This is a genomic window from Lactiplantibacillus paraxiangfangensis (assembly GCF_036246185.1).
GTDB lineage: Bacteria > Bacillota > Bacilli > Lactobacillales > Lactobacillaceae > Lactiplantibacillus > Lactiplantibacillus paraxiangfangensis.
The window spans coordinates 115,202-230,544 of record NZ_BTPW01000001.1; the positions used below are offsets into that span (position 1 = coordinate 115,202).

At 45.4% G+C, this 115,343-nt stretch carries 103 protein-coding genes (2 of these 103 running past the window's edge); 75 read left to right on the top strand and 28 right to left on the bottom strand.

Going from position 1 to position 115,343, the window contains the following annotated elements:
* The 4 genes from AAA939_RS00520 to AAA939_RS00535 all read left to right on the top strand — a co-directional run.
* On the top strand, positions 1 to 1,714 hold the 3' portion of the coding sequence (locus tag AAA939_RS00520; RefSeq protein ID WP_338207591.1) for an alpha-mannosidase. 998 nt of this gene lie to the left of the window's left edge; only the last 1,714 of its 2,712 coding nucleotides appear in the window; its start codon lies off the left edge, out of view; its stop codon occupies positions 1,712 to 1,714.
* Position 1,715: 1 nt separating this feature from the next.
* A complete protein-coding gene (locus AAA939_RS00525) occupies positions 1,716 to 2,597 on the top strand; it encodes an ROK family protein (RefSeq protein WP_338207590.1) in 882 nt (293 codons plus the stop codon).
* Between the two features lie 13 nt (positions 2,598 to 2,610).
* Positions 2,611 to 3,999, top strand: coding sequence for a glycoside hydrolase family 1 protein (locus tag AAA939_RS00530; protein WP_338207589.1), 1,389 nt, complete (start codon positions 2,611 to 2,613; stop codon positions 3,997 to 3,999).
* 118 nt (positions 4,000 to 4,117) lie between these two features.
* The gene (locus AAA939_RS00535) at positions 4,118 to 5,389 is read left to right on the top strand and encodes a glycoside hydrolase family 125 protein (RefSeq protein ID WP_338207588.1); all 1,272 of its coding nucleotides are present in this window, start codon (positions 4,118 to 4,120) and stop codon (positions 5,387 to 5,389) included.
* Positions 5,390 to 5,445: 56 nt separating this feature from the next.
* Here AAA939_RS00535 and AAA939_RS00540 read toward each other — a convergent pair whose 3' ends face one another.
* The 3 genes from AAA939_RS00540 to AAA939_RS00550 all read right to left on the bottom strand — a co-directional run bounded on the left by AAA939_RS00540 (position 5,446) and on the right by AAA939_RS00550 (position 9,418).
* Positions 5,446 to 6,618, bottom strand: coding sequence for an MFS transporter (locus AAA939_RS00540; RefSeq protein WP_338207587.1), 1,173 nt, complete (start codon positions 6,616 to 6,618; stop codon positions 5,446 to 5,448).
* Positions 6,619 to 6,791: 173 nt separating this feature from the next.
* Positions 6,792 to 8,447 (bottom strand): FAD-dependent oxidoreductase, encoded by a 1,656-nt coding sequence (locus AAA939_RS00545; protein WP_338207586.1) that lies wholly within the window; start codon positions 8,445 to 8,447, stop codon positions 6,792 to 6,794.
* 65 nt (positions 8,448 to 8,512) lie between these two features.
* Positions 8,513 to 9,418: a LysR family transcriptional regulator gene (locus tag AAA939_RS00550; RefSeq protein WP_338207585.1), complete on the bottom strand. Its 906-nt coding sequence runs from the start codon at positions 9,416 to 9,418 to the stop codon at positions 8,513 to 8,515.
* Positions 9,419 to 9,528: 110 nt separating this feature from the next.
* On the opposite strand from AAA939_RS00550, the gene AAA939_RS00555 reads away from it, so the two are divergent.
* Positions 9,529 to 11,067: an FAD-dependent oxidoreductase gene (locus AAA939_RS00555; RefSeq protein ID WP_338207584.1), complete on the top strand. Its 1,539-nt coding sequence runs from the start codon at positions 9,529 to 9,531 to the stop codon at positions 11,065 to 11,067.
* An 85-nt stretch (positions 11,068 to 11,152) separates the two neighbouring features.
* On the opposite strand, the gene AAA939_RS00560 is transcribed toward AAA939_RS00555, so the two are convergent.
* The 3 genes from AAA939_RS00560 to AAA939_RS00570 are packed head-to-tail and all read right to left on the bottom strand — an operon-like array spanning position 11,153 to position 16,103.
* Positions 11,153 to 12,430 carry an MFS transporter gene (locus AAA939_RS00560; protein ID WP_338207583.1) on the bottom strand — a complete coding sequence of 426 codons (1,278 nt, stop codon included), beginning with the start codon at positions 12,428 to 12,430 and terminating at the stop codon, positions 11,153 to 11,155.
* 22 nt (positions 12,431 to 12,452) lie between these two features.
* Positions 12,453 to 13,715, bottom strand: coding sequence for an MFS transporter (locus AAA939_RS00565; RefSeq protein WP_338207582.1), 1,263 nt, complete (start codon positions 13,713 to 13,715; stop codon positions 12,453 to 12,455).
* A gap of 30 nt (positions 13,716 to 13,745) precedes the next feature.
* The gene (locus tag AAA939_RS00570) at positions 13,746 to 16,103 is read right to left on the bottom strand and encodes an alpha-L-rhamnosidase-related protein (protein ID WP_338207581.1); all 2,358 of its coding nucleotides are present in this window, start codon (positions 16,101 to 16,103) and stop codon (positions 13,746 to 13,748) included.
* A 185-nt stretch (positions 16,104 to 16,288) separates the two neighbouring features.
* On the opposite strand from AAA939_RS00570, the gene AAA939_RS00575 reads away from it, so the two are divergent.
* Positions 16,289 to 17,332 (top strand): helix-turn-helix domain-containing protein, encoded by a 1,044-nt coding sequence (locus tag AAA939_RS00575; protein ID WP_338207580.1) that lies wholly within the window; start codon positions 16,289 to 16,291, stop codon positions 17,330 to 17,332.
* A 39-nt stretch (positions 17,333 to 17,371) separates the two neighbouring features.
* The gene (locus AAA939_RS00580) at positions 17,372 to 17,599 is read left to right on the top strand and encodes a hypothetical protein (RefSeq protein WP_338207579.1); all 228 of its coding nucleotides are present in this window, start codon (positions 17,372 to 17,374) and stop codon (positions 17,597 to 17,599) included.
* Positions 17,600 to 17,753: 154 nt separating this feature from the next.
* Here the strand turns inward: AAA939_RS00580 and AAA939_RS00585 are convergent, their stop codons facing one another.
* Positions 17,754 to 18,692 carry a sugar-binding transcriptional regulator gene (locus AAA939_RS00585; RefSeq protein ID WP_338207578.1) on the bottom strand — a complete coding sequence of 313 codons (939 nt, stop codon included), beginning with the start codon at positions 18,690 to 18,692 and terminating at the stop codon, positions 17,754 to 17,756.
* A 135-nt stretch (positions 18,693 to 18,827) separates the two neighbouring features.
* Here AAA939_RS00585 and deoC point away from each other — a divergent pair, with 135 nt between their 5' ends.
* From deoC to AAA939_RS00615, 6 genes are all read left to right on the top strand, one after another.
* Entirely contained in the window at positions 18,828 to 19,478 is a 651-nt protein-coding gene (gene deoC / locus AAA939_RS00590) for a deoxyribose-phosphate aldolase (protein ID WP_338207577.1), read from the top strand.
* Positions 19,479 to 19,629: 151 nt separating this feature from the next.
* Positions 19,630 to 20,997, top strand: a complete 1,368-nt coding sequence (gene fucP / locus AAA939_RS00595; RefSeq protein ID WP_338230390.1) for an L-fucose:H+ symporter permease — start codon at positions 19,630 to 19,632, stop codon at positions 20,995 to 20,997.
* 12 nt (positions 20,998 to 21,009) lie between these two features.
* The gene (locus tag AAA939_RS00600) at positions 21,010 to 22,026 is read left to right on the top strand and encodes an aldose 1-epimerase family protein (RefSeq protein ID WP_338207575.1); all 1,017 of its coding nucleotides are present in this window, start codon (positions 21,010 to 21,012) and stop codon (positions 22,024 to 22,026) included.
* 13 nt (positions 22,027 to 22,039) lie between these two features.
* Positions 22,040 to 22,960: a ribokinase gene (rbsK, locus tag AAA939_RS00605; protein WP_338207574.1), complete on the top strand. Its 921-nt coding sequence runs from the start codon at positions 22,040 to 22,042 to the stop codon at positions 22,958 to 22,960.
* A 303-nt stretch (positions 22,961 to 23,263) separates the two neighbouring features.
* Complete coding sequence (locus AAA939_RS00610; RefSeq protein ID WP_338207573.1) at positions 23,264 to 23,452, top strand: hypothetical protein; 189 nt, start codon at positions 23,264 to 23,266, stop codon at positions 23,450 to 23,452.
* Positions 23,449 to 24,699, top strand: a complete 1,251-nt coding sequence (locus AAA939_RS00615) for a glycosyltransferase family 2 protein (RefSeq protein ID WP_338207572.1) — start codon at positions 23,449 to 23,451, stop codon at positions 24,697 to 24,699. The genes AAA939_RS00610 and AAA939_RS00615 overlap by 4 nt, the downstream gene beginning before the upstream one ends.
* 176 nt (positions 24,700 to 24,875) lie before the next feature.
* On the opposite strand, the gene AAA939_RS00620 is transcribed toward AAA939_RS00615, so the two are convergent.
* Positions 24,876 to 25,358, bottom strand: coding sequence for a MerR family transcriptional regulator (locus AAA939_RS00620; protein ID WP_338207571.1), 483 nt, complete (start codon positions 25,356 to 25,358; stop codon positions 24,876 to 24,878).
* Positions 25,359 to 25,823: 465 nt separating this feature from the next.
* Between AAA939_RS00620 and ppsA the strand changes: the two genes are divergently transcribed.
* The 4 genes from ppsA (at position 25,824) to AAA939_RS00640 (ending at position 31,288) form a co-directional block, all read left to right on the top strand.
* On the top strand, positions 25,824 to 28,226 hold the full coding sequence (ppsA, locus tag AAA939_RS00625) for a phosphoenolpyruvate synthase (protein WP_338207570.1): 2,403 nt from the start codon (positions 25,824 to 25,826) through the stop codon (positions 28,224 to 28,226).
* A gap of 144 nt (positions 28,227 to 28,370) precedes the next feature.
* Positions 28,371 to 28,706 carry a hypothetical protein gene (locus AAA939_RS00630; protein WP_338207569.1) on the top strand — a complete coding sequence of 112 codons (336 nt, stop codon included), beginning with the start codon at positions 28,371 to 28,373 and terminating at the stop codon, positions 28,704 to 28,706.
* A gap of 308 nt (positions 28,707 to 29,014) precedes the next feature.
* Positions 29,015 to 29,284, top strand: a complete 270-nt coding sequence (locus AAA939_RS00635; protein WP_338207567.1) for a hypothetical protein — start codon at positions 29,015 to 29,017, stop codon at positions 29,282 to 29,284.
* Between the two features lie 276 nt (positions 29,285 to 29,560).
* The gene (locus tag AAA939_RS00640; RefSeq protein WP_338207566.1) at positions 29,561 to 31,288 is read left to right on the top strand and encodes a serine hydrolase domain-containing protein; all 1,728 of its coding nucleotides are present in this window, start codon (positions 29,561 to 29,563) and stop codon (positions 31,286 to 31,288) included.
* Positions 31,289 to 31,702: 414 nt separating this feature from the next.
* Here the strand turns inward: AAA939_RS00640 and AAA939_RS00645 are convergent, their stop codons facing one another.
* On the bottom strand, positions 31,703 to 32,878 hold the full coding sequence (locus AAA939_RS00645; RefSeq protein ID WP_338207565.1) for an MFS transporter: 1,176 nt from the start codon (positions 32,876 to 32,878) through the stop codon (positions 31,703 to 31,705).
* A 454-nt stretch (positions 32,879 to 33,332) separates the two neighbouring features.
* Between AAA939_RS00645 and AAA939_RS00650 the strand changes: the two genes are divergently transcribed.
* From AAA939_RS00650 to AAA939_RS00685, 8 genes are all read left to right on the top strand, one after another.
* Entirely contained in the window at positions 33,333 to 34,172 is an 840-nt protein-coding gene (locus AAA939_RS00650; protein WP_338207564.1) for a MetQ/NlpA family ABC transporter substrate-binding protein, read from the top strand.
* Positions 34,173 to 34,184: 12 nt separating this feature from the next.
* Positions 34,185 to 35,213, top strand: a complete 1,029-nt coding sequence (locus AAA939_RS00655) for a methionine ABC transporter ATP-binding protein (RefSeq protein ID WP_338230392.1) — start codon at positions 34,185 to 34,187, stop codon at positions 35,211 to 35,213.
* Entirely contained in the window at positions 35,206 to 35,868 is a 663-nt protein-coding gene (locus AAA939_RS00660) for a methionine ABC transporter permease (RefSeq protein ID WP_338207562.1), read from the top strand. Before AAA939_RS00655 ends, AAA939_RS00660 begins: the two co-directional genes overlap by 8 nt.
* Before the next feature lie 134 nt (positions 35,869 to 36,002).
* Complete coding sequence (locus tag AAA939_RS00665) at positions 36,003 to 36,626, top strand: hypothetical protein (protein ID WP_338207561.1); 624 nt, start codon at positions 36,003 to 36,005, stop codon at positions 36,624 to 36,626.
* Between the two features lie 322 nt (positions 36,627 to 36,948).
* The gene (locus AAA939_RS00670; RefSeq protein WP_338207560.1) at positions 36,949 to 37,086 is read left to right on the top strand and encodes a hypothetical protein; all 138 of its coding nucleotides are present in this window, start codon (positions 36,949 to 36,951) and stop codon (positions 37,084 to 37,086) included.
* Positions 37,087 to 37,255: 169 nt separating this feature from the next.
* Positions 37,256 to 37,456 (top strand): hypothetical protein, encoded by a 201-nt coding sequence (locus AAA939_RS00675; RefSeq protein WP_338207559.1) that lies wholly within the window; start codon positions 37,256 to 37,258, stop codon positions 37,454 to 37,456.
* Positions 37,457 to 37,645: 189 nt separating this feature from the next.
* Positions 37,646 to 38,005 (top strand): ArsR/SmtB family transcription factor, encoded by a 360-nt coding sequence (locus AAA939_RS00680; protein WP_338207558.1) that lies wholly within the window; start codon positions 37,646 to 37,648, stop codon positions 38,003 to 38,005.
* A gap of 222 nt (positions 38,006 to 38,227) precedes the next feature.
* Positions 38,228 to 39,889 (top strand): C39 family peptidase, encoded by a 1,662-nt coding sequence (locus tag AAA939_RS00685; RefSeq protein ID WP_338207557.1) that lies wholly within the window; start codon positions 38,228 to 38,230, stop codon positions 39,887 to 39,889.
* 224 nt (positions 39,890 to 40,113) lie between these two features.
* Here the strand turns inward: AAA939_RS00685 and AAA939_RS00690 are convergent, their stop codons facing one another.
* Positions 40,114 to 41,085: a DNA/RNA non-specific endonuclease gene (locus AAA939_RS00690; RefSeq protein WP_338207556.1), complete on the bottom strand. Its 972-nt coding sequence runs from the start codon at positions 41,083 to 41,085 to the stop codon at positions 40,114 to 40,116.
* 101 nt (positions 41,086 to 41,186) lie between these two features.
* Positions 41,187 to 41,309, bottom strand: coding sequence for a hypothetical protein (locus AAA939_RS00695; RefSeq protein ID WP_338207555.1), 123 nt, complete (start codon positions 41,307 to 41,309; stop codon positions 41,187 to 41,189).
* 63 nt (positions 41,310 to 41,372) lie between these two features.
* Between AAA939_RS00695 and AAA939_RS00700 the strand changes: the two genes are divergently transcribed.
* From AAA939_RS00700 to AAA939_RS00720, 5 genes are all read left to right on the top strand, one after another.
* Positions 41,373 to 41,873 carry an acyl-CoA thioesterase gene (locus AAA939_RS00700; RefSeq protein WP_338207703.1) on the top strand — a complete coding sequence of 167 codons (501 nt, stop codon included), beginning with the start codon at positions 41,373 to 41,375 and terminating at the stop codon, positions 41,871 to 41,873.
* Between the two features lie 185 nt (positions 41,874 to 42,058).
* Positions 42,059 to 43,069 (top strand): ADP-ribosylglycohydrolase family protein, encoded by a 1,011-nt coding sequence (locus AAA939_RS00705; RefSeq protein WP_338207554.1) that lies wholly within the window; start codon positions 42,059 to 42,061, stop codon positions 43,067 to 43,069.
* A 22-nt stretch (positions 43,070 to 43,091) separates the two neighbouring features.
* Entirely contained in the window at positions 43,092 to 44,462 is a 1,371-nt protein-coding gene (locus tag AAA939_RS00710) for a purine-cytosine permease family protein (RefSeq protein WP_338207553.1), read from the top strand.
* The gene (locus tag AAA939_RS00715; RefSeq protein WP_338207552.1) at positions 44,459 to 45,346 is read left to right on the top strand and encodes a PfkB family carbohydrate kinase; all 888 of its coding nucleotides are present in this window, start codon (positions 44,459 to 44,461) and stop codon (positions 45,344 to 45,346) included. The genes AAA939_RS00710 and AAA939_RS00715 overlap by 4 nt, the downstream gene beginning before the upstream one ends.
* Positions 45,347 to 45,561: 215 nt before the next feature.
* A complete protein-coding gene (locus tag AAA939_RS00720) occupies positions 45,562 to 46,530 on the top strand; it encodes an Ig-like domain-containing protein (RefSeq protein ID WP_338230394.1) in 969 nt (322 codons plus the stop codon).
* Between the two features lie 66 nt (positions 46,531 to 46,596).
* Here AAA939_RS00720 and AAA939_RS00725 read toward each other — a convergent pair whose 3' ends face one another.
* Positions 46,597 to 46,878, bottom strand: a complete 282-nt coding sequence (locus tag AAA939_RS00725) for a DUF1905 domain-containing protein (RefSeq protein WP_338207550.1) — start codon at positions 46,876 to 46,878, stop codon at positions 46,597 to 46,599.
* A gap of 263 nt (positions 46,879 to 47,141) precedes the next feature.
* Here AAA939_RS00725 and AAA939_RS00730 point away from each other — a divergent pair, with 263 nt between their 5' ends.
* From AAA939_RS00730 to AAA939_RS00745, 4 genes are all read left to right on the top strand, one after another.
* Positions 47,142 to 47,513: a cupredoxin domain-containing protein gene (locus AAA939_RS00730; protein WP_338207549.1), complete on the top strand. Its 372-nt coding sequence runs from the start codon at positions 47,142 to 47,144 to the stop codon at positions 47,511 to 47,513.
* 11 nt (positions 47,514 to 47,524) lie between these two features.
* Positions 47,525 to 47,800, top strand: coding sequence for a cupredoxin domain-containing protein (locus tag AAA939_RS00735; RefSeq protein ID WP_420914903.1), 276 nt, complete (start codon positions 47,525 to 47,527; stop codon positions 47,798 to 47,800).
* The gene (locus tag AAA939_RS00740) at positions 47,797 to 49,722 is read left to right on the top strand and encodes a copper-translocating P-type ATPase (protein WP_338207548.1); all 1,926 of its coding nucleotides are present in this window, start codon (positions 47,797 to 47,799) and stop codon (positions 49,720 to 49,722) included. The genes AAA939_RS00735 and AAA939_RS00740 overlap by 4 nt, the downstream gene beginning before the upstream one ends.
* Before the next feature lie 132 nt (positions 49,723 to 49,854).
* Positions 49,855 to 50,478, top strand: a complete 624-nt coding sequence (locus AAA939_RS00745; protein WP_338230396.1) for a GyrI-like domain-containing protein — start codon at positions 49,855 to 49,857, stop codon at positions 50,476 to 50,478.
* Positions 50,479 to 50,590: 112 nt separating this feature from the next.
* On the opposite strand, the gene AAA939_RS00750 is transcribed toward AAA939_RS00745, so the two are convergent.
* Entirely contained in the window at positions 50,591 to 50,839 is a 249-nt protein-coding gene (locus AAA939_RS00750; RefSeq protein ID WP_057707504.1) for a hypothetical protein, read from the bottom strand.
* A 163-nt stretch (positions 50,840 to 51,002) separates the two neighbouring features.
* Between AAA939_RS00750 and AAA939_RS00755 the strand changes: the two genes are divergently transcribed.
* Positions 51,003 to 52,043 (top strand): zinc-dependent alcohol dehydrogenase family protein, encoded by a 1,041-nt coding sequence (locus AAA939_RS00755; protein ID WP_338230398.1) that lies wholly within the window; start codon positions 51,003 to 51,005, stop codon positions 52,041 to 52,043.
* Between the two features lie 651 nt (positions 52,044 to 52,694).
* Here AAA939_RS00755 and AAA939_RS00760 read toward each other — a convergent pair.
* Positions 52,695 to 53,090 carry an aggregation-promoting factor C-terminal-like domain-containing protein gene (locus AAA939_RS00760; protein WP_057707506.1) on the bottom strand — a complete coding sequence of 132 codons (396 nt, stop codon included), beginning with the start codon at positions 53,088 to 53,090 and terminating at the stop codon, positions 52,695 to 52,697.
* 275 nt (positions 53,091 to 53,365) lie between these two features.
* Here AAA939_RS00760 and yjeM point away from each other — a divergent pair, with 275 nt between their 5' ends.
* The 7 genes from yjeM (at position 53,366) to AAA939_RS00795 (ending at position 66,096) form a co-directional block, all read left to right on the top strand.
* Complete coding sequence (yjeM, locus tag AAA939_RS00765; protein ID WP_338207545.1) at positions 53,366 to 54,850, top strand: glutamate/gamma-aminobutyrate family transporter YjeM; 1,485 nt, start codon at positions 53,366 to 53,368, stop codon at positions 54,848 to 54,850.
* A gap of 196 nt (positions 54,851 to 55,046) precedes the next feature.
* Positions 55,047 to 57,437: an SEC10/PgrA surface exclusion domain-containing protein gene (locus AAA939_RS00770; RefSeq protein WP_338230400.1), complete on the top strand. Its 2,391-nt coding sequence runs from the start codon at positions 55,047 to 55,049 to the stop codon at positions 57,435 to 57,437.
* A 269-nt stretch (positions 57,438 to 57,706) separates the two neighbouring features.
* Positions 57,707 to 59,431 carry an ABC transporter ATP-binding protein gene (locus AAA939_RS00775; RefSeq protein ID WP_338207543.1) on the top strand — a complete coding sequence of 575 codons (1,725 nt, stop codon included), beginning with the start codon at positions 57,707 to 57,709 and terminating at the stop codon, positions 59,429 to 59,431.
* Entirely contained in the window at positions 59,428 to 61,209 is a 1,782-nt protein-coding gene (locus AAA939_RS00780; protein WP_338230402.1) for an ABC transporter ATP-binding protein, read from the top strand. Before AAA939_RS00775 ends, AAA939_RS00780 begins: the two co-directional genes overlap by 4 nt.
* Positions 61,210 to 61,228: 19 nt before the next feature.
* The gene (locus AAA939_RS00785) at positions 61,229 to 62,410 is read left to right on the top strand and encodes an AbrB/MazE/SpoVT family DNA-binding domain-containing protein (RefSeq protein WP_338207541.1); all 1,182 of its coding nucleotides are present in this window, start codon (positions 61,229 to 61,231) and stop codon (positions 62,408 to 62,410) included.
* 190 nt (positions 62,411 to 62,600) lie between these two features.
* Positions 62,601 to 64,187: a cation:proton antiporter gene (locus AAA939_RS00790; protein ID WP_338207540.1), complete on the top strand. Its 1,587-nt coding sequence runs from the start codon at positions 62,601 to 62,603 to the stop codon at positions 64,185 to 64,187.
* 388 nt (positions 64,188 to 64,575) lie between these two features.
* On the top strand, positions 64,576 to 66,096 hold the full coding sequence (locus tag AAA939_RS00795; RefSeq protein WP_338207539.1) for an endonuclease MutS2: 1,521 nt from the start codon (positions 64,576 to 64,578) through the stop codon (positions 66,094 to 66,096).
* A 107-nt stretch (positions 66,097 to 66,203) separates the two neighbouring features.
* On the opposite strand, the gene AAA939_RS00800 is transcribed toward AAA939_RS00795, so the two are convergent.
* On the bottom strand, positions 66,204 to 67,355 hold the full coding sequence (locus AAA939_RS00800) for a low temperature requirement protein A (protein ID WP_338207538.1): 1,152 nt from the start codon (positions 67,353 to 67,355) through the stop codon (positions 66,204 to 66,206).
* Positions 67,356 to 67,622: 267 nt separating this feature from the next.
* On the opposite strand from AAA939_RS00800, the gene AAA939_RS00805 reads away from it, so the two are divergent.
* Both AAA939_RS00805 and AAA939_RS00810 read left to right on the top strand, forming a co-directional pair.
* Positions 67,623 to 69,122, top strand: coding sequence for a Y-family DNA polymerase (locus AAA939_RS00805; RefSeq protein ID WP_338230417.1), 1,500 nt, complete (start codon positions 67,623 to 67,625; stop codon positions 69,120 to 69,122).
* Positions 69,122 to 69,556, top strand: coding sequence for a hypothetical protein (locus AAA939_RS00810; RefSeq protein WP_338207536.1), 435 nt, complete (start codon positions 69,122 to 69,124; stop codon positions 69,554 to 69,556). Before AAA939_RS00805 ends, AAA939_RS00810 begins: the two co-directional genes overlap by 1 nt.
* A gap of 66 nt (positions 69,557 to 69,622) precedes the next feature.
* Here AAA939_RS00810 and AAA939_RS00815 read toward each other — a convergent pair whose 3' ends face one another.
* The gene (locus AAA939_RS00815) at positions 69,623 to 70,342 is read right to left on the bottom strand and encodes an aggregation-promoting factor C-terminal-like domain-containing protein (RefSeq protein WP_338207535.1); all 720 of its coding nucleotides are present in this window, start codon (positions 70,340 to 70,342) and stop codon (positions 69,623 to 69,625) included.
* Positions 70,343 to 70,729: 387 nt separating this feature from the next.
* Here AAA939_RS00815 and AAA939_RS00820 point away from each other — a divergent pair, with 387 nt between their 5' ends.
* The gene (locus AAA939_RS00820) at positions 70,730 to 72,124 is read left to right on the top strand and encodes an aspartate ammonia-lyase (RefSeq protein ID WP_338207534.1); all 1,395 of its coding nucleotides are present in this window, start codon (positions 70,730 to 70,732) and stop codon (positions 72,122 to 72,124) included.
* A gap of 17 nt (positions 72,125 to 72,141) precedes the next feature.
* On the opposite strand, the gene AAA939_RS00825 is transcribed toward AAA939_RS00820, so the two are convergent.
* The 5 genes from AAA939_RS00825 to AAA939_RS00845 all read right to left on the bottom strand — a co-directional run bounded on the left by AAA939_RS00825 (position 72,142) and on the right by AAA939_RS00845 (position 76,538).
* Positions 72,142 to 72,759 carry a DNA-3-methyladenine glycosylase I gene (locus AAA939_RS00825; RefSeq protein ID WP_338207533.1) on the bottom strand — a complete coding sequence of 206 codons (618 nt, stop codon included), beginning with the start codon at positions 72,757 to 72,759 and terminating at the stop codon, positions 72,142 to 72,144.
* A gap of 147 nt (positions 72,760 to 72,906) precedes the next feature.
* Positions 72,907 to 74,283, bottom strand: coding sequence for a DHA2 family efflux MFS transporter permease subunit (locus AAA939_RS00830; RefSeq protein WP_338207532.1), 1,377 nt, complete (start codon positions 74,281 to 74,283; stop codon positions 72,907 to 72,909).
* Between the two features lie 163 nt (positions 74,284 to 74,446).
* Positions 74,447 to 74,992, bottom strand: coding sequence for a hypothetical protein (locus tag AAA939_RS00835; RefSeq protein WP_338207531.1), 546 nt, complete (start codon positions 74,990 to 74,992; stop codon positions 74,447 to 74,449).
* Between the two features lie 6 nt (positions 74,993 to 74,998).
* Positions 74,999 to 75,526 carry a GNAT family N-acetyltransferase gene (locus AAA939_RS00840; RefSeq protein WP_338207530.1) on the bottom strand — a complete coding sequence of 176 codons (528 nt, stop codon included), beginning with the start codon at positions 75,524 to 75,526 and terminating at the stop codon, positions 74,999 to 75,001.
* A gap of 430 nt (positions 75,527 to 75,956) precedes the next feature.
* Positions 75,957 to 76,538: a LysM peptidoglycan-binding domain-containing protein gene (locus tag AAA939_RS00845; protein WP_338207529.1), complete on the bottom strand. Its 582-nt coding sequence runs from the start codon at positions 76,536 to 76,538 to the stop codon at positions 75,957 to 75,959.
* Positions 76,539 to 77,245: 707 nt separating this feature from the next.
* On the opposite strand from AAA939_RS00845, the gene AAA939_RS00850 reads away from it, so the two are divergent.
* The 6 genes from AAA939_RS00850 (at position 77,246) to AAA939_RS00875 (ending at position 82,181) form a co-directional block, all read left to right on the top strand.
* Positions 77,246 to 78,628: a glycoside hydrolase family 1 protein gene (locus AAA939_RS00850; RefSeq protein ID WP_338207701.1), complete on the top strand. Its 1,383-nt coding sequence runs from the start codon at positions 77,246 to 77,248 to the stop codon at positions 78,626 to 78,628.
* Complete coding sequence (locus AAA939_RS00855; protein ID WP_338207528.1) at positions 78,628 to 80,076, top strand: PTS sugar transporter subunit IIC; 1,449 nt, start codon at positions 78,628 to 78,630, stop codon at positions 80,074 to 80,076. The genes AAA939_RS00850 and AAA939_RS00855 overlap by 1 nt, the downstream gene beginning before the upstream one ends.
* A 19-nt stretch (positions 80,077 to 80,095) precedes the next feature.
* On the top strand, positions 80,096 to 80,422 hold the full coding sequence (locus AAA939_RS00860) for a PTS sugar transporter subunit IIB (RefSeq protein WP_057707524.1): 327 nt from the start codon (positions 80,096 to 80,098) through the stop codon (positions 80,420 to 80,422).
* Positions 80,423 to 80,445: 23 nt separating this feature from the next.
* Positions 80,446 to 80,688: a hypothetical protein gene (locus tag AAA939_RS00865; protein WP_338207527.1), complete on the top strand. Its 243-nt coding sequence runs from the start codon at positions 80,446 to 80,448 to the stop codon at positions 80,686 to 80,688.
* Between the two features lie 182 nt (positions 80,689 to 80,870).
* The gene (locus AAA939_RS00870; RefSeq protein ID WP_338207526.1) at positions 80,871 to 81,305 is read left to right on the top strand and encodes a PTS glucose transporter subunit IIA; all 435 of its coding nucleotides are present in this window, start codon (positions 80,871 to 80,873) and stop codon (positions 81,303 to 81,305) included.
* Positions 81,306 to 81,731: 426 nt separating this feature from the next.
* On the top strand, positions 81,732 to 82,181 hold the full coding sequence (locus AAA939_RS00875) for a hypothetical protein (RefSeq protein WP_338207525.1): 450 nt from the start codon (positions 81,732 to 81,734) through the stop codon (positions 82,179 to 82,181).
* A gap of 26 nt (positions 82,182 to 82,207) precedes the next feature.
* Here AAA939_RS00875 and AAA939_RS00880 read toward each other — a convergent pair whose 3' ends face one another.
* Positions 82,208 to 82,996 (bottom strand): helix-turn-helix domain-containing protein, encoded by a 789-nt coding sequence (locus AAA939_RS00880; protein WP_338207524.1) that lies wholly within the window; start codon positions 82,994 to 82,996, stop codon positions 82,208 to 82,210.
* Positions 82,997 to 83,126: 130 nt separating this feature from the next.
* On the bottom strand, positions 83,127 to 83,453 hold the full coding sequence (locus tag AAA939_RS00885; protein WP_338207523.1) for a hypothetical protein: 327 nt from the start codon (positions 83,451 to 83,453) through the stop codon (positions 83,127 to 83,129).
* 177 nt (positions 83,454 to 83,630) lie between these two features.
* Between AAA939_RS00885 and AAA939_RS00890 the strand changes: the two genes are divergently transcribed.
* The 6 genes from AAA939_RS00890 to AAA939_RS00915 all read left to right on the top strand — a co-directional run bounded on the left by AAA939_RS00890 (position 83,631) and on the right by AAA939_RS00915 (position 90,625).
* Positions 83,631 to 84,464: a metallophosphoesterase family protein gene (locus AAA939_RS00890; RefSeq protein ID WP_338207522.1), complete on the top strand. Its 834-nt coding sequence runs from the start codon at positions 83,631 to 83,633 to the stop codon at positions 84,462 to 84,464.
* Between the two features lie 88 nt (positions 84,465 to 84,552).
* Entirely contained in the window at positions 84,553 to 84,915 is a 363-nt protein-coding gene (locus AAA939_RS00895; protein WP_338207521.1) for a hypothetical protein, read from the top strand.
* Positions 84,916 to 85,138: 223 nt separating this feature from the next.
* The gene (locus AAA939_RS00900; RefSeq protein ID WP_338230405.1) at positions 85,139 to 88,591 is read left to right on the top strand and encodes a LamG-like jellyroll fold domain-containing protein; all 3,453 of its coding nucleotides are present in this window, start codon (positions 85,139 to 85,141) and stop codon (positions 88,589 to 88,591) included.
* Positions 88,592 to 88,951: 360 nt separating this feature from the next.
* Complete coding sequence (locus tag AAA939_RS00905; protein ID WP_338207519.1) at positions 88,952 to 89,515, top strand: cadmium resistance transporter; 564 nt, start codon at positions 88,952 to 88,954, stop codon at positions 89,513 to 89,515.
* A 17-nt stretch (positions 89,516 to 89,532) separates the two neighbouring features.
* Positions 89,533 to 89,856 carry an ArsR/SmtB family transcription factor gene (locus AAA939_RS00910; RefSeq protein ID WP_338207518.1) on the top strand — a complete coding sequence of 108 codons (324 nt, stop codon included), beginning with the start codon at positions 89,533 to 89,535 and terminating at the stop codon, positions 89,854 to 89,856.
* Positions 89,857 to 89,947: 91 nt separating this feature from the next.
* Complete coding sequence (locus tag AAA939_RS00915; RefSeq protein ID WP_338207517.1) at positions 89,948 to 90,625, top strand: TVP38/TMEM64 family protein; 678 nt, start codon at positions 89,948 to 89,950, stop codon at positions 90,623 to 90,625.
* Positions 90,626 to 90,692: 67 nt separating this feature from the next.
* Here AAA939_RS00915 and AAA939_RS00920 read toward each other — a convergent pair whose 3' ends face one another.
* From AAA939_RS00920 to AAA939_RS00930, 3 genes are all read right to left on the bottom strand, one after another.
* Complete coding sequence (locus AAA939_RS00920; protein ID WP_338207516.1) at positions 90,693 to 90,971, bottom strand: hypothetical protein; 279 nt, start codon at positions 90,969 to 90,971, stop codon at positions 90,693 to 90,695.
* A 154-nt stretch (positions 90,972 to 91,125) separates the two neighbouring features.
* Entirely contained in the window at positions 91,126 to 91,557 is a 432-nt protein-coding gene (locus AAA939_RS00925) for a universal stress protein (protein ID WP_338207515.1), read from the bottom strand.
* On the bottom strand, positions 91,557 to 93,146 hold the full coding sequence (locus tag AAA939_RS00930; RefSeq protein WP_338207514.1) for an Nramp family divalent metal transporter: 1,590 nt from the start codon (positions 93,144 to 93,146) through the stop codon (positions 91,557 to 91,559). Before AAA939_RS00930 ends, AAA939_RS00925 begins: the two co-directional genes overlap by 1 nt.
* Before the next feature lie 487 nt (positions 93,147 to 93,633).
* On the opposite strand from AAA939_RS00930, the gene AAA939_RS00935 reads away from it, so the two are divergent.
* From AAA939_RS00935 to AAA939_RS00985, 11 genes are all read left to right on the top strand, one after another.
* Positions 93,634 to 94,587 carry a glycosylasparaginase gene (locus tag AAA939_RS00935; protein WP_338207513.1) on the top strand — a complete coding sequence of 318 codons (954 nt, stop codon included), beginning with the start codon at positions 93,634 to 93,636 and terminating at the stop codon, positions 94,585 to 94,587.
* Between the two features lie 18 nt (positions 94,588 to 94,605).
* Entirely contained in the window at positions 94,606 to 95,328 is a 723-nt protein-coding gene (locus AAA939_RS00940; RefSeq protein ID WP_338207512.1) for a GntR family transcriptional regulator, LSA1692 subfamily, read from the top strand.
* Between the two features lie 17 nt (positions 95,329 to 95,345).
* Complete coding sequence (locus AAA939_RS00945) at positions 95,346 to 95,870, top strand: GrdB-related putative oxidoreductase (protein WP_338207511.1); 525 nt, start codon at positions 95,346 to 95,348, stop codon at positions 95,868 to 95,870.
* A 21-nt stretch (positions 95,871 to 95,891) separates the two neighbouring features.
* Complete coding sequence (locus tag AAA939_RS00950; RefSeq protein ID WP_338207510.1) at positions 95,892 to 97,205, top strand: PTS sugar transporter subunit IIC; 1,314 nt, start codon at positions 95,892 to 95,894, stop codon at positions 97,203 to 97,205.
* Positions 97,206 to 97,216: 11 nt separating this feature from the next.
* Positions 97,217 to 98,527, top strand: a complete 1,311-nt coding sequence (locus tag AAA939_RS00955) for a Sapep family Mn(2+)-dependent dipeptidase (RefSeq protein WP_338207509.1) — start codon at positions 97,217 to 97,219, stop codon at positions 98,525 to 98,527.
* Between the two features lie 454 nt (positions 98,528 to 98,981).
* Positions 98,982 to 99,863, top strand: coding sequence for a LysR family transcriptional regulator (locus AAA939_RS00960; protein ID WP_338207508.1), 882 nt, complete (start codon positions 98,982 to 98,984; stop codon positions 99,861 to 99,863).
* A gap of 337 nt (positions 99,864 to 100,200) precedes the next feature.
* Positions 100,201 to 101,943: a pyruvate oxidase gene (gene spxB / locus AAA939_RS00965; RefSeq protein WP_338207507.1), complete on the top strand. Its 1,743-nt coding sequence runs from the start codon at positions 100,201 to 100,203 to the stop codon at positions 101,941 to 101,943.
* An 87-nt stretch (positions 101,944 to 102,030) separates the two neighbouring features.
* The gene (locus tag AAA939_RS00970) at positions 102,031 to 102,900 is read left to right on the top strand and encodes an adenylyltransferase/cytidyltransferase family protein (protein ID WP_338207506.1); all 870 of its coding nucleotides are present in this window, start codon (positions 102,031 to 102,033) and stop codon (positions 102,898 to 102,900) included.
* Between the two features lie 156 nt (positions 102,901 to 103,056).
* A complete protein-coding gene (locus AAA939_RS00975) occupies positions 103,057 to 103,545 on the top strand; it encodes a GtrA family protein (RefSeq protein ID WP_338230407.1) in 489 nt (162 codons plus the stop codon).
* 541 nt (positions 103,546 to 104,086) lie between these two features.
* Entirely contained in the window at positions 104,087 to 104,842 is a 756-nt protein-coding gene (locus AAA939_RS00980) for a matrixin family metalloprotease (protein WP_338211237.1), read from the top strand.
* A 106-nt stretch (positions 104,843 to 104,948) separates the two neighbouring features.
* Complete coding sequence (locus AAA939_RS00985) at positions 104,949 to 105,167, top strand: P8 family protein (RefSeq protein ID WP_057707549.1); 219 nt, start codon at positions 104,949 to 104,951, stop codon at positions 105,165 to 105,167.
* 126 nt (positions 105,168 to 105,293) lie between these two features.
* Here AAA939_RS00985 and AAA939_RS00990 read toward each other — a convergent pair whose 3' ends face one another.
* A complete protein-coding gene (locus AAA939_RS00990; RefSeq protein ID WP_338211239.1) occupies positions 105,294 to 106,889 on the bottom strand; it encodes an Nramp family divalent metal transporter in 1,596 nt (531 codons plus the stop codon).
* Between the two features lie 807 nt (positions 106,890 to 107,696).
* On the opposite strand from AAA939_RS00990, the gene AAA939_RS00995 reads away from it, so the two are divergent.
* The 7 genes from AAA939_RS00995 to AAA939_RS01025 all read left to right on the top strand — a co-directional run bounded on the left by AAA939_RS00995 (position 107,697) and on the right by AAA939_RS01025 (position 114,625).
* Complete coding sequence (locus AAA939_RS00995) at positions 107,697 to 108,485, top strand: WxL domain-containing protein (RefSeq protein WP_338211241.1); 789 nt, start codon at positions 107,697 to 107,699, stop codon at positions 108,483 to 108,485.
* An 88-nt stretch (positions 108,486 to 108,573) separates the two neighbouring features.
* Positions 108,574 to 109,629 carry a WxLIP family cell surface protein gene (locus AAA939_RS01000; RefSeq protein ID WP_338211243.1) on the top strand — a complete coding sequence of 352 codons (1,056 nt, stop codon included), beginning with the start codon at positions 108,574 to 108,576 and terminating at the stop codon, positions 109,627 to 109,629.
* 22 nt (positions 109,630 to 109,651) lie between these two features.
* A complete protein-coding gene (locus AAA939_RS01005) occupies positions 109,652 to 110,041 on the top strand; it encodes an SH3 domain-containing protein (protein WP_338211245.1) in 390 nt (129 codons plus the stop codon).
* A complete protein-coding gene (locus AAA939_RS01010; protein WP_338211247.1) occupies positions 110,038 to 111,558 on the top strand; it encodes a hypothetical protein in 1,521 nt (506 codons plus the stop codon). Before AAA939_RS01005 ends, AAA939_RS01010 begins: the two co-directional genes overlap by 4 nt.
* A 421-nt stretch (positions 111,559 to 111,979) precedes the next feature.
* Entirely contained in the window at positions 111,980 to 112,942 is a 963-nt protein-coding gene (locus tag AAA939_RS01015) for an ABC transporter substrate binding protein (RefSeq protein ID WP_338211279.1), read from the top strand.
* Between the two features lie 17 nt (positions 112,943 to 112,959).
* Entirely contained in the window at positions 112,960 to 113,961 is a 1,002-nt protein-coding gene (locus AAA939_RS01020; RefSeq protein ID WP_338211248.1) for an ABC transporter permease, read from the top strand.
* Positions 113,858 to 114,625 (top strand): ABC transporter ATP-binding protein, encoded by a 768-nt coding sequence (locus AAA939_RS01025; protein WP_338211250.1) that lies wholly within the window; start codon positions 113,858 to 113,860, stop codon positions 114,623 to 114,625. The genes AAA939_RS01020 and AAA939_RS01025 overlap by 104 nt, the downstream gene beginning before the upstream one ends.
* 85 nt (positions 114,626 to 114,710) lie before the next feature.
* Here AAA939_RS01025 and AAA939_RS01030 read toward each other — a convergent pair whose 3' ends face one another.
* On the bottom strand, positions 114,711 to 115,343 hold the 3' portion of the coding sequence (locus tag AAA939_RS01030; protein WP_338211252.1) for a hypothetical protein. Its footprint extends 675 nt past the window's final position; 633 of the gene's 1,308 nt are visible here — the last part of the coding sequence; its start codon lies off the right edge, out of view — the gene reads right to left on this strand; the stop codon is at positions 114,711 to 114,713.

A 115,343-nucleotide genomic window follows, 5' to 3' on the forward strand; every position in this document is an offset into this window, starting at 1 on the left:
TGACCGGTTACGCTATGCTTGGAAATTATTGCTACAAAACCACCCGCATGACAGTATTTGTGGCTGTTCAGTTGATGAAGTTCACCGTGAAATGATGACCCGGTTTGCGAAATCCGCTGAAGTTAGCCGCTTTGTTGCTGAGGATGCCCTTAATTTATTGGCTAGTCGGGTCAATACGACTAGTTTTGATGAGACGGCTAAGCCGTTTGTCGTGGTGAATACGACCGGTTATTCGAAGTCAGGTTTAGTGACGGCGACGGTTGAATGGGACCGGCGTAACTTTAGCGAAGCGGGCACGATTCAAGAACAACGTGCCGAACTCGCCGCCGAACTGGCCAACTTGCCAGCGCTGAACGTGGTTGATGCGCAGGGACAATCCGTTCCGTTCCGACTTATTAACCAGGAAGTCGCGTTCCACTATGACTTGCCAAAGGACCGTTTCCGGGTGCCGTACCAAGCGATTGAATTGACCATTGAGTTTAATATGACGGGCTTACCAGCCTTTGCATGGCAGGCGTTGGCACTTCAACCAGCAACGGTGGCGGCTAGTCCCGTCGCGGCCGATACGACGCCGGCTAATCGTGCCCACGACCTAAGTAACGAATGGGTGCAGGCCACGTTAGCAGCCGACGGAAGTTTAACGGTCACAAACCGTGAGACCGGTAAGACGTACCATCAAATGATGGTCTTTGAAGATACTGGGGACATGGGGAATGAGTACATTTACCGACAAACGGCGGATAATCAAGCCATTCTTTCAACGGACTTTCCGGTTTCGACGCGGTTAGTTCACGACGACGCGTTAGGAACGACCATCGAAGTTGTGAACCACATGCAAATTCCAGTTTCGGCGGACGACCGCTTAATTGAGGAAGAAAAAGCCGTGATTGATATTACGCAACGGACAGCTAAACGTGCGACTGAATTACAACCATTAGATATTACGACGACGATTACGCTGGGACGGCATAGCAAGCAGTTGACCTTTGCGACCCACTTGAATAATCAAATGAAGGATCACCGGGTCCGCGTGTTATTCCAGACCGATTTAGAAACGACGACGAACGAATCCGACTCGATTTACGAAACGGTCACGCGGCCTAACCAGCCGGCTAAGACGTGGGAAAACCCCACGAACCCGCAACATCAACAAGCTTTTGTGAACCTAAACGAAGCGGGCAACGGGGTGACGGTTGGTAACTTTGGCTTGAATGAATATGAAATTTTGCCGGCAACGAACACGATCGCACTCACCATGATTCGTTCCGTGGGTGAAATGGGTGATTGGGGTTACTTTGCAACGCCTGAAGCCCAAACGCAAGGTGAGTTCACCTTTGAATACAGTTTGGAACTGCATGATGGGAGTGACGCCCAACGATTAGAGAGTTACCACAATGCCCATAACTTCCAAGTGCCATTTAGCGTGCAAACGACGGGTCACCATGATGGTGATCTTGCGGCAGCGGCGAGTTATTTGCAGATCCAAAGTCCAGCGTTTGCGGTGACGAGTTTGAAACGTGCGAACCAGTCCACCGGCATCACGTTACGTGGGTATAACTTAGGCGCGGACACGGCACCGTTAGCCGTTAACTTTAAGAATGAACCGGCCCAAGCGGTCAACTTCTTCGAAGAACCATTGCCAGACAAATCGGCGGATGTTTTAGCCCCCGCTGAAATCAAGACGTTGTTATTTAAGGATGCTGAGGTGAAATAACGTGTCAACACTGGGATTAATTGATATTGGTGGAACGAGTATTAAGTTTGCGATTTGGCAAGATCAGGCCCTAGTTGCGCACCACGCGGTACCTACGCCAGCTACCAAGGACGACTTTATGACCTTGCTGACGACGGAAGTTAATCAAATGAAAGTCCAAGCACCCATTACCGGGGTCGGAATCAGTTCGCCGGGGTCGGTAAACAAGCGAACCGGCGAGATTGAAGGCGCGAGTGCCCTTCCGTATATTCACAACTTCCCGATTCAGGCGGAATTTGAAACCCGATTTAAGTTGCCGGTGACCATTGAAAACGACGCCAACTGTGCCGCTTTAGCGGAATTAGAAAGTGGTGCGGGTCAAGGTGCCGATAGTTTAGCGTTCTTAGTTATTGGGACCGGCGTCGGTGGGGCACTGATCTTTAATCATCAGATCTGGCACGGGGCCCACTTATTTGGCGGAGAATTCGGTTATACCAAGGTGGATGACCGGGGGACGCTCAGTGAGCTTGGGACGATTCCCAATGCAATCAAGCGTTACTTGGCCACTTCTGATAAGCAGTTAGCAACGCCGTTAACGGGTGAGGGTTTATACGCGCTAGCGGCTAAGGCGGACTTGGATGCGCAGCGGGAACTTAAGACGATGTACGCGGCGTTAGCGCAAGGCATTTTCAACATTCAGTATAGCTTTGACCCCGAGAAGATCGTCTTGGGCGGGGGAATTTCAAATAATCCACAACTGATTCCTGGTATTGAACAAGCTTTAGAACAAATCTATCAACAAGTACCGATTGCGACGTTGAAACCCCAACTGGCCCTGTGTCAGTACACGAGTGAAGCCAACTTGCGGGGCGCCGCGGTCGATTTTGAACAGTCAGTAAACTAGGAGGATTCTTCAGATGATCACTTTTCCAAAGGACTTCGTCTGGGGTGCCGCAACTTCTGGGCCCCAAACGGAAGGTAACTTTCATAAGCAACATCAAAATGTCTTTGATTATTGGTTTGCGACTGACCCGGATGCGTTCGACAGTGGGGTTGGCCCGGATTTAGCATCGAACTTTTACAATGACTATGAAAATGACCTAGCTTTAATGGCGCAGGCGGGAATTAAGGGGTTGCGGACATCGATTCAATGGACGCGGCTGATCGGTGACTTTGAAACGGGCAGCTTAAACCCTGATGGCGTGGCGTTTTACAACCACGTGATCGATGCCATGTTGGCGCATCACATTAAGCCGTATATCAACTTGCACCACTTTGACTTACCGGTGGCCCTCTACGACCAGTACGGTGGCTGGGAATCCAAACACGTTGTTGACTTGTTCGTAAAGTTCGCGGAACAGTGTTTCAAGTTATTTGGGGACCGAGTCGACGACTGGTTCACGTTTAACGAACCGAAAGTCGTGGTGGACGGCCAATACTTGTATGGCTGGCATTATCCTTGTTTGAAGGATGGGCCGAAAGCGGTGCAAGTAGCTTACAACATGAACTTGGCCTCGGCTAAGGCCATCGCCAGTTTCCGGAAAATCTGTCCGGATAAAACGAAAAAAATTGGCATTATTTTAAACTTAACGCCGGCATACGCTGCGTCTGATGATTCGGCGGACGTTGCGGCCGCTGAATTTGCCGAACTGTGGTCAAACAACCTTTTCTTGGATCCGGCTGTTTTGGGCCATTTTCCGGAGAAATTGGTCGCAACGCTCGCTCGCGACGGGGTCTTGTGGGATGCCACGCCGGAAGAATTGGCGCTGATTGCAGCCAACCCGGTGGATTACCTCGGCGTAAATTATTACCATCCTTTCCGGGTGGAACGACCAGATATTAGCCCGAAGAGTTTACAACCGTGGTTACCAGACATTTACTTTAAGGAATACGCCATGCCAGGGCGGGTGATGAACGTTGATCGCGGATGGGAAATTTACCCGCAGGCGATGACGGACATCGCGGCTAACATCCGCGACAATTACCATAATATTCCTTGGTTCATTTCCGAAAACGGGATGGGCGTGGCTGGCGAGGAACGTTTTATGACGGACGGGGTCGTCCAGGACGACTACCGAATCGATTTCATGAAGGAACATCTGATCGCACTCGCTAAGGGAATCGATGCTGGCTCGAACTGTCAGGGGTACTTTGTCTGGACCGCAATCGATTGCTGGTCTTGGAACCACGCGTACCATAACCGCTACGGCTTGATTCGCGATGACATTCATACTCAGACCAAGACGCTGAAAAAGTCAGCGTGCTGGTTCAAACAACTGAGTGAACGCGGGTCATTTTCGGAATAATAAATGGTTGAAATTTTGATGTCCGGTTGTCGCTGATGACATGTGGTCGTGGGACCGTTCCTCATAAGCACATCAAGGCTACCCGACGAAGCGACTAATTTATGAAAAAGGAGCAAATATGAAGACTAACTTGACCGAACTAGTGGCACGGGTCGACGCGTACGCGGCCGAACAAACCTTGCCCACTGAGCAAACCACGGCTCGCTTGCGGACCTTACTCAGTGATGCCCTTGCCAAGGCAACGACGGCGGAGGCGGATGGCACGTTCTTTGTCAAAACCGGGGACATTCCGGCAATGTGGCTACGGGATGCAACCTTTCAAGTGTTGCCCTACGTTAAATTGATCAAAACGATTCCAGCGTTAGAACCATTTTTAGTGGGCGTTTTGCGACGGGAGTTACGGTATGTGCAACACGATCCGTACGCCAACGCCTTTAATCAAACGGCGTCGGGCGCGCACTGGAGTGAAGATGACTCCGACGTCCCCGTTTCCGATTTAGTTTGGGAGCGTAAGTTTGAAATCGATTCGCTGTGTGCCCCGCTATTCCTAGCTTTGAAGATACGGGAAAACACGACTCACACGGATTATTTGGATGATGAATTCTGGCAAACGCTCGACATTATCATGACAGTTTTGGAAACGGAGCAACATCACGACCAATCACCGTACTACTTCAAACGGGTTGATTGTCCCGCCAATGATACGTTGACCAACAATGGTCGGGGAACGCCGGTAGGGTACACCGGGATGATTTGGAACGGGTTTCGACCTAGCGACAACGCTTGCGAGTACGGGTACCACGTCCCGTCAAACATGTTCGTCGTAGCCGTTTTAGAACCACTTTTGCCGTTGATGCCAACGCAATTTGCGTCGTTGAAGGCCCGAGTCGAGCAACTGGTCACGGCCGTTAAAGCCGGGATTGCGTCGTATGCCGTGGTGACGCTGCCGAGTGGGAAACGCGGTTACGCCTACGAGGTGGATGGTCTGGGCCACCAAAAATTGATGGATGACGCCAACGTCCCAAGCCTATTATCATTGCCATTTATTGGGTATACCAATATTGACGATGAATTATATCAACACACCCGCGCGTTCATTTTAAGTGATCAAAACCCTTACTATTATCAAGGAAAGGTCTTGACGGGTATCGGGAGTAACCATACGCCGGAAGCCTACGTTTGGCCGATTAGTTTGGCGATGGAAGGGCTGACGACAACTGACCAAGCCGTCAAAGTGGGGCAATTAGAAAAAATTGCGACGACCGATAACGGGACGGGGCAGTGTCATGAGAGCGTGAGCGTTGACGATGCGAGTCAATACACCCGCGACTGGTTTTCGTGGGCCAACATGACTTACTGTGAACTGGCATTGGACGTTATTGAAGTATAATGGAAACTAAAAATGCCCTTCAGAAATTTTTCTGAAGGGCATTTTTAGTCTGAATTTTAACGTGCTTGGTGCTGCGCAATGACCCGGTTGAGCGTAATGGTCGTGAGTAGAGCTAGTCCGGAGAAGACGGCGCCACCCAGTCCGAGTTTTTTGAGGCCTGAACGGGCTAAAACCATGGAAGCAACTGCGGAACCCACCGAGATTCCAACGTTAAAGAAGATGGCGTTGAGTGACGATGCCAGCAAGAGCGCTTGGGGGTAGTCGGCTTCGGCAACGTCCAAAAAGTGAATTTGAATGGGCGAGTTAATCACCGAAATGAGTAAGGTCAAGATGACCAAAATGCCAAATCCCGTTAGCTGGTTGTTCATTGCAATTGGAAACAATAATAGCAGAATGATATCAATTAAATAAAAGCGCGGCATAATTTTTAAGCCACGGTGTTCGGCGACCGTACCAGACAGGCGGTTTCCCATGATACTAACTAAGCCGATGACGAACAGCAGCCAGTTGAGCGCGGTCGTATTGAAGCCGAGGCCCGTCGTCAATAGCGGGCGAATATAAGTGTAGTAGGCGTACATCGCTGCGGCCGAAAATAAAATTAGTAGGTCGCCTAGGTAGATCCGTTTGTCCGTTAATAAGACGAGTTGGTCCTTGATACTGCCAGGCGTTTGCGGCAGGTGTCGTGGGAGCAGGCAAGCCATCACAATGACGGTCAGCAAGCTGAGTACCGAGATCAAGTGAAAGGCAACGTGCCAACTAGTGGCCGTACTGATGGCGGTGCCGATTGGGACGCCCACAACTGAGGCGATACTGAAGCCGGCGGCAATCCACGAAATTAGCATCGCCCGTTTATGACGGGGCGCAATGTCATTTGCAAATAAAATGACGAGGGATTCGATGGCGCCAGCGACCGCCGCGGTCAACATGCGTGAGACTAAAAACCAGCCATAGCTGGTGGTGAAGCCGCTCCAAGTGTTCCCAAGTAAAAAGATAACGAGTAACACCATCAGTGTTTTATAGCGGCTGAAACGGTTGGATAGAATCGTAATCAGCGGGGTACTAACGGCGTAAACGATGGCAAAAATCGTGACGAGGTAACCCGCGGTCGCCACGGTGACGCGCAGTGAGCGTGCGATATCCGAAAGGACCCCGACGACCATAAATTCGTTACAGCCTAACATAAACGTTACTAAAACTAAGGCACTTGCCTGCCACCGATACTTTGTCATGAAAAAAGTCTCCAAATCCTTTATAGGTTGTTGTCTAAAAAGACGCTAAATCAACCTTATCATAAATAGCGATTTAAATTAGGGCTTTTGTCCAAACAGCACGATAACAAAACCCGTGTTTGTGGATTAAGCGGCCACAGACACGGGTTTTGTTGGATGTTCAGATTGTTGAACTACGGTAAGCCGATGAGTTCTTCAGGACGAACGGCGGCGTATAACGAGAATGCGCCGTCCAGATTTTCGACAGTGAAGCCGTGTTGGCGCAAAATTCGTTCGGCCATGTAGCTCCGCTGACCACTGAAACAACTCACGATGTAGGCCTGTTTAGGATCTAATTCACTTAAGCGAGACCGAAGTTGTTCTAGTGGAATGTTGATGGCGTTTTTAAAGCGTCCCGTGGCTAGTTCATCCGCGTCACGAACGTCTAGGAGTTGTTTGCCAGCGGCTAGTTCGGCGGGCAAGTCGTACCACTGGATGTTTTTGCTGAGACCCTCCACTAGGTTTAGGGCCGCGTAGCCGAGCATGTTGACTGGGTCCTTAGCGGCACCATATGGCGGTGCGTACGTTAGTTCCAATTCGGGTAGGTCGGCGACCGTTAAATGGCCCTTGATGGCGGTCGCAATAATGTCGATCCGTTTGTCGACGCCGGCTCTACCAATCCCCTGAGCGCCGTAAATTTTACCGGTGTCCGGACTGAAAATCAGTTTAAGCGTGATGGGTTCACTCCCCGGATAGTAGCTGGCGTGATCCATCGTACGGGTGTGAACAACTTGGTAGGGCAAGCCGAGTTGTTGCACAGCCCGTTCATTGAGGCCCGTGGAAGCGGCGGTCAAATTGAAGACACGGACGATCGCCGTCCCGATACTGCCACGGTTTAACCGTTTGATTCCGGCAAGGTTATCGGCTACTTGCCGTCCTTGGCGATTAGCTGGCGAAGCGAGGGCAATCAGTGTTGGTTGACCATCGATCTGTTGTTTAACTAGGATGGCGTCCCCAATCGCGTAAATGTTAGGGTCACTCGTTTGATAGTGGTCATCGACAACGATCCCGTCACGCCAACCGAGTTTTAAGCCGGCTGATTTTGCAAGCTGACTGGCGGGGCGCACGCCGATGGACATGATGGTCAAGTCGGTATCGATGGTGGTCTCGTCACTCAGAATGGCGGTGTGGCCAGCGCTTTCAAAACTAGCAATGGCGGTCCCGGTAATGACTTTAACCCCGTTTGCTTGGAGTTCGGTTTTGAGGGGCGCGGCCATTTCTTCGTCTAGTGGTGGTAAAACGTGCGGCGCCTGCTCAACTAACGTGACGTCTAAGCCACGTAGCCGTAAATTTTCGGCGACTTCTAGGCCAATAAAGCCACCGCCGACAATGAGGACTCGGTGATGATCAGTATTCTGAACGGCGGCCATGATTTGATCAAGGTCGGGAATATTGCGGAGCGTGAAGACGTTGTGGGCAGCGTCGATTCCGGGAAGCATCGGCACGATGGGTTGCGCACCGGTCGCAAGGACGAGTTTGTCGTAAGTAACGGTTTCAGTTTGATTGGCGTGTCCGACTTGAACTTGCCGTTGTGCAGGTAAAATCGCAGTTACTTTGTGGTTAGGAAAAACATCGATATTGAAACGAGCATGTAGTTGCTCGGGTGTTTTGACAATTAGATCGCTGCGTTCCGCGATTTCTCCTGACAAGTGGAAGGGGAGGCCACAGTTGGCGAATGAAACGAAGGGCCCTTGGTCGTAGACGACGATTTCGGCCGTTTCATCTAGGCGCCGTAAGCGGGTTGCAGTGGACATGCCACCAGCAACGCCACCGATAATAACGTATTTCAAATGGATCACTCCTTTGAGTAAGTATTGAAGATATACCAAGAGCGTATGGGTTTTGTGGGGCTAAGTCAACTGATTAAGTTGCGCTGTTTGAAACTGGCTAAATATTGATGAATTAATCCAATCTTCGGACCGTCCTTTTGAAAAATAGCCTGAATGCGGTAGTTACTAGTTTGATTTTTGAGGGACTTGAAATTGATTTTATCCGCCAGTGGCACCGCGGTGAGACCACCCGGATAGTGGGCGATGGCTGTATCGGTCGCAACTAGTAACTGCATTTGTTCGATGCTAGCAATTCGTTTTGTCGTAATGGCATTATTAGACAAGGGTAAGGTTGAAGCAAAGCCGTTACGAATGTAGTCGGATTCTTCAGGACTGTAATAGAGAATCGGGTATTCCGTTAAGACGTCAATGGGTAACGCATCACAGCTGGCGTACGGATTCATTTGGCTAATCCCAATTTTAATCTGATTTTGATAAACCGTGTGCTTGGTTAAAGTGTCACCCAATAAATCGTCAATGTGACCATAATCAATGATGTACGCCATATCCAAAAGCCCGGCGATGGTGTCAGAAATTAAGTGTTCCACACTTTCTTCGCTAACGATTAGATTGACCTTCATGACGTGCTCCCGTTTGATTTTTAGAATTTGATTCGCTAGCAGGGTACTTTCAAACGGGGAAAAGTAGCCAATTTTTAAGTCTTGATACTGATTTTGTTGTTGTTTTTGAATGTTATCAATCGAGGTATTGAAATTATTAACTAAATCGCGACTTTTCAAGTAAAACTCATGCCCAGCATGGGTGACGGAAATCTTATTTTTACCCCGCGTAAAGAGTTTAAATCCCAATTCGTTTTCCAACTGATTGACGCTTTGAGAGACGGCCCGCTGGGAAATAAAGTTCCGCTGGGCCGCTTTTTGAAAACTCCCCAGTTCAATAACATCGATGAAAAGATTGATCTTTTTAAACATCATCATAACCACCCGAAGTTTTTCTTCTACTGGGGACAATTCTACTCAGTTCCACAAGGGTTGTAAACGCTTTATTATTAAGGCGAAAACATAGAAAAGGGGTTATGATCATGGATGCGAGTTATGATGCGATTATTGTTGGTTTAGGTGGCGCCGGACTATCCGCAGGGGTCGAGCTAGTTGAAAAAGGAAAACGTGTTTTAGTCGTTGAAAAGGGGAAAGACTGGGGCGGTGCTTCTAAGTGGGCTGCCGAAGGAATTTTTGCGGTGGAATCACAACAACAGATCAATGCTGGCGACTACACGACGCGTGATCAAATGTTCCATCATTTGATGAATTACTCACATTGGCGCAATAACGGCCGGATCGTCCGGAAGCTGATCAACAAGTCGGCGGAGACGTTAGACTGGTTAGCGGCTCACGGGATGAAGACCTTGTTAGTCGGTAATTTGCAGGATTACCACTTTGGTAAGACCGGGACGTATCACATGTTTATCGACAAGTTCCACTCGTTTGATAAACTCGTTGACTACTTTATTTCCAAGGGTGGCCAAGTGGTTACGGAAACTGAAGGCCAAGAAATCTTGACTGAAAATGGTCACGTGACGGGTTTACGGGTGAAACACGGTGAGCAAGTGACCGATGTTAAAACCGCGGTGGTCATTGTCGCTGACGGTGGTTTCATCGGAAATTCGAAGATGGTCAAACAGTATATGGACCAGGACACGACCGATTTATACGTGGCGGGTGAACAAAAGGCGACCGGTGACGGGATCAATATGGTTCACAAAATTGGCGGTCAAATGCGAGGCTTTACGAATTTCCAAAATCACAACGCGTGTGTTTACCCGACGTTTGAAGCAACGGGGAGCCAGGGGGGTAACCATTCGATTAACCAAATCTATTCGTTACCATTACTCTGGGTCAACCGGCGTGGGGAACGGTTTGCCGATGAGAGCGTCGTTTATGACAGTGTCTTGTGGGGAAACGTGACGGCCAAACAAAACGGGCAATACTTTGCTTTGGTTGATCAAAAGACACTCGATGATTTTAAGACAAAACGGGTCCCAATGTTGGGCGCATATACCCGTTATTTCCAAGTGAAGAAGTTTATTGATAGTCTCAAACCGGAGGACGTTTCACCAGAGATGACGGTCTTACAACAGTTGCACGTCGACGCGGCAACGGGGCCATTGACAACGATGGATCAAGATTTTCAGCAAGCAATTTCCGACGGTAAAGTCGTTAAAGGGGATAGCATTGCTGATTTAGCGCAAAAAATTGATGTTGATCAGACGACGTTAAAGCAGACAATCAGTGCGTATAACCAGGCCGTTAAGGGTCATTACGATCCAGAGTTCAATAAGGATGCCCGCCTCCTTAAGTATGGCGTCGCAGAAGGTCCATTCTATGCGATTAAAGTCCATTCTGCCGTTTTAGGAACGATTGGTGGCATTGTCGTGGATGAAAATATGCACGCAATTAATATGCAAGACAAGGTCATCCCGGGTGTTTACGTTACTGGTGCTGATGCAACGGGGATGTACGATAATTCTTATTCTGACGTAGAAGGAATTACCTGTGCTTTTGCTTGGAATTCGGGGCGAATTGCGGGTGAAGACGCTGCTCGGTTCTTGAGTAAGGATTAATTATTAGCTATTGTAAACATTAGAAAAAGAAGCAGAAAATTCTCGAATTTTGAGAATCTTCTGCTTCTTTTTTGACTAACAATGTTTAATCATTGTTATTTTGGATATGATACTTCCGTTGTAAATTAATGACCACTAACCCAGCAATAAAGCTGACAATTATGACTAATACAAATCCCCACATTGTTGTCTTAATTCGTGAAGGCATAACTAATGCTGGTGTGATAAATGCAAATAATGCACAGCAAATACGAGAAAGACCGTTGATTAATCCCTGAACCGAAGAACGAACTTCAATTGGAAATGATTCTTGCGTCCAGACCTTGTATAATGCTTCGCCTGCTAGTGGTGTGCCTAAATTATAAAAGCCGATTGAGAAGATAATGACCCATAGACTCGTGCCACCAAGGGCTAATCCAACTAGTGCCAGCAACATAATGACTGACCCGATATAGAATGAACGGTTACGGTTTTTACCACCAGCTATTGAAGCAAATAAGATGCTAACCCCAAATGAAACAAGGTTTAAAATCAGTCCGGCACCGGTCGCTAGACTTTGGGAGGCATCGGCTTTGACCATCATGAACGTTTGGAATTGGCCCCAAGTGTTCGCTAATAGATTCCATAGAATGTAAAACATTAAAATTCCAATGAAGATACCAAGGTATTTGCCCTTTTCCTTGCCAAAGAGAACGCTAGATAGTGAGATTTTGTCGTCAGTTGATGCGCTGTCTTGTTTAACCGTGTATTTTTGATCACCAGCTTCGTGGAATGCTTTGAACTTCTTTGAGAAGGTCCGCCATAGCCACGTAATTAAGGCAATCACAGTTAAAATAGCAAACACGATTCTGGCACCGTTAGCGCCGGACATTCTAGAAACAACGAATGAACAAATGTATGAAACAAAAATCCCAACTTGCCAAAAAATCTGAGTGGAAGAAACTAGTCTTGCTGATACGACGTCGTCAGGACTGTCATGCGAAACAACGGTTAGTGACGTTGGCAAATCCGCTCCAGAAGCGGCACCAGCAATAATAACGCCTATTAAGAGTGTGAGAAAGCTGTTACTAAAAATACATACGGCTGCACCGATAGCGTAAAATAGGTTGATCCAATTAAAGAAGCGAACGAGGCCAATCATTTCTGCAACCCGACCGCCAATAATTGATCCGAATGCAATGGCGAAGGTCAATGCACCGGAAAGTATCCCAACTTGTCCATTTGTGAGTCCTAAACCGCTCTGCCAAACCGGAATCGTGGCTGAGAGACTAACAATAATTCCGGAGCCTAACATTGACCCCATACCAGCTGCAAAAGCCAGTGGTAAATATTTCTTAGTCTGTATACTGTCCTTATTATCCATGCTGAATCCTCTTATTCTATTTTTATTTGATGGTTGGATCAATAACGTGATATTTCTTGATGATTTTTAAAATAATAAATGCACAAATCCCGTAGCCAACGACACAAGTCGATAAGGTCCACATCAATGCTTTGGGTGAAATAGCCATGATAGTGGGGGTGATTAAAGCAAAACCAGCGGTGATCAGTCTGACAATTCCATACGAAAATCCCGTAAAGGAGGCTCGCATCTTTTCTGGATACAGCATTTGGCTCCATATCTTATAAAGCGACTCGCCACAAAAGACGGTGCTGACTGAGTAAACTAGGTACATTGCTGAGAAGACGTACCAGACTTCGCTGAAGATACCCGCGACAATGAATGCTGATAAAGCAGCGAAAATACCGATACTCATAAAGCGATAGCGATAAATCGTATCTGCTTTTTTGATGTACCACATATTGATAAAGAAACCGACTAAGTTAGCAATGAAGGCCACTGCGGTTGCTGTAGACTGGGATTGTTTTGACGCGACCACTAAAAAGTAATTGATGAACGATCCCCAAGTGTTGGCCGGTAAATTCCAGAATAGGTAATACAATGTCAAAATCAGTACCGCGTAGCCCGTTTTGGGATTCTGAAAGAGTTGTTTCAAAATTGATTGTTGTTGATGTGCGGGTACAACTGATTTTGGAGACGTCACTAGACTAGCTTCAATCCGTTTCATCTTTTTTGAGAACACCCGGATGCTCCAATTACTTAAAGCAATAATTCCCAATAAGATAAAGATAATGGTAGCTGCGTTTTTCCCTAATCCCGCAGTAATGAATCCAATTAATTGTGAAAAAATAATGCCAAAGATCCAAAACTCTTGGGTAATGGCGATAGCCTTACCGTAGTCTTCACGAGACATGCGTTCAGAGATGACAGCTAACGATGTCGGTAAGTCCGCACCTGAGCTTAACCCAGCAAGCACAATGCCAACGAACAGCATTGGTAGATTCTTGGCAAAAGCAATAATCATGACACCGACAAAGACAAAGAAGATATCGATATTAAAGACGCGGATACGCCCAAATTTATCTGACAACCAGCCGCCCGTAAACGATCCCACTGCGATCATTAAGGTCAAGATGGTTGAAAGTCCACCGGCCATTAATGAACTAAGTGAAAATTCATTAGTCCAAATGGGGAGGGCAACCCCGATACTAACGATTAAAGCAGCGTCTAAGTAAGAAGCAACCGCGGCAATCAGAACCAGTTGTAATGCTGACGTATTTGTAAATGACGCTCGTAATTTATTCATAGAATGTTTACCACCTAACCAGGGTTAAATTTAAACGTATGCAATACTGTAGGTGAAATGTTGATTCTTAGGTAACTTTAAAGTCATAGCTTTAGGCACTTTAGCTTGAATTGAAATGTGATTCTGTTCCTTCTTCCAAGCAACGTCGACTCGACCTAGGGGCGTGGTGACGTGCCCGTTTGCCCAATCTAAGTAGCCAACTTCAGGATTAATTATAAATTCTTGATAGCCTGGTTTTGTAGGCGTTACGCCTAGTGTGACGGCGGGCAATTCGTATAGAATGACGGCACCCCAGCCGTGGCATTCGCTACGATCACCAGCTTCGGCTTCAATACAAGTTGAGCAATTGTTTTTGACCATTCGTCGCCAAATGTTCCAAAAGTAGTTCGTGTATTCGTACAAGTGAACTTCTTGAAGTGCGCGGTAAAGATAAAATGACATCGCCACGGAACATTGGGCATAATCAGCTTTTTCTTCAATTGTTTGACGAAGAATTCGGTGGCCGTCAGATGTGTTTAAGACGCCGGTCAATATGCCGAAAACTTGGTTTTGCTGGCTGTAATTTTCAACGCCAGGACCGTCTTGAACCATGCCGTTTTTACCGATGCAGTAACTTGTAATTGCGTGCTTCAAGGCGTCAATGCGATGTGAAAGCTTGTTTGCAAGATCATCTGAGTTGAGGTACTGTGCTAGCTTACTAGCTGCTTGTAACCCCATTAAGTAGACCAAGCTTTCACTCGTAATTGGGCCGTGCAACGTTGCTACTGGAACCCCGGAAGTTGTGTTCCATTCTGGTGTCCAATCCGTGAACGACCAGAAGCGGTCGACGATATTCAGACCGCCAATCTTATCAACGTAACCTTCAGCCGTTAAATGCTGGTCAAAGAAATTTAGGATACGGATAATGGTTGGTAAATGCTTTTTTACAAGTTCTTGATCACCAAAATACATCATGTGATCTTGGACCATTAGAATGTAATAAATTGAAAATGTTGGAATAACGTTGGACGTGTAGTTTGGTGCCGAACAGTTTAATAAACCGTCATAACGTTGAGAACGTTTTAAGTCGTCCATGCATTTTCGGGCTAAACGGTCATCGCCTGAAGTGGCGTAAGTGTACAAAATCTGTGCGCGGGAATCCATTGCATACTGAATCTGCTCATAAAAGGGACAGTCTTCATAGGTTTCGTGCATACAACGTTTTAAGGTGCGTTCACTGATATCCCAGATTACGTCTAAACTCTTATCAGAGGTTTGGACAGCCGTAGTGACGTTGATTGGGTAACCCGTTTTTTCGTAATTGAATTTTGTAATAGTTAGAGGTTCATCTTTAGTTGTGATTTCTAACCGAATGAAGCGAAATGTGCGGAACCAAAATGGTGAAAATTGTTCTGGCATTTTCGCATTACCATAGCCCGCAACGGTATAGTTATCAGTGAAGCCGTCAAGATGTCCTTTAACGTTATCACAGCGGTCTTTTTTGACCGGAATTGGCATCCCGTTCGTGCTAGTCATTTCATCTTGTACGTAAGCTTCAGATTGTAACAGGCTAACGTGGCTTGATTTGCCTCGTAAGAAGTTTAGGTATAAGTAACCCGTAGTTTCTTCACCCGCAGAGACTTCCACGACTGCTTTAGAATGTGGGGCAATCGTGACTGGCTCTTCGGCTGTTAATAGTTGTTGCCAACTGGTACTGGTGTTAATCCCAGATTTGACTTGAACGACCTTTTCAAAATTATGAGAAGTCCGGTAAAGAAACGGAATCGGGCGGGGAAGCAAGTTACCAGGGCTAACTTGACGGCTAATTGCATGGCGGGCATACGGTAATGCAGAGGTCCATGACTGATCGTCAAAGTTAGTGGCTTTCCAACCATTCAGTGCTGGATCACCGGAGTCTTGTTCATAAATTTTGAGTGGTGCAAAGTCATCTGATTCAGAAACAATATTAAATTGCCGATTGACGGCGCACTTCCATTGTTCATCAGTGACAATCGTTTGTGTGTGAACGGTTTGTGGTGAATCCTTAGTTGTTATTTGGCATTCGGCGTACAGTCCAGGATATTCCGTGCGAAAAACACTATAGTTACCTAAAGATTGTTCCTGTGGGTAACGTAAGACGGAAACGGCCAAAACGTTTTTGCCTGGCTTTAAAAATTTAGTGATATCGATTTTATCGAAGTACCACACTTGCTGATCACCTTTGCACGGGCCCGCTTCGACTAATCGATCGTTAATGAATAATTTGTAACGTGAGTCGGCGGTAATCTTGATGACACTATTAACGATGTTTTCTAACTCTAAAACTCGTCTAAAATTGACTAATCTAGGAAGATGTTTATCGGAATCCGTCCAATCCTTGGTCCAAATCCAATGTTGTTCATTGTCCATAAAGTTCATCCTTTCAGCTGTTGTTATCGCTTACAAGGATAATGATATATGATTTATCATTTCACTCAATCGTTTAATCGAGCTGTGTTAATAGATTTTTTATCTGCTATATTCTTAGAAAAGTCTAAATATTGATATAATATACACATACGATTAAAATAATTGATTTTATGTAGAGGTGCTTCATGGATATAAACGAGTTGCAACGCAAATTGCATCAATATACTGAAGTCGAAATTTTCTTTCGGGACCATCCAGAGCTACGATCTGACGCTAAGGCGTTTCATAAATACGTTTCGAAGTTGCCGACGGAGGTTTCTGAAAAATATCTTTTTCCATTGGTAGATTCGTATATCAATCCGCAGGAAACGACTTTTCCGGTGAGCTATTTTTTTGATTCAAATAATTACGATGAAATAACGATCAATCAACATACGCGTTATTCACCACCAGTGATGCATAATCACGATTTTTATGAGCTGTTCTTTGTTTATGAAGGAGAGTTTCATCAGCAAATTAATCATCAAGATTTAGTCATGCACACGGGGGATGTTTGCATTATTCCACCGGGTATTTATCACTCGTTGGATGTGGATAATTACAGTATTGTCATCAATGTGCTTATTCAAAAAGAGACGTTTCAAAATATTTTCTTTAACGACTTGCACGGGGATAACGTATTGTCCAATTTCTATTTGCAAACGGTTAGTTCAAAAGCATTAAGTAACTTTGTAGTTTTCCATACTAATGGCGATTTAGGGCTGATGAAGATATTTTTGGAAATGTATTTAGAGGTTTTAAACCAGAAAAAATATTACACTAAGGTAGTTAAATCGAAGTTGGTGGTAATACTGGTTAAGCTACTACGTGATTATAGTGATCAGGTCTTTAATCCCGCACCACAGCGACAAAATGAAACCTTAGAACTAAAGATAGTGAGCTATATTGAGAATCATATTAGTAATGTCAGTCTAGATTTATTGGCCGAACATTTTCATTATTCTAAACAGGTGTTATCGCAGTATGTTAAAAATCAAAGCGGGCTTTCTTTTACAAAGTTCATCCAACGATACCGTGTCCAAAATGCTAAGCAATTTTTAACACAGACTGACATGAAAGTGAAAGATATTGCGACAGCAATCGGCTATTCATCATCTGAACATTTTATTCGGCTATTTAAAAAGCAGACCGGCAAAACACCAACGGAGTTTAGGCAAGGTTCAAAGTAGTTACAAAAATAATTAAGGTGAAAGATGGAGTGAGTAGCAATGTGCAGACTTGTGACGTTAAGAAAATCAGGCAACGACTTGGTTTTTACTGTTCCTGATGACTTTAAGGTAGAGGCTGGTTGTCAGTATATGGTCAGCAGGCAATCAGACGGTTCAGTCATTTACCAACCAAGTGATAAGCAGAATGTTTTTGATAACCCCGATTGGTTGAATTACGACTATCAGAAAGATTTAAAAGAAGACCCTGAATTGCAGCCACTCTTTTAGCCAAGAAAAGTTACAATTGAGGCCAATTAATAATTATGAAATTGTCATAAAAAAGCTGTTATCAGTGATTGAATTTCGCAATCACTGATAACAGCTTTTTAGTATCTAAATGAGTTTAAATCATAACGAAGCGGTTTTTTTGGTGCTTAGACTTCTAATCTAGAAGTGCCGCTGCCGTCTGTGAATCGGTAATCAACACGTTGGCGTACCCACCAAGTAACGCCGCGCGGATGGAAGCGACTTTCCAACTGGAACCAGAAATTAGGATTGAATACTCTTTGTCGCGTAAAGCGGCTAAGGGAATCCCCACGGTGCGTTCATCGATGTCTGAATCGGCGAGTTCGCCGGTTGCGGTGATAAACCGTGACACTACGTCACCAACCGCTTGGGTTTGCAACTGTTTGATTTCAGAATCAGTCAAATAGCCGAGGTTGAAGAGCATCGCGTCGTCGCGAACGGTCCCACTTGTAAATAGGGCGATGTTGGCGTCGATACCCGCCTGAATGATGGCTTTGATGAAATGGTCTTGCATGACAACTTGCTTAGTCGTGGCATTTTCAAAAATAACGGGTAGCGGCAAATTGACCGCGTCGGTGTGAAACGCGTTGCTAAACTTATTGATAATGTCGTTTGCAAAGTTGTTCATTTCACTCCCGGAGACACTCCCTTTGAGCTGAACGACCGAAACGTTATTGGCATTGCTGGGGTGCAAGTGGTTCGCGACGTTTTCGAGCGTTTCCCCCCAACTGATCCCGATGCTGTCGTTATCTTTAACGATTGTTTCTAAGTAATCGGCCGCCGCCGCCCCGATTTTCGGGTTAATGGCGTCTAAGTCATTAGTCGCATCAAAAATTAAAATCACTTTTTTGAGCTGATATTTAGCTTCTAATTGTTGTGCTAAGACGTCGAGGTCCTTTAGCGGATCCATGATCTCAATTCTAAGTAATCCTTGGTCACGTGCAAATTGTAATAGTCGTGAAATGGTTGGTCGGGAAATCGCTAGTTTACTAGCAATTTCACCTTGGCTGAGTCCGTCTTCGTAATATAAGTGGCAGACTTTTAAAGCTGTTTTAATTTTATCCTGATTATCCATTAGCGTACCCCATCGTTATTAATAGCGTCATTATAGCACATCAGCAAGCGTGAACATATTTTCAAATAGATTCTTTACAAATGTTCAAAAACTTGGTATGATGATTTTGTTGAAAAAGAAAGGGGTTTCAAAAACATGACATTAAATCATTATCTCGACCATACATTATTAAATCCGGAGGCAACCGAAGCACAGATTGACCGGGTGACCAAGGAAGCTTTAGACAATCATTTCTTCTCAGTAATGGTCAATCCATACTGGGTGAGCCACGTACATACGCAATTAGCAGGTTCCGATGTTAAAACGGCGTGCGTGATTGGATTCCCACTGGGTGCCAATACGACAGCAATTAAAGTTGCAGAAAGTAAGCAAGCCATTCAAGACGGTGTCGATGAACTTGACATGGTTATGAATATCGGTGAATTCAAGTCAGGTCACATGGAAATCGTCCAAAAAGACATTGAAGCAGTCGTTGAAACGGGCCACCAAGCAGGCAAACTCGTGAAGGTCATTATTGAAACGGCACTTTTAACGGATGACGAAATCAGCCAAGCCAGCGGTATTGTTGCTAAGGGCGGCGCAGACTTTGTTAAGACTTCCACTGGGTTCTCAAAACGGGGCGCTGCGGTGCACGACGTTGAATTAATGAAGGCGGCCGTTGGTGATCGTATTAAGGTGAAGGCTTCTGGTGGTATTCACTCCGCTGAAGAAGCGCAAGCCATGATCGACGCCGGTGCTTCACGATTAGGAGTTAGTGCCAGCATGAAGATTATCGGTAAAGCTTAAAGTTATGAGGCCGTTATCAAACGGCTTGATTTAAACACATAGATGTAAGCGCTGTAAATGCGCTGGTCGACAAGATCAGTCGATTGAAGCTTAAGAATGACAAGCGCCTTGTGCTTGGAATTCAACTTAAACGTGGAAGGGATCGATACACATGGAAAAACCAATCAACGGGTCGGTTGAACCCAAGCACGGATTTGGGCTTATCAAATTACGTGCTAAGGAATTAGAGGATGGTTACTTAGACCGCACACCGGTCTTTCAATTTATGCTCCTGTCACTTTTAATTCCGCTATGGGCGGCCGCCGCAAGTTTAAATAACATTTTAATTACTCAGTTTAAAACGATTTTTACACTGAGTAATGCCGCGAGTGCCTTCGTTAATAGTGCGTTCTACTTGGGCTACTTCGTTTTAGCCATTCCGGCTAGCCGAATTATTAAAAAGACTTCTTATAAGTTTGCGATTTTAATGGGGTTAACGCTCTATACGGTCGGTTGCTGGTTGTTCTTCCCAGCATCACACTTAGCCACTTATGGTGTGTTCTTAGTTGCTTTGTTCGCCATCGCGTGTGGCTTGAGCTTCTTAGAGACGAGCGCCAACACGTTCTCCACGTTGATGGGGCCTAAGTCAGCGTCAACGGTTCGGTTGAACATTTCACAAATCTTTTATCCAATTGGCGCCGTAGCCGGGATCTTATTAGGGAAGTACTTAGTCTTTAATGACGGTGCCAGCTTGGAATCTACGATGGCCAAGATGCACGGTGCAGAACGGTTAGCGTACGGACAAAAGATGCTTCAACAAACGTTACTTCCATATAAATACATTATTGTCGTACTGATTATCGGGATGTTACTGTTTGCTTTAACGCAATTTCCAAGTGGTCGGCCACACGCTGCCAAGGGTGCTAAGAAGGTCGCCGACGCAAAAATTGGCGAAACCTTGAACTACCTGATCCACAACAAAGAATTTATGAAGGGGATTGGGACTGAATTTATTTACATGGGCATGCAGACTGCCGTTTGGTCCTTCACGATTACTTTAGCAATGAGTTTCTCTAAGACCATTACTGAACGTGACGCGTCTACCTTCATGGTTTACAGCTACATCGCCTTCTTCTTAGGTAAAATCATTGCAACTAGTCTCATGAAACGGTTCAAGTCATCACAAGTCTTAATGGGCTTCTCCGTGGTTGGTGTTCTGGCGTTAGTTTATGTCATGTTAGTGCCAAACATCACGGCAATTTATTTCGCCATTCTTGCAAGCGGTTTATTTGGCCCAGGTTGGCCAACCATTTATTCACAAACTTTGGATACCGTTAAAGACAAACGGTATACCGAAACTGCCGGTGCCATTGTCGTAATGTCAATTATTGGTGGGGCCGTATCACCTTTGATTCAAGGTGCGGTTGCTGATATGACCGGCTCAATTTCACTGTCATTCATTATTAATGTTATTAGTTTTGCGGTTGTAGGCATCTATGCGTATGACTACTATCGAAAACATCAACGCGTTGCAAATTAAGGAGTAATCAAAATGAAAAAAATCAATTTAACCCACGCAATGTTTGGGGAAGCAGAAAAAGTTTTGTATCAAGACGATGATTTTAAAGCGACGACCTTTACGTACCCTTCAAGTGTTGAAGGTTTACGGATTGACAATAGTCGCGGTCACTTAGTTGTATTACCATTCATGGGCCTGATTATTTGGGACGCGATTTTTGATGGGATTTCATTAAAGATGAAGGACATGTTCTCCCAACCACTTCCAGGTAAGGGCATTGCTGATACGTACGGTTGTTTCCAATTCACTTCCGGCTTGTTAGGAAACGGGACACCAGCGCCAGAAGATGATTATCAATTACACGGCGAATTTCCAACGAGTAAAATGGACCACGCCTACTTAACGTTAGGCGATGGGACCCTCACCATTCATTCTGACTTTGAATACGTTAAGGGTTTCGGGGACCACTACTTGAGCGAACCTTCAGTCATGATGCGCAAAGATTCTGGCTTATTTGATATCAACTTGAGCGTGACAAATTTGTCTAAATATCAACCAATGCCATTACAATACATGTGCCATATGAATTATGCCTACGCTGAAAATGGCCGAATCGAACAAAACTTACCAGACGAAGCGTTCCAATTACGGCAAACGGTGCCAAGTCATGTGCACCCAACACCAGATTGGTTAGCGTATAATGATAAACTTAAGGCGAGTGGTGAATTGATCAATCAACTCGATGATCCTGATCACTACGACCCAGAAATCGTGTTCTTCTCTAAGGACCTAACCAAGTTCACTGATGTTGCTGAATTTAGACTACATTTGAATGAACAACACAACTTCTTGACTAAATTTAAGACTAGCCAATTCCCAATCGCAACGCGCTGGATCTTATACAACGCTGATCAGCAAGTCGCAGCCTTTGCCTTACCAGGGACAAGCACTCCTGAAGGCAAGCACGCGGCGGAAAAGGCTGGCACATTAATTCAACTGAAGCCAATGGAACAACGTCATTTCAGTGTCACAACTGGTTTGGAAAATTAAGGAGGGAACACTTATGGCAGATATTACAGTAATCGGTTCAAACATGATTGATTTAACCGCCTACGTTGATCGGATGCCAATTGAAGGCGAAACGATCGAAGCACCAGAATTCAGTATGGGTTTTGGTGGCAAGGGGGCTAACCAAGCTATCGCTGCGGCTCGGCTTGGCTCTGACGTTAACTTCATTACCATGGTCGGAAACGATGACTTTGGCAAACAACAGTTAGCAAACTATGAATCAAGCGGTATCAGAACGGATGGTATCGGTGTTGGCCATCAACCTAGTGGTGTTGCACCAATCTTTGTTGACCCAACCAGTGATAACCGAATTTTGATCATCAAAGGGGCCAATAAAGAATTAACCCCAGCCGTACTTGATGAAAAAGTTGATTTAATTAAGAAGGCTAAGTTAATCGTCTTACAACAAGAAATTGCCTTAGAAACGAACTATCATGCCATTGATTTAGGCGTGAAGTACGGTGTACCTGTCCTATTAAATCCTGCACCGGCTAATGAAGATTTGAATATTGATTATGTTTCCAAGGTGGCGTTCTTTACGCCTAATGAAACTGAATTGGCCACGTTGACAGGGATGCCAACCGACAACTTAGATGAAATTAAGTTAGCCGCTGACAACCTCATCCAGCGGGGCGTTGGGAACTTGATCATCACCTTAGGTAGTAAGGGTGCCCTCTGGGTAACGGAAGGTCATTCCGAAATTGTTGCCGGGATGAAGGTCAAGGCCGTTGATACGACTGGTGCCGGCGATTCCTTTATCGGTAGCTTCTCACACTACTACGCAGCGGGCGAAGATGTCCCAACTGCTTTACAACATGCGAACCAATACGCTGCCATGACTGTCACTAAGAAGGGGACGCAAAAGTCTTACCCAACTAAGGCAGAATTAACGGATATGTTGGTTCAATCCGTCTAAACACATTGCGTCTTATAAATCTAATTTAAAAAGCTGACCGGAAGTTCTCGTTGTTGAGAATTTCCAGTCAGCTTTTTCGTTAGTAGCAATTTAAGCAGTTGATTATGTTTATTATTTTCGACCAAATTAACGACGGAATCAGTTAATCGGATACAATTCAGTCAAGTAAAATGAATTTAATTCACGTAAAAATCTAATTTTCTTCATATATTAGGCTAAGGTTATCTATATTATTAGTCAAATTAACTAACGTATTAATTATCGTAATCATTAGTTAATAATAAAATTATAGGAGTGAATTGAATGGGATTGCCAAACCAAAGTTCAGGTGTCGTAAGTGCTAGCACGGCCGGCGCGTTAGGACTAGTACTATTACCACAACTAGATTCAGTATTGAGCCGAACTTTAACAATCTGTGGATTGACGCTACTCGGCGTTATTATTGCATTAAAAATCGTTGTCAGGTACCGGCAACGACGGAGGTCGAAATGAGTATCATGTTCGGATTGAAAATATTCATTTTAGTTTTGAGTCTTTTCAATCTGATAAAAATCGCAATTAGTTTGTGTGCGAGTGAGTTTTTTGACATTCGGCAGACCTTTGCGACACCGAGTGCATATTTACAGCCAGCACCTTACCAGCCGCTGGTATCCGTTGTGATTCCAGCGTTTAATGAGGAGCGGTGTATTATCCGTACACTCAAGAAGGTATTAGCGAATGATTATTCTAACTTTGAAGTGATCGTTGTGGATGATGGGTCTACGGATGCCACTAGTTCGCTAGTCGAAGCGTACCGGCAAGATGTCCCATCAGTTAAACTGGTTCGGCAAGTTAATCAGGGAAAGTCAGTGGCGATTAATCACGCTGTACAGAAAGTGGCTCAAGGAGAATTAGTGATGGTACTCGATGCCGATTCACAATTGGTGGCGAACGCGATCACCAATATGGTGGCCCATTTTCGGGATAACCGGGTGTTAGCGTTGGCGGCCAACGTTAAGATGTTACCGCTACGCAGTTGGCTGGGGATGGCCCAGCGATTTGAATTCTTGTCCGCTTACCGCGGAAAGTGTGGGGAAGACTGGTGGCGTAACCTCTACATTATTGGTGGAATCGGGTCGACATTTAGACGCAATGCGATGCTGTCGGTTGGACTGTACGATACGGATACGGTTACCGAAGACATTGATTTTACGATGAAACTCATCGATCGGTTGGGGAATCAAGATTACCGCATTGGTTACGCAGATGACGTGGTCGTCTATACGGAACCAGTTAGTCGGTTTAAATCGTTGCTACGCCAACGCTTCCGGTGGAAATATGGTCGGTTCAAGGCTTTTCTAAAGTATCGGCACCTCTTCTTTAGTTCCCAGAAACGCCACAGCAAGATGTTAGGCTGGTATACGCTACCCAATGCGCTGTTGCAAGAGGTGCTCATGTTATTTGAACCATTCCTGTTTGTCTATATTCAGGCGATCTTGATCTATTACGGTGAGTGGAAGACTTACGGGGCCATGCTCCTCTTCTTCGGCCTATTGATTAGTTCAGCGCTATGGCAGGATCGGTTTGAAAGCCGCTGGGAGAAAATCAAATTATTGTTACAATTACCGCTAGCGTATTTCGGCCTATTCTTATTAACACTGGTCGACTTTTGGGGATTATTAAAGAGCATCAAAAAAACAAAGGCGTTAGTTAAACAGACCGATAAACACGCTAACTGGGAGCACGTTGAGCGGCAATAAATGGTGAGAGGGATGGGCAGTCATTTTTAGCAAACGAACAAGAGCTGGTATGACCTGAACGACTACTTGAAAGGGGTAGTCGTTTTTTGATGGGCTTGAATAGTATGGCGCACTGCAAAAAAAGGATTGCCCCAACGAGGTCGGTGCAATCCTTAATCCATGGTATTCAAGCAAGTTTACTGATCAATTCTTCCTAATTCCTGAGGATCGGCACCGTCAGCAACCAGTTGGTCGAACTTGGCTTTGAGTTCGGGGTCCGTTTCGGTAGTCCCGGGAGTATAGTTGACCGTTTCAGTCCCAGCCTGAAGTGCGCGTTTGTAGTACCATTTTTTCCAGCGCAAAAAGTCGAGACTGTGCTGAAGGGTGGCCATTTTAGCTTCTAAGTCGCTTTCCTGATCAGCTAAAAAGTCGTAGCGGTCGGCCAAGGTGCGGTCACCATCAAGACAAAGTTTAATGAAGCTCGCAATCTGTTTGACGGGGAGCCCCGCTTCTTTTAGACAGCTGATCGTTTCTAAGTAATTGAAGTCGGCGTCTTTGAAAACGCGTCGTCCAGATTGATTGCGGTCAACAAATGGTAACAAGCCTTCCCGGTCGTAATAGCGGAGGGTGTAGGTACTGATATCTAATTTTTCGGCGACTTGGCCAATGGAATATTGCATGGATTAACTTCCTTTTCAGATTGATGATGTGGTTACGATAAAAAACCAATTTCAAGTTACATTTAACTCTAACTTGTCAGCGGAAGATAATCAACTAGTTGGATGTGGTGGGTATGAACAGTGGCTTTGTTTTCATAATTTAAACAATAAAACAGCCCTCTTTTTAAGCATATTAATTATTAAAAGACGTGCGTGAACTGGGCAATCCAGTCCAACCGCTAGTTTAAGTATGTGAAGGATTAGTCCGGCGCAAAACTAAATTTAATTGATAAATGTTGACATGATTGGGCTTAGCTATTTTAATAAAAAATTAAGCTTAAAATGTTGAAATCTGCTTTGAACTTTGTGAGAAAGTGAACTACAATGTAGTTGTAAATGGAAACGCTTTCATAGTTTGGCTTGATTTGGTTGTATTTGACTTTATTTGACTGAATTTGATGTTAACAGTTACAAGGGGGCAATATCATGAGTAAACGCGAAACAGCAAACGTCTTATGGTTTAATGAATTACATCGTCAAGATGTTAATTTAGTAGGTGGGAAGTCATCCTCATTAGGGGAAATGACTTCTTCGATGGATGTGCCAGTACCCTATGGCTTTGCAACCACCGCCCGTGCATATCGTTACTTTATGGAAGCAACGGGATTGAATGACAAAGTTAATACCTTGCTACAAGGAATTAAAGATTATGAAGATTCAGATGAACTGCACGCCACTTGTGAGCAGATTCGGAACTTAATCGTGGGGGCCACGATGCCAACGGATCTAGCGAACGATATTCAAAAAGCGTACGTTGATCTGGCTGACAAAGTCGGTCAAGCTGATCCGTTCGTTGCGATTCGGTCTTCAGCTACGGCGGAAGATTTACCAAACGCTTCGTTTGCGGGGCAACAGGAATCGTACCTGAATATTAAAGGGGCGGCCGACGTCGTCAATCGGGTACAAGAATGTTATTCATCACTATTCACTGACCGGGCCACTTACTATCGTCACAAGCAGAACTTCCCTTATGAAAAGGTTGCGTTGTCAGCGGCCGTTCAAATGATGGTCTTCTCAAAGGCTTCGGGGATTATGTTCTCGGTTAACGTTGCGAATGGCGACGATACCAAAATTGTGATTGATGGTATTCGGGGTCTTGGTGAATACATCGTTTTAGGTAAAGTGACACCAAACCACTTTGTTGTGGATAAAGCATCCATGAAAATCGTTGAAAGAAGTATTGTAAAGCAACCCGTTGAACTCATGCGGGTCACAAATGGCGGGACAAAGGAACAACCCGTTCCCACCGATTTACAAGATAAGCAAGTTCTGACGGACAGTCAGGTCTTGGAATTGGCCGGTTATGCCAAAGAAATCGAAAAGCATTACGGCTGCTACATGGATATGGAATATGCTTTGGACACCAACACGAACCGGTTATGGATCGTGCAAGCGCGTCCGGAAACAGTTTGGTCACAACGGAATAAGAACCAGGCAAATGCTGATGGAGATGATAACGTGGTTGCGGAATCTGATGCAAAAGTTGTTGTCCGGGGATTACCTGCAAGTCCCGGCTTAGCGAGTGGGGTTGTGCACGTCATTGACAACCCGAAGGATATCGATAAATTCAAGAAGGGTGAAGTATTAGTTACTTTGATGACTTCTCCTGACTGGGTTCCCGCAATGAAGAAGGCGGCGGCCATTGTTACTAATAATGGTGGGATGACCTGCCACGCAGCGATTGTTTCCCGGGAAATGCAGATTCCATGTATCGTTGGGACGGAAAGCCGGCACGTTGCGGCGACTGACGTCTTAAAGACCGGTGATGTGGTCACCGTGGATGCTAAAAACGGGGTCGTTTATTCAGGCAAAGTTGAAAGTCTCCTCAAGAAGACTACCCCAGCTGCTCAGGCCGGTGCCCAAGTGGTCGCGGCTGAAACGTTTGCGCCAACTGCTACTGGTGTCATGATGAACTTAGGTGATCCGGAATTAGCTGAAAAGTATGCGACCTTGCCAGCCGATGGGATTGGCTTAATGCGTGAAGAATTCCTCTGGACGACCTACATTCATGAACATCCCCTCTACTTAATTGAAGAGGGCCACCCTGAAAAAGTGGTTGATATGTTAGCCGATGGGATTTCCAAAGTTGCCCGTGCGATGGCGCCACGCCCCGTTGTCTTACGGTTATCCGACTTTAAGTCGAGCGAATACCGGAAACTCAAGGGCGGCGAAAAATTCGAGCCGCACGAACCAGCGGACTTATTAGGCTGGCGGGGTGCTTCACGCTACTACGATCCGAAGTACATCAACGCGTTCAAGCTTGAATTAGAAGCGGTTAAGAAAGTCCGTAACGAATTTGGTTTGAAGAATCTAAACGTAATGATTCCGTTTGTCCGGACAGTTGGCGAAGCGCAGAAAGTGACTGATATCATGCGTGACCAAGGTTTAGTTCGTAACGCGGACTTCAAGGTTTACATGATGGCAGAAATTCCATCCAACATCATTTTGGCTGATAAGTTTAACCAGTTCATTGATGGTTACTCAATCGGATCGAATGATTTAACGATGTTGTTGCTTGGTTGTGACCGGAATAACGACACGGTCGCAAGTCTATTTGACGAACGCAACTTAGCCGTTAAACGGGCCATCCGCCACTTGATTAAGACGGCGCATAAAGATGGCAAGACCGTTTCAATTTGTGGACAAGCACCATCAGAATTCCCTGACTTCACGAACTTCTTGATTCAAAGTGGCATTGACTACGTTTCCGTTAACCCTGATATGGTTAAGGAAACGAAGCGCAACGTGGCCCACTTTGAACAACGAATCATGTTGGACAAAGCAACCGGCCGCGGGTTACAAGACCCCACCGATTACGATTGGGAATAGGATAATTCAGTAATGTGAACACAAAAGGAACCGCAAGCATTGAAGGGTGCTGGCGGTTCCTTTTTAATAACCCGACCTTTTAGAAATTGGCGCAGAATGTGCTATGATAATTTAGAAGTCAAAAATTAGGATGGTAGTTTAATAATGGAATCAGATTTAAAGCAGCGATTGAGCAAATTATCAATGTACGAGCGGGCCATTTTGATGTTCTGTTTACGGGCGTACTTTAACAGCGGTAACTACACGAACCGGTTACCACTCGCAGAAATGTTACCAGATATGGCGGCCATGTTTGACGCGGCGCCTAAGGTTAACGTCTTTTCGAAGTTGGCCGACTTACAAATGGCAGTGACGGGTGATCAATCAAAGACGGTCAAAGTTTTTGATTCAATGACTTATGATCCTAAGACGCGTGAGTTGGTCACGGTATTGAATCAGCAAGCGGATTTGAACGCGTTGCAAAAAGTTGTAGAAGGCTAATTAAGCTAGATTGTAAAAGGGACTGTGGTTTATTATTTAACTGATGAACAACTATATAACATCTTAAAACAGAGTTTAACCAGTCAACAATTAGACAGTGTTCAAGCTGCCAAGCTCATGCTGGCGTACCAATCGGTGTGGGAGTCTCAGTAATAGTCGCATTGGCTGGAGGGTTCACTGGTGCTACCGCTCTAGCTAGCTATATTTTAAAAAAATTATTACACACTTCATAAAAAAGCCTCCTGAGGCTTTTTTTATGGAAGAAAATTTACTGTTCGTTCTTGGAAATATAAAGGATGGTCATATCAATGAAATACAATTTCATTTCAGAAAATAACATAGTCAATTTAATGGGGGGCATTGGTATACTGGCTATACTCGTAGTGCCCTTTATTGCAGTAAACACCAATTTCAAATTAGGTGGATCAGGTGCAGGAATCTTGCTAATAGGAACATATCTTGAGTTTTTACCGTATTTTTCTCAGAATATTTGGCACAAATTATTAGGCGTTTTACTACTACTCGTAATTGCCATATTAGCTATCATATACACCTTTATAGTTATTTCAGCAACTTAGTTTATTGCCGCAATTCCTTTTGTGGTTGAGTTTCCGCGACAAACTGTTTTTTACCACATGTTTCGACCGCAATAATGGAAAGATAACCGTTCAGAGAAATATTTCTGAGCGGTTATTTTAGTTTTCTCTCAGGTCCGGTTTTCATTAAAAAAATAGCCCTCAATATTTTTTTAGATTACTGCAATCATATATTTTATTTACATAAATTAATAATTATGTCCCGATGTGGCTTGATAACGTCCCGCCCGAACTATACAATGGTTCAGGGAGAAAATTATGAATTTTATGAAAAATATTAGTATGACAAGTAAATTAGTTAGTCGCTTCGGCCGGATGAGTTTGCTGGCCGGGGTCGTTACAATCGTTGTGACGTTTGCCATTGGTCAGACAACGCTTCAAGAAAAACACGGTGGCTCGACCGTTGTACAAGCTGCAACGTTGCCAATCCACTTAACATCGAAGTACCAAACGGTCAATGACGCCGTTCAGATCAAGCCTACATATCGAAATTCAACGCACAAAGCGTACGACGTCATCAACGGCGTTGCGGGTAATAATCAACGAATCAGCCTGAAGGGAAAATATCGGCTCAACAAGCTTAATCTTTTGTATGTTGATCAGCGAATGAATATTGATAAGGGCGTCTATTACCACTTTAAGATTGGAAAGAAGAGTGGTTGGATTTGGCGCGGCTATACGCAACCGTATACGCCTCAATATGTCGCTGGTAAGAGTAAAAAAATCAATAAGACGGTGTACGTTCAACCAGCGTACCGGGCTGCGACGAGCAAGAAAAAAGTGTTCGGCTTCAAGGTTGTGCGCCATCACACTAACTTTAAGACCAAATATAAGTTAAATAAATTTACTAAGTTTAAAGCCACTAAAAAGATGACGGTCAAAAATGCCGTTTACTACTACGTTACTAGCGGTACCCAAAAAGGCTGGGTTTGGCATGGTTACACCACGACAAAGAAACCGTTAGTCAATACGTATTTAGCAACGGAAATCAAACAGACCATGAACAAGTATCACTTGCGCGGTAAGGTGCTCGTAATCAATGGCAAGCAAAATAACCGTGACGCTGAAGGGGTCGGCTACGCGAACTATGGTCGCCGAGTCTTAAATAACAAGTCGAACGTCGTGTATCAAGGGGCTTCCTTGCAAAAAGCCATGACGGGTTCGATGATGGTGCAAGTCATTACCGAGTCGCAAAAAAAGGGAAAACGGATTACCCAAAATACGGCGATTAGTCGGTGGTACCCGGGCCTAAAGGGTGCTAATAATATTACGGTCGGGAATTTACTGACGCAGACGTCGGGAATTACTGATCATAATTCAGAGGTTGTTCCTAGTCAAAAGTTGAGTGAACAGCAGGCCATTGATCAAGCGGTAGCCCGAATCAATCAGTCGGGTGTTTCTGGGAAGTCGTATCATTACAATAATGATAATTATATTTTGTTAGCGGGAATTATCCGGTCGGTTACGGGCCAGTCATATGAGCAGAATTTGAATCAACGAATTATTAAACCACTGGGATTGAAGCATACCTATATGTGGAATTCCGTTTCAAGTAAGTACGTGAAGGCTCGCAGTTACAAGTATATTAATAAGAACTATCAACACGGAGTTAATCCTAACGATAAGTTGTTATCGTATATTATTGGTGCGGGTAATATGTACACAACCGTTAACGATTACGAAACCTTTGAACATGGGTTGAAGAACGGTAAGATTCTTAATAGTTCCGACTACCATTATCTAACCAACATTAATAGTAAATCCGGTAGCGGTTATTCTGGCGGGATGTACGTTCGTCACAATGGTAACGTGAAGGCCGTTTACGGCACGTTGGCCAAGAACCACGTGGGTAACTGGGTTCAACTGACGAAGAACAATGGTCAGGGAATTATTCTTTTTGCCAATCAAAGTAACAGTGCCGACGACGTGAAGCAGGCGGGGTATGAGATCTTGAGTCATTTCTCGAACCAGTTTGACGCACGGTAATAATCTGAATATCATCGCTTAAGCAGACGTATCAACCGGGGGACGAATGGTTGGTATGGCTGCTTTTTTGATCATCAATTAAAGAAAAAATAGACAAAAAAACACCACAACCCCCTCATCGTGATGTCACACTAATTGCGGCACTTGTTTAACTGAACTGCCATTATAAGCTGGTGCCCCAAGTAATGTAAGTAGTATTTGGCTCCCGCGAGCAACAAATAGTACGGGTATGAATTCCCCCAGCTAAATGACCACTGGCTGATAGTGTTTAGGATTTTCGGGTTCCCCAGTGTTAAAAATGTAACCCGTTTACCTTAAACATCTATGAACCATATACATTCTATATCTTGCTTGATGATTCATAGTAATGTTTTTAGGTATTAGGTATGTTAACTAACTTATTGAACGATAACTCTATTGAAAAACGTTAGTGTGCCGTTCAATTAAGAAGCCAATCACTAAAATCGCGATTGCGAGGACTAGACAGCTCAGTAAGGTGCTCAGCCACGTTCCGCTCCAGCTCTTTAAGAGCCCGAATGAAAAGGGACCAGCGGCGGCAAAAAGGTAGCCAAAGGTCTGCGCCATGCCGGAGACTTCAATCGTTTCTCTCGGATTGCTGGTCTTTTGCGTGAAAAAGATAATGGCAAGGTTGAATGAAAAACCTGAAGCGACGCCCATCAATAAGGCTAACGCGATACCAAAAGCTAGGGTGTGTAGTGGCAAGTAAACGCCAATTGTTCCAAGGCCAAAGCCAATCCCGATAATCCACAGCATCAGCCGTTTTCCTAACTTAGAACTGGCAAAGATCGGCGTCAGCAGGGCGCACGCTAGGCAAGCTAATTGTAAAATCGTCACGAGCATGGCGGCCACGTCAGCGTCGTAGCCAACCGTTTGGAAGATGTTTGGCAACCACGTCACTAGTGAATAGTACAGCAAGGCTTGAATCCCAAAAAAGAGCGTGATCAACCAGGCCAGCCGGTCAGTCCAAATTGATTTTGGCAGTTTAGTGGTGGCATTAGTAGCTTTCACAGTATCGGTGGGATGTCGGTCAATCAGTAATAGACAACCAATGACGCTGACTAGGGAGAGCACGAAGAGGCCGACCATGGTCGTTGTCAGCGAGTATTTAGCCGTTAGTGGCCCGACGATCCCAGTCGCAAGTGAGCTCATCAGAACCATTGCGGTGGTATACAGGCAAACGCCTAACGTGGGGCGGTTTGGCAGGCGGTCTTTGATGACTGCTGGAATAATGACGTTACCACCATCGATGCCCAAGCCAATTAAAAAGGTCCCCAGTAGTAGTGGGGTGACCTGTGGAAAAATCCGTAAAGCCGCACCGCAACTTAAAATGATAAAAGCAATCAGGAGAACTTTAAATTCGCCCCAGCGCTGACTAGCTTTGGTGAAGACCGATGAAAAAATCGCGAAGGTCAGGAGTGGAATTGAAGTGAGTAACCCAGCCACCGTTGCCGATAAACCGCTAGCTTGTTGGAGATTTGGCAAGATGGGCGGAATGGCCGTGATGGGTAACCGCATGTTGATGGCAACCAGCACGATTCCAAGTGCAGTGAATCCCTTATGACGTTGCATAAAAACACCTTCTTAGAGAAAAGTTTCATTATCAATATATTAATATTATACCGTTTAAAGGGAGCTGGCACGGCCTTTTTGAGGGCCCATGAATCCGTTGATTAAAATTTGATTAAAGAATTCCTTGACAATTTTTAATCGTTTAGCCATAATTAGAGCCATCAAGAAAGATGAGTAGCAATTGTTAACCGGCAACAGAGAGTCACCGCCTGCTGAAAGGTGATCCGGAGCGCGTTGTGAAGATGGTCTTTTTAAACGAGTTCAATTGGTGAGCGTACGCGTAAGCCAGTTGCGGCAAATGCCCGTTATCGCAGCAGTTAGTTCTGCATGAGTGGGTGTCCTAGTGACACTATTAAGGTGGTACCGCGGCCGTGGAAGTCGTCCTTGTTATTTTTAGATAACAGGACGGCTTTTTTTATTACCTTAAAATTAAAAGAGAGATGAGGATTAGATTATGAGAAGAAATACAAAGTGGTTATTAGCGTTAGTTGGGGTCATCGTCGTTTTTGCAGGTATTTGGGGCTTTAGTCGTAACAGTGCTGGTCAAGCCAGTGGCAGTAAGTTAAAGACGGTTAAGATTGGTGTGGCTGCGGGCCCTTACGGAGACATGGCGACGAAGGTGTTAGGACCGTTGCTGGAAAAGAAAGGCTACAAAGTCGTTACGAAAGAATTTAACGATTACGTACAACCTAATAAGGCGTTGAATTCTGGCGAAATCGATGCTAATTTGTTTCAACACTCACTTTACTTAAAGACGTTTGCTAAAGCGAACCATTTAAAATTATCCGCAATTTCTGAAACGCCAACGTTAGGCATGGGGATCTATTCAAAGAAGCTTAGCAAGTTGAGTGCTTTAAAGGACGGTGCCACGGTTTCCATTCCAAATGATCCGTCAAACTTAGCTCGCGCCTTACAGTTACTTGCCGCACAAAAATTAATTACTTTGAAAAAACACATTAACGTGACGACGGCTAGCAAGGCCGACATTGCAACTAATCCAAAGAATTTAAAAATCAAGACTTTGGACGCCGCACAATTGCCACAATCACTAAGCAACGTTGCAATCACCGTCGTTCCTGGGAACTACTCTTGGAGTGCTAAGTTGAATCCTTCTAAAGCTTTGGCGTTAGAAAAACTACAAGACGACTACAAAGAAGTTTTCGTCGTTAAAACGAGCAATAAAAACGCAGCCTTTGCGAAGGCGGTCAAATCCGTTTTGAATAGTAAAGAATTCAAGCAAGCCATCGCTAAGTCGCAATTTAAAGATTTCGACAAACCAACGTCGTGGCAGTAGGGAGGCCCTAGTATGAGTCAAATTGAGTTAAAAAATATTGATGTGACGTTTAAGCAAAAGGGCCGGACGGTATCCGCGGTCAAGGATGTCTCCCTCAGCATTGAAAAGGGCGAGATTTTTGGAATTGTCGGCTTGTCCGGCGCCGGTAAGTCAACATTGGTACGCACCATCAATTATTTACAAGTTCCTAGTAAGGGTCAGGTGGTCGTTGATGGAACTGATTTGACCCGTGCTAATGGAAAAACAATTGCACAGGTTCGGCGCAAGATTGGCTTCATTTTTCAAAACTTTAACTTAATTAATAACCGGACCTTGGCACAAAACTTGGCGTTTGCACTCACTGCCGGCGGTTACCCAGAAAAGAAGCAGCCCGCCCGAATTACGGAACTTTTAAAGTTAGTCGGTTTAGCGGACCGTCAAGACAATTATCCAAGCCAGCTATCTGGTGGGCAAAAGCAACGGGTCGGGATCGCCCGGGCGCTCGCTAACGACCCCGACATCTTGTTATGTGATGAAGCAACCAGTGCGTTAGACGTGGAAACGGCTGAAGAAATCATTGAGATTTTAAAGGGCATCAATCAGCGCCTCAATATTACGATCGTATTCATTACCCACCAACTGGAAGTGGCCCGCAGTCTGTTTGACCGGGTTGCCGTCATGGAAAATGGAAAATTAGTGGAACAATCATCCACTTACGACCTGTTTGCGGCGCCACAATCAGACATGGGACAACGGCTGGTCAGCCGGTTCTTGGACACTAAGTTACCGGAAAAGGTTCAGGCTCAGGTAACGAGCCAATCCGGGCAGTTACTGGCTTTGCGCTATCGGGGGAGTGATTCACTGACGCCCATCATTACGAAGATTGCAAAGGAAACCGACGTCGACATTAATATTATTCAAGGTCGAGTGGAATTTATCCAAGACCGGGCCATCGGGGTACTCGTTGTTTATTTAACGGGGAAACCAGTTGCGGTCAGTCGGGCGATTCAAGCCTTTCAGGCACGGGTCGATTACGTAGAGGAGGTCGCTAGTCATGAATGAAACGATTACGATTTTACAACAGAATTTAGGAACGGCGTTGTGGGATACGGCTAAAATGGTCTTTATCTCCGGGTTCATTGGTATTATTTTTGGCACCTTAATTGGCCTATTCCTGTACTATTTTTCCAACCCGCTGTTTGCGCCCCGTCCCATCGTCAATAGTATCTGTGGCTTCATTATTAACGCCATTCGTTCCTTACCATTTCTAATTTTAATGGTGGTGCTGATCCCGTTTGCCAAGTTAGTCGCTGGTGACCCGTATACGCCATTAGGTGGTGCGGTCTCCTTGTCCGTAGCGGCGATTCCGTTCTTTGCCCGTTTAGCAGAAGGGGCGTTTGCGGAAATTGACGCAGGGGTCGTGGAAGCAGCACGGTCGACCGGAGCCGGTTTTTTCCTGATTTTTCAAGAAGTTTTATTCCCAGAAGCGTTGCCCGCATTGATCCGTGGCGTTGTCTTGACCTTGATCAGTCTGTTAGGATACTCCGCAATGGTTGGGACCATTGGCGCTGGTGGTATCGGGGACTTAGCTATTCAATACGGGTACAACCGCTATAATACGGGCGTGCTCGTTAGTGTCATCGTCATCTTGATTGTCATCGTTCAAATCGTGCAGTGGTGTGGTGACCGTTTAGCGGAACATTACACGCGCGTTTAAGGGCTAATTAGTTACCGAGAAAGTCGACTTACGGGTCGGCTTTTTTTGTGATGATGGTTTCAAAACGAATGAATACGCTTTCTTTTGTGGGTGTATACTCTAGGTAATGATTATTTCAAAAGGATCTGATACTAATGAATCTGAGAGCACGCGTGAGTTATTTAACCTTAGTGGTATTGCTATTTATAATTGAAATTGCGGCGGCCGGATTGATGTGGTTGGGCCACAGTATTGATGGGACGATTGTCCATGGCTTACTGGGACTAGTGATGTTTGTCGTCGGGGTGACGGCTTGCACGGCGGCACAACAACGGCCGGTGACCATGTTTAACCCGTTAAAGGCGGGCCACATTGTGACTTTGATGTTTGCAAACGTCGGGATGTTGATGGTGATTGCAATCCATGATTGTGATCATATGCGCCAAGCGATGGGCTGGGGGTACCGGTTCACATTGAGCTTGTTACTAATCAATGTGATTGTTTATTTACCAAACTTGCTTTCGCTGTACCTGATTGCGCACGGACGCAAAGTGGGGATTTGGGCGACACTGATTAGTGGGTTACTCATTGGCGGATCATTCTTAAAGTTGCACTTGTTAGGTGCGTGGCTACCCGTTTGGGGACCGTGGAACCAGTCGTTCTTCGTTCTTAGAGTAGACGTTATTAGTTGGTGGATCTTAGTGATTACAGCCGTGGCGGGTGTTTTAATCGCGTTGATAGCGGCGGAAGTCTACGGTGAAACCCGGGCAAAAGTTTAAACTGGTTTAAGAGGTCGGCGTGCGCACGCGGGCCTTTTTTTGTGCCTAAACTTTAGCACAGGACAAATTCAGCAAGGTAATGAGATGTATAAGCAGAAAACATGTCCAAACACTTAAAAATAACGTGTGCTATTAACGCGGTAATAGTAAAATAATAAGAAAAAGGAATGGAAATTCTTAAAATGAAAAAATCAGATTATGATGACGTTAGCTTTTGGAATTTATTACCGGGGATTTTTATCTGGATACCGTTTACATTTTTCTTTTTAGGATTGGTGCTTAGTCTTATGGGAATTGATATTTTTTAGAGGGGTGTTAGTTGATGGATAGATTTATAGATTTTTGCCATGTGGTTGCAAGTATTGGGGTAGCGATTTATTATTTTGTTTTAGCCGGTATTTCTCTTGCAATTGCCATTTTTTTCTTTTCATTAATATGGGGCGTGTTCGCATTAAACTAGGGGTTAACATGATTAGGTTAAAAGGTGGGCAGCAATAAAAATTGCTGCCCTTTTTTGTTAGTAAGGGTTGTTAATGGGGGCTGTGGTTGAGTTGCCTCTGAACTTGCGAAAGCCGCTTAAACCGGTGCTCACTTTTACATATATCTAATTTATTAGGGGATGTAATTCAATGCAAAGTATGAACATTAAGGAACTAGTAGCGCAAGTTATTAATAGTAACATGACAGCGTATGCAATTGGTAAGGGATCGGGTGTTGACATTAGTATGATTAGGCGTCTGAAGTCAGGCGAAAGACAGATAGAGAACACGACAGTTATGACTGCTCAAAAACTGATTGATTATGGTTATAAGGTAGGTTTAATCAAGTAGTCCAGAGGTAGCGGCTATTGCTGTTGCCTTTTTGCCATAACTTGTGTTGATACTGGTGCGCAGCGCCGTCTTTCAGTTGACAAGCCCCCCGGAAAGAGTTTACATGAATACGTGAGCGATGATTCATGTGTGGCTTATAATGGAATGATTCATAAGAATTTTCAACGAAAACAAATAAGAGGATTATGTATGGCAGAAGAAAACTTTGAGCAGGAACACCAAAAGGCACTGACTAATTTAAAAGCAGAACTGCCGAACGATGAGTCCCTAGGCGCAATGGTGAATATTTTTAAGGCCTTCGGTGATATGACCCGGGTCAAGATTATCTTGGCACTGGCTGAGACACCGCTAAGTGTGGGTGAAATTGCGGACACGTTAGGGATGAGCCAGTCCTCGATTTCACACCAACTAAGCGTTTTAAAACAACTGAACCTAGTGTCCAACGCTCGGCGTGGTCGAAATATTCATTATCGATTGAGTGACCAACACATCATCACGATTTTTCGCCAAACGCAGGAACACATTATTGAAGACGAAAATGATTACTAACTAATAGGTAGTTATTGGATGATATTCAAAATAAATTCGACGAAGGCTGTGATCGTAATCACGGCCTTTTTTGTGTTCACCTACTTATATAGGGAGAAAAGAAATCGCTTTCTATCCGCTGTTGACATTCTAGTCAGGAAACGGTTAGATTACTTATTAGGGGTAAAAATAAATTTACTTAATAGGATGGGGCTTGTTGAGTAGGATTTTTTGGAGGAAATTATGGGCCTTAATAAGAGGTTACTATTAACGACTACGCTGGCGTTAGGTGTGATCTTAGCACCGGTGACGGGGCGGGCGGCTGAAACTAGCCAACCGAGTGCGGCTAGTCAATCTAGCGCAGTTGCCACTAGTACGACAGCGACGAGTTCGACGCAGACGAGTCAACAAAGTTCCAGTCGGACAACCAGTACTAGTGCGAGTCATCCGGCTAAACGGCTGGATGCGCCGACTGTTGCAACCAATCAAACGTCAACCACAACCGCCAAAAAGGTACAGGAAACTTTAGCGCTGACGGATGTCAAAGTGACGAAGACGGCGATTACTGGGCACACCACTGCCGGGGCCACGGTACAAGCAGTGGGCTTAGATCAGGCCGTTTTAGGAACCGCCAAGGCCGATGCGCAGGGCAACTTTAAGTTGGCGGCTGGACTAAGCGGTACATCGTTTAGCTTGCGAGCCACTAAGACCGACATGCAAAGTGCCACTTGGAAATACACGGCTAAGCTGAAAGTATCCAAGGTGAAGGTTGCGAAGACGACTGTCAGCGGGCAAACGTTGGCTGGCGCTAAGATCAAACTCGTTAATCAGAAAAAGAAAACGGTCGGCACGGCGATGGCTAGTTCAAATGACCAGTTTACGATCCATGCCACCAAAAAGGTTAATACCACACCATTTACACTTAAAATAACGAAGTCAGGGTATCATGCCGCTAGCTGGAAGTATACGGCGCCCCTCAAGGTTAGCAAAGTCAAAGTGACGAAGCATAAAGTAACGGGCCACACTACGGCCGGTGCTACGGTGAAAGTCACCAATTTGAAAAAGCAATTATTAGGACGAGCAGTCGCCAATAAGAAGGGGACGTTTGCCGTTCATACGACTAAGACGGTCAGCACCAAGCCGTTTAATCTGAGTGCAACTAAATCCCGCTATAAGAAGGCTACTTGGAAGTACACGGCACCACAAAAGTTAACGCACATCGCAGTGCACGATAAAAAAGTTACCGGGCACGCGGTGGCTGGTGCAACCGTTCAATTAGTGGCATCGAAGAAGGTTGTGGGAACGGCCAAGGCCAATTCGAAGGGAAACTTTACGGTTAACGCGACTCACAGTTTGACGACGAAAACTTTCACGGTTAACGCAACTAAGTCTCGGTATCACAAAGCCCATTGGAAGTACGCGGCAAAGAAGTTAAACGTGCCGTTGATCGCCCAACGTCCAGAATTACCAACCGGGTGTGAAATTACGGCGGTTACCATGATGCTACGGTATAAGGACTGCAAAGTGACCAAGAACAGCTTAGCGCTTGAGATGCCACGGAGTAGTAACCCGAATAAGGGATTTGTCGGCAACCCTTACACGAGTTATGGCTGGACCATTTACCCAGCTGGCTTGATGAAACTAGTGAAGCGCCACGCTCACTCGGCCGTTAATTTGACCGGCGTTTCCGTTTCCCGGTTAAAGAAACAGATCAATAAGAAGCACCCCGTGACGTTATGGGTCACCGGTGCTGATGGGTTTAACACCCATGCCTTGACGATGACGGGCTACAGCCCAACGCGGATTTACTATAACGACCCGTGGACAAATCGTAAAACGAGTATGACCATTTCGAGCTTTAAATCGCATTGGAAGCGTGACGGCTACCGCGCACTGAGTTATTGATCAGAGTGTGACAAAAGGCGAATAATTTGTGAGCATTAACGTGGAACCGGCGATTATTCCTGGGCTTGGGATAGTCGCTGGTTCCGGGTTAAGCGGAATAAATTGCCTTTTGGTGCACGTTTCGGCTAGAAAGTTCAAGCCACAAAAAGATAGCTGTTCAGAAATCGTTAAATGATTTCTGAACAGCTATCTTTTATTATATTCCAGTTTTGATTAAATTAGTTTTACTTTGCGACCTTACTCAAACCATTGGCATAGTTTAATTTCATGCCGGGTTGGGTGTTCGGCAGGTAAAGATTGAATTTAATCTTCTTTGAACCAATCGATTGAGCCTGCATTTTAACCCCGCGGGCGAGCAATTCATGGTTTTTAAAGACGGGAGTGACCCGGTAACGAACGTAATGCTTAGGGCTCGCTTTTAAATAGGCGGCCACTTTGTTTTCATACTTCGACATGCCGGGATCGTTTAATTGGCGCGTTCCCGTAATCAGGTTCTTCATGTTATTGTTTTGACCAGTTAATTGGTAGCCGATGAGGTGGCTCCGGTTATATAACCAGCCGGATCTGATCCGCTTGTTATGCCAACCAGTTGGGTTGATATATAAAGCTTCTCTTTTGGCTGTAGGCATCAATTTTTTGTTAAGCAACGCGTTAGCGGCCGTTGCCCGGTTATAAACATCTAATTGGCCATACTTTTGCCACGGGCCCTTTTTAATGGAAAGGGTCGCCTTACTGAAGCCTGGCCGATTCTTGTTGACAACTTTTACACGGTACTTGGTTGTGACTTTTTTAGTCGTCTTTTTAACGGCTTTTTTCTTCTTTGCTGGTTTCTTTTTAGCAACCTTTTTCTTAGTTGTTTTCTTAACGGCTTTCTTTTTTGTCACTTTTTTCTTCTTAGCGACTTTTTTGACGGTCTTCTTCTTAACGACCTTCCGTTTAGCCGGTGCCTTTTCAGTGCCGGATAACGTTAATCCACGGTGCTTGGCGGTCGTCAATGATACGGCGTAGACCTTTTTGGCACGGTTCAACCCGCGGTCGTGCTTGTTATAAAAATAATGTTTCCCCGTCCGGGTTACGTAAACGGTCGTCGCGTGGGCGACCGTAGCGGGTGTCACCGCAGTGGTTGCGGTAACACTACCGAGTAGCAACACGAGCATTAAGAACCACTTAGTCCAAGTGGCGGCGTGTCTCTTCATAATTAAATTCACTCCTCAAAAGTAATTTTGAATCCGACCTGCTTCCCCAAGTAGGTCGAACTATTAGTTATTTTATATTAAGTTTAAAAATATAACCATAGCTAGCGGGCAATTCTAACGAGTAAATCACCAGCTTGTGGAAAACAGCTTATGGTAAACTTATCCACTTGTGGATAAAATTGATGGTTAACATCGTTTGATTTTCCATAATCTGCTTTATTCAAGACCGGTCTTCCTCTAAAATAGAATTAACCATATTTGAACATAAGTATCTGCGGGGGTGCATGATGGACACAATCAAAGGATCGCAAACTTTATCAATCAGTAATCACCGGGTTTTTTCAGCGGATTTGAATGAACACGATACCGTATTTGGCGGTAAAATTTTAGCTACTGTTGACGATAACTCGTCAATTGCGGCGTCACGACTGGCACGAATCGAAACCGTAACGGCGTCGGTCGATCAAGTCAACTTCTTGATGCCGTTCCGGGTCCAAGATTCGATGTGTGCGGAGTCGTACGTTTCGGGGGTCGGTCACCGCTCGATTGAAGTCTTTACGAAAATTATTGGGGAACATTTGAAAACTGGGGAACGGTTTCTCGGATTGACCTGTTTTTCAACCTTTGTCGTGACGCAACCGGGTATTGAACTGCCGACGTTGATCGCGGACAAGCCGGAGTACGCCTTTGTGATGGAAGGTTATGAACAACGCCAAGCGGAACGCCTGACGCGCTTAAAGCAGCAAGAACATTTTAATTCACATATTAGCGTCGACGTCCCATGGTGAGCTAAATAAAACGCATTTGTCTGGAGTTATCCACAGACAGATGCGTTTTTTGACCTGTTAATAAAAATACATAAACTTTGCATGATTTTTACAGGTTCACAACACGCGGTTGGTATGCTGATTTTAGTGTATTCAATCAACATTTAACCTAGTGACAATCATTATTTAGGTTAGGAAGGAGAGAAATGATGAAACGGCGGACGCGTGACCGGGTACTAGGCACACTGTACGGGCAAGCAATTGGGGATGCGCTGGGGATGCCCACCGAACTCTGGCCAATCGCCACGATTCAGCGGGTGTTTCCACAGGGAATCACGACCTTTGTGGACGGTCCCGCAAGTAACGCGGTGGCGAAAAATTATCGGGCCGGGGAGTATACCGATGATACTGGTCAAGCCTTGGCGATTCTAGATTCATTAATTGAAACACAATGGCAACCACAGTCCGTCAACTTAGTGCAGCATATCTTGGCTTGGGCCGATACGGCGAATGCTTGGGAAGAGAATATATTGGGTCCGAGCAGTAAAGCGGCCTTACTGGCAATCAAAGCGGGACAACCAGTTCAGGAGATTACGGCACAAGCCCTGACAAATGGTGCGGGAATGCGGATTGCACCGTTAGGAACGTTATTTGAACCGGACCAGTTGGATGACTTAGTCACCATGGTGGCCACTGTGACCAAAATCACGCATTCAAGCGATGTTGCGCTGGGGGGCGCTAGCTTGATTGCCGGTGCGGTGACGGCGGCGATGGCGGACGATGATTGGGATGCCATGATGACCTACGCGTTGCGGGCCTGTGATCAGGGTTATCAGCTTGGGGCACCGACGTGGGCGGCAAAACTGCGGTCCCGCGTTGAGTTAGGGTTAAAGCTTGCTGATGAATACCGATTTGATGCGCCCCGGTTTAGTCGAGCAGTTTATGACTTGCTCGGTACTGGGACCATGTTGTCAGAGAGTGTCCCAGCGGCCGTGGCGATTGCCTATTACACGCGGGACGTTCAAAAGTGTGCGGTAATGTGTGCCAACCTTGGTGGCGATACGGACACGATTGGCGCGATGGCGACGGCAATCTGTGGCGCTAAAAATGGGGCAGCCGCGATTGATCCGGCGTGGTGTCAAATCATTGATCAGCGTAATCCGCAACATGACTTGCAGCGTTACGCGGATCAAATTATGAAGGTAACAATGACTTAGCTTTTTTGGGGGAGAAAATTGAATGGATAATGAAAATGTCAAAGTTTTGGATAGGGATAAAACCTTAACGCCAAATAAATTATTTTATAACTGGTTTGCCGCTAACGTGGGAATTATGGGCTTTGTTTTCGGTGCCATGATCGTGGCTTACCACCTGTCATTTGGACAAGCAATTTTTGCATCATTAATTGGGGGATTATCATTTTTAGTGCCCGGTTGGGTTGCCATGATTGGCCAACGCGAAGGCGTCACAACGTTTAAGCTGAGTCGGGCGGCGTACGGAACGTATGGGAACAAGATTCCTAACGCCATCGCGTGGTTTAACATGGTCGGCTGGTTAGCGGTTAACGTTATTACCGGGACCATGTTACTGATTGCGATGTATGACGTGATTAACGTTCCTAAAAATGGGCTTACTAAAGCCATTGCCTTAGCTGTTTTTGGGGGACTAGTCTTATTCTCAGGGCTTTTAACAGAGGCAGCGTTAGGTAAGATTCAAACTTGGATCAGCTATGTTTTTGGGGCCTTAACCGTTGTTATTTTGATTTTCTTTTTGATGAAGGCCAACTGGCAAGTGGCTTTAAGTCGACCAAGCGGGAGCTGGTTGACTGGTGTTTTACCCGCAATTAGTATCGTTGCCGCTGGCTCAGGAATTTCTTGGTCAATGGCTGCGGCTGATTGGGGCGCTTACGTCCGGCCGGGAACCCGACCAAGTCATACTTTTTGGAGTACAACTCTGGGTGGCGCGATTCCATTATTCTTATTGATGGCGGGCGGTGTCCTGTTGAGTACGATTAAACCGGGTCTGGCAACGGCCAAGGATCCGTTCGGCATGATGTATTCAGCTTTACCAAGCTGGTTTGGCGTCATCTACTTCTTAGTGGCGGCTGGTGGGTTGATTCCACAATGTATTGTGTCACTACGTTCAGCACGAATTAACTTAGCAACGATTGGCATTCGAATTTCACAGCCAGTTTCGTTAACGTTGCATGGGGCAATCGTGATTTTGATTCCGGTATACGTCCTGTTTATCTCAGGCAACTTTTTGGGAAGTTTTGAAATTTTTCTCAGCTTCCTCGGTATCTGTCTAGCCAGTTGGGTCGCAATCTTCTTGTGTGATAGTGCGATGTTTAGAATGAACGGATATGACGTGGCGTTAATGACACCGAGTTCCCGGGTGCACTATAACTGGGGTGGTATTGTTTCGTGGGGAATCGCAACGTTAACTGGATTCCTGTTCACTAATAATGCGGTTTGGAGCGGTCCGTTCGCGCGCGGTATTTTCCGCAATAATAGTTTAGGCGTGTTTGTCGCGGCGATTGTCGCAATCATTTGCATGTTCATCGTCAAATTGATTACCAAGCAGACTGGGGTTTCTGAGGCGCAATCATGAGCCGGGCGTTAGTCTTAGGGGCCGTTTTTGTCGATATCGTTGTCGACGTGCCACAATTGCCGCTATCGGGCGAAGACGCTACTGGCGAAATGGTGGCGAGTCACGTTGGGGGCTGTGCCTATAACGTTTATGGCGCTATTCTGGCGGCGGGGCAATCAGCGACATTGTTTGTTCCCGTTGGCGTTGGCCAGTATGCTGACGTGGTGCGGGCGGACTTTGCGCATAAACAGGTTCCCGTGAAGCTGCCCGTTACTGGCGCGGATAACGGCTGGGACCTCGCCATGGTGGAACCAAACGGGGAACGGACCTTTTTGACCATCGACGGGATTGAACAACATTGGCAAACTAGTTGGTTTGACCGGGTTAATCTGTCGGCTTACGATTACTTCTATATTAGCGGGTACGAGCTGGAAAATCCGCAATCAGCGCAGGTCATTTTGGCGGCACTGGCGCAACGACCAGCGGGCACGACCGTTATTTTTGATCCGTCACCACGGGTTGCGCACCTTCCCGCGGCCGTTCGCACGGCCATTTTAGGCGCCGAAGTCATGGTGCACTGTAACGAAGTCGAAATCGGTCATTTAATGCCCGGTGGTGAAAGTTTGCAGGACAAGATGCGCAAGTTATTTGAGGTCACGCACTGTCCCGTCGTTGTCACACTCGGGGAGCACGGCGCCATTTTTGATGACGGTCAGGTCTGTCAAACGGTCACTGGTGAAAGTGTGCCGGTCACTAATACGATTGGTGCGGGTGATAATCATTGTGGCGGGCTAGTTGCAGGCTTGATGGCGGGTCTGTCATTGCCGACTGCGATGAAGCGGGCCAATGAGTTAGCCGCACAAGTAGTTCAACAAACGAGTGGCTGCTTAGATTTCAACAAGTAGTGGGGAAAACTAAAATAAAGCATAGAACACCCATCAAGTTATCCACAGTGGACAACTTGATGGGTGTTTTTTGCGTTCGAGTTGCGCTTAAAATATTGTAAAATTTGTAAAAAAGCTTAATTTATGTAATCAAACTGTAAAAAAGCTGTTATACTACTAAGCGGTTACAAAAATAATGCCGGAACAGATCCGGTCGAGATTAAGGGGATATCATAATGAAAAAATTTATGACCGCATTGACAGGCTTAGTAACAATCGCCACAATCGGTGCGACGGTTACGGTACCAACTACTGGGATTACCGCAAATGCCGCAACTAAGACGACGAAGAAGGTTACTAGTCCAAGCTTGAAGGTCAGTGCCATCTATAATAACTCTAAGACCATCACCGGGACGGCAACTAAGAGCTCTAAGATTACGGTTAAAGCAACCAAGAACGCTAAGAAGAATTTAGGTTCTGCAACGGCTGCAAAGAACGGGAAGTACACGGTTAAACTTGCTAAGACGTTGAAGACTAACAGCAACGTTTATGTCTATGCAACTAACCCAAAGACCAAAGCTTACTACTACGAAATTATTCGGGTTCAATCCGCTGCTCAAAAAGCTGCTGCAAAGAAAGCCGCAGCTAAGAAAGCTGCTGCCAAGAAAGCAGCCGCAAAGAAAGCAGCCGCAAAGAAGGCAGCCGCAAAGAAAGCTGCTGCAAAGAAAGCCGCTGCCAAGAAAGCCGCAGCCAAGAAGGCAGCCGCAAAGAAAGCTGCTGCCAAGAAAGCAGCCGCAAAGAAAGCAGCCGCAAAGAAAGCTGCTGCCAAGAAGGCCGCAGCTAAAAAAGCTGCCGCTAAGAAGTTTGATATCAAAGCCCCAGCCGGTACTTGGAAGTCAAACACGGCTAACAAGTACAGCCAAGTTTGGTCATTCAGTGCCAAAAAAGGCTTCAACCAAAAACTTTACAAGAACGATAAAAAAGTAAAGACGTTAGTTTCATATGCTAGCTACAAAGCAGCTGCAACTAAGACTGCCAACGTTTGGAAGTTAACTTATACGCCTAGTGGTTCAAAGAAGAGCAGCACGGTTTACATGCGTTACACTTCAGCTAAGAAGTTCAAGCTTGTTAACGCTAAGAACAAGGCCGTTGCTACTAAAGCCGGCGTTGCCCCAGCAGCAAAGTGGAGCTTCACTCAAAAATAAGCAACCTAATTTAAAAGGAGTTGTGACTTCGGTCGCAGCTCCTTTTTTGTCTCTAAATTAGGTTGATTAGCGTGGTGTGACAATGACTTGAACGGTATCGCCAATATCTTTATGCAGTGTTTGACGAATACTTTTTAGGATCCCTAAAACATAACAGATTTGCCCGTCCGCGGTTTTTACCCCCATGTTTACGATCGAACCGTCGTAGGGGCAACCGTCAAACGTGGCGTGGACCTTGACGCGGCCTTTATGGAATTCCTTGCGAATATCGTAAGGAAAGATAACGTAGGCGCCGCCTTTACCAGTGGTGGCGGTGTGAATTGTTGCTTCAAATTGATAGCTTTTCATTTTAGACCTCCTCAGAATGATGCTTTTAGAATGATGGTTAGTCGCAAATTTGTCAATGAGTGTTGAGATAAAGGCATTTCAGAGCAAAGTTATTATGATTGATCACCAGTCCAAACGACTGGTGATTTTTTACATAGAATGGGTAAATTTTATCGTTGACAATTGTAAACGATGGCGGTATGATTACTTCTGTTGATTACAGATGTAAACTTAGCGTTTATAAAAAATGGCATAAGAATTTGAAATAAGAGGAGGAGTTTAAAATGATTAAAATTATCGTTTTGTTAGTTGGGTTAGCCGTAATTGGATTTATTGCTTGGTGGTTCTTCGGTAAACACAAAGTAGCGGAAGTTAGCGCCGAAACGGCTGGTAACCAGCAACAAATTAATATTGAAGTTAGTGGGGGCTATTCACCTGAACACATTGTCTTGAAAAAGGGTGTACCCGCGGTTTTGAACTTTACGCGTAAGGATGCTTCCAGTTGTTTAGATCACGTTGTTTTCAGTGATTTTGGGATTAACCGCGCCCTACCTAAGGATCAGGCGGAAAGTATTGAAATTGACACTAGCAAATCTGGCGAATATCAGTGGGCATGTGGCATGGACATGTTTCACGGCAAGCTAACGATTAAATAACGGAGGTCGTAATGATGCAAACAAAACAACAAGTCAATGTCGTCGTTAACGGTGGTTACGCCCCACAAGTCATTATGCTAAAGCAAGGGGTTCCCGCTGAGTTAACGTTTACCCGAATCAGTGACCAAGGCTGTTTAGACGTGGTGCACTCTGACGCCCTCAATTTTAAAACGGCGTTGCCCCTCCAACAACCCCAGACGGTGAAAATTCCCACTGATCAGGCCGGAATTTTTGAATTTAGCTGTGGAATGGACATGTTCAGTGGGAAGGTTGTGATTAGCGTATGAGTATTACAAAACGTTTTTGGATTGCATTAGTCTTTTCACTGCCGATGTTAGCCAACATGATTTTAATGCCGTTTGGTTGGATGTTGCCCGGTGGTAATTGGACCCAGCTCATTTTAACCACGGTCATCATGGTCGTTTCAGCTGGGCCGTTTGTTCAAAGCGCCTGGGCATCGTTTACGAAACACCACTCAAACATGGATACGCTAGTCGCAATTGGGACGGCAACTGCTTATTTTTACAGCATTTATGCCATGATTGTTGGCCAAGCGGTGTTCTTTGAAAGTGCCGCCTTTGTCACGACCTTCGTGTTATTAGGACAAGTTTTTGAAGAACGGATGCGCAATAACGCGTCGAGTGCCGTTGAAAAACTCGTTAATTTACAAGCTAAGGACGCCGAAGTTTTGCGGGACGGTGAGTATGTTCGTATCCCGTTGGAACAGGTGTCGTTAGGCGACGTTATTCGGGTAAAGCCCGGGCAAAAGATCCCGGTTGACGGGGTGGTTATCGAGGGCAGTTCCAACGTGGATGAGTCGATGGTGACCGGCGAAAGTATGCCGGTTCAAAAAAATGTCGATGACGCCGTGATTGGCGCGACGATTAATAGTAACGGGACCTTCCTGTTCAAAGCCAATAAGGTTGGCGATCAGACCATGTTGTCACAGATTGTCGAATTAGTTAAAAAAGCGCAGAACAGCCACGCGCCAATTCAAAAATTGACGGATAAGGTTTCGGATATTTTTGTCCCAATCGTTTTAATTTTAGCCATCGCGACTTTCCTGACTTGGTACGTCTTCTTGGGTGCGAGTGTGACCAGCGCGTTGATCTTTGCGGTCTCCGTTGTCGTGATTGCTTGCCCATGTGCGCTTGGTTTAGCGACGCCGACCGCTTTGATGGTTGGAACGGGTCGTGGGGCCAAAATGGGGATTTTGATTAAAAACGGTGAAGTTTTGGAAGCCGTTAATGATGTCAAAACGGTCGTTTTTGATAAGACCGGGACGATCACTGTGGGAAAACCACAAGTGACGGACGTAATTGGAGATCAAACCCAAGTTTTAGCGATTGCTGCGAGTTTGGAAGAAGCTTCTGAACACCCGTTAGGCACGGCGATTTTAAACCGGGCCAAGGAATTGTCCATTCAACACCAGCCAGCTGAAGCCTTTCAAGCCGTTGAGGGTAAGGGCGTTCAGGCGCAAGTTGATGGGCATACTGCGGTCGTTGGTAACCATAAGTTATTAGCAAACTTTAAGTTCGATCCAGCGATGGAACAACAAGAAGCCGCGTTACAAGATGCTGCTAAAACAGTCGTTTACGTTGGTCTAGATGACCAAATCATTGGGATGATTGCGATTCAAGACGTGGCGAAGGACACTTCGAAAACGGCGATTGCTGATCTTAAAGCCCGGGGCCTGAAGACCGTTATGTTAACGGGGGATAATCAACGGGTCGCCGACGCGGTTGCTAAGCAGGTCGGCATTGACCAGGTAATTGCGGACGTTTTACCAGGTGATAAAGCGGACCACGTGCAAGCCTTACAGAAGACGGGTAAGGTGGCTTTCGTTGGTGATGGTATCAATGATGCACCGGCGCTGACAGTCGCCGATGTCGGCATCGCGATGGGGTCTGGGACCGACGTGGCGATTGATGCCGGTGGAATTGTGTTAGTTAAAAACGATTTGCGGGATGTCGATAAGGCGTTGGCACTCAGCAAGAAAACCTTCAGCCGCATTAAGCTGAACTTATTCTGGGCGTTCATTTACAACGTGCTTGGCATTCCAGTTGCAGCCGGAGTCTTCTTTGTCCTTGGCGTGTCGCTAAGCCCTGAATTAGCCGGCCTAGCGATGGCGTTTAGCTCGTTATCCGTGGTCACTAGTTCCGTCATGTTAAATAAAGCTAAAATTACAACTCGCACGCGGGTTGCGTAAATAAAGTGGGTATCACGGTGAAGTAGCGGCCGTTGTACCCGCTTTTTTGGTGGTTAAATACGGTGGCTTACCAACCAACATCGTAAGTCATTACGGTATAATTAACGTAATAATTGAGAACGGAGCTGAGGTATGGTGAAGTACGAATGGCGCAAGCAGGAAAAGGCGTTTTATATGGCTAAACAGACGCCGGTCATTTTGGATGTCCCCGCCCAACGGTTTATCAGTTTACACGGGACGGGAAATCCTAACGGCGCGGATTTTAAAACTAAGCTGGAAGCATTGTATCCGGCCGCGTATGGGCTTAAAGCGGCGTACAGAAAAGTTGCCGGTGAATCGGCTGAATTTGAGGATTACGTGGTCTTCCCCTTAGAGGGTGTTTGGTCACTGACGGCTAAGGGTCAGCGGATGGACCATTTGGATAAAAATGAATTTAGTTATGACATTATGATTCGGGTGCCGGACTTTGTTCCGGAAGAACTCATCCAACCGACGATCGCCGCGGTCCGGGATAAAAAACAATTGCCATTAATTGGTGAGATTGCCGTTCAACGCTTTGAAGCGATGCAAGTTGCACAAATCTTGCACGTTGGGGCTTACGATGATGAACCCGGCAGCTTTGCCAAAATGGACGAACTTGTCGCGGCCAAGGGATTGCAACGGATCAGTAAGGTTCATCGGGAAATTTACCTGTCGGATGCACGCCGAGTTGCCCCTGAACGGTTAAAGACCGTGTTGCGGTACCGGGTGGGTTAAGCGGAGCAAACTGTCTTTTTTCACACGTTTCGACCATAATAAAAGACAACTAACTATTCAGAATTAGCGTATATTTCTGAATAGTTAGTTGTCTTTTAGCGTGCGTTCGTTACTAGAATAAATCGTTAATATTGGTCGATTCGTCGGCGTTGAATGTCCAACTGTTGTCACTATTTTTGGCATAGGCCATTTCGGTGACCTTACCGGTTTTCATATCGGTAAAGATGAACTTGATTTCGTCATCATTGCGCGTTGCATAGCGCACACTTAAACCGTTACTAGCGTTATTTTTGATCTGTTCAACGGCCGCGCCGAGCGCTGGACCGCTGGGATACTGACTTGCTAATTCAAACTTTGCCATTATTTTCAACTCCAATTAAGATGATGCTTCATTATAGCATTAGTGAAGTCACGCTAAGGACTGGAATCAAATACGAGATGAATTTTTTGGTGCAAAGCCTTGCCTTGAAGTAACTGTAAGGGACTATAGTAAAGTGGTAAATAAAGTATTGGAGGAATTATTGATGAAAACAGCTGTCTTTGTAGAACCCGGTAAAATGGAAGCTCGTGAGTTACCCAAAGCTGAAATTAAGAAACCCACGGATGCGGTCTTAAAAATTGTCCGGGCCTGTGTTTGTGGCTCAGACTTATGGTGGTATCGTGGAATTTCTAAACGGCAACAGCCATCCGCCGTTGGTCATGAAGCGATTGGGGTGGTTGAAAGTGTCGGTGCGGAAGTCACCAACGTTAAACCTGGCGACTTCGTCATTGCACCGTTTACGCACGGATGCGGGCACTGTGCCGCTTGTTTGGCGGGCTTTGACGGTGACTGTGTCAATAACGACGATGATGAAATCGTTGGCTATCAAGGCCAATATTTACGGTTCACTAACGCTAACTGGGCTTTAGTGAAAGTTCCTGGTCAACCTAGCGACTATAGTGATGATCAATTAAACGATCTATTAACGTTAGCGGACGTGATGGCAACTGGTTATCATGCTGCCACGACGGCGGAAGTCAAAGCCGGTGACACCGTGGTTGTGATGGGTGACGGTGCCGTTGGGTTATGTGGCGTCATTTCTGCAAAGCTGTTAGGGGCTAAGCGGATCATCGCCATGAGCCGTCACGCTGACCGGCAGGCGTTAGCCCGTGAATTCGGCGCAACCGACGTTGTTGCTGAACGTGGCGACGAAGCCGTGAAGAAGGTCTTTGCGATGACGGACGGTGCTGGGGCTGATGCGGTTCTAGAGTGCGTTGGGACTGAACAATCAGTTGATACGGCGGTTAAAGTCGGGCGTCCTGGTGCGGTTGTTGGCCGTGTTGGTGTGCCACAAAAAGCGGAAATGAATACGAATAATTTATTCTGGCGAAACATTGGCCTGCGGGGTGGGATTGCTTCGGTAACGAGTGATGACCGCAAAGTCTTATTGGACGCCGTGTTAAAGGGCACGGTTCACCCAGGTAAGGTGTTCACGAAGCGCTTTGATTTAGACCACGTTCAGCAGGCCTATGAAGCCATGGATAAGCGGGAAGCTATCAAGTCATTGTTAGTCATTAGTGACTAGTTGAAAAATAGATCATTAATAAAAATCTAAAGACTAAAACAAATTAGCTACTTGTAAGCTGTTCCGGTTGACACTGATGACATGCGGTCGTGGGACCGGGGCTAGCCTGAGGAGCGGTCTAGCCCCTCGCCCAGAACACTTGCAAATGACGCAATTGTCCTGGACCGTCCGTGGTCTAAGTCCGGAAAAATCACCGGACTAAAACCACCTTCACGACCGATGCCATCAGTGGCAACCTCCCAGCATCCGATTAAAGTCATATTTATCATAGACAACTTTCAGATATGTTGAGGTTGCTGACAAACTTAACTGGTTTGTTTTAAAACAATCTTAGCGTAGCCGGCAGAACCATCGGGCCGTGTCGGCACTGTTAGCTGGCGTTTTTTTGCCAGGTTACAGTGCGGGGCGACTTGAAAGACTCGTTCTTTGAGGCTTTCAAGCGAGGCGAAAGACCGTCCTTTGTCTGCAGCCGACCCCATGGCCCACTGATTCTGCCGGCGAAGCGCTGAAAATACTAATCTTCTAATGATAAGTAGATGGCAACGATTGAACTAGTTTTAGCACTTTCAATCTTTAGCTTTAGTAAAAATAAAATGAGTGTCACAAAACCAGTTGGTTTTGTGACACTCATTTGTTGTTTTAGAATTAAATTTAATACCAGTGATGTTGTTGCCAGAACTTCTTGGCTTTAGTCCAAGAGCCATAACGGCCAGCGACGTAGCTGTTAGCACGTTTTTCTTGGTTGACTGGTGATAAGTTACCGTGTAAGTAACCAATTAGTAATTGGTAACGACCATAACATCTGCCGTTACGAGCAGTATAGCTGTAGCCGGATTCGCGGTAAGCAATCCATTTTTTAGCAGCACGCTGTTTCTTCGATAAGCGCGCATTGATTTTTTTGATTTGTTTAGCTTGACTCTTTTTTGAAGAAGCTTCTGCCGTAATGGCCGTTTGTGGTACAAAACTAGAAGCAACGTTGGCCACTAATCCGAAAACACAGCCGATTGCGACCAGTAGTAAAATTGATTTTAATTTAAAATTTTTCATGATGTCCGCCCCGTCTATATAAATTAATGACTCAATATCCATAAGAATACACGCATAATGTTGCAGGAGTGTTAACGCGACGTTACTGGCTAATTAAATCAATATTTTGTGAATGAAATAATTGTCGAATTTAATTAAAAACGCTGGTTCACAGTGAAAAATTATATGATTATCATTAAAAATCAATCTGCTTATTTTATGGGTCGACTAACCTTAGAGGTACAAGCTGTTTTAATGGCAGTTTACTAATTTAAAGTGAGTAGTGGGGCGAAAAAATGGCTGAAAAAAATGATGAGAAGATCACCTTAATGGCGTTAGTCATGATGATCTTTACCACGGTTTTTGGGTTTGCGAACGGCACGATTGCCTTTTACTTAATGGGGTATTCGTCCATTCTGTTTTATCTAATTGCCGCGGTTTTGTTCTTTATTCCGTTTGCGTTAATGATGGCGGAATACGGCGCTGCAATTAAGTCGGATAGTAGTGGGATGTACAAGTGGTTGGAGGTCAGTGTGAACGCGCGCTTTGCGTTTGTTGGGACCTTCATGTGGTTTGCTTCTTACATTATCTGGTTAGTTTCAACGTCTGCAAAGGTGTGGATACCGTTCACAACGATCTTCTTCGGGAGTGATCAGACGCAGAAGTTTGCACTGATGGGGTTAAATGCGACCCAAGTTATCGGGATTCTATCCTGTTTATGGATGGTATTAGTGACCTTTGTCTCAATTAAAGGGATGAAGGGCATCGTGCGGATCACGAGTTTAGGCGGAGTCGCCGTCACGAGTTTAACGGCAATCTTATTAGTTGTTTCTGGTATTATTTTAGGTTTAAACCACGGGCACTTTGCCCAGCCGTTACAACACGTGTTGACTTCACCTAACCCGAGTTACCAACACCCAGTGGGTTTGTTAGGGTTTGCGGTGTTTGCCATCTTTGCTTATGGTGGCTTGGAAGTGCTCGGTGGGATGGTCGACAAGACTAAGAATCCTGAAAAGACCTTCCCCCGCGGGATTATTATTTCCGCCATCGTGATTACGATTGGTTATGGCTTAGGAATCTTCTGCTGGGGCATTAGCACGAACTGGCAAGCGGTTTTAGCCAACCCGACGACCAACATGGGGAACATTAGTTACGTGATGATGCGGAATTTAGGTTACGTATTGGGCCAAGCCTTAGGGTTAAGCACAGCAGCGGCTAACACGGTCGGCTTATGGTTCGCCCGTTACACTGGTTTGGGGATGTTCCTCGCTTATACCGGGGCCTTCTTTACGTTGACCTATTCACCATTAAAGACACTGATCCTTGGGACACCAAAGAAATTATGGCCAGCCAAGTTTACGAAGCTGAATAAAAATGGCATGCCAAGCTACGCCATGATAATCCAATGTGCAATCGTCATTGTTATTATTTTGGTTGCGTCGTTTGCGACCGGGGATGCTTCGGCGTTCTATAATATTTTGACTTTGATGGCGAACGTTTCGATGACCTTGCCATACTTGTTCTTGTTGTACGCTTTTCCGAAATTCAAGGAAAATCAGTCGATTGCAAAACCTTTCGAGGTTTACAAATCAATGATGTGGACCAAAATCATCAGCTGGGTCGTGTTCGTAGTCGTCTTGGGCGCCAACGTCTTTACTTTGATTCAACCAATCTTAGAGACGGGCAAAATTGCAAATACGATTTGGATGCTCGTTGGACCAATCTTATTCGGCGTTGCCGGTATGATCTGGTACCAAGTACGCGAACGGCACGTGAACTAAATATTGAATTAAGCGGAGCAAACGGTCTTTTGGCACATGTTTCGCCCATAAGAATAGTGAAAAGCCGTTCAGAAATAGTCAATATTTCTGAGCGACTTTTTTTGTAAAATGACTTCTAGATAAAACTTATGTTGACATTTTTTGACCGTACGATATAACTAAGGTATAAGTCAAAAATCTAGGAGGAGACTTTTTTATGAAAAATGTAACAAAGGTTGTGACGGGGATTGCGGCCGTTGCGGGGGCCCTTTCATTAGGAAACACTAAGGTGGCCCAAGCGGATGCAACGACGCAGGCAAATCAACCAGCGACAAACACGGAAATGAAAACGGATTCCAATACGGCTGAAGCCGTTAAAGCGTCGGGGACAACGGTAAAAGCAGCCGTTAAAACGACAAAGGCTAATATTAAAGATACGATTGCGGACCAGAAAACGGTCGGAAAGTCGTTAGAATGGGCAAAACAAAACGTTGCGGATGCAACGCCTGAAAACATTCAAAAAAATCAGGATTCACAAGCTCAGGTTAGCGCAAAAATCGTTGATGATCAGGCTGCTGAGAAAACGGCTGAAGATGCGCTAGCGAAGGGGAAACAAGCTCAACAACAAGCGCAAGCTGATGCCGATACGGCTGATCAAAACGTTGCCAAACAACAAACGGCCGTTGACCAGGCGCAAAAAAATAGTGATGATAAACAAGCGACGGTTAACGCTGATCAACAAAAGTTGACGGATGAACAGGCAGCCAAGGACGCCGCCGAAAAGCGGACCCAAACCAATGCACAGGACACGGCCGCTGCTCAAACGAAGGTTGACCAGGCAAATGCGGCGGTTACGGCTAAGCAAGCCGAACAAACCACGGCCCAAGCAAACGTGGACGCGGCTAACAAAGCAGCACAGCCAGCCAAGGATGCACTGACTGCGGCACAAAAAGCCCAGCAAAGTGCGCAAGCTGCGGTTGATGCGACTGAAGCTAAAATCAACGCTGCAACGGCGACGACTGCTGAGAAGAACACCATTACGTTGGCACCGGGAATCAACAATGCGTTGTTTGACACTTATGACCAGGCAAGTGATGCTAATAAAGCTGCTGTAACAGCGTCAACTCAGGCCGTCCTAGGAAAAACGAGCGCAATTGCTTCTAATAAGTATCAATCTAATGCTGCGGACGCAGCCGTAACGGTTCCTAATTTGGATAACCTGACCGGGGCGCAACAACAAGAACTGACCCTCTTCGCTGCTAACTTGATCAACCAGTTACGGACACAGATGGGTAACCTTAAAGTGGCGGTCACTGCGGATTCGTTGAAATTTGCCAATGCCGTTGCGAAGCGCTACGTGGCGGATCAGTGGTCATGGAAGGGTCATGACGTTGCCGGAATTGAAGCAGTGGCTGCAACGTTTGGTTTGGATAACACGGGCAATTACTACGAAAACTTAAGTAACGGTTATCTAGCCGATGCAACGACCATGGATGACCTTAAACAAGGAATTTATAATACCATCTTAGGGATGGTTGCGGATGATGAGGATTCAGGTTTCGGTCATGCGGATGCTTTAACGGGCCATAATGGTGGTATGGATATTAACGACCAACAATACATGGGGATTGCCGTTGACTCAATGGGTCAAGTGCATATTCTAATGGTTAAAGATAGTCCAGCGTACGTTACAACCCCTGGTAAATTCAACATGACGGATACCATTAATTTGACGCCTAGCACGACGACGGATGCCGATATTACCGCGTTAAACGCCCAGTTAGCAACTCAAAAGGCGACTTTAGCCGCTGCAAAACAGGACGTGGCTGCAAAGCAAGGGCCTGCTACGCAAGCACAAGCTAAGCAAACTGATGCTCAAAAGGCATTGGACCAAGTTAACGCGGACTTAACGAAGCTAAACACTCAGTTAACGGCGGCACAAAACCAATTGACGCAACTTAAGCAGCAGAAGGTAGCGGATGCCGCGACGTTGAAGAATGCACCGGCAGAAATTGCGGCGTTGCAAGCTAAATTGGCTGATGATATTCAGGCTCTGAAGGACGCGCAACCCGCATTAGTTGACGCCCAAGCAAGTTTGAAAGATAGCCAAGCCGTGTCTGCTCAAAAACACGCGACGTTAGACGCTACTAAGGCAAACGTGGCGCAACTCACGGATGCGTTAACCGCAGCGCAAGCAACGACCAAAAATGACACTGCAATTTTAGAGTTGTTGTCATTGCAAGCAAATAACTATGACAATGCTGACCAGATCTTAGCAGCTGTTCAAGCCATCTATGATCAAGTCGGTGTTAACTTGGCTACGTTGCAAGCTTATTTGACTGAATTGCAAGCTGCTGACGGGGATAGCGTTCGCGTCAGTCAGGCGGCTAATGGTCAAACAACAATGCAGTTAGCACACCAAGCTAACCGGGTAAACGTGACCTTACCAGCTGTAAAAGCGACTGGCTCACAGGATGATCATCTGGGTAGTAAAGCGACGCTACCTCAAACCGACGAGCAGAGTGCGGCACCAATCAGCTTGTTGGGAGTTGCGCTCTTAGGTTTAGTTGGGCTAGGTTATGCAGGATTACGGCGGAAGTTTCAATAAAGCTAATTAATTAAAAAAAATCGTTCACAAGCAGTTGTTTTCCTAAGCTACCTTGTGATGGGACGGCCTTCAGAAAGGAACCAAATTTCTGAAGACCGTCCCTTTTTGAATGGTCAGTAATGGGGATGATAAGTTTTAAAAGTAATCCTGATTTTATTTATGCGTATTAGTTCAGTGATATTAATTGTTAAAAACCGTTATATATTGATTGTGGAACCCGTTAATTTCGGGTACGCTTAGGGAAGATGAGTTTGAGGGAGGAATGGAGAATGAAAGTGTTGATGCCATACTTTAAACGGTATCACGTAGACGTCTGGGTAGCGATGCTATCCGTGATTGTCTTAGTTTTTGCCACCTTATGGCAACCGCGATTACTGCAGGTGGTGATGGAAGCCATTATTAAGGATGACCAGCAGACGGTCTTTCGCGAAGGGTTGATGCTACTCGGCTTAGCCGTACTTGGGATCGCCGGTGGGATTGTCAATACGGTCTATTCCGCGAAGGTTGCCCTAGGTGTGGCCACGGATTTGCGTGCCGACCTGTACGCTAAAATTCAGTCATTTGCGTACGCGGACGTTGAAAAGTTTTCAGCGTCTAACTTAGTTGTTCGGATGACGAATGATATTAATCAAGTCCAACAAATTGTGATGGCGGGTTTTCAACAGATTACCCGGATTCCATTGCTATTTATTGGGGCGTTGATTCTTGCCGTGGTAACGATGCCCGAACAGTGGTGGGTCATCATCGTGATGATGGCCGTTATTTTACTGGCATCATGGATCGCCGTTAAACGAATGACCAAGTATTTTGCCGAAACCCAACAAGATATTGAAAACGTCAACACGGTTGCGCGGGAAAACTTAATGGGGATTCGCGTGGTTAAATCGTTCGTTCAAGAACCAAACGAAATTAAAAAATTCTCGACGGCGTCGGATCAACTGACTGCCGTGACAGCTAAAATCGGTTACTGGTTCTCAATTTTAATGCCAATTTTCTTCTTAACGGCGAACTTAGCCGTTGGGATGGCGGTCTACTTGGTTGGGCAAAACATTACGACCCATCCTAGTTATTTAGCCGCAATTACGAGTTTTATTTCTTACTTAATGCAAATCTTATACGCCGTTATTAACGGGGGCTTTTTGATGACCTTTGCGTCACGGGCCTTCATTTCAATCGGCCGGATTGATGAAGTGTTAGAAACGCAGCCAAGTATGACGTACGTGGCGGATGATAACGAAAAACCATTAGCGGGTGATATCACCTTTGAACACGTCACGTTTACGTATCCGGGTGACGACCAACCCACGCTAAAGGACGTTAGTTTTAACATTGCGGCTGGGTCCATGCTCGGCATCGTCGGGGCGACAGGTTCAGGTAAAACGACGCTGGCACAGCTGATTGCGCGCTTGTATGATCCGGATAGCGGTCACATTAAGATCGGTGGCGTAGATGTCCGGCAGATTCCAGAAAAGGCGTTACGTGCCACCGTTGCGTACGTGCTCCAACGGTCGACCCTCTTTTCGGGAACGATTTCTGACAACTTAAGGCAAGTACGACCGGACGCAGAAGTTAGTCACATGCGCTGGGCCGCAAACGTTGCGCAGGCGTCCGAGTTTATCGAACGTTTGCCACAAAATTACGACGCGCCGGTTGAAGAACGGTCACAGAATTTTTCCGGCGGTCAGAAACAACGGCTAGCGATTACCCGGGGTGTGATTGCCAATCCAGAAATTTTGATTTTAGATGACGCGACGTCCGCGCTGGATGCGCGCTCTGAAAAACTGGTTCAAGAAGCCTTGGACCGTGACTTGAAGTCCACGACAACCGTGGTCATTGCTGAAAAGATTGCGTCAATCATTCAAGCGGACCAAATCTTAGTCTTAGATGATGGTCAAATCAGTGGGAGTGGGACCCACCGCGAACTACTGAAAAATAATGCGATTTATCAAGCTATTTATCAAACGCAAAAGGCACGTGAGGAGGGGATTCAATGAACGACTTACGGAATGCCGGCAAGTATTACTGGCACTATTTAAAGAAATATTGGCGGGGCTTTATCTTAAGCACGTTATTGATTGCCTTCTCAACGTGGTGCATTGTGATTGCGCCGACTTATTTAGGGCGTGCCGTTGAAGAACTGACCACTTATTTAGGTCAGTGGACAAATACGGCGACGCGGGCGCATGCAAGTTTAGGGACGTTTAACCATACGTTAGTGATTTATATTTTGCTATACATTGGCGACGCCGCGTCCATTTTTATCTCAAGTTTGATTCTAGCCCGAGTGACGGCCCATTCGACGGGGACGATGCGTGTGGGTCTGTTTCGTAAGATGCAACGGATGAAGGTTCAATACTTCGATACGCACAGCGATGGCGATATTTTAGCGCGGTTTACGTCGGATTTAGATAACATTTTTAACGCGATGAACCAGGCTTTACTGGAAGTATTGCTGGCCGTTGCACAGTTTGTCGGACTTTTAATCGTGATGTTCAACCAAAACGTGACGATGGCGTGGGTGACCATGGCCTCAACGCCGGTCGCATTAATTATTGCGGCATTAGTCATGCGGAAGGCTGGAACCGCGGTCAACCAACAACAAGACGACATTGGCCGTTTGAACGGATACATTAATGAACAGATTACCGGCCAAAAAGTGTTAATCACCAACGGCTTGCAGCACGATTCGTTACGTGGCTTTACGAACTATAACGCGAAGGTTAAAGAATCAGCGCTGACTGGGCAAATTTGGTCAGGAATTTTGAACCCGTTGATGCAAGGCATGTCACTACTAAATACCGCCATTGTGATCTTCTTCGGCTCATGGTTAGCGTTAAACGGTAGTATGTCCAAAGGGGCGGCTTTAGCGTTAGTCGTTGTGTTCGTCAACTACGCACAACAGTACTATCAACCAATCATGTCGTTAACGAGTCTTTATAGCATGATTCAATTAGCCATCACTGGCGCACGCCGGGTCGACGAAGTTCGTAACCAACCGGATGAAGTTAATCCAGTTGACGGTGGCCAACCAGATGGGATTCAAGACGAATTGAAAATTGATGACGTGCACTTTAGCTATAATCCAGGTAAAGAAATTTTGCACGGGGTCACGATCAATGTCCACCGGGGTGAAATGGTTGCATTAGTTGGGCCGACTGGTTCCGGTAAGACGACCGTGATGAACTTGCTGAACCGCTTCTACGACGTGGACAGTGGAAAAATCACCTTCGATGGCACGGATATTCGAACGTTTGATTTGAATAGCTTACGGCAAAACGTGGGAATCGTGTTACAAGAACCCCAGCTATTCACCGGAACGATTGCGGATAACATTCGCTACGGTGAACCAACGGCCAGCATGGAACGGGTCATTGATGCCGCTAAGCAAGCCAATATTCATGATTTTATTGAATGTTTACCGGATAAGTACGACACGCAAGTTTCCGATGAACAGAGTGTCTTTTCAGCCGGTCAGAAGCAACTGATGTCCATTGCGCGGACGATTTTAACGAATCCCCGTTTGTTGATTTTGGATGAAGCCACTTCTAACGTGGATACGGTGACGGAAGCCAAGATTCAAGCAGCTATGGATAACGTGATCCAAGGGCGGACGAGTTTTGTCATTGCGCACCGGTTGAAGACGATTCTGAATGCTGATAAAATTGTCGTCTTGAAGGACGGTTCAATTATTGAGCAGGGGAATCATGACGCGTTGCTCAAAGAAAACGGCTTTTATGCAGAACTATATCGGAACCAAATGGTATTTGAGTAATTAAGTAAGGGGTAGGTTAATGGCAGGGCAGGAAAAAAAGGTCAGGGTAACGATTCCCGTTTCCATGTTGGAGCGCGCGGGACTGAATCCGGATGACCAGTTACAAGTGAAAGTTCGCAACGATACGTTGGTGTTGGATAAAGCGAATCAAGCACAACCCGAGCGATTATGGTACTTCATTATTTGGCCATTGATCATCGCGATTGTTTCAAGTCTTGTTAGTTACGGCTACTGGGTTTATCGCGGCTTGAGACCAATTGGATTAACCGGTTCGGAATCGGTCGCTAGTTTAACGATTGTGACCGGGGTGGTTACCGGCGCAATGCTCTTCATTGGCTTTTTCTTAAAAACGCGCAATGATCCGGATAATCGGTTCTCCCGCCAGATTTATTGGCGGAGCTTTCCCGTGATTACCGTGGCGTTTGTCATGATCTTGGCCTTTGCCTTGGTGGGCGCTTTTTGGGTGCTGGGGTTGTTATTTCCAAAAGTGGTCTTCGACCGTTTAACGGCCTTGCTACTCGTAGCCGTGTTTACCTACTTTGCCAATGCGTTTATGATTGGGGCCGCGTTGACTATCAACGCCCGGACACTTTCGACGATCTTAACGGTCGTCATTGTGAGTGGTTGCGTAATTTCCATGGCGGCTAACGGTCAGCGGCGCTGGTGGCAACATAACCTGAGTTTTTTAGGAACTGAGAGTGCCCGGAACGCTTGGCAATTCAATCTGACGTTGATTTTTTCGGCGCTCCTGATGGTCGTGTTGATCGACTACTTGTTTGTTTCGTTGAGCCGAATTTATCCGCGCAATTGGCGCACATCGACGTTGCGGGTGTTACTAACGTTAACGGCGATTGACTTTGGCGCGGTCGGCATGTTTCCCAACAACACCGATTTACACTTGCTGCACGATGCGGTGGCTGGCGGTTTGGTCACACTACTCGTCCTACTGATTGTCGGTGTTCGGTGGCTATTGCCCGGTGTAACCAAGGACTTCCTGTGGATCTCGTACGGGATTGGGGTTGGGTTGTTGATCTTGAACTTTGGTTTTCGCTGGTTCCGGTTCCCATCGTTAACGGCGTTTGAAATTCAGGCGTTTGCCATTTCATTTGGCTGGCTGTTGTTGCTATTTGGTCAGTTACAAGACCTCGTGAATGAGGGGAGCACACCGCTAGCGGTGGAGCTTGAACAAGATATTGACTAAGTCAGTATCAAAAATATTAGCGCTGCAAGACGAGATCGTAGTTTTGCAGCGCTAATTTGTGCATAAATAGACCTGGTTTTAATCAACTTTTTTGATATGAGGTTATAACTATGCGTTTTTAGTCATCAAATGTTATAAATATAAGGGAATGAATTTTAACTGAACGAAAAAACGTTAGGGGGTGACGCGGATGCACACAATGCTTTCGACGTTTATCTTATTAATTGTGGCCACAATGAGCGTGTTCTTGTCACGAGTCTTTACTAAAATTTCGGTGAATTATATCAGCATGGTAATGGGAGCCTTGCTCTGCTTAATCCCATTTTTAGGTAGCCACGTTGGGAACTTTAGCTCGGAAATCTTCATTGGTCTAATTGTTGCGCCGCTATTATTTTTTGAAGGCCAGGCCACGCGTTTGAACGCGGTCGGCAAGGAGTTTCGTTACATTATTGGGATGGCCGTTTTCTTGGTTATCCTGTGCATGATTTTGGCGGGATTCGGTGTCTGGGCCACGGCTGGGGTTGGTTTACCGCTGGCATTCATTTTGGCTGCAATCAGTACGCCGACCGACGCGACGGCCATGGAATCAGTTAGCAGTGGGCGCAAAATGCCAGTCAGTGAAACGTTGCATCTAAAAATGGAATCTTTGTTCAACGACGCTTCCGGAATTGTTTTATTGAACATGGCCGTTTTATGGTACGTTAACGGCTATATTAATTACAGTCAGACTATCGTTGAATTCTTGATTTCCGCAGTCGGTGGGGCACTATTTGGATTTGCCGCTGCCTGGGTGATGGTCCTTTTTCGTCAAATCTTATTGCGGTCTTCGTATAATTCGTTGAACGCGTCGATTTTGCTCTACATCGTCACACCGTTTGTCCTGTATTATTTGGCCGAAGCGATTCACGTTTCGGGAATCATCGCGGTAGTTTGTGCCGGACTAGTCCATAACGCTGAAATGGCGCGGAGTCGGCTGATCAATGCGCAACAAGTCCACTTTGGGTTGGACCTGATCTCCATGATTACCGAAATTTTTAATAGTATGGTTTTCGTTATTTTGGGGTTCATGTTTGTCCAGATTATCAGGGATGAAGGGGCACTATTTAGTTCGCTGAACTGGCTGTTGATTGGTGTAGTCCTGTACGTAGCCAACGTCGTCGTACGGGTTGGGTATGGTCGACTGCGCTTGAAATTTAGTTGGCGGTCAGCGTGGATTTATGGACTTGGTGGTGTCCACGGTGCGGTCACTTTGGCTTTGGCCTATACGCTGATTGATACAAAAGTTAGCAGTGGGGACTTTAACCTCGTCTTGATGGCTGAAAGTGTCTTAATTATTTTGAGTATGCTAGTGCCAACAATCGTTTTCCGCTTCCTGTTAAAACCAGATGTTACTGATAATCAGGCGAATGTTGAAATCGATAAGATTCGGGTTAACATGGTCCACCAAGCAATTGAGGCCGTTCAAAAGATGTATTTACCGGAAAACGTCAAAAAATCAGTTATTTTTGATTTAATGACGCAAAAGCAACGCACCCGGACCCGTGATTTTGCCCGGGCGTGGTTGGATGTGGTCCGGCGACCGGAATTCACCGGGGCCGAAAAAGAATTGGAAATGCGGGCGTTCATGAACGCACTGGAGCAGGAACGACAATACCTAGATATGATTTCGCAACAAGAGGTCAAGTATCAAAGTTACGTGTTTAAATTATATAATGAAACGTTGTTGGCCGAGTCACTAGTGATTGGGCCGTCAATCTATGATTCTGATAACGATTAAGATGGATTAGTGCCTAAGACCAAACGTAAAAGCTGGTTAGAAATATTTGTTATTTCTGAACGGCTTTTTACTATTACTATGGTCGAAACGTGGGTCAAAAGGACAGTTTGCTCCGCTTAACCCGGAATCAGTGACCATTCCAAGCCCGGGAATAATCCCTGATTCCACGTTAATGCTCACAAACTAACCGTCTTTTGCCCCACTCTTTAGAATCAGTTGCATCGGTTGAACGCAAATGTTAGACTACCAACGTTATGCGATTTTTAAAGGGGTGAATTTAATGAGTGCGGAAATGCTGTCCGGTAATGTCACTCGCGTCATTTACGCGGTATTCGGCTAGACAATCGACAGTTAGAATGTGTTGTCTTGCCTTTAAGGAAAAAAACACATGAATGATACAATTAAACAGACGTTACAACTTGATCAGATCTTAGAAACGGTCGCCAACTTAACTCACAGTCAACTCGCCACGGACCAGCTTCGTCAAAGCACAGTCTTAACTGATTTTGACGAGGTACAAGCGCAATTAAAATTGACGCATGAGGCCCACCAGCTTTTGGCTGAAGATGTTCAGTTTACCTTTTTTGATCTGGATCAATTAACGGTCGTTAAGACCAAACTTGCACAGGGACGCTTGCTCAATACGGCGCAGTTGCAGACGATATTAGCAGTGCTCACGAGTTGGTCGCGGATTAAAACGGTTTTAGAATTACGTGCCCAAACGGCGCCACATCTGGCTGATTTAGCTGGAGACGTGACACCGCTGAGTGGCTTGAAGCGCCGGTTGGAGCAAACGTTGGACCGTCACGGCATTCGGGATACAGCAACACCGGAACTGGCCCAGTTACGGCAAACAAAACGCAAACAGACGACTAAGGTCCAAGCAGCCGTGGCGCAATTTATTCAGAAGCACCCGGCACAATTGCAGAGTCGCCAAGTGATTCAACGTGACCAACATTACGGGGTGCAGCTAAAGGCGACGTATAAACACCAGTTTCCTGGAACGGTGATTGGGCAGTCCGCAACGGGTTCGACGGTCTACTTTGAACCCGGAAACGTGGCTCAGAGTGGTCGCGAACTTGCGACGACCATCGCGGCGGAAGAAGCGGAAGTTTATCAAATTATTGCAACCTTGACGGGTGATGTTGATGAGCATTTGGACGACTTACAGGCGCAAGTCCAAGCGTTCAGCCAACTCGATCAGATTTTTGCCAAGGGCCGTTACGGGTTGGAAACGAAGGCCATCATGCCAGCCTTAAACCAGCAGCAGGTCGTCACCATCAAGGATGGTCGCCACCCGTTACTCGGAACGAAGGCGGTGCCGCTGAACGTCAGCTTGGATCAGGCGCAAAGCTTGATGATTACGGGTGCTAACTCGGGTGGTAAAACGGTGGTTCTTAAAACGATTGCGCTGTTCTCACTGATGATCAAAGTCGGGTTAGAAGTCCCAGCTGCAACGGGGACCAATTTGGCCGTCTTTGACCAGATTCTCATTGATATCGGTGATCAACAAAACTTAGCCAATCAATTGAGTACTTTTTCTGGTGAGATGACGACCCTCGTTGGGATTACGACGGATTTACGGCCAAATGCACTGGTCTTGATGGATGAAATCGGTAGTGGCACTGACCCTGAAGAAGGGGCGGCGCTAGGAATTGCTATTATCGACGATCTGATCCAGCGGGGCGCCAAGCTGATCGTAACAACGCATTACAGTGAAATTAAGCAGTATGCGGTCCGCGAACCGGCATTTGTTACGGGCGCCATGGCGTTTAACCGTGAAACGCTACGGCCGGAATACCGACTCCTGTTGAACCAAGTCGGCGAAAGTGAAGCCATGTGGCTAGCCGCACGCTTAGGCTTAGCACCGCGAATTGTTGCGGCGGCCCGAGCAAGATTAGAAAAATAAAATTGTTATTTGACGTACGTTTTCAATCATAATAATCGGAAAATCCTCATTCAGAAATATCGACTATTTCTGAATGGGGATTTTATTTTAATTCAAAATGGACTTCTTTAGTTTTGGTCAATCCAATTGTAGCCACCGATGCCCAACAGAAGTACGTCAACAACGAACAGACCAATGAAGGTGGGTGTTAGGAGCATCAATAAAATCCCGACAATCCCAATTAAGATTGAAACCGTATTTAACTTCGCCAGCGGGGCAACGTTGAATAACTTTGGCTTAGTCAGCGCTAGTAAGGCTAACAAGGCTAGTGCGGTGACGATTAATAAGCCGTGGTAATACGCCGTTTGACCGGTACCCAGTGTTTGCGAGATGAAGAATGACTGTAACGTCAGGCAAGCAATTAGGAAGCGGTGAATACCGCGGAATAAGGAGACTGGCCAATAGCGTTTAGCTTCGATGGTCCGTTCATCCATTAAGGTGAAATAGATCAGCCAAGTACCAATGACACATAAAAGGGCGAGCACAAAATGGGTATAATCGGCCAATTGCGTGTGTTCCTCAGTCATGTGCTCAATGATGCCGGCTAAGGATTCACCCAAAACAATCATGGTGAAGAGCCCGTAGCGTTCTAGAATCGCTGGGTTAACGTTGAACGGAATGTGGCGCCGATTAAATTCGGCGTCGAAATTGCCGCTTTCAAGCATGACCGTACTGATGAAAATTAAGAGGCTGAGGATAATTAAGCCTTGTTGCCAAGCCTGACTAGGTGCCCAAATGCTACCGATGAATAGCAACTCACCAATGACATAACTGATTAAAAATGGCCGCGTGGTTGTGGCGTGCAGGGGATCGTTGATCATCGTCTGCAAATAGAGATACATGTAAATTAACTGATTAAACGAATAGGCTAAGATAAAGCCCGTATAATGGCCGGCAAAAACGTCGGTGGTAAAGGTTGCGGTGACGGCAATTGCCACCACTTGTAACAGTGAAAAACAGATATTTCGGAGATTGGGGACGCCGTGTAAATCGAAATAGAGTACCATGTTAGTCCATGTATTAAAGAAAAATAGGAACAGGACCCAGAAAGTGAAGAAGCCAAATAAGTTAAAATGTTCGGTTAAATTCTCCACGAAACTGTGAATAATGACAACGTAAACTAAATCTGAAAATAATTCTAGCCAAGAAATTTTGCGGTTGGCAATCGTATGGGTGATCGTGCGTGGTGCACCCCACCAGGAACTTTGATGATCTGACAAAAAGGCACCTCCAAATGATTTAAGGTTATTTTAGTTTTCATAGAATCTATATGATTAATATTATATAAGACATAAAGATTAGATGTTTATATTATTATTGGTCGGCCGGGTGGTGGTTGTCAATAAGTTAAGCTTGAACGGGATGGCTATTTTTTTAGTTTATTGAAGAGATGACACTGGCATTGAAAACGACGTTCTAGTATAATTACCTCAAAGGGGAACAAGCGTTCTGAAAGGGTGATTGAATTGGCGACGAATCGAATTTATATGGCCATCGACTTAAAATCGTTTTATGCATCGTATGAATGCGTTGCGTATCATTTAGATCCGTTGAACGCTAACTTAGTGGTGGCGGACACTTCGCGAACGGATAAGACGATTTGTTTGGCGGTTTCGCCAGCCCTCAAAACGTTTGGTGTGCCGGGACGGCCACGGTTATTTGAGGTCGAACAGAAGGTGCGCCAGTTAAATCGTGAGCGGGCAAAACAGTCATCCTACCAACACGTCATGCGGTATAAGTCGATTTACCGGCAGAAATTACTAAAGGTGCCGGGACTAGGTATTGATTACCGAATCGTTCCGCCGCGGATGCATGAGTACATTAAAAAGAGTGCGGAAATTTACGGCATCTATTTACGGTTTATTAAACCAGAAAATATTCACGTTTATTCCATTGATGAGGTACTCATGGACGTGACGGAATACGTCCAGCAACACCATGTTTCAGCACACGCATTAGCTAAAATGATGATCCATGAAGTTCAATCGTCAACGGGAATCACGGCCACGGCCGGGATTGGCACCAACTTATACCTAGCTAAAGTAGCGATGGATATCGTGGCCAAGAAAATTCCAGCCGATAAAGATGGTGTGCGTATCGCGCAAATGAATGAGATGCAATACCGCAAATTTTTGTGGAGCCACCGACCACTGACTGATTTTTGGCGGGTGGGCCGGGGCTACGCAAAACGGTTAGAAAAATTAGGCTTGATGACAATGGGAGACGTCGCACGGTGTTCTTTAGGGACACTTTCGGATACGATGAATGAAGAAGTCTTATATCGTGAGTTCGGTAAAAACGCGGAGTTGTTGATCGACCATGCCTGGGGTTATGAGTCGGCAACCTTGGCAGACATCAAGCATTACCATGCAAGTGAACACGGTATCTATGCGGGTCAAGTTTTGATGAAGCCGTATCCTTATGAAGAGGGTCGCCAAGTCTTGCGTGGGATGGTTGATTCGGTGGCGTTGGATTTGGTCAAAAAACGGGTCGTAACCGATCAAATTGGGTTGCGGATTGATTACGATGTTCAAAGTTTGCAAGAAGCGCGGTATCAGGGTGCGGTGACGACCGACTTTTATGGTCGCGAAGTACCAAAGCCAGTCCACGTCAATGTGCATCTGAAAGTGGCCACCTCGTCGCCAAGGGAATTGCAAGCTGCTTATCGCGCGCTGTATCGCCAAGCCGTGGGACGACAGTTACTTATTCGTCGGGTGACGGTCGTGGCGAACCACTTAGTCGATGAGCGGCAGGCGGCCCAGGTGCCACATTATGAGCAGACGAGTTTGTTTGAAAACTTGCAGCAAACGGTCCATCGCGACCGGCAGGCACAACGTCGGCGGGAACGGGACCGCAAGTTACAAGAGACCATCTTGCAATTGCAAAAAACATCGGGTAATAAAAACGTTGTCCTACGGTTAGCGGATTTAACGGCGGGGGCGACGACAATTGAACGGAATGCACAGATTGGAGGGCACCGGGCGTAATGAGTGAACCAAAAGCAAAAATTGAAGCGGGACTGTTTAATGATACGTCCATGTATCAAGACATTATGACCCGACCACACCCCGATTCCAAGGCACACTTGCGAATGAATCGGGGGGACCGGGCGGCCCAGTTTGCGCCATTTGGGGCTTTAACGGGATATCAAGAATTGATTGATGAAAAAGCACAACTATACGCTCACAAGCAGTATCCGGATGCCACACAGGTTACCGCAATCGCTAACGAGCTACGGCAGCTGCAACGGCAATCACGGCCAGTGGTGACCTTAAATTACTTTAATGATGACGCGGGCTTTTATCAATCGACAACCGCTACGCTACTGCAAGTTGATTGGAACCAGGGCGTCGTGCGGTTACAAGACCACGACGTCATTGCAATCGCCAATGTTCGGCGCATCGAAGATGTCACTCATTGAATACAAAAAAGACTCAGAAATGAAATTTCTGAGTCTTTTATTATGTGTTAGGTTAGAATTTCCTGATTAGTACCAGTTGTGACGTAACCAGAAGCGTTTAGCGTTAGTCCATGAACCGTAACGACTTGCAACGTACTTGTTAGCAGCCTTTTCTTGGTTGACTGGTGAGTAGTTGCCGTGTAAGTAAGCCGTTAATAATTGGTAACGACCATAACAACGACCATTACGAGCGGTGTAGCTGTAACGGGATTCGTGGTAGGCAATCCAATTTTTAGCAGAGCGTTGCGCGTTAGAGAGCTTAGCGTTGATTTTGGCGATTTGTTGGCTTTGTGTTAACTTCTTCTTCTTTTTAGCCTTTTTAACTTTTTTAGCGGCCTTTTTAAGTGCAGCTTTTTGGGCCTTCTTAGCGGCAGCCTTTTGAGCTTTCTTTGCTGCTTTAGCAGCTGCCTTTTGTGCTTTTTTGGCCGCTTTCTTAGCCTTTTTAGCGGCTTTCTTTAATGCAGCCTTCTTGGCCGCTTTTTTGCTGACTTTCTTGGCTTTTTTAATCTTTTTAGTTGTCTTCTTTTTAGTGACGGCCTTTTTAACAACTTTTTTAGTAGCTACTTTAGGAGCGGCCTTTTTGGTGACCTTAGCCGTTTTAGTGGTATTACTTGCAACTACAGATGAAGCAGCAGCTTCGGTAGTGGTGGCTGCTTGGACAGCTACGTTGGCAGTTAATCCTAAACCACAACTAATAACTAATAAACTAATGATCGATTTTATCTTAGATTTTTTGTTTTTTTGCATGTATGTAAACTTCCCCGTTCGTCGAAATTCTTAACCCTATTGAACAGGATACTTTAAGAATGTTGCAGTTGTGTTACTAAGCGATTACTAGGAAATTAAAAAAGCGTCACATCGGCTAAAATTCAACAAAATTACTGAATAAGCCCGAAAAACTGATTTGAGCACTAACGAACGATATTGGATTGGTCTACGAAAACTCATTTTACTATCGGTTGATTATCTTAAGCTTTAAACGGCATTGACAGTGTAATTCAAATCAAAATTCTTAAATGACATAAGTATCCTAAATGATTAGGTTTAGCGGTTGTGAATTTTCAAAAATGGTCTAAACTCTAAGTCATTCATGTAAGAACTTCTGACATGAAATCCAATTGAGAGGGTTTTGTTATGCGAATTGAAGAGGATTGTATTGGTAAACTGCCAGTTGAAGAGAATGCATTATACGGTATTCATACAGTACGCGCGGTTCATAACTTTCCAGTTACGAAAGAACGCATGGACCCGCTACTGATTCATAATTTAATTCAGATCAAAAAGGCGGCTGCGGCCGTGAACTTCAAAGCGGGTACGCTGACAGCTGATAAACAGCGTGCCATTACTGCCGCTTGTGACCAATTGCTATTAGGGCGGCACGCGGATAGCTTCATTGTGCCGGCGATCCAAGGTGGCGCCGGTACTTCTGCAAATATGAACGTGAATGAAGTTATTGCCAACTTAGCCCATCAACTTGACCCGGACGTTATGGTGCATCCTAACGATGACGTGAACCAATCGCAATCAACTAATGATACTTTTCCAACGGCAGGTAAGATGGCGTTATGTGCGCAATTGCCGGGCTTATTGGCTGCGATTGAACAGTTGGCACAGGCCTTATTGATTAAATCCAAACGGTATCAAGATGCCATTAAAGTTGGGCGTACACAGTTAGAAGATGCTGTTCCAACGACGTATGGGCGGACCTTCCATGCGTATTATCAACTTTTCAACCGGGATTTGGCGCGGGTCAAATCCGCGGGCGAACACTTACGGGTCGTAAACTTAGGTGGTACTGCGATTGGGACGGGCATTAACGCAACCAAGTATTACCAAACACATATTATTGATGCCTTGAACGCAAACGTTCACTTGGCATTACAATCAGCACCTGACTTAGTTGATGCCACGCAAAATTGTGACGGCTTTGTTGAATTTTCAGGTGCCATGAAGATTTTAGCCGCTGATCTTTCTAAATTTAGCAATGATTTACGGTTGCTTGGCAGTGGGCCACAATCAGGGCTTGGCGAACTTAATTTACCGGCGAAACAAGCGGGCTCATCAATTATGCCCGATAAAGTTAACCCGGTCATTCCGGAAGTGGTCAACCAAGTTGCGTTTGAAGTCATGGGCAATGACGTTACCGTAACGATGGCCGCTGAGGCGGGGCAACTTGAGTTAAATGCGTTTGAACCCATTATGTTACGGGCACTGTTGGAGAGCGAACGACACTTACAACGCGCAATGCAGACGCTCGTTGAGAACTGTGTTCGTGACGTAACCGTTAACCGGAAACGATGTGCTGACCAAGTCGCACACTCAACGATTACGGCGACCGTCTTATCCCCGTACCTCGGGTATGAAGTCACGACTGGGTTGATTAAGAAAGCCTTGGCGACCCACAGTTCGGTACCAGCGCTATTGCGCGAACGGCACCTGTTAGCGCCAGCCCTGATTGATCAACTGTTTTCACCTGCCGGCTTGATGCAACCTAGGGATACTAGCATTAGTATGACCAAACAGGCTTAATGGCTTAATTGAATCGGTCAACATAAACGTTCGTCAGTAATCTGGCGGACGTTTTTTGCTTTGATGATGCCTCTGTGATCTCGCCGTGCCGTGATTAGGCCAGTTGTGACGAGCCAAGCTTGGATCGTTATGGCGCCAGCAAATTGAAACCCATCAGCTTGCATTTGCTTGGATAATTGTTTGCTAATTGCGGTCTGGCGGGGAAGGTCACGCAGGTGTTCAACGGATAAAACGAGTTGTTGATAGTGGATTTGGTGCCATAGGTACTGATCAAATGAGCCGTATTGCCAAATTAACCGCCGAATAACGTTAGCGTTGTGAATCACGGCGCCAATCTTGCGGGCGTTGCGGATAATCGTAGGGTTTCGTAGTAGCTCGGCAATGGTCAGTGGGGTCATCTGCGCGACTTGGTTAATGTTCCAGTGGGCAAAGGCGGCGTCAAAGGACTGCCGCTTGTTGAGGACGACTTGCCAGTTCAAGCCAGCCGCAAAGCCGACGAGACTTAGCAGTTCAAAGAGGTGGGCATCATTATGAATAGGGATGCCCCACTCATTTTCAAAGTAATGACGGTAATCAGGATTGTCAGGGTAATAACGGTTAAACAGTGGATCATCATCAAACCAATCAGTAATCACGGGACGGCCTCAGCTTTCTAAGTTGACGGGAATATTTTAAGCGACACTTATAAGTACGCTAAATAGCAGAAGTTTCGGTCAAAAAAGAAGCTGGAATAAAAATAACCTATCCATCCAGAAATTTCTGAATAGATAGGTTATATCCCTCTAAGTTGTGACGTTAAGACTTTTTTGCTTTGAGAGGTGGCGGGCCACGACTAGTGAAATCAGTAGGAGGGTCAAGCAGACGATGAAGCCCGCTTCGATACCCAAATAGCCGGCACCGGACCAATGCTGATTAACGTTTGCGACGACGGCAACGATCAGCGCCGTCCCAAATGAAGCGGCGACCTGACGAATCGTGTTGAAGGTGGCAACGCCGTCCGGCACCATGTTATAGGGAAGTAGCCCTAACGCGTGGGTCTGTAACGGAATTAGCATCGTGACTAATCCAAGTTGGCGAACGGTCTGAAAAATTGCGAGCACGATTGGGGTACTGTTCGTTCCAATCAAGGCTTGCAAAAGCGTCCCCGTACAGTCGATGGCTAGTCCGGTAAAGACTAAGATGCGGACGTTCAAGCGGTCGTACAACCGACCACTGAGCCGTGAGAGGGTCCCAGTTAAAATAGCGCCGGGAAGGATCACGAGACCCGAGACTAGTGCGCTCCGATGTTGAATCGTTTGGATCAGCAACGGCAACAGAATCGCATTGCCATACATCGTTGCCGTAATGAGCGTATTAATGGTCGTGGCGACAACGAATTGTTGGTGGTTGAAAACGTGCAGATTAATCAGTGGTTGGGTTTTGCGGCGTTGTGATAAGTAGAATAGCACCACAAAGACTAAGCCTAATACGATCAAACCACCGACGCGCCACGACAAAAAGCTGGCTGAAGAGATACTCGAGAGGCCCATTAACAGCGACCATAAGCCAATACTGATTAGAATGAACCCGCGGGTGTCAAAAGTAGGCAGCTCATTGTGCGCAATGTTAGGTAAAATGGCAATCGAGGCAATCAGCGTGATGACGATAAACGGGATGATCACGATAAATAAGTAGCGCCATGATAAGTAATCCAAGATAACGCCTGAGACGGTCGGGCCAATGATGGGTGAAAAGTTAAAGGCTAAGCCAATAATCCCCATAATGGCCCCCTTTTTGTCGGGCTGCGCATAGCGAATGGCCAACACGTTGACTAGTGGCATCATCATACCGGCGCCGACTGCTTGGACCATGCGTGCGATGATCACGACAAAAAATTGTGTCCCGACGGCACCCAGTGCGGTTCCTAATAAGAAAATTGCAGTTGCCAGAATAAAGAGGTGGCGGAATGAAAAACGGCGGATCAGGTAGGCGCTCACGGGAATCATGAGCGCGTTGACTAGCATATAGCCGTTGGTGATCCACTGGACTTGTGCTTCAGTGACGTTAAAAACGGTCATTAATTGTGGTAGGGCGGTATTCATTAACGTGGAACAGAGAATACCGAAAAAGGTTCCAAACACCATCACAATAAGTGACCGCGCGATACGTGGATTGGTCAATGGCGTTCATCCTTTCAAATTGAGATTCATAAAAACACACTTCTTTTAGCCTAGCATCACGGGACGAATTGTCAATGTAATGAAAGGTCAACCATACGAAAAGCACACCGTAAAACCGAAACCGATTCTACAGTATGCTTTATTTTTGACGTTTGAATTGTGCTTAGTGGTGCTTAACGACTTGAAGTTGGTCGAGCATTCCGTAAACTTTTTTAGCCGCGTGGTCGGCGCGAAGCTGTTTCAAAATATGGGCTTCACTAACCGTTGCGGTTTGATCAGCTTCGAAGGTGTGGACCCCAAAGCTATCGTAAGTTACCGTGTGGTCCGCGTTGAGGGTAAACCAGTTTGGTTCCAACTGTTTGGCTTCCTCACGGATATTTTGATCTGGCCAAACGAGGTATTTCGTTTTAGCATGACCAGGATAAATTTCCACCTGCCAACCCTTCTTAAAGTCGGAAACTTCTTGCCAGCGCTGAATTTTCAAGTGCTTGACGGCGTAATAAATAATTCCCGCGTACTTTAATTCGGGTTGCTTTTTCCAAGCACGGTGGGTTAACGGTGGTACTGATGGTTGGGGCTTCTTTTTGGCAACGGGTGCGGTGGCCGGTTTGGACGCTGGTTGTGAGGTTTGTCGATTCACAACTAGCAGGGTGCCAGCCAGTAGTAAGAGAACGAGTAACCCGCCGCCTAACCAGTAACGCTTCTTCATGGGAGCCTACAGGCCAAACGCCTTAGAATAGTGGACCGTACCGTGAACGCCATCAAGACCGTTTGGCGCCAATGATTTGATCATGTAGGCGTCGTCGGGCACGTCAAAACCGGCTTGAATGTCGAATTGACTAGCAGGACGGTACCCGAACTTACTGTAATAGTCTGGCCAGCCAAGAATGCTGACATAGGTTGCACCAGAGATGCGGGCGCGTTGTTCCAATTTTTGCATTAACCGGCGACCGATGCCTTCTTTTTGATGGGCTGGGGCGACGGCTAATGGGGCCAGTGCCAGGCCGGTTGTCGTCTTGGTGCCGTCACTGATGGTGATGGGACTGAGTACGCCAAGGCCAACGGGCTGTTGTTGGCGGTCAAAAGCAACGACTTCTAAGTAAGCTTGGTAAGCCGGATCTTCGCGCAAGGCGTGGATTAATTCGACTTCACCGTCGTAACCGTGTTCGGTCTGGGTAAAAGCATCTTTGACTAGTTTATCAACAGCGTCGTAGTCGGCTGGTTGAATTGTTTTGATTTGCATGATGAGACTCCTTTATTCAATCGATTAAATTTTTAGGTTACACGTAATCTGAAAATGACAGCGCTTAAAATTCAATTATGGACGTTTTTTGAGGGATTGTCTAGTCAGCTGTGGAAATGGTTAAAGATGACGTCTCAACAGGGGATGATGGGCTCAATCGCAGGCGCGCAATTGCGACGCTGAGTCATGATTACTTTAGAAGACACAATTGGGACAAAGCCCAAACTCTTTTTCCATCTCCGAATATTTATAGTCGAAACGTGTGATAAAAGACTTTGATGCAACCGAGCTACGAAATACGAACGATTGACAATGCACAATCATTCGTATTCCTAGGCTATGCTCGGTAGCAAACCGTCTTTTGTCCCACTCTCGACACAAAAAAACGCCTGGAATTTTCCAGACGTTTTTCAAATACTTAAACGTAAGCTTAAAGTGCCCAGGCTTGCATGCCTTGTGCATTGTAAAGTGCAACGGCTGCGTTGACTTGTGCTTCAACGGAACCACCTGAGATGTGCATGTTTTGGAACAAGCCGTAAGCACCACTCGTGCTGTTAACGACGTTTGGTTGCCAGTTAGATTCACGCGTAATGATCGTGTTCCAAGTTGAAGCGGAAACGCCAGTCCGTGATTCCATTTGGCCTAAAACGTAGCTTTGCAGGTTGCTGCCAGTATAGCTAGACGTTGCGGTACTAGTGGTTGATGAAGTCTTATCACTAGTCGTTTTGGTACTAGTAGTGTTGGCAGTAGTCGTCGTTGCTGCAGTGGCAGTGTTAGCCGTTGACTTCGTACCAATCGTTAATTTTTGGCCAGGTAAGATGAAATGACCTTTAATGTTATTAGTTGATTCGATCTTGTTCATTGAAGTGTTAAATTTTTGGGAGATTGCCCAAACAGAGTCGCCTGATTTAACCGTGTAAGTTGAGTCGGCATTTGCGGTTAAGACACCGGCAAATAATAAGCTAACGGCTGCGGCTGAAGTAGTTAAGATAGTAGTTACGATTTTTTTCAAAATATACACACTCCTATAATTTGTGAACGTCGATTAGTGTCAAATTTATATACGTTGTCTCTCTTTCGCTCTCGCTTAACAACAGAACCCAGTCTAACCCCGGCGTATTACTTGGAAGTATCGCGAATTTTAAGAACGCAATGCAAAGATTACAGGAATGGCGGTTGTTGTAATCTTTGTAACGGTTTTGACATCTTTTGAAGATTCGATAAATCCGTTACCAAAGCCCGCATAACTAGGGTGATTGCGATTATTAGGACAAGCTTTAAATGAAGTTTGTTACGGAAAATTGGGACTTTGTTATCTGCGTTTTATTGCTAAAATCATGGGTTTTTATCGAAAAAAACATTATTTTTGGCTAATTTTATTGTTTTAAACTAAAAGTTTGGACTTATATCGGCTAAAAAATGGGTAATAATGGCGATGCGATTATTGAAATGGACAAATTTTGCGTTGATCAATCCATACTATAGAAGAAAAAAGAAAAAATTAAGTGCAACGAAGTTAGTTGAGCCTAATGATGGTGCGTTTTAGAAGCGATTAGTCAACGACTTTATAACTGTAGCCATCATAATAAGTTAAGCTCATTAAATTTAAAAACATATACTTTTATATAAATTAGGGTTGTTTTTTATCGGGATATCCGTTATTATTTTCTTTGAGGAAAACGTTTTCTAAATGAAGCTTAGGAGGAATATCGGGTGAATATGAAAGAGAAGCGACAAATGCCCAAAGGTTTTTTCTGGGGCAACTCAGTTTCAAGTATGCAAACTGAAGGTGCCTACAACCTGGATGGCAAAGGTCAGTCCGTTTACGATGTGCGTCCGGCAACGGACAAGACGTCTGATTGGCACGACGCCATTGATGAGTACCACCGTTACGAAGAAGATCTGGATATTATGAAGGATCTCAACATGAATATGTACCGGATTCAAATCTCTTGGTCCCGGGTCGTTCCGGATGGCGATGGTGAATTTAACGAAGCAGGGATTGCTTTTTACGACCGGCTAGTTGATGCCATGCTAGCACGGGGGATTACTCCGATGATCTGCCTGTACCATTTCGACATGCCGTTAGCATTGGCTCAAAAAGAAAATGGGTTTATGTCACGCCACGTCGTTGATGCGTTTGTCCGCTTCGGGGAAAAGATGATTGAACACTTTGCTGACCGGGTGAAGTACTGGATTACCTTTAATGAACATAACCTTTACTTTACCGATGAAGTTTTCAACATTTCAGGTTATGAACATGGTGATAAGAGCATTAATGATATGTATCGGATTTTTCACCACACCGTTTTAGCGCACGCACGCTTAGACGCATTTGTTCACAGCCATTATGAAGATGTCCAAATTGGCGGGATGTTAGCTTATACGCCGGTCTATCCGGAAACGGCTAACCCAGTCGATGTGATGGTGGCCCGTAAGAGTGACGAGTTCTTGAATAATAACTTGAACGACGCCTATGTCTACGGCCATTACTCACCAGAAGTGTTGCATTACGTTGAAGAAACCGGGATTGATTATGATTTACAGCATGGTGATATGGCAATCATCGCAAAAATGAAAGCGGATTTTTTAGCCTTTAGTTATTATCGGTCAGCGGTCGTTAATGGGGACAAGGTTCCCGCTGACGCCGTACCAAATCGTTATTTCAATTATACGTTTGAGGCAAACCGTTTCTTAGATGCGAGTCCATGGGGATGGACGATTGATCCACTTGGTTTCCGGAACCTGATCACGAAGTTATATGACCAGTATCAGATTCCCGTTTTCCCAATTGAAAATGGGATTGGCCTCCGTGAAACTTGGGACGGGCAACACATGATCGAAGATGATCAACGAATCAAGTATCACCGTGAGCATATCAAAGCAATGAAAGATGCCATCTTGATCGATGGTGCTCAAGTCTTAGGTTACCTGGGCTGGGGATTGATTGATATTCCAAGTTCACACGCTGACATTGAGAAACGTTACGGGGTTGTTTATGTCAACCGGAGTAATCATGATTTGAAAGATTTAAAGCGGGTTCCTAAGAAGTCGTACTACTGGCTACAAGGGGTCCTTGCAAAAAATGGAGATGAATTGTAATGGAAAATAGCGGTAGTAATAGCGGATTCAGCAAGTTTGTCAATGACAAAATCATGCCACCAGTAATGAAGTTTGTGAATACCAAAGCTGTTAAGGCCATGCAAGATGGGATGATTTATTCTTTACCATTTATCATTATCGGGTCGATCTTCCTGATTTTATCGAACATTCCCATTCCAGCGGTAGCGGCCGCTGTTCAGAGTTCTGGTTGGGCCGCCTTCTTTAGTCAAGCTTACAATGCTAGTTTCGGATTGTTGTCAATTTGGGCAGTTGTTGGGATTGCCTACGTCTACGTTCGCAACGAAGGATATGAAGCGTTGCCAGCTGGTTTGACGGCGTTATCATCATTCTTCTTGATCCAATTGATGCAGATTGATAACCCAGTTAAAACGGCGATGGTCAGTGGGACGACTGGTGCGACGGCTAAGGCCGTTGCAGCCAGCGTTAACCACTTACCCGCAGCTGTTAAAACGTTAGTCACTTCGCCCGTTAACGGCGTCTTTAACTTAACTTGGTTAGGCGGCCAAGGGATGATTGCCGCTTTGATCGTTGGGTTATTAGTTGGTTGGTCATACTCTGCAATGATTCGTAAAGGTTGGAAGATTACCTTACCAGAACAAGTCCCAGCCAGTGTTGCTAAACAATTTACAGCTATGATTCCAGCCGGTGTGATCTTATTTGTTTCAATGTTCATCTACGCTGGTTTCAAGATCTTCATGAATACCGACTTCTTACAATGGGTCTACGAATTACTTGAATTACCAATGCAAGGTTTATCAGATTCACTCTTGGGTGCGGTTGTCATTGGCTTTGCTGTTTCATTCTTCTGGTTCTTCGGGGTCCATGGTGGCTTGATCGTTGGGACCATTGCCGGGGTATTCTTGATGCCTAATACGGCGGCAAACGCAGCGTTGTCACACGCTGGTCGTTTAACCTTAGCCAACGGTGCTCACATTGTTACTAATGAATTCTATAACAACTTTATTAACTTGACCGGGTCAGGGATTACGATTGGGCTGGTGCTCTTCACCTTGTTCTTTGCGAAATCCAAGCAGTTTAAGACCTTAGGTAAAATCGAATTAGTTCCTGCTATTTTCAATATTAACGAACCATTCCTGTTCGGGTTGCCATTAGTTATGAACCCATTCTTAGCAATTCCATTCTTCTTAACACCCGTTGTCGTTGCCATTTCGACTTACACGGTGATTGCGACTGGAATTGTGCCACCGCTAAATGGGGTAGCCGCACCATGGACGACACCAGCAATTATTTCTGGTTTCTTCATTGGTGGTTGGAAGATGGCGTTGTGGCAAGCCTGCACGTTAGCCATTTCAACGGCAATCTACTTCCCATTTGCTAAGAAGTACGATGCCATGTTATACAAACAAGAAGAAGCTAAGTTGGCTGCAGAAGCTGCTGCTGGCAACGCTGAAGCTGAAAAGATTTAATTTAGAGGAGATTATCACGATGGCTGAAAAAATTATTATGTTGGCATGCTCCGCAGGGATGTCAACGTCACTCTTAGTTTCAAAGATGCAAGCTGCCGCTAAGGCTGACGGTGTGGACTACGAAATCTTTGCAAAGTCCGCGTCAGAAATCCCAGCCCAGCTGGAATCAGACAAGAAGCCGGACGTTTTATTGCTCGGCCCACAGATTCGTTACATGTTTAACGATGTTAAGAAACGGACGGATGCCGCTGGAATTCCAATGGATATTATCAATATGTCCGATTACGGCATGATGAACGGTGAGAACGTCTTGCAGACTGCTGAAAAGATGCTTGGCGATAAGTAAGATCAAGTAGGGAGGGTCAAAAAATGAGTGTTGTTACGGTTAAAACTTTTGAAAAGGATCATCATACCTACGTTGTCGGCACAGATGACGCTGGTCAAGTCCACGTTGCCGTCGATGGTGGCCCAGACGCGAAGGGTTACTATTTCGGTGGAACGGTCCGTTTTCCCAAGGGTTTACACATTGGGGAACAAATACAAATGTCACTGACCCTTGACTGTGATGCTGAAATTCAAAAAGGTTTTGCAGCGGCCAAACAGGCTAACTAACCCTAGATAGTTAGGCTTGTCGCAAAATAAAAATCATTCTGAGACGCTCGTCTTGGGGTGATTTTTTAGTGATTGAAATAATCTTTTTTCTAAAAAGGCTTGACCTGGAACCCGTTTGATAACGTAGGATGACCTTGTAGAGAAGTAACGGCGGGTCACATAATCAACGGGAGGACACTATTATGGGATTATTTTCATTTGGTAAAAGAGTAAAATTATACGCGCCAGTTGATGGAAAACTGACTGATTTAGCGGAAAATACTGGATTTTCAGTTGAACCAAGTAATCATCATATTTATAGTCCGGTGACCGGGACGGTAAGTACCCTTGCACCAGAGCAAAACGTGATTGAGCTAATGAGCGGCAAGGTACTGGTACGCGTCCGGTGCAGCCAGCCGTTAGCGGGCGAAACGGCGACGTACGTTCACGAAGGAGATACGGTAACGCCTGCAACCCCGATTGCGTTCATGGATCAAGACGTCCTCGAAGAAGCCGATGAAGACGCAACTGTCAGGGTGACTGTGGATAAAACGACAAATTGGATTAAAAAGTTAAGGTTATCCACCAGTGGACAAGTGAGCCACGACCAAAAAGTGGGTAAGTTGATTGCAAGGTAAGCGGAAAAAATCAGAGTGGGCCAAAAGGCGGTAAGTTTGTGAGCATTAACGTGAAACCAGCGATTATTCCTGGGTTTGGAATGGTCGCTGGTTGCGGATTAAGCGGAACAAATTGCCTTTTGGTACACGTTTCGACCATAATAATAGGGAAGCCATTCAGAAGTAGTTGATTTCTGAATGGCTTTTTGAGTTTTATCCACACTCTTTGGTGACGCCAGATGTGATTAATAATAATTCAGTAAGGATTGTGAAAATGGTAACAATATTGATTGACAATAAGATTGGTTACGATAAGCTGATTATAAATGAATGCGGTTACATCGGTGATTCTGGCTGTAATCGATTCGACAACTAAACCTGTGCGCGGAGCCGCGCAACCATGGGGATGGGTGCGACTCTGTGACACTAACTTTGGAGGGGTTCAGCATGAAAAAGTTTAAATCAGGTGCCTTTTGGGCCACCAACATCATTGTGTCTTTCGGGATGGCATCAGTGATGAGTACCGTGACGCCGTTGTTACTAGGCGCGCCCTTAGTTTGGGAAAGCACTCGCTTTCTTATTTTATCCACAGGGTGTGTTGCTTTGTTTTCCACAACCTGTTTACCGTTACACGAATTAAGCCACTGGGTGATGCACTTATTCACAGCACGTCAACTATCTCTGTTGGAAGATATTATCTTTACCATTTTTATTACGGCAATAATGGCAACGTCAGCGCAAGTCCTGATGGGCCAAGTCCAGTTAGTTTTCTGGGTGGGGCTAGCGAGGATATTCCCAGTATTAGTTGTGATCGCATTCTTTAGTGTCATGTTATTCAAAAAAATTGCCGACGTCGTTGTAGGGGCAGTGGTGGCACGCCACAAACGCGTCATCTGAGATGCAAAAACGAATTCAACCTCATTTCAGAGTGTTGAATTCGTTTTTGTTTGGCGCTGTTTTTTTAATGAAGCTTGATATTCTGCGTTGATACCGTTGAGTTGCTGATGAAAAGTGGTGATTAACGCGTTCATCTTTTGTTGATAATGCCGGTCAATGTCGTAGCCGCCGGTAACATCGGTTGTCGCGTTCAAGTAGTGCACTAATGCTGGGTCGTCACCAAGCTTTTCGTATAAGTCAACGTTGTCTAGTAGCCGAATGATTCGGTTATACTTCCCGGTAAAGGTGCGCCGAATGAGTTGAATTCGTTTCCGATAACGATCACAGGCACTGTTAATAACAGCGGACGGTTCTGGATAGGCAATGGCGGAAAAATCCCTTAGAACCGCTGGTAAAACCTGATTGATTGCGTTATCGATAAAGGGATCAATATCGGTACTGACAACGCTGCTTTCGGGTTCCTGTGCCTGAGAATTAAAAACGTCACCGGATAAAATACCAGGGTTGGTCGTCGTCAAATCGACGTATTCCCATAATAAAACGTTAAACTCCGGATTATTAAGACCATCATTTTTTAAGACGTTAAAAACATAGTCGTGTAAGTCTCCGTGTTGTAAAAAACTAACCGATGTTTCAAGTGCTTGGGCAATCTTGACTAATCGCTCACCATGGGGGTGCGTGCGTCCTTTTTCCCAGTCGTTAATGGTACTTTTGCCAGCAACGCCAACCATGGCTGCGAGGGTGGCCATACTGAAATGGTTGGCTTGCCGCAACGTTTTGATACGTTGCCCAACTTCGGATTTATTGTTTGTCACCAGACACACCTCCCTTGATATTGAATACAAGTTCAATTTTAGCATACGGGGTGTGGATAATTAATGGTGACAAAGGTTAATTAAACAAAAAAAGTTGTGTGGTGATGCCAGTCACAGCCAACTGGATCATTTAGATGAAGTCGCGGATGGCTTGAATCAGGGTCGGCCCGGTATTGACGGTGTGACCATCCAACGTAATATCGTAAGCTTGATTGTTATGCTGTTGGACGGTACCTAAGACCGCTAATTTTTCATCGTGGTTGTGGATAATTAAGATAAAGTGGGGTTGGTCGAGCAGAATCGTAATACGCGCGTCCAAGAGGCGGGTGAGTTCGCTGATTAAGTCGAGTTTGACGGTGTGAAGGCCACTAAAACCATCTTGAACGATGGTCCGTAAGCAAGTTTCTAAATGAATAAATGGTGCGTTGGCGCTGAGCCGTGCAGGTAAGTGTGACATGATAAATCCCCCAATCTATTCAGTTGTCATTAATACTAATCATAATTTATTCTTATCTTGACGCCTATTAGTTGGCCTTTTGTAACGGAATTAATAAGTTTTATTTACGTTTAGAAAAATGAACTTCTTAGGGGGTTCGGGGTATACTAAAACTATCAACTAAAGGAAGTGGGCACGATGTTACGAAAAATTGCGGTGCTGGCTGACGTTCACGGGAATCTATCCGCATTACGGGCGGTGCTGGCAGATGCTCAGCGTGCGGGAGCGACTGATTATTGGTTCTTAGGGGATTTATTTTTACCCGGTCCAGGAACGCAGGACTTGTACGACGCATTAAAGGCGGTTCAGCCACAAGTCTGGTTACAAGGGAACTGGGAACAGGGGATCGACTTCGTGGTTGCTGGGCAGGGACACTGGGGCGACGAGTCGAACGTTTACTTTGCACGTTTGACGATGTACTTGGTACAACGTCTGGCATCAGCGGACTACCAAGCGTTAGTGCACCGTCCGATTGCGACGACGATGGTGGTCAACGGGCTTAATTTTGGGCTTTCTCATAATCAACCCGAACGGTCGACGGGACACGATTTGTACCCGGCAGAGGCACAGAAAAACTTTGACCACTTAGCGAAGGACCATGATGTCGCCATCTATGGACACACGCATCAACAGCTCATGCGGACGTCTTCGAGCGGACAGCTGATCATCAATCCGGGCGCAACCGGGCAGCCGTACAGTCCGTATCAGAAGCTGATGGCGGACCAACGCGCACACTACGCGTTACTAACCGTTACCGATACGGGACAACTGGCCGTCGATTTTCGAAAAGTGACTTACGATATTAATGCTGAAATTGCGGCGGCTAAGGCCGCGCAATTACCGTACGCCGATTTATATGCGCACTTACGCCAGACCGGTTTTACCAGTACCCACGACCAGGACTTATTACGGCGCGTTAATACTGAACACGGCTATTTGGCGGAAGTTCGAGAATTTTTTAAGCATGATTAACCATAGGACAATCCGCCTCAAGTTTGACGAACCAGCAAGCCGGCCCGTATAATGGACTTTAATTGTTTTTTATAAGGAGGGGCTGATTGTGAACTTTGGGTGGTCCGAGTGGTTCGGTTTTAAGAACCGGGTCAAAGAAAACATGATTTTTACAAAGACAGTTGATGGTGAAACGATCACTAAGAAAGTTTACGGCTCATTTAACTGGTGGGCGCTATTATTTACTTGGTTTTATGCGCTATTCAGTGTCCGGTGTCGAACACCGTACTTTATGATTAAATCGGCCGTGCCGTTTTTAGCCCTAGTATTGGTCAATATGGTTGTGCAACTCCTGTTTTCAGAAAACGTCAGCCTGATTATTAACCTTTTAGGTGCAATCTGGTACGGGACGATGTTTGAAACTTGGTTTAAAAATCAACTTGTAGATAATGGCTATCAACGCGAACAATAATCGATGGATAAGGCGACTACCGAATAGGGGGCGCCTTTTTGCTTGCCTAAATCGTGTCGTACCAGCATTAACTAATGACTGTGATTATTAGTGTATGGTTATCTCGACACAAACTATATCTTTTCTTTACATGGTTCGCTGTGAATAATTTACATTGGTTCTTTATGCTTGTTTTCATGGTTATGAATGTAATCATAATAAACTATTTGGAGTGATACCTTTAATGAAGCCGCGAGTTATAACGACCTTATTAATCTGTTCATCTATTTTGACAACGACGGTAACCCCCGCCGTTGCCGCCGTAACAAATTCAAACGAATCATCTGCAACGATGGTGAAATCTGCCGCTGCGACTAAGGCAAAAGCGGATACCCCAACGACAACGAATGCTGTCTCTGATTCAGCGTTTGTTGATTTACAGTTGAAGAATGGCCAATTGACTGACTTAAAGGGCCAGACTAAATGGACTAAGAAGGGTAACCCCACGACGACTACGGATCCTGAATTACCGGGTGAAGTCCATAACTTTGATGGAGATTCAGCATTTTACACGACTTTTTCATCCGCACAGTTTGACAAGCTGAAAAACGGTATGGCAATTGAAGCGTACTTTAAGTACGATCCCGCAGCCAATACTGGTGGCGAACATGACATTTTTTCTAGCCAACAAGCCGGTGGCCTAGGATTAGGAATTCTGAATGGTGATGTTACGTTTTTTGCGAATGACGGTAAGTATAAGCAGCCACATAGTCCTTTGCGTGCCGGACATTGGGTACACGCAGTTGGTGTGATTGACAAAAATAAGACGGCTAGTTTGTACTTGAACGGTAAGTTAGTTGATTCTTTGGCGATGCCTGGAAACCTGCATTTAGCCCAAGGGACGAATGAGTTTGTTTTGGGTGGTGATGCGGCGAAACCTAATATTTTTGGTGCTCAGGTAGAATCCAAAATGACCGGAAAAATTAAATCGGCCCGGTTATACGACCACACACTGACTGCTGATCAAGTAGCTGCATTGAATAAGGAAGCTTCTGCTGAGACGCATGAAGTATTCCTTGGAAATCAAGCAGTTGAAACGATGATGACCGGCGCAAAAGCAGTTGCAATTGGACATACATACGGGCTAAAAGTGCATGCACGCCAAGTTAAAGCGGGCGAGCAGGGCGAAACGGCAATGGACGTCGTATACGATCCGACCATGTTACAATTCGACAATGCTGAACGAACTTTGGGTGGTTCTAAAACAGCCGTTAAGAAAGTTGAAGACGGGCGTCTCCGAATTACATCGACAGCTGCTTTAACAACGGACGCTTTTATCAAGTATTCCAAGACCCGGTTGGCACATGTAAACTTCACTGCCAAGAAGGCTGGTACCACGAAAGTCAATTTTGAACAGATCACTGAAAACGGTAAGACGCAACTAGGAACCCCACAAACGATTAAAATTCACCCCAAAAAGGATCTGGATTTTAACGGCGATGGTGTCATTGGGGTTGGTGATCTTGTTAAGGCGCCCGATGATAAAAAATCCGAAGTTATTAAGAATGCAGAAATCAAGCCTTATAAACACGTGGTCGTATTAACGACTGATGGTGGTGGTAATTCCTGGGATCCTAAAGGGATGTACCATGCGGAAGGAACGGGCACCCCTGCGTGGACAACGGATCCTAACATTTTAGCTAAGCGGAAAAATCCGTATTTATTGGACTTGTTCAATAATAAGTTTGCAATGAGTACAACCGCTAAATCCGTGCAACCAGCAATTTCAGCGCAGAATTATATTTCCATGTTACATGGTCGCCCATGGGGAACGTTACCAACGGAATATCAAGGGACCAATACAAGCATGGGAGAAAACTATTTTGCAGACTTTGGCAAGGAACAAGCGCAATATCCTTCAGTTTTCAAAATCTTGCAAGATAATAATCCAACTCAGGGAGCTGCGGCTTTTGCTGAATGGGCACCAATCGTTAATTCAATCGTTGAACCAGACGCTTCCGTAAAAACAAAGCAGTCTAGTTCATTGAAGTCATTCGATGACGTTGCTGACTACATTGGAACTTCCGCATTTGATAGTACGTCCCTGGTTTATATGCAAAGTGACTTCATGGATCATACGGGGCATGGTCACGGTTGGTATAACGATAATTATTGGAAACAATATGAACAATATGATGGTATGTTCAAAAAAGTTATGGACCAACTTGAAAAGACTGGTCATATTCATGATACGTTAGTGATTGCCAATGCCGATCACGGTGGTGCTCATAAGGGACATGGTCCTAATACTGGTCCTGATCACGATATCTTCATCGCACTTGGTGGTGACACTGTGGCCAGCGGTCGGCGCTTAAAGGGTGGTAGTAATGCGGATATCTCGTCAATAATTTTAGATGCCTTACAAGTACCACGAGCAAAGCATATGGATAATAATAATGTTTTTGAGGAGTCTGCCTTCCTATCACAAGCTGAATTGGCTAAAAAGAAGCGTGGAAACGTTAAAAAGGTAAACTTGCATCAGCAAGGCAATAAAGCAACCATCGACATTACGGATAATAACGACAACCGTGCATTAAGTGCCGTTGACATGGAAGTTAAGCTTAATGGTCGTGATTTTGATACTGTTGAAGTAGCAAGTGGCGCAAAGATTTTACGTCAGAAAGTTGAAAATGGTGTCTTGAAGTTAATGGTCAGCTTCGACAAGCAACCAGCTGGTAAGTTAGCAACCATTAACCTTAAATCTCTAACGCGCTCAGCTGGAAAAGTGAGTCTTGAAAAAGCCATGCTTGCAAGTCAAGACGGTACGGAAATCCTTGCTGACTTGGCGACTCATGATGCTACGACAGAGCCAGAACAACCAGGAACCAGTGTAAAACCAGGCGGATCCGGTGACAAAGGTCCAGCAGGTGCCACAGGTGACAAAGGCGACAAAGGTTCAACCGGCGCGCAAGGTGACAAAGGCGACAAAGGTTCAACCGGTGCGCAAGGTGACAAAGGCGACAAAGGTTCAACCGGTGCGCAAGGTGACAAAGGCGACAAAGGTTCAACCGGTGCGCAAGGTGACAAAGGCGACAAAGGTTCAACCGGTGCGCAAGGTGAAACAGGTGATAAAGGTCCAGCCGGTGCGCAAGGTGAAACAGGTGATAAAGGTCCAGCCGGTGCGCAAGGTCAAACGGGTGACAAAGGTAAGCCAGGTTCAGATGGCAAACCAGGTTCAGACGGCAAACCAGGTTCAGACGGTAAACCAGGTTCAGACGGCAAACCAGGTTCAGACGGTAAACCAGGTTCAGATGGTAAGCCGGGATTAGACGGTAAACCAGGTTCAGATGGTAAGCCAGGCTCAGACGGTAAGCCGGGAGCAGATGGTAAGCCGGGAGCAGACGGTAAACCAGGTCCTAATGGTCAATCAGGTACTAGTTCCCAAGTTGGCTCCGGTAGCCAATCAAGTACTGGTATCCAAGCTGGTTCTAGCAGCCAATCAAGCACAACCAGCCAAGCAGAAGCAACTACAATGCCAACTGATCAAGCTAGTTCAAGCAGCACAACTAGCCAATCATCAACTGGTTGGTTACCACAAACCGGCGAACAAGTTCAGAAATGGCTTGGAATTGCTGGGTTAGCATTATTAGCCGCAACTAGTGGTGTTGTGATGTGGTTCCGTAAACGCCGCGTTTAAACTTGTTTCTTTGTTTTTAAAGTAAAATACCATAAAGAGTCTTCCAAATAATTTTTGGGAGGCTTTTTTGCGACTAATGGGGAATGAGCCAAGTATTGTGAATGAATTCGGATTTATCCGTAAATCATTGATGACTGATTGAAGATAATCACTTAACTTAGTCCGGATTATCGGATAAAATGAGATTGCCTTGGGAGGCGCGCCTTCAGTATTTAAAGTGGCGTGTAAAGTAGCACTTCGGATGAATTAATGGTCTGGAGTGCTTTTTAGTGTCTAAAATTAAAAGGTTATTTTAATTTGTCCTTTACATATTACATATGCGACATTTAATATATGTTAAAGAGAGTGGGGGGATGCAATTTGAATTATGGCTTATTGGCGTTAACATTTTTGAGTGTTAACTTGGATTTCTTTTTCATGATGATCTTTTTACTAAAGAAGTACCGGGTCTGGCAAGTATTGGTCGGGTACCTGCTAGGAAACCTACTATTATTAACGGCGAGCTTCTTTATCGGTAAGACGCTGGCTCTATTCTTGCCAGAATGGTTATTGGGAATACTGGGATTACTGCCAATTTGGATGGCTTTTCGCAAGGATGACGATGATGACGGGGATAAAACGAGTCGTTCGCCCGTTTTGAGTGTCCTAATTACTTACTTATCAGTCTGTGCGGGGTGTAACCTGTCCATCTTTCTACCAGTTTTGGTTGGGGAAACGATGGGCCACTTTCTAATGACTTTAGGGTTCATCGGGTTTTTGACCATTATCGTGGTCTTTTTGATCAAACTAGTGGCGGATATTCCAGTAGTGGAACGGGTCATGACGGCCCACGGTGAGCGGTTGATGAAGGTTTGCTACGTCTTAATTGGGCTGTACGTCTTTTGGGATAGTGGCTTAATCAGTCATTTAATGGCATTAATATAGGAAGGGAGGACGTTTAGATGGATGTTAGTGAACCGATTTTAGCGGAAGCTGTTAAAATTTATAAGGTGCTCAGCAACGTGAATCGGATTAAAATCTTATACTTCTTGGAAAATAATGAGGCCGACGTTTCCAGTATTGTGGCCCATGTTCAGTTAGCGCAGCCGATTGTGTCGCACCAATTAGCAATTTTATTTCAATATCAGTTGGTCACGCGGAGTAAGCGGGGCAAACACGTCTATTATTGTCTGGACGATCCGCACATCTTAGAAATGGTCAACGCAATGCTGGGCCACGTGGCGCATGAAATTAAACACGCGCCCCATCCAGGACGATCTAAGTAGTTATTTGTGGTGTTTGCCGTGTAATTGATTGCCAGCAGGTCTAATATTAGTGATAATAAGGATATTATCAAAACCAACGGAGGCGTAGCCGGTGAAAGTCAGCTTATCAAAACATCAGTTGATCAGTGTGGCCGCAGTACTGGCGGCGCTGCTGATCGTACTGTTAGCAATTCGGTACCACGGCACATGGGACATGTTTCGTGAGCAAGTCTTTGACCAGTCAGCAATTGTGGCCCAAGTTCGGCGTCATCGGGCCGTCGATATTTTATTAGTGGTCCCGTTACTGATTTGTTTTTCAATCATTCCCGGTGCACCGGTGGCGACCATTAGCGTGATTGCGGGGATCTGTTTTGGTAAGGGCCTGGGAGCCGTCCTCAACATTATCGGAATTACGCTAGGCAACTTGATTGCCCAACGGGTCTTTAACCGCGTGACTGAAAAACAAACCGCTAAACCTAGTAAGATTGTTGATGCGATTGAAAACATGCGTCACCCGCTGCTGGGAATTATTATTGGGTACACGATTCCGTTCATTCCAACGTCATTAGTGAGTTTGGCGGCGGTCAAGACGGGTGTGACGCCACGTAAGCTTGCACTGGCAACGTTGGTTGGAAGTATTCCAACCGCCGTGATCTACGCTTGTGGCGGGGATGAACTCATCAAGGCGCACTTTAAAAATGCGTTGGGATTAGCCGTAATCGTCGTGTTATTGATTGGGTTGCTCTGGTTGATTCGCCACGACCGGCGTACGAATACTAAAACTGAATAACTAAAATACCGATTGCAAGTCATTAAGATGATGACTCGCAATCGGTATTTTGATCAATAGAACGTAATTATTGCATGACTGGTGGATTTTTGTGGTGTTTCAAATCGGTAATTTGCTCAGCGGTCAACGGGATCGTCTTGAGCGGTAGAAAGTGTTCCGAGAGTTCAGTACTAGGATCTGCTTTGAAAATAATGACTGCCCTATTTTCTAAATCTAACCGATAAACTAACCGTTGTTGCTCTGTTTCGACATAAACCGCCGTATCTGTAAATGGTCGCCACGTGAATTCAGTGGTGGGTAAAAGTTCCCACCGTTCTAATGCATCGTAAGTCTCGTTTGGGGTCAATCCGAACACTCCTTTCAATCCTTAACACAAGGCTATTATAAGATGTTTAGGAATTATATTCAATTAAAGTTCACTATCCCTAAAAAATAATTATAATCAAATAAAAAAATCTTACAATCTAAACGGATTGCAAGATCTTTTTTTAGTCGTGAATTTAGCGAATCACTAATACGGCAATCGGGGCATATTTAGCCATGTAAGCGGCTTGGCTCCCGAAGTGCTTTGCAATGCCCTTTTTCGCAAGAGACCCGATGATTAAAAGGTCGGGCTGAACGTGGGGAATCACTTCTTTAACGATGGTTTCACCAGGTTCACCTTCAGCGATGACCGTGTGAACCTTAGTCAACCCGGCATCTTGAGCTTGCTTTTGGTATTTGTCCAGGTGTTGTTCGAGTTCATCGCGTTCACCATGGACGTAGTCTTTACTCAAAGCTTGATAGACGTTCATGTCATCGTTTTCCAAAATAGAAACGATGATCAATTCAGCATCGTCTTGCTTAGTTTGGTGAATGGCGTAGTTGAAGGCGAGTAGGGCGTCGGCTGAGTCGTCGACCCCAACCAGAATGCGTTTAAATTTTGTAGCCATTATTCAGCGCTCTCCTTTGCTTTGGCGGCCATTTTAGCCGCATAACGTTGGTTACCACGGTGCAAGTCATAGATGGTCCAAACTAAGAGGGCGAGAACCGCCGCAATTAGAAGCCAAGCGATGACGTTAGCTAAATCAGTTTGTGTCGCAGTCGGATTGCTACCGAAGAAGGCGGCAATCTGGTCGGGTAGACCAATCAAGTTTAAGACGGTTAAACCAATGACGGAGAACCAACCACAAATTTTTAACCACAGGCTGTTTTTAAAGCGATGGCCCATTTCAACCGCACTGTCGGTCATCATTAGTAATGGTAACATCGAGAACGGTAAGGCAAAGGCCAGGAACACTTGCGAATTATTCATTAAATCATTCAACGCCGTATGTTCATCAATGGCACTCTTGCCACTGGTTAAGGCCACACAAATCAAAACGGGAATCACGGAAATCAACCGGGTGACTAATCGCCGTAACCATAGTGGCATCCGCATGTGGACGAAACCTTCCATAATCACTTGCCCGGTCAAAGTTCCAGTAATGGTTGAGTTTTGACCAGAGGCTAATAGGGCGATGGCGAATAGGGCTGAAAGAACACCGGATTTTGCAACGTTGATTAAGATCCCGTTACTGAGCATTGAAGTGTCAGATAGTGCGTGATATAACCCGAAGAATGAAGGATCTCTAACGGCGCCACTCTTGAAGACGGCAACTCCCATGATAAGTAGGAGGGCGTTAACGAAGAAAGCCGCTGTCAGTTGGATGTTGGAATCCCAGCTGGCAAACTTAACGGTCCGCGCCACGTCGGCTTCATCACTGTGATCAATTTTCCGCGTTTGCGAAATCGCAGAGTGTAAGTAGAGGTTATGTGGCATGACCGTTGCCCCAATGATCCCAAGTGAACCGGACAGTGGTGTCATCCCATTGACGGAATGGGCCGTTGAGAAGGTGGCGGCCGTTGGCACGAGGCCTTTAATCACACCACCCCAATCAGGGTTAGATAAAGCAACTTGATAAACAAAGACAAATAGGATAACTAAGATTAAACAAACAACGATAGCTTCAATTTTCCGGAAACCAATTTTAGTTAATAGTAATAAGAGCAAAACATCAAAAACGGTAATGAAAACTGAAATTACCAAAGGAATTCCGAATAATAGATATAACGCAATGGCAGCTCCGATAACTTCCGCAATATCGGTTGCCATGATGGCAAATTCAGTTAAAATCCACAAAACAATTCCGAGGGACTTACTCGTCCGGGCACGAATGGCTTGGGCCAAATCCATCTGACTCACGATACCAAGTTTAGCTGCCATGTATTGAAGTAACATCGCAATCAAACTTGATATCAAGATGACAGACATTAACATGTACTGATAGTTTTGCCCACCAGTAATGGAAGTTGACCAGTTACCGGGGTCCATGTAACCAACGGCAACTAAGGCGCCAGGGCCTGAATAGGCAAACAATGTTTTCCAGAAATTAAGGTTCTTAGGGACTTCAATCGAACCGTTAATTTCTTCTAGGGATGGGCCGTTCGCATATTCAATCAGTTTATGCTTGCGGGTTGGGATAGTTTCTTTTTCACTCAAGTGCAATTCCACCTTTCTCTATTTCAAAACATTTGAACAATTGTTATTGTACAATAAAAAATACAAAACTGAAATACTTTTTTAGGTAGACCTACAAAATCTAAATTTAGCCATTAACAAAATAGCCATAGCTTGGGCCCGAATTTAGTGGTCACAAATCTAGGCCCGTTATTGGGGTGAAAAGGTGAGCTTTAAAGCGGTGAATCAACTATCTTTTTGTTGAATTTTCACAATTGGTATAGATGAAAAAATCAGACGCAAAATAGTAAACGATGGCGCTTGTTTGTAAGTTAATCAACGATATGATCAATAAGTGGGCTGTTAAATTAATTAAGCCCTTAATATAATGGTAAACATCTTTTTTTATTTATTTTTTTATACAATACTTTTTTATTTGTTTAAAATGTTCTTGATTGTATATACAATATCGCTTAAAATGGTTGGTGAAAACGATTACAACGTTAAAAATCAAAAGGAGTGATAAGTAATGGCAATTGCAATGATTGGAACTTGGCGAATGGCTTATGAAGGCCTAGAACAAGGCCTTGAAGCAATGAAAAAAGGGCGATCCAGTGGTGATGCCGTGGAAATGGCAATTACGACCGTTGAAGACTACCCATATTTTAAATCTGTGGGCTACGGTGGCTTGCCAAATGCGAATGGTCTAGTTGAAATGGACGCTGCTTTCATGGATGGAGATACTTTCGCAGTCGGTGCCGTAGCTGGTATTAGTGATGTGAAGAATCCGGTCAGTGTTGCCAGAAAGTTAAGTCATGACCACTTTAATAGTTTTTTAGTTGGAACCGGAGCATCGGAGTACGCCGCGTTAAATGGGTTTGAACGTAAAAGCATGTTAACCGAACGGGCGCAAAAGATTTGGGCGAAACGCAAACGTGAAATCGAAACCAAGGGATTGAGCCCGTATGACGGCCATGACACGGTTGGCATGGTCAGCCTGGATCAACAAGGCACAATGAGTGTTGGGACGTCAACTTCTGGTTTATTTATGAAGAAACCAGGACGGACTGGCGATTCCGCTTTAGTCGGCGACGGGTATTACTGTGACAGTGAGATCGGTGGCGCAGCGGCGACCGGACTTGGTGAAGACATTATGAAGGGCTGCTTATGTTACGAAATCGTGCGCTTAATGGGAACCGGATTATCCCCACAAGCCGCGTGTGACCAAGCCGTTTATCCGTTTGTTGAAAAGTTGAAGAAACGCTATGGCAAAGCGGGGGAATTCTCATTGATTGCGCTGAATAAGGCTGGTGAGTGGGGCGTTGCAACGAACGTTGAATTCACATTTGCCGTTGGTGATGAAGATCATCCGACCAAAGTGATGATGGCTAATCCAGGCGAAAACGGGACGACAACCATCGAACCGATTACGCAAGCTTGGATGGACGCTTATGCTAAGCGGATTAAGGCACCAATTGATTAGTTAAGGGACGTGGAATGGGTGAAAAAATATTTATACGAACAGGTGGCGGAGCAGTTAGCCGTCGCAATTCGAAAAGGAAACTATGCGGATCATCAGAAATTACCTGCTGAAAGTGACTTGGCCAAAAAGTACGGCACGAGTCGGTTAACGATGCGCAAAGCAATCGACGTCTTACAACGGCAACACGTGGTAGTCAAAGACCGCAATCGCGGGACTTACGTGTTAGCGCCCATGATGCCTGAAAAGATTTCAAGTGGGGCCGACGGTTTGTCTGGATTTACGGAAGTGGCCTTAAAGATGCATTTGCACCCGGAAACGCGGGTCTTACGGCTGACTAAATTAACGGTTGTTCCCGAACAAGTTCAAACGGCGCTACAAGTCGCTGGCGACGAACCGTTATGGCGGATCGAACGGTTACGGTTGATTGATCAGCAACCCATGACGGTGGAACAACTGTACGTACGAATTGCGACGTTGCCAGACCTGACAATCAGTGAGGCAAGCGGATCACTGTACGCGCAGTTGGAGGAAACGCTGACGATTGGATACGCTAGCCAAGAGCTGGAAGCCATTTTAATGGATGCACGGATTGCCAACCTGCTAACGGTACCCACGGGAGCTGCTGGATTTTTGTCCCACGCCGTGACCTTCTCAGTGGATGGTTATCCCATTTTGTATGACGATTCGTATTACCGTTCTGATAAATATACCTTCCATAATATCTTGTACCGACACCATTAGAAAGTAGGTTAAATCGTATGAAAGTCATTGTTTTGTTAGACCAGATTCAAGCTGGACTAGGAGGCAAGGAAAAAGCGGACACCGAGTTAGGCGGGAAAAAACTCGCCATGGGGGCCGCAGATACTTTAGCCAAGGATCTCAAAAAACAAAAGGGCGATGTAATGGCGACCTTTTACTGTGGCACGGGCTACTATGCGGATAACCGTGAACTTGTGCAGGGAAAAGTCATGCGGATGTGCCAACAGATGGCACCCGATGTTTTACTCGTAGGGCCCACTTATGATTACCCAGAATTTGCGCAGATGGCCTGTGAAGTCGGTTTGGCCGTTCAAAGTGGCTCCGACGTACCAGTAGTTGCCATGGTTGCGCGGGAAAAGAACGCGGACCTACTGGCTGAGTATCAGCGTCAATTGGATATCGTTAAGATGCCGAAAAAGGGTGGGACGGGCTTATCCGACGCCATTGAACACGGCCTGACCCTGTGTGCGAAAAAGGCAAATAAGGAAGATGTTACGGACTATATTAGTAAATATTGTTATTAATAGAATGAGGAGGCAAGCACTATGCAAAGAAAGTTTGAACAAGTGTTAATGCCGGTTGCGACCAAAATTGGTAATAACGTTGTACTCCGCTCGCTACGTGATGGTTTTCTAGTCATCATGCCACTGATCATTGTGACGTCAATGTTTCTATTGTTCGGAAACTTCCCGATTCCTGGTTGGGCAGACTTCTGGACGGGGATTTTAGGGCAGCATTGGACCGAATGGTTTAGTGCCGTTTCTAACTCAGTTTTTAACTTCACTGGATTATTATCTTGTTTTGGGATTGCTTACGCCTATGGTAAAAATCGCGGGCTGCACGCCGTTAACTCCGCAGCCGTTGCTATTATTTCATTCTTAATTTTGACCCCGACGACGCTTGAAGTTGGTAAAAAATCATATAGTGCTGTTGAAACGGTCTTTCTTGGCCCCAACGGCGTCTTCTTAGGGATCATTACGGCCATTCTTAGTGTTGAAATTTTCAAATTTGCGGTTAAACGTAACTGGACGATTAAAATGCCTGACGGGGTACCGCCTGCTGTTAGTGAATCTTTTGACGCCTTAATTCCTAGTGCGTTAGTTGTGCTAGCCTTTTTCCTTGTCCGGGTACTATTCAGCTTAACCGACTTTAATACCGCTTATAACTTTATTTACGCTGTTTTACAAGCACCGCTGACCCACGTAGGGAACTCCTTAGGTTCAGCAACCTTGTATAACTTCTTAGCCTCATTACTCTGGTGTTTCGGGATCAACGGTCCTACCATCACCAACAGTGTTTGGTCACCAATCTTCTTCGTCTTGTCACAAGATAACTTGAAAGCTTGGCAAGCCGGGGATAAAATCCCTCATATTTACAACCAGCAATTTATTGATATGTTCACCACGTACGGTGGGGGTGGGAGTACCTTATCCTTACTGATTATTATGCTAACGATTTGTCGTTCCAAACGGGTCCGGGAACTTGCTAAGTTAGCCATTGTTCCAGGAATCTTTGGCATCAACGAACCTGTGATCTTTGGGTTACCAGTTGTTTTGAACCCAATCATTGCGATTCCATTCATTATTGCGCCCGTTGTTAACACGATTATTTCTGGGATCGTCTTCTCGTTAGGATGGGTTCCACTGACGAATGGGGTCATGCTGACCTGGACCACACCGCCACTGATATCTGGATGGTTGTCGACCGGTAGCTGGCTCGGTTCGGCATTGCAGCTGTTTGAAATGGTGCTGGACCTCTTTATTTACTACCCATTCATTAAAACTTTAGATAATCAATATTTACGCGACGAAAAAGCCGCCGAATTAGATGATGTTGATATTGATTTCAGTAACATTTAAGGGGCATGAATATGCAAGCGCTTAGACCAGAATTTGAACAATTATTTAATAGCCACGCGGACGACTTTTTAGCGGATTTAAACGGCTTACTACGGATTCCGAGTGTCAACAGTCACGCGACTTTTGAAGCGCCGTTTGGTATCGGTCCGCAACGTGCCGTTGCGTACATGATAGATTTAGCTAAGAAAATGGGTTTCCGAACGGGCTTAGCTGGCAATTGTGTCGGCTGGGCTGAAGCGGGGCCCGCTGATGCGCCAGAATACTTTGGTGTGTTAGGCCACGTGGACGTGGTTGACGTTGAAAACGACTGGCACTACCCACCATATCAACTGACCCAGGTTGGGAATATGATGTATGGCCGGGGGATTTTGGACAACAAGGGCCCACTACTTTCAACGTTAATTGCACTGTATTTGATCAAATTGCGTGGGACGACCCTCAAAAAGCGGATCCGCATCATGTTCGGCAGTGACGAAGAGGGTGGCAGTCGGGATCTGCCTCACTATTTAGCAGAACAACCCGCACCAGTTGTTGGGATTACACCGGACTGCAAGTTTCCCATCGTTTATGGCGAACGGGGCTTACTGGACGTGACGCTGAAGTTGAAGCCTAACGATGGGTCGTTGGACCAAATCACATCAATCAGTGGGCCGTTTGACCGCAGCTATTTACCAGCCGCAGCCACTGTGATCTTGGCAGATGGGACGGTTCAACAGTTTAATGGTAAGAAAGCCCCAAGTAACGCCCCTGATTTAGCGGACAACGTTGTCCCGCAAGCCGCGTCATTCCTGGCAAAACTGAGTGGTCAAACGGGTCAGTTCTTCGACTGGCTGGCGACTAAGATTGGCCATCAATACGATGGGCATAATCTTGGAATTGATTTTGAAGACGCTGCCTCGGGCAAATTACAGCTATCACTGTACGCCGTTGCCAAAAGTGACGTGGCTCTTACAGCTAACTTTTCGATGCGTTACCCGATTTCAATCAGTGAAGATCAATTGCTGGATCAGTTGCGTTCCGTTTTGCCGAGTGACGCTGAATTGGTCATTAAACGCCGTTTTCCATCGACCGTTAAAGATCAAAACCAACCGTTCATTAAACGGTTTTCAGCGATTTATCAACAGGATACCGGCCTGGACGGCACGCCCGTAACCACGACGGGCGTCACGTACGCCCGTGGGATGCCTAACACCGTTGCGTTTGGCCCGTCCTTTCCAGGTCAAAAAGGGATTGCCCATAAGGGTGACGAGTGGATTCAATACAGCGATTGGCAAATGATGACCGAAATCTATTACGATTGTTTTTTAGCAGAATTAAGTTAGGGTCTAAAGGTAAAATTTAGTCCGGCTGTCGCTGATAACATGCGGTCGTGGGACCGGGTCAAGCCTGAAGAGCGTCTTGCCCCTCGCCCGGAACCCTTGTAAAAAACACAAGTGTCCCGGACCGTCCGTGGTGTAAAGGTGGAAAAATCACCACCTAAACGCCACCGTCACGACCGATGCTATCAGCGACGACCTCCCGATAGTTCAACCTTTAGTTATTAAACTCATAAAAGTAATGAAGAGACTGTGATAATAAAACAGTCTCTTTATTTTTGGGGAAGATGACGTGAAAAAATAGTCGCCTGACACTGAGAATATATTCTGCTAGGGCTAACCAATCCGTTAGCCTGAAACCAGGTTTAGCTATATGATAGTAGTAATGTTTATAATCGCCCACCAGGTTGTAGAGGGCGTGAAGGAATGCACGAACGTGTAAGAAAGGAACTGATTCACCGTGAATACTCGTGATTTAGCGCTTTTTCGGGCCGTTGTGAAGTATAAAAATTATACTTATGTCGCCGAAAAGTTCGCCGTTTCACAGCCAGCGGTTACCCAAGCCGTGAAACGATTAGAAAAAGAGTTCGATGCTCAGCTCGTGCAACAAGACCACGCGCATCAACAGATGCTGATTACTGAATATGGACAACTGTTGTACCGCAATTCGCAAGTGATGAGTGACAGCCTTGAATTGACCCACCGTGAAATTGAAGCCGCCAAACAACCGAAAATTCGCTTTGGCTTGCCCCCAATCCTCGGGGCGCTCTTCTTCCCCCAAGTAGCCAAGCACCTGTTAGCGTGGGGCTGGCTGAAGCAACTGAAAGTCGTAGAAGAGGGCTCCGCACAGGTCCTCAGTGACCTTGCAAAAGGAAAACTAGACATTGCGCTGATTGCCTCGGCGCACCCGCTACATCTACGGGAAGTTCAGACCACCGCGCTGGGCGACCGGCCGTTTGAAGTAATTGTTAGTGAGAATAGCCCGTTTGCAAAACGGGGAAAGATTAGTTTTCAAGAGCTTGATCAGCAAAAGTTTATTGGGATGGACGACAGTTTCATCCATCCCCAAGCCTTTCGTGATTATTGCCAAGCTGCCGGCGTCAAACCGGAAGTGATCTACCGAACTTCTGACATTACCTGGATGAAGAGCATTGTCCGCACTAATTTGGGGTTAGGGTTCCTCGTCAAGGACGCCATTTTGCCAGGCGAAGGGTTAGTCGGATTGAAAATCGATGATCCGTTGCGGGAAGCTTTTCATATCTCTGTGGCGTATCGAAAAAACGCAAAGTTGAGTTCAAACGAAGCAAGTCTTCTACAAATTTTATTAAAGATAAAAGTATAGATAGAAAATGTTTATCAATAGACTAATCAATATTTATCGCTTTCTGAAAGAAAGAATCCAGTTTACGCTGAATTCTTTCTTTTTGATTTAATATTAGAATATTTAAAATTCTTTTAGGAATCTTTTGGGGCAAATTTTACTTGTTAAAAGTGTAACAGCGCCTAATCGTAGTGACAGCGGTTTCGATAAGAAAATGTTTGCCTGAATAAAAGATTTGCTTATACCAACGGGTGGGCTCTATTATAACGTTGTAAGCGATTACAACAACAAACTAGCAAATTAACAACTTTACATCCCAATCGATGCGGAGCGAAAACTGGATGGGAGAGATTATATTATGGCTGACAAAATTAGTGGCTCAGATGCCGTACTGAACGTTATTCAATCTTGGGGAGTAGATCATATCTATGGTTATCCGGGTGGTTCATTTGATTCAACTATGAATGCACTTTATAACCAAAAGGATCATTTCAAGTTTATCCAAGTTCGTCACGAAGAAGCAGGTGCCATTGCGGCTGCTGCTGATTCAAAGCTAACTGGTCAAATTGGGGTTTGCTTCGGTTCTGCTGGCCCTGGCGCGGTTCATTTATTAAATGGATTGTACGATGCCAAGGTTGACCGGACACCAGTGCTCGCAATTGTGGCACAAGTTCCAACTAGCCGGATGAACATTGACTTCTTCCAAGCAATGAACGAAGAACCAATCTTCGACGACGTTGCTGTCTGGAACCGGACCGCAATGACGGCTGAAAGTTTACCAAAATTAGTCGACGAAGCCATCCAAGAAGCCTACGAAAAGAAGGGCGTTGCCGTTCTTACCATTCCTAAGGACTTCGGCTGGGCAGAAATTGATGACACTTATGTTTCAGCTGCTAACACGCACGTTGAACCAGTTTATCCAGAACCAGCTAAGGAAAGTGTCGACCAAGCCGTTAAAATGATCAAGGACGCTAAGTCCCCAATGATCTACTTCGGGATTGGTGCTAAGGACGCTGCCGATGAATTGAAGGAAGCTTCTGAAAAATTCAAGATGCCATTAGTTTCATCAGTATTGGCTAAAGGTATTCTTGACGAAGATTACCCAGCATACTTAGGCTCAACCGGTCGGGTTGCACCTAAGCCTGGGGCTGAAATTGGTTTCGCCACTGACTTGATCGTTTGGGTTGGTAACGATGTACCATTCAGTATCTTCCTCTTCAATCGCAAAGCTAAAATTATTCAAATTGATATTGAAAGTGCTAAGTTAGGCAAACGTCATCACGTTGATTTACCTATGTTAGCTGATTCTAAGAAAGCGTTACGGGCAATGATCGATGCTGGTGAAGCTAAATCAGACGTTGCCTTCTACGACGCTTCTATCGCCGACAAGAAGAACTGGGTTGAATGGCAAGATAGCTTCAAAGACAGTGATCAAATGCCAGTTCGTCCAGAACCAATCTTCGATGTTTTAAACAAGACTGCTAGTGACCGTGCCGTCTTCGGTGTGGATGTTGGTAACGTCAACATTAACTTCGAACGCTTAGTTGATATTCATGGTGATCAAAAGTGGGTTACCTCTGGGAAGTACGCAACGATGGGCTTCGGCTTACCAGCTGCAATTGCTGCCAAGGTTGTTTACCCAGACCGCGATGTTTACAGCTTGAGTGGTGATGGTGGTTTCGCAATGTTAATGGAAGAAATCCTGACCCAAGTTAAATACGGGTTACACATTGTCAACGTGGTATTCTCCAATGAAACATTAGGCTTTATTGAAGCAGAACAAACTGACGATAGCAAACAACCATTGTCAGGTGTTGATTTACCAGCTACTGATTGGGCAACCGCTGCCAAAGGGATGGGCGCAGAAGCCTTTACCGCTCGGACTAAGGCTGAATTCCAAGAAGCTATGGATGCTGCTAAGAACACTGACAAGCCTGTTTTGATTGACGTTAAGTTAACTCACGAGATGCCATTCACGACTGAGCACATGTTCCTTGACTCATCATGGCAAGATCAAACTAAGATTGATGAATTCGTTAAAAAGTATCAAGCACAAGATTTGAAACCATTTGGCTACTTCTTGAAGCAAGCTAGCAAATAAGCTTAAGCTTAATTAGAGTACCGAACAAAGACGTCCGCGGCGTATGCTCGGACGTCTTTGTTCGTCAGAGATTGGGAGGAAATTATCGTGAAAGTAGTTCGGTTAAACCCACATAAATTAGCAATGATGTCCAAACCGGCGCGACAGGTGATCGCCCTCGGATTTTTTGACGGGGTCCATCAGGGCCACCAGCACGTGATTGCGCGGGCACGTCAATTAGCGCACGAGCGGCACTTACCACTTGCCGTTATGACGTTTAACCGGCACGTTTCACGGGTTTTCAATACCAGTCGGCAAACGGATTTTCGGTACTTGAACACCATTAGTCAGAAATTGGCTTTATTATCACAAAATCAAGTCGATACGACCTATGTAGTTGATTTTGACCGCGACTTTGCGGGCATCGCACCGGAAAAATTTGTGCGTGATTATTTGATGGCGCTTAATGCGGACGTTGTCGTCGGTGGCTTTGACTATACGTTTGGTCGTGGCGGTCAGGCAACGGTTGCGGACATGCCACGCTACAATCACGATGCGTTTGACGTGGTTGTCGTATCGGAGCTGGCTCAAGATCAACAAAAGATTGGGTCGACTCAGATTCGGCGGCTAATCAAGTTTGGTCATATCGAACAAGCCAATGAATTACTGGGTCACCGATACGCGTTGGCGGGGCAGCTAGTTCAATCACGTCAGGACGGCCCACTTCAGTTCCGACTTGCTAGTCGGCTACAACAACTCCCACCGCAGGGTACGTACGATTGCCAGCTGACGGTCGGTGAGACCGAACTTACCGGAAAGCTGAGTGTTAACCGGCGGGGATTGTCCGTCACGATTGCTGATTCGGCAGCCAGTCGAATGGTGATTAGTGCCGGCAGTCAAACGGTTGAATTGGGGCTCTTAAAGCGACGCGTCGCCCGGTCGCAACAAGTGGCGTCTGCTCAAGTAATCGCAATTTAGTTTTTGAATCATGCCATCTTTTTCACAGAGATTGAGTGTCATAGGGAACGTTGTGCTAAACTTATTAATGAGAGTTGGAATGTTGGTCAATGCCAATTTGAATTAGGTATAATAAAAGGCCAATACCCTATAGCAGGATTGAAAGGTGTGCGGACGATGACTAAACCAAAAACAACTAACGAATTGACCCCTGATACGGAAATGACGGCGGAGGAAATGCTGGAATCCATTGCTGATTTGGATACTGAGCTGGCCTCGCCGAAGAAACAGACCAGAAATCAGGCGGTTCGTTACGTCCTCTGGGGACTCATCAGTGTTGCGGTTAACTTTGCGACTTTTTATTTGATGGACCAAGTGTTTAAGGTTGAATATCAAGTTGCTAACGCAACGGCGTGGATCATTAGTGTTCAGGTGGCTTTCTGGGTGGACCGCTTGCTTGTTTTTAAGCACCACTCTGCCCATCCATTTCGTGAAATGGGTAAGTTTTACGGGACGCGGATTGCGACCTACTTGATTGAAGCCCTAGTATTGTGGATTACAATTTCACTAGTTGGCACTTCGGCACCAGTTGCCAAACTTATTGGGCAACTTTGTGCGATTATTGGAAACTTTTTCTTATCAAAACTATTTGTCTTTCGTAAGTAAAATCCTTCAACGGCAATTACGGTCAGTTATTTGACCGTGATTGCCGTTTTTTTGCGGACTTTTAAACTAGAAGACCTTTTTAAATGTGCCGCTCCGTCGGGCAGAACCGGTGTGCCGTGGGGGACGGTCGCAGCCATAGTGCGGTCTGCGACCTCGATTCTGCCCGACTTCGCTAAACTTAACTTTGACGATAGTTGTTGATTTACGGAAATCAGTTAGATTCATGGAATAGTCTAAGGTTCACTGATAACATTGGTCGTGACTAATTCCGATACTTAGAACTAGCCTAATCAAGTTCATGAGTAACTAGTTTTTATCAGTCTGTGCAATGATGTAACAGTACATGGTAGCAAGATTAGCTTCTATCTAGAGGCTCGCCTATAAAATTCAATTTCCAATCTGTAGCTGTATAAAGTTTTATTAGGATTATTCGCTTGGGGAACCTTTCAGTGTTCAGGGGTTGTAAAATGGGGGATAATCTAAACCGATATTATGGAACTTATGTGATAATCGCTGAATCACGCTTAAAGGGGTCACTAACTTGAAAGTCATTAAAAATCTATTTTGGACGCTGGTCATCATCTTGGCCGTTGGTTGGGGCTATAACAACCGGGCGACCCTCGTTCCCCAGGCAGCGACAATTGTCGGGCAGGTACGCAACAACTTAGTGGCGGCCTTGTCTGGAAATTTGTCTAGTCATTTAATGGCCGATGGAACGGCGGCGGAAACGTCATCTTCGGAAACGACTAGCGCTAAACAGAAGACCAAGGTAAAAGCGCAGTCTAACACGAAGAAGCAGTCGGCGAATGCGACGCCGATTGAATCAATCGTTCAAAAAACCACGTTGTCTAAAACTTATTATTACCATTTTAACCAGAAACTATCCGCCACTGGCCGGGAAGTATTCGAAGAAGCCGTTGCCACCTATAACCAAACGGGACTCGTGCACTTGGTTGAAGGGACTGCCCAGAACCATCAAAATTCGATTACGTTCTCGGTCTATTTCAAAAAGATGCCGACCGGTGATACGACGATTGAATTAGGCCACGGCGGTCCCCAGATTACCAAGCAAGTCAGCATTCGTGGCATTAAGTATTGGAATAACGCCTCTGCCAGCTTGAACGGGGACTACAGTGCCGCCTTCAGTAAGGCGGTTGCCGTGCACGAATTGGGCCACGCTCTGGGGCTAGACCACAGTACATCCACCCAGTCCGTCATGTACCCGGTCAGCCAGGGAAAGAGCGTCTTATCTGATGGAGACATTGCTGCGTTACGGGAAATTTATCAACCTAGCTAGCTGGTGACTTAACAATCTGAAAAAATCCAGACCAATTTCAGTCACTTTTTCAAATTTGCCTTATACTAGAGGTGTACCAAAAAGTTAGAAAGGAAGTTGTTTTAGTATGGCTGAGAATGTGGAAATGAACAGTTTATTGGACGAAAAGATGTCTGATGTCTTTGATTGGAGTGACTCCAAGTTACCAGTTCGCGATGCGATTTGGAATCACTTTATGGACGATGACAGCCATGATACTGACAAGACCGCTGATGAAGTCGCGCCTTATATGAGTATGGATGATGCTAAGCTTAAGAGCGAAGTTGAAAAACTCTTAAAGGCTTAACTAACACAACTTGCATCGCAAAAAGGATCCGAGACGATTGTCTCGGATCCTTTTTTGTCATCTGATTTTTAAAGCAAAGCGCAATACCTTACTATATAGAAGGAATGAGTTGTATTAAATTACGGCTTAGTCTTCTGCTGCTTCTAAATGAGCCTGAACCTTTGCGGCGTAGCGCTTGTTACCCCGGTAAAGGTCGTAAGTGGTCCATGCTAATAGTGAGAGCACCCCGGCAATTAGGATGTAGGCAATGATGTTTGCAAGTTGAACTTGTCCGGCCGTGGGATTATCACCAAAGAAGGCCTGGATTTGATCGGGTAACCCAATCATGTTCAAATACGTCAACCCAATGACGGACACCCAACCGAGAATGCTGACCCAAAGGCTGTTCTTGAACCGTTTTCCCATTTCCACTTCGCTGTTCGTCATCATTAGCAATGGCAACATTGAGAATGGGAGGGCAAAGGCCAAGAAGACTTGGGAGTTATTCATCAGATTATTCAGGGCGGTATGTTCTTGAACCGCCGTTTTTCCACTGGTGAATAGGACACAGATGAGTACGGGAACGACGGAAATTAAGCGCGTAATCAAACGGCGAACCCATAGTGGTGTGCGCATGTGAATGAAGCCTTCCATGATCACTTGTCCCGTTAAGGTTCCAGTAATGGTTGAGTTTTGACCCGAAGCAAGTAATGCAACGGCAAACAGGACGGATAAGATTCCTGACTTAGCGACTTCGATTAAAAGCGGGTTGCTCAAGGTTGAAGCGTCGGATAAAGCTTGGAACAAACCGAAAAATGACGGATCTTTAACGGCACCAGTCTTGAAAACAGCCACACCCATAATGAGCAGTAGCGCGTTAACAAAGAAGGCAAACGTTAATTGGATGTTAGAATCCCAAGCGGTGAATTTCACCGTGCGGGCAACGTCTTCATCATCATCGTGGTCAATTTTACGTGTTTGCGAAATTGCGGAATGTAAGTACAAGTTATGCGGCATGACCGTCGCACCAATAATTCCAAGTGAACCAGATAGGGCGGTCATTCCCCCCACGGGATGATCCGTCGAAAAAGTTGCGGCACTTGGAACTAATCCACGAACGACACCGCCCCAGTCAGGATTCGAGAGGGCAACTTGGTAGACAAAGACAAAGAGAATCACTAGAATCAAGCAAACCACGATGGCTTCGATTTTCCGAAAACCAATCTTCGTTAGTAAAAGCAGTACTAAGACGTCAAAGACGGTAATGAATACCGCGATGACTAACGGAATGTGGAATAGCAAGTACAGCGCAATTGCCGCCCCGATAACTTCGGCGATATCAGTTGCCATGATGGCTAACTCGGTTAAAATCCATAAAACAACGCCCAGCCCCTTACTTGTGCGGGCACGAATGGCTTGGGCCAAATCCATCTGACTCACGATGCCAAGTTTAGCCGCCATGTATTGAAGCAACATTGCGATCAAACTTGACATTAAGATAACAGACATCAACATGTACTGGAAGTTTTGCCCACCAGTGATTGAAGTTGACCAGTTCCCCGGATCCATATACCCCACGGCAACTAACGCACCCGGACCGGAATAAGCAAACAATGTTTTCATGAAACCCTGTCCCTTAGGAACTTCGACGGTACCATTAATTTCTTCCAACGACGGACCATTCGCGTATTCGATTAGCTTATGCTTGTGTTTCGTCGTTTCCCCATTTTTGTTAGAATTCAATTCAAATTCCACCTTTCTTTAACTCTTAAGCCTATAATAATGTAGCATAGAATTATGACAAATGAAATATTTTTTTAGATGTACCTAAAAAATAGACCGTTAAGAATTTAAAGCGATAATTCCTTTGATAATAGGGAATTAGCTGCAGATTTAGTCATACAAAGAAGCGGACCACTTTTAATCGTTTGGGGATACGGTCGGATATTCTATTACTGATTCTAATAAACAATAATTTTTATTTAGCCGCTCGAGTAGGCTGTGAAAAACCGACTCGAGTATTTAGATAAAAATATGTGATTATAAGCAAATGTAATAAAGGTACCCAACGTAATGCAGTGATGAACAAAAGCTTATTTTTAACAAATGAATGGAAATATAAGATTTGTCATAAAAAACGAGCTTTGATGCATTAGATTTGTATGATTGAGACTATATTCAAAAAATTATCAGTACTGCTTGAAACTAAAAACAATGGTGAAAAATTATACGATTCACATCAGTTTATTCATCAACTGATAAACTGTTTACCGTAGATTAACAATAGCTAAGAATGCCGATATATCAAAGAAAGCGGTTGTCATTTTTATTAGCAATGAATTAAATAGGCGAATGCATAATATGGAGTTATGTTTAAAATATGATTTTTTTTGGATTCACAGAAAAATATTTTTATTGCTAAAATGATTGACGTGGTGCACCTTTATCCAGGGATGATTAGTATCCCTTGGTAATAAACGGTTGCCATTAAAGATTAATGTGTTAAATTATAAATACAGATTAAGACGAACAAGGGGATGTCCTTCAATTATGAAAAAAATGGTAAGTAGTTTATTAATGACGAGTGCTTTATTATTAGGAGCCGTTGCACCAGTTGTTGCTAATGCAGCAACCACCGATGCAGGTTCTACCACGACTGGGGTTACATTTACGGCCAACACTGATACAACTAAACCCGTTGACCCAACTGATCCAAATAAAACTTTGGATCCAGATCCAACTGACAATGGTAATAATGGTGGTAAGCCAGGCGCTGGGCTAGCTTTAGCCTATGCTCCAACCACAATTGACTTTGGGACTCATGAAATTGATCTGATCAATGCGCACAAGTACAACGCTAACGGTGCGGTTGATGGCGCAACTGATGCTAAGGGTAAGGTTGGTAAGGACAGTGCAACTACTAACGGGACCTTCAAATTAGGTAATGATGGTGCCAATACTGGTAAAAACGTCATTCTTGAAGTTGCCGATGGTCGTGGGACTAACGCCGGCTGGTCTTTAAGTGTGACTAGTACGGGTAATATCGCTGGCTTGAAGGGTGCAACGATTACTTTACCAACTGGTGAAGTTACCGCTTCTGGTAGTAGTGCTGGCAACGGGACTGTTTCTAATGCAGCGACGATCGATGCTGGTAGTGGTAGCGCAACTGGGACAACTTCTAACGTTGTTTTAACCGCAGCTTCAGGCAATGGTGCTGGGGTAACGGTCGATTCCTTAGACCCTGCTAACTTGACGTTAAACGTGGTTGCTAACACGGCTTCTGCTAAAACTTACGATGGTACTTTAAACTGGAGCTTAAGCGATACACCAGCTAACTAATCATAAACAAGATAATTAAAGAGAAGATGGCCATTGCCTTGGTAATGGGCATCTTCTTTACATATAATTGAAAGGAGTCGTTACTCATATGCAGAAATGGCTGAAGAAGTGGGTAGTGACGGGGCTACTAGTTGGTTTGGGCTTGAGTGTTAGCTTGCCAGCGAAAGCTGCTAAGCACTCACAGGAGACACAAGGTAACGTTGGGTTCAGCGTTGCGGCTAAGATACCTAAGAACCAAATCAACAAGAAGAATTCTTTTTTCGATTTGAAAATGAAAAAAGGACAAACGGAAACGTTACGGACGGTCATTTACAATAGCACCAATAAAGATATGAAAGTCCAAACGCGAATCAATACGGCGTATACGAATACGAACGGTAGTATTGAATACGTTTCTCCGAAAACTAATTACGATTCATCATTGAAGTATAAGATGAGTGATCTGACTAAAATCAATGGCACTAAAACCGTGACGGTTCCCGCTAATGGGTCTAAAACGGTGAGCGCCCAAGTGACGATGCCTAGTCAGCAAGTCAACGGGGTCATTTTGGGTGGTTGGTACTTTAAACGCGTCGATGATAAGGTGACTGGTTCTGTCAAAGGTGCTATGAACATGAAGAGTCAGTATTCTTACGTTATCGGGATGAAGTATACTTCGGGGCAAACGCCCAAACCGAACATGCGCTTGGGCAACGTTAAAGCTGGCATGATCAACTATCACCGTGGAATTATTGCAGAACTACGGAACCCAACGGCGGTGATGATTCCGAACTTAACGACTAAGACAACGATTACAAGTAAAAGTAACAATCAGGTTGTCAAGAAAGCGACGCGTAAAGCCGTTCAGATGGCGCCTAATACCCGGTATGATTACCCAATCTTGTTGGGCGATACGAAACTACAAGCGGGCAAGTATCATTTACACATGACGGTTAAAAATAGTGAACACGAATGGACTTTTGATAAGGACTTTACCATTACGGCTGCGGCAGCGCAAAAGTATAATAAAGCGTCCGTGGATAACAACGGGATTAGTATCTGGTGGCTCATTGGGTTGGGTGCACTTGGTATGTTAGTGATTGTTTTACTAGTCCTTTGGTTGATCTTCTTTATCAAGAAACGGCGACAAAAGAAGAACGCATAAACTCAATTAAGGGGTGATCAAGTTGAAAACAATCAAATTAGGACTTGTGGGAGCCTTAATGCTAGTGATTGTTTGGGTGATGCCGGTAGCGGCGTTAGCGCAATCTGAGACGCAGACAGGGGTCAGCTTCACACCAAGTACAAGCACGGTGGTTGATCCGGCAACGATTCAAGCTAATCACCATATTCCAACTGGTCAGATAATGCGACAAACAGCCACACCGAAAGCTGGCGACGCTGGCTACATGACCGGAACGTTGCAAAAGACGCTTCAATCAGGACGTTTACCGCAAACGGCGGAAGCTTATGCGTGGTACCTGCGGATAATTGGTGGCTTATTACTACTCAGTGTTGTTTTAGGCTATTTAGTCTGGCATGATATGCGGATGACGAAGCGGGGGACGACACGATGAAAATGAAGAAAATTTGGCGGGGGCTGGCCGTCCTTCTGATAGCAGCTGGCACGGTGTTGTCGTCTGGTCAAGCGGTTCATGCGGCAACGCTGACGGACGTGACGGATGGATTAGATTCGACGGGGAATGGCCGAATTCCTAATGAAGGTGGCTACGATGATGGTGTACAGTCTTTTTTAAGTAGTACTCCGACGGTTACTATTAAAGCAAACGGGTTAAAGCCGTTTGGATCTGAAAATCGAATCTCAACTAGCACGACACAAATTAATGTTGCAATCAGTGGAACGATGACGACAAAACCGGGTTCTCCAACTGTTAAACCTGGAAACATTATGTCATATTACTTTGATATATTGGATAGGAATGGAAAGTCATTTACTACGCCATCCCAAGTCATTAGTGTAGGCTTTAAAAATACCAGTGTTACGATTAACCAAAATATTACTTTTGATGTTGACCTGAAAGATTTGAAAACACGTGGTCCTATCTATATTGCTTACTGTTTTACAACCGATTTATCTAAACATGTTAATAAATATTACAGTGTTCGAGTGGGAAAGAAATTGAGCCCCACCATAACGACTTCACCCGTCACAACTGGAACAACGGTTCTTAGCGGAACGGGAACTTCTGGTGATCTCATTAGTAACAGTGTTACTGGTGACACGACGACTGTTGGTGATGATGGCAAGTGGATGCTAAATTTAACTGGAGATGCACTTAAGGGGGCGTCAGGTGTAACAGTTGCTGAATCTAATGAATTTGGGGACTACGGGACGATGTATTCGTTTGTTACAGTTGCACCAGTTACGATTGCTGCGGACAAGACGACCCTTAATTTGTCGAGCGATGATGTGACCAAGCTAGAAGCCATGTCTGACAGTGACTTTGCCGACTGGGTGAAGTCTGAGGCGAATATTACCGGGAAGAGTTCGTCTGGCAGTAGTGCTGACGTCAAAACGGACACGACCGATTTAGCAGCGGCGTTGAAAAAAGTCGCCGCTAACGACAGTATGCCGATTGATTTCTATGCGACTGATGGAACGAACAAATCGGCAACGAAGACTATTACCTTGGTTAAACCGGGAACGGTTAAGTTCGGCACGATTTCTAGCGACATTGATTTTGGGAGCCACGGTGTTCCGACAGCCACTGCGTTATACGGCCCATCTTCTGCATGGAACGTTAACATTAATGACACGCGAACGACCGGTTCCAAGTGGTACCTGTACGCTTCCGCAACCGATTTAACTAGTGGCAGTCATAAGATGCCTGGTTACCTGACTTATCGGGATGCAAATGGTCAGACGAGTGATTTGACGAAGAGTACCCTGATCGATTCGGGTGATCGTGGCACGTCGGACACAACCGATGTCACTTCAAATTGGACGACTGACCCTAAAGATACTAGCAAAGCCGGAATCTTTTTGGATGTTGAACCCGGGGTTTTCGCCGATTCAAGCATTAAATATTCTGGGGCAGTCAATTGGACATTGAGCGACGTACCAACGCCTTAAGGCATCATTTAAATTGAAAAATAATAAAGCTCTGTGAAAATATTAGTTGACATGAGAATTTTTTAATGATTAACTATTAATTGTAAATTGAAATGAGAGGAAGACCGCCGATGTCTTTAATTAGTAAACTTCATTTAAATAACCAATTTGCCTTTAGCTTTTTCTTTAGATAGCGTTTGTATTCATACGATGGATACAAGCGCACGCACAACGCGTTTGTGTCTATCGGGAGCTAAAGTTATTTCACATGACTTAAACACCAGATAGGTACGGGTACAATCTATCTGGAAAAATATCGGGCCCGATAAAACACCAGTTAGATTCTATCCTGAATCTAACTGGTGTTTTTTGTTTTCTGAAAGCTTCAATCAAGACGTTGAACGAAGTTATCGATAACCAACTTTGAGGAGAGAGATTGATGATGAAAAAAACAATTTTAGGAAGTTTAATGATTGGGATGGCTTTGATTTTGACCGCTTGTAGCGGGAATGGTAATGATGACAAGACCGTTTCAGTGGGAATCTTGCAGGTCGTTCAACACGGTTCGCTGGATCAGGCCCGTAAAGGATTTAAAGCCGGGTTGAATCAAGAACTGAAGGCGCATGATAGTCAAATCAAGGTCAAATACCATTACTTGAACGCTCAGGGGGATCAGGCTAATTTGAACACGATGAGCCAGCAATTGGTTCAACAAAAAAATGACTTGTTAGTTGGGATTGCAACGCCGGCTGCCCAAGCCTTGGCGAAGAAAACCACCACAACACCGACAGTAGTCACGGCGGTAACGGATTTGAAGGCCGCGGGGTTAGTTAAAAGTAATCAGCAACCGCAAACCAACGTCAGTGGGACCAGCGACTTAATGCCGGTGGGCAAGCAGTTAAAATTACTCAAGAGCATGACTAAGGGCAATAAGCCGATTGGAATTATGTATAATTCGTCGGAAGAAAATTCCGTCTTGCAAGTGAAAATTGCCAAGCAATACGCGCAACAGCATCAAATTAAACTTAAAGTGGTTAGCGCGACTAGCACCAACGATATCGCCAGTGTGTTGGCTGGTTTGGCCGGCAAAATCTCTGGATTGTACTTACCAACGGATAATTTAATGGCCAGTGCGATGAAGACAATCGGTCAAAAGACGAAGGCGGTAAAGTTACCCGTTGTGACCGGATCAATTGAAATGGCACAAGACGGTGGAACGGCCACTTACGGTTTGAACTTTTACGAGTTGGGTGAACAGACCGGGAAGATGGCTTACGACGTGTTAATTAAGAAAAAGAAGCCGGCAACCATGGCAGTCCAGACGGCGGATAAGTTACATCTATACGTTAATAAGGCCAACGCAAAAGCGATTGGGCTAACTGCCGACCATATCAAACAACCTTAGAAAGGGGTGCAATGAACATGTTAATCACAAGTATTGGACAGGGGTTACTATGGGCCCCACTCGTTATCGGGGTGTTCTTGACCTTCCGGATTTTAGATATTCCGGATTTGACGACTGAAGGCAGCTTCCCACTCGGCGCGGCCATCACGATTAGTGCCATGCTCAATGGCCAGTCCGCTTTAACGGCTAGTTTGTTTGGTTTTCTTGGCGGTTGTGTTGCGGGGTGGGTCACCGGGATGCTGGATACCAAGCTGAAGATGCCATCACTGTTGGCAGGAATCTTGACCATGACCGGGCTGTATTCCATCAACATGCATATTATGGGCCGGGCCAACGTGCCGCTACTAGAGCAAAAAGTCCTGACAAATTACTTACCCGCCGGTTGGTCACTGGATGTCCGGACCATCCTAGTTGGGGGCGTCATCACCACGCTGGTTGTTTTGGCCCTCGTTTGGTTGTTCCAAACGCGCTTAGGGTTGTCACTAATGGCCACGGGGAACAACGCCGCGATGAGCGCGGCCAACGGAATTTACACAGATCGAATGGTCATCATTGGTTACATGCTATCAAACGGCTTGATTGCGTTGTCCGGTGGCCTCATTGCACAGAGTAATGGTTACGCGGACATCGGTATGGGGATTGGGACCATCGTCATTGGACTCGCTTCCGTGTTAGTTGGGGAGATTTTCCTCCACGGTCGCAAAATATGGGTGCGGTTAACAGGGATGGTCGTCGGGGCGATTATTTATCGCTACTTGCTGACCCTTGCCATGGGGATGGGCTTCCCGGTCAACGACCTCAAAATTTTGTCAGCTGTTATCCTCGTCATTGTGATTTGCCTACCGATGTTACAGACTAAATACCAAACCAAACGTCAATTAAACCGTTACCTCAAACAGATTGGAGTCGATCAAAATGTCACAAACCGCCATCCTGAACGTACAACAACTACAGAAAGTCTTCTTCCCGGGAACCAGCAACGAACGGCACGTTTTGAAGAACGTGAACTTGACGATTGAACCCGGTGACTTCGTATCCGTCATCGGCAATAATGGTGCGGGAAAATCAACGCTTTTAAACACGATTGCCGGAACTTTGACGCCGGATGCCGGTGAATTAATGGTTGCCGGACATCGCGTCACTAAACGGTCGGTTGCCTACCGTTCGCGGTGGGTGTCACGGGTCTTTCAAGATCCTAAAATGGGAACGGCCGGTGAATTGAGTGTCGCCCAAAATTTGACGTTAGCGGAAAAACATACGGGCAGCTTGAGTTTACGGCGCTACCAGCGTGCAGACCAGGCGCAGCGTTACGCCACATTATTGGCTAGTCTAAATATGGGCCTGGAACACCGGCTGACAACGCAGGTGAAGTACCTATCCGGGGGACAACGACAAGCGTTATCGTTGCTGATGGCGACTTTGAGTCAGCCGCAATTGTTATTATTGGATGAACACACCGCCGCCTTAGACCCGCAGACGAGCAAGGAAGTCATGGCGCTGACGGAAGCCATCGTGACCAAGCAACACTTGACCACGATGATGATTACCCATAAGCTAAGCGATGCGTTAACGTATGGCAACCGGTTGGTGATGGTCCAAGACGGCCAAATCAAGTTGGATGTTCGCGGGGCAGCCAAGGCACGGTTACAAGCCAGTGACTTAATGGGGCTATTCAACGAGTAAATAGTAGAATTATCGGACACAAAAGCAGTAGGAAGATTGTCATCATAATCTTCCTACTGCTTTTAGTTACTATTATTTTGGAGGTCTATTCAGTTGTCCAAGTTTGACCATCATAACGGTAAATCGTATGTCCACCGGCGTAGTAATATTGCCACGTGGTGCCCGTTAGAAATGGCGCGCTGATTTTTACGACGCTATCGGTAGGTTTAACGTCACCATAGAAACTGGTGTCAGACAGACTGTAGTAGAAACCGGCGGGGAGCAGGCGGTTATCTGGGAGTTCTTGGAATTGCCCCTTCATGTAGCTGTCCTGACCGTTGACCTTAACGGGGATGGCGTAGACGTGATCGGAAAGTTCACGAATGCCGTCTGGGTAAGCCGTTACCGAGCTCTCAGTTTTGAGCGTCGTGCTAGCCTGCGTCAAGTTAGCGTCTTTATAAATGGTGGTGTTATCACCAATGTACAAAACGTCTTCGTGGCGGCCGTCAAAAACGGACGGCGTTGTTGAGGACTGATGCTGACCGGCTTTGAGGCAAGCGCGGTTTACCCAGCCGTTAACGGTGCCAGCTGTATTAGTGACGTGGTAATACGTATACGTTTTGCCCTTCAAGTAAACGTGGCGGGACTGGGTTGCCGTATAGGTGTCACTTGCGGATAACGCCTTGGCGTGGCTCATTTTAAGAGCCTTATTAGACCCCGTCAACGCGTAAATTTTGCC

Coding starts and splice junctions, on each gene's coding strand:
- AAA939_RS00530 (WP_338207589.1), top strand. CDS start 2,611: ATGATCACTTTTCCAAAGGACTTCGTCTGGGGTGCCGCAACTTCTGGG.
- AAA939_RS00535 (WP_338207588.1), top strand. CDS start 4,118: ATGAAGACTAACTTGACCGAACTAGTGGCACGGGTCGACGCGTACGCG.
- AAA939_RS00540 (WP_338207587.1), bottom strand. CDS start 6,618: ATGACAAAGTATCGGTGGCAGGCAAGTGCCTTAGTTTTAGTAACGTTT.
- AAA939_RS00550 (WP_338207585.1), bottom strand. CDS start 9,418: ATGTTTAAAAAGATCAATCTTTTCATCGATGTTATTGAACTGGGGAGT.
- AAA939_RS00555 (WP_338207584.1), top strand. CDS start 9,529: ATGGATGCGAGTTATGATGCGATTATTGTTGGTTTAGGTGGCGCCGGA.
- AAA939_RS00560 (WP_338207583.1), bottom strand. CDS start 12,430: ATGGATAATAAGGACAGTATACAGACTAAGAAATATTTACCACTGGCT.
- AAA939_RS00565 (WP_338207582.1), bottom strand. CDS start 13,715: ATGAATAAATTACGAGCGTCATTTACAAATACGTCAGCATTACAACTG.
- AAA939_RS00570 (WP_338207581.1), bottom strand. CDS start 16,103: ATGGACAATGAACAACATTGGATTTGGACCAAGGATTGGACGGATTCC.
- AAA939_RS00575 (WP_338207580.1), top strand. CDS start 16,289: ATGGATATAAACGAGTTGCAACGCAAATTGCATCAATATACTGAAGTC.
- AAA939_RS00580 (WP_338207579.1), top strand. CDS start 17,372: ATGTGCAGACTTGTGACGTTAAGAAAATCAGGCAACGACTTGGTTTTT.
- AAA939_RS00585 (WP_338207578.1), bottom strand. CDS start 18,692: ATGGATAATCAGGATAAAATTAAAACAGCTTTAAAAGTCTGCCACTTA.
- deoC (WP_338207577.1), top strand. CDS start 18,828: ATGACATTAAATCATTATCTCGACCATACATTATTAAATCCGGAGGCA.
- fucP (WP_338230390.1), top strand. CDS start 19,630: ATGGAAAAACCAATCAACGGGTCGGTTGAACCCAAGCACGGATTTGGG.
- AAA939_RS00600 (WP_338207575.1), top strand. CDS start 21,010: ATGAAAAAAATCAATTTAACCCACGCAATGTTTGGGGAAGCAGAAAAA.
- rbsK (WP_338207574.1), top strand. CDS start 22,040: ATGGCAGATATTACAGTAATCGGTTCAAACATGATTGATTTAACCGCC.
- AAA939_RS00610 (WP_338207573.1), top strand. CDS start 23,264: ATGGGATTGCCAAACCAAAGTTCAGGTGTCGTAAGTGCTAGCACGGCC.
- AAA939_RS00615 (WP_338207572.1), top strand. CDS start 23,449: ATGAGTATCATGTTCGGATTGAAAATATTCATTTTAGTTTTGAGTCTT.
- AAA939_RS00620 (WP_338207571.1), bottom strand. CDS start 25,358: ATGCAATATTCCATTGGCCAAGTCGCCGAAAAATTAGATATCAGTACC.
- ppsA (WP_338207570.1), top strand. CDS start 25,824: ATGAGTAAACGCGAAACAGCAAACGTCTTATGGTTTAATGAATTACAT.
- AAA939_RS00630 (WP_338207569.1), top strand. CDS start 28,371: ATGGAATCAGATTTAAAGCAGCGATTGAGCAAATTATCAATGTACGAG.
- AAA939_RS00635 (WP_338207567.1), top strand. CDS start 29,015: ATGAAATACAATTTCATTTCAGAAAATAACATAGTCAATTTAATGGGG.
- AAA939_RS00640 (WP_338207566.1), top strand. CDS start 29,561: ATGAATTTTATGAAAAATATTAGTATGACAAGTAAATTAGTTAGTCGC.
- AAA939_RS00645 (WP_338207565.1), bottom strand. CDS start 32,878: ATGCAACGTCATAAGGGATTCACTGCACTTGGAATCGTGCTGGTTGCC.
- AAA939_RS00650 (WP_338207564.1), top strand. CDS start 33,333: ATGAGAAGAAATACAAAGTGGTTATTAGCGTTAGTTGGGGTCATCGTC.
- AAA939_RS00655 (WP_338230392.1), top strand. CDS start 34,185: ATGAGTCAAATTGAGTTAAAAAATATTGATGTGACGTTTAAGCAAAAG.
- AAA939_RS00660 (WP_338207562.1), top strand. CDS start 35,206: ATGAATGAAACGATTACGATTTTACAACAGAATTTAGGAACGGCGTTG.
- AAA939_RS00665 (WP_338207561.1), top strand. CDS start 36,003: ATGAATCTGAGAGCACGCGTGAGTTATTTAACCTTAGTGGTATTGCTA.
- AAA939_RS00670 (WP_338207560.1), top strand. CDS start 36,949: ATGGATAGATTTATAGATTTTTGCCATGTGGTTGCAAGTATTGGGGTA.
- AAA939_RS00675 (WP_338207559.1), top strand. CDS start 37,256: ATGCAAAGTATGAACATTAAGGAACTAGTAGCGCAAGTTATTAATAGT.
- AAA939_RS00680 (WP_338207558.1), top strand. CDS start 37,646: ATGGCAGAAGAAAACTTTGAGCAGGAACACCAAAAGGCACTGACTAAT.
- AAA939_RS00685 (WP_338207557.1), top strand. CDS start 38,228: ATGGGCCTTAATAAGAGGTTACTATTAACGACTACGCTGGCGTTAGGT.
- AAA939_RS00690 (WP_338207556.1), bottom strand. CDS start 41,085: ATGAAGAGACACGCCGCCACTTGGACTAAGTGGTTCTTAATGCTCGTG.
- AAA939_RS00700 (WP_338207703.1), top strand. CDS start 41,373: ATGGACACAATCAAAGGATCGCAAACTTTATCAATCAGTAATCACCGG.
- AAA939_RS00705 (WP_338207554.1), top strand. CDS start 42,059: ATGATGAAACGGCGGACGCGTGACCGGGTACTAGGCACACTGTACGGG.
- AAA939_RS00710 (WP_338207553.1), top strand. CDS start 43,092: ATGGATAATGAAAATGTCAAAGTTTTGGATAGGGATAAAACCTTAACG.
- AAA939_RS00715 (WP_338207552.1), top strand. CDS start 44,459: ATGAGCCGGGCGTTAGTCTTAGGGGCCGTTTTTGTCGATATCGTTGTC.
- AAA939_RS00720 (WP_338230394.1), top strand. CDS start 45,562: ATGAAAAAATTTATGACCGCATTGACAGGCTTAGTAACAATCGCCACA.
- AAA939_RS00725 (WP_338207550.1), bottom strand. CDS start 46,878: ATGAAAAGCTATCAATTTGAAGCAACAATTCACACCGCCACCACTGGT.
- AAA939_RS00730 (WP_338207549.1), top strand. CDS start 47,142: ATGATTAAAATTATCGTTTTGTTAGTTGGGTTAGCCGTAATTGGATTT.
- AAA939_RS00735 (WP_420914903.1), top strand. CDS start 47,525: ATGATGCAAACAAAACAACAAGTCAATGTCGTCGTTAACGGTGGTTAC.
- AAA939_RS00740 (WP_338207548.1), top strand. CDS start 47,797: ATGAGTATTACAAAACGTTTTTGGATTGCATTAGTCTTTTCACTGCCG.
- AAA939_RS00745 (WP_338230396.1), top strand. CDS start 49,855: ATGGTGAAGTACGAATGGCGCAAGCAGGAAAAGGCGTTTTATATGGCT.
- AAA939_RS00750 (WP_057707504.1), bottom strand. CDS start 50,839: ATGGCAAAGTTTGAATTAGCAAGTCAGTATCCCAGCGGTCCAGCGCTC.
- AAA939_RS00755 (WP_338230398.1), top strand. CDS start 51,003: ATGAAAACAGCTGTCTTTGTAGAACCCGGTAAAATGGAAGCTCGTGAG.
- AAA939_RS00760 (WP_057707506.1), bottom strand. CDS start 53,090: ATGAAAAATTTTAAATTAAAATCAATTTTACTACTGGTCGCAATCGGC.
- yjeM (WP_338207545.1), top strand. CDS start 53,366: ATGGCTGAAAAAAATGATGAGAAGATCACCTTAATGGCGTTAGTCATG.
- AAA939_RS00770 (WP_338230400.1), top strand. CDS start 55,047: ATGAAAAATGTAACAAAGGTTGTGACGGGGATTGCGGCCGTTGCGGGG.
- AAA939_RS00775 (WP_338207543.1), top strand. CDS start 57,707: ATGAAAGTGTTGATGCCATACTTTAAACGGTATCACGTAGACGTCTGG.
- AAA939_RS00780 (WP_338230402.1), top strand. CDS start 59,428: ATGAACGACTTACGGAATGCCGGCAAGTATTACTGGCACTATTTAAAG.
- AAA939_RS00785 (WP_338207541.1), top strand. CDS start 61,229: ATGGCAGGGCAGGAAAAAAAGGTCAGGGTAACGATTCCCGTTTCCATG.
- AAA939_RS00790 (WP_338207540.1), top strand. CDS start 62,601: ATGCACACAATGCTTTCGACGTTTATCTTATTAATTGTGGCCACAATG.
- AAA939_RS00795 (WP_338207539.1), top strand. CDS start 64,576: ATGAATGATACAATTAAACAGACGTTACAACTTGATCAGATCTTAGAA.
- AAA939_RS00805 (WP_338230417.1), top strand. CDS start 67,623: ATGGCCATCGACTTAAAATCGTTTTATGCATCGTATGAATGCGTTGCG.
- AAA939_RS00810 (WP_338207536.1), top strand. CDS start 69,122: ATGAGTGAACCAAAAGCAAAAATTGAAGCGGGACTGTTTAATGATACG.
- AAA939_RS00815 (WP_338207535.1), bottom strand. CDS start 70,342: ATGCAAAAAAACAAAAAATCTAAGATAAAATCGATCATTAGTTTATTA.
- AAA939_RS00820 (WP_338207534.1), top strand. CDS start 70,730: ATGCGAATTGAAGAGGATTGTATTGGTAAACTGCCAGTTGAAGAGAAT.
- AAA939_RS00835 (WP_338207531.1), bottom strand. CDS start 74,992: ATGAAGAAGCGTTACTGGTTAGGCGGCGGGTTACTCGTTCTCTTACTA.
- AAA939_RS00840 (WP_338207530.1), bottom strand. CDS start 75,526: ATGCAAATCAAAACAATTCAACCAGCCGACTACGACGCTGTTGATAAA.
- AAA939_RS00850 (WP_338207701.1), top strand. CDS start 77,246: ATGAAAGAGAAGCGACAAATGCCCAAAGGTTTTTTCTGGGGCAACTCA.
- AAA939_RS00855 (WP_338207528.1), top strand. CDS start 78,628: ATGGAAAATAGCGGTAGTAATAGCGGATTCAGCAAGTTTGTCAATGAC.
- AAA939_RS00860 (WP_057707524.1), top strand. CDS start 80,096: ATGGCTGAAAAAATTATTATGTTGGCATGCTCCGCAGGGATGTCAACG.
- AAA939_RS00865 (WP_338207527.1), top strand. CDS start 80,446: ATGAGTGTTGTTACGGTTAAAACTTTTGAAAAGGATCATCATACCTAC.
- AAA939_RS00870 (WP_338207526.1), top strand. CDS start 80,871: ATGGGATTATTTTCATTTGGTAAAAGAGTAAAATTATACGCGCCAGTT.
- AAA939_RS00875 (WP_338207525.1), top strand. CDS start 81,732: ATGAAAAAGTTTAAATCAGGTGCCTTTTGGGCCACCAACATCATTGTG.
- AAA939_RS00885 (WP_338207523.1), bottom strand. CDS start 83,453: ATGTCACACTTACCTGCACGGCTCAGCGCCAACGCACCATTTATTCAT.
- AAA939_RS00890 (WP_338207522.1), top strand. CDS start 83,631: ATGTTACGAAAAATTGCGGTGCTGGCTGACGTTCACGGGAATCTATCC.
- AAA939_RS00900 (WP_338230405.1), top strand. CDS start 85,139: ATGAAGCCGCGAGTTATAACGACCTTATTAATCTGTTCATCTATTTTG.
- AAA939_RS00910 (WP_338207518.1), top strand. CDS start 89,533: ATGGATGTTAGTGAACCGATTTTAGCGGAAGCTGTTAAAATTTATAAG.
- AAA939_RS00925 (WP_338207515.1), bottom strand. CDS start 91,557: ATGGCTACAAAATTTAAACGCATTCTGGTTGGGGTCGACGACTCAGCC.
- AAA939_RS00935 (WP_338207513.1), top strand. CDS start 93,634: ATGGCAATTGCAATGATTGGAACTTGGCGAATGGCTTATGAAGGCCTA.
- AAA939_RS00945 (WP_338207511.1), top strand. CDS start 95,346: ATGAAAGTCATTGTTTTGTTAGACCAGATTCAAGCTGGACTAGGAGGC.
- AAA939_RS00950 (WP_338207510.1), top strand. CDS start 95,892: ATGCAAAGAAAGTTTGAACAAGTGTTAATGCCGGTTGCGACCAAAATT.
- AAA939_RS00955 (WP_338207509.1), top strand. CDS start 97,217: ATGCAAGCGCTTAGACCAGAATTTGAACAATTATTTAATAGCCACGCG.
- spxB (WP_338207507.1), top strand. CDS start 100,201: ATGGCTGACAAAATTAGTGGCTCAGATGCCGTACTGAACGTTATTCAA.
- AAA939_RS00975 (WP_338230407.1), top strand. CDS start 103,057: ATGACTAAACCAAAAACAACTAACGAATTGACCCCTGATACGGAAATG.
- AAA939_RS00985 (WP_057707549.1), top strand. CDS start 104,949: ATGGCTGAGAATGTGGAAATGAACAGTTTATTGGACGAAAAGATGTCT.
- AAA939_RS00995 (WP_338211241.1), top strand. CDS start 107,697: ATGAAAAAAATGGTAAGTAGTTTATTAATGACGAGTGCTTTATTATTA.
- AAA939_RS01000 (WP_338211243.1), top strand. CDS start 108,574: ATGCAGAAATGGCTGAAGAAGTGGGTAGTGACGGGGCTACTAGTTGGT.
- AAA939_RS01010 (WP_338211247.1), top strand. CDS start 110,038: ATGAAAATGAAGAAAATTTGGCGGGGGCTGGCCGTCCTTCTGATAGCA.
- AAA939_RS01015 (WP_338211279.1), top strand. CDS start 111,980: ATGAAAAAAACAATTTTAGGAAGTTTAATGATTGGGATGGCTTTGATT.
- AAA939_RS01020 (WP_338211248.1), top strand. CDS start 112,960: ATGTTAATCACAAGTATTGGACAGGGGTTACTATGGGCCCCACTCGTT.
- AAA939_RS01025 (WP_338211250.1), top strand. CDS start 113,858: ATGTCACAAACCGCCATCCTGAACGTACAACAACTACAGAAAGTCTTC.